The organism is Arthrobacter sp. R4, from assembly GCF_051365025.1.
Lineage (GTDB): Bacteria > Actinomycetota > Actinomycetes > Actinomycetales > Micrococcaceae > Arthrobacter.
On sequence record NZ_JBLWIJ010000022.1, the window covers coordinates 114225 to 226978 of the forward strand.

The window sequence follows — 112754 nt, forward strand, 5'->3', positions numbered from 1 at the left end:
AGATCAGTTCGGGATATTCGACGCCGGATGCCGGCTGGCGCCAGTGCGCCCGCAGGCCGACGGTCGCCAGGAAGCCGCGGCAGGCACTGCGATTGCCGCGGGAGGCCCCGTCCGGCCCAGCCCCGTCCCGTCCCACCCCGTCCCGGGCGGTGCCGTCGGCGATGCTGCCCTGGTCCCGGGGTATGGCGAGGTGCTGCTGGGCCTGGCCCCGCCCAGGCCTGACTGGAACAGCATGAACAACCTGGACCGTGTCCTGGAGCAACTGGCCCCCGGGGGAGGGCAGGCCGCAGCGGCAGCGCTTTCGGGGCGCGGCTGGATTTCGTGGTGCCGCGGACGTGGTTCGTACGCTGCTGCGCACCTCGGCCGGGCGCTGGATGAGGAGCCCGGATACCGGCTGGCTGAACTCCTGCTCGAACTCGTGCGGCGCGGGACTCTCTGCGGCTGGGCCGCCCGGAAGGATGCTGCCTGGCAGAAGTTCGGACCTGACGCCGCCTGAGAGGGATGGGGCGGCGTCATGCGGCCACGTTTGGGAAACCGTGAGACAATGGATGCCGAGACCCGGTTGGGTCCGTGAATCTGGTGCACGTAATGGCAACCTTTATGGGAACATTACAGCCGCTTCGGCAGTTCTACTTAAGGACTCTGCCGGCCGTGGTTGCACCTGATATTCATCACGGACTTGACAGGGTCATAGTGGTGTTGCCCGTATGGTGATTCCACAGACCGCCGCTAGAAAGGTTTTCTGTGACCCCGTCTTCCGAGAAGAAGGAACCCGCTGCCCAGGACGACTTGTCCCCTGAGGAGAAGCAGGCTGCAACGAACGCCAAGCGTGCAGCCACGCGGGCAGCAAACAAAGCTGTCAAGGACGCCACCGCCGGTGATGTGGATGGCAAGCCCGAGCCCAAGAAGCGCGGGCCCAAGCCCGGTGCCAAGGCCGCTGCTGAAGCCGCCGGAAAGTCTGCGCGCGGGGACGACGAGGACGATGTCGAGGAAGACCTCGACGACATCATCCTGGATGGCCCGGACGCCGTCGACGACGGTGAAATCAATGCTGCCAAGGAAGCGACCGCTGCAACCGGCAAAGGCTTCGTCTACTCCGACGCCGACGACGACGACGCCCCTGTCCAGCAGGTCATGTCCGCGGGCGCGACCGCCGACCCCGTCAAGGACTACCTCAAGCAGATCGGTAAGGTAGCGCTGCTCAACGCCGAGCAGGAAGTTGACCTTGCACTCCGGATCGAAGCCGGCCTCTTCGCCGAAGAGAAGATCAACGCCGACGACGGCAGTATGGACCCGAAGTTCAAGCGCGAGCTCGAATTCGTTATCCACGACGGCAAGCGCGCCAAGAACCACCTGCTGGAGGCCAACCTCCGGCTCGTAGTCTCGCTCGCCAAGCGCTACACCGGCCGTGGAATGCTGTTCCTGGACCTCATCCAGGAAGGCAACCTGGGCCTGATCCGCGCGGTGGAGAAGTTCGACTACACCAAGGGCTTCAAGTTCTCGACGTATGCCACCTGGTGGATCCGCCAGGCCATCACCCGCGCCATGGCTGACCAGGCCCGCACCATCCGTATTCCGGTTCACATGGTCGAAGTCATCAACAAGCTGGCCCGCGTCCAGCGCCAGATGCTCCAGGACCTGGGCCGCGAACCCACGCCGGAAGAGCTGGCGCTGGAACTGGACATGACCCCCGAAAAGGTCGTCGAGGTCCAGAAGTACGGCCGCGAGCCCATCTCGCTGCACACCCCGCTCGGCGAGGACGGCGATTCCGAGTTCGGCGACCTCATCGAGGATTCCGAGGCCGTGGTTCCGGCGGATGCGGTCAGCTTCACTCTGCTGCAGGAGCAGTTGCACTCGGTTCTGGATACCCTTTCGGAGCGAGAAGCCGGCGTAGTGGCCATGCGGTTCGGCCTCACCGACGGACAGCCTAAGACTTTAGACGAAATCGGCAAGGTCTACGGCGTCACGCGTGAGCGCATCCGCCAGATCGAATCCAAGACCATGTCCAAGCTGCGCCACCCTTCACGGTCCCAGGTGCTCAGGGACTACCTGGACTAAGGCCAGCTCGACTGAAAAGGCACTACACTGCGGGCCGTCCGGCGCCGTGATCTGGTAGATCATGGCGCCGGACGGCCCGTTTCTTTGTCCTCAACGTTTCCAAGGCGACCGCTTAAAAGGATCAGGACCCCTCCGTGGGAGGGGTCCTGATCCTCTTAAGCCTGCTGTCTAGTCGACTGCTACGGGTGCCTTCTCGTGAAGCCGGCCCGTCTCATCGTGCCAGTCGGAGCTCAAGGGCTTGAGCGTTGACTCGACTGCACGGGCATGGTGGCCGCAGAAAAGAAGCTCACCCCCGGAGGACTCGAGTACAACACGGACGTACGCCTGGGCTCCGCAACGATCGCACCGGTCCAGTGCGTTGAGTGTGCGGTCTGCCACTGCTGTTGTCATTTCGGCCTCCTTAGTAGATCTGTATGTCTATGTAACCAGTATTCGTAGCAATTCCATCGCAAGGATTGGGCAAGTTCGCTGTCCGCGTATCCGCAAGACTTGATCAAGAGCCACCTGCCGCATAACGGGAAGATAACGAGTGGCGTCTGCCACAGCTCCGGACAGGCGTGGGAGGCCGGTGTTCGACGCTTGTCAGACTAGGCTGGGGAGGGCGCCTTAGCGCCTGCTGTTCCGTCACTGAAGGAGTTCACAACCGTGGCACCGAGTTCTGATTACACCGCCCGGCACCTCTCTGTCCTGGAGGGCCTTGAGGCCGTACGCAAACGGCCGGGCATGTACATCGGCTCCACTGACTCCCGCGGCCTGATGCACTGCCTGTGGGAGATCATCGACAACTCCGTCGACGAGGCCCTCGCCGGTTTTGGACACGACATCAAGATCATCCTGCACGCCGACAACTCCGTCGAGATCCACGACGACGGGCGCGGCATTCCCGTTGACGTCGAGCCCAAGACCGGACTGTCCGGCGTCGAGGTCGTTTTCACCAAACTGCATGCAGGCGGAAAGTTCGGCGGCGGCTCCTACACTGCCTCCGGCGGCCTGCACGGCGTGGGCGCGTCAGTGGTCAACGCGCTGTCCTCCCGACTGGACGTGGAAGTGGATCGTGGCGGGAAGACCTACAAAATGTCCTTCCGGCGCGGTGAGCCGGGAAGGTTCAAAGATCCCGGGACCAAGTCCGATCCCGCGGCCACCTTCGAACCATTTGTTGAGGACTCCGTCCTGGACATCGTGGGCAAAGCCAAGCGCGGCGTCACGGGAACGCGCATCCGCTACTGGGCAGACCGTCAGATTTTTACCCCCGACGCCAAATTCTCCTACGACGAACTCGCAGCGCGAGCCCGGCAGACCTCGTTCCTCGTACCCGGCCTGAAGCTGACCGTCCGCGACGAGCGCCGCGTGGCCGGCACTCCGGGCGAAGGCGGCCCGCACGAAGAGGTGTTCCACCACGACGGCGGTATCTCCGAGTTCGTGGATTTCCTCGCCGCTGATCCGGCCGTTACCGACATTTGGCGGTTGCACGGCTCGGGCAAATTCAAGGAAACCGTGCCGGTGCTGGACGAACGCGGCCACAGTCAGCTCGCCGAGGTTGAACGCGACTGCGAAGTGGACGTCGCACTGCGTTGGGGCATCGGCTACGACAGCACGGTCCGCAGCTTCGTCAACATCATCTCCACGCCCAAGGGCGGTACGCACCAGTCCGGCTTTGAGCAGGCGCTGGTGAAGACGTTCCGCAAGGCGGTGGAGAGCAACGCCCGTAAGCTCAAAGCCGGGAACGACAAAATCGAGAAAGACGATATCTTCGCCGGCCTCACGGCCGTCCTGACCGTCCGCCTTGCTGAGCCACAGTTCGAGGGCCAGACCAAGGAGATCCTCGGGACCTCGGCCGTGCGCGCCATTGTGGCCAGGGTCGTGGAGCAGGAAATCAACGCCAAGCTCAACTCAGCCAACCGTAATGACAAGGCCCAGTCGGCGCTCTTGCTGGAGAAGATCGTCAGCGAGATGAAGTCCCGCATCTCGGCGCGTGTCCATAAGGAAACACAGCGCCGCAAGAATGCGCTGGAAACATCGTCGATGCCCACCAAGCTTGCTGACTGCCGTACGGACGACGTCGCCCGCTCTGAACTTTTTATCGTGGAGGGCGACTCGGCGCTGGGAACGGCCAAGTTGGCCCGGTCCTCGGATTTCCAGGCGTTGCTGCCCATCCGAGGGAAGATCCTCAACGTCCAGAAAGCTTCGGTAGGGGACATGCTCTCCAACGCCGAGTGTGCTGCCCTGATCCAGGTGGTGGGCGCCGGTTCGGGCCGCAGTTTCGACATCACCGCCGCCCGCTATGGCAAGGTCATCCTGATGACGGACGCCGACGTCGATGGCGCCCACATCCGCACGCTCCTGCTGACACTGTTTTTCCGCTATATGCGGCCGATGATCGACGAGGGCAGGGTCTTCGCCGCTGTTCCGCCGCTTCACCGCGTGGAGGTGATCAACGCAGGCCAGAAGGCCAACGAGATGATCTACACGTATTCCGAAGCCGAGCTGCACGTCCTCCTGGCCCGTTTCGCCAAAGAGGGCAAGCGCTACAAGGAACCAATCCAGCGTTACAAGGGCCTGGGCGAAATGGACGCGGAGCAGCTGGCGGAAACTACCATGGACCCGCGGCACCGGACCCTGCGGAAGGTAGGAATCGAAAACGCCAAGCAGGCCGAGGACACCTTCGACCTGCTGATGGGCTCAGACGTCGCCCCGCGCAAGGACTTCATCATTGCCGGCGCGGCAAGCCTGGACCGGGAGCGAATCGACGCCTGACCGCGCCCTCATCGATTGCTCCACACCTGCCCTTTTGGACGCTCAAAACGGCCGTTATGGAGCACTCGATGGGTTGCTGATGCACCGAAGTGCTCCTCGCTTTGAGGGAAGGTCCGGGCCCGCTCAGCCCAGCAGGCCGGGCACAATGAGCAATGCCGTGGGCAGAGCCAGCAGCAGGACGCAGCCCGCCAGGACACCTCCACGGATGGCAGTCGGGAGCTGCGGGCGCGGTGACAGCAACCTGCTGACCCTCGACGCGGTGGTCCGCGCAGAATCGGCCCCGGTGACACCTGCCGCGGTTTCGAGGCCCTCAAGGGCAAGGCCTGCCTGGCCTGTGGGCTGGAGCTCAGCCCCTCGGTCTGCCGATACTGAACCGCTGGCCACGATCGCTATGGCCTTGATGAGAGTTGCCTTGCTCTCTGTTTTCAGGGCGACGTCATCAGCAAGCATCTCGATGAGCGAGTTCACGGACTCCTGCGCGAGCCGCGTGGTGGGAAGCCAGGGCAGGGCTTGCCGCCAGGCGGCGAACGCCCAGAGCAGGAGATGGTGGCGCTGGCTCAAGTGGGCGTTTTCGTGGATCAGGACGGCGCGCAACTCGGCTGGTTCGAGGGCTGCCATGAGGCCATCGGACAGGACGGTGACTGAGCGTGCGCCGCCGGGAAGGCAGTAGGCCACTGGAGAGTCGTGGCTGATGACCACTGTTCCCGCCCCTTGGGTGGAGGGTGAGGCCAACAGCGCAAGGAGTTCGCGATGCCGCCGTCGCTGCCGTTCGATCTTGTAGTAGGTGAGCAGCAGGGTGAAGACCAGGTGTGCCGTCAGCAGGGCCGCGGCGGACAGCGCAAAGAGATGCCAGAAGCCGAGGGCTGTGGTGGGCGCATTAAAGAACACCATTCCCGCGAGTGCCCGCAGCCCGGCGATCAGGTTCTCGCCGATTGGTTCGAGGCCGTACACGAGCATCGCGCCGATCATGGAGAGTCCACCAGCGAGGGCGATGGCCTGCCAGAGGAGCATCGCGGTGAAGGGTGACCTCGCCGGCCACTGGGCGCGGGAAAGGAAGATAGGTACCGGCCACGCCAGGACTATCGCAAGGACCGCCAGCAGGTACGACGTCCAGAACATGGCCCGCTAAATGTGGCCGAGCAATTTGCGCAGTGTTTCGGCTTCACTTTCGGTCACGGACCCAATGAACCTTGCCAGTACGGCTTCGCGGTCGGGGGCGGATCCCAGTACCTCATGCATGAGCTCCGCCGTGTGGTCTTCCCTGCTGGAAACAGCCTGGTAGCGGTGCGGCCGGGTGCCGCGCTCCCGCTCGACGAGGCCCTTCTTCTCCAGCCGCGAGAGGACCGTCAGTACGGTGGTTACGGCCAATTCCTTGCCTTCATGCCCCGCTGCGCCGCCGGTGGCCTCGGTGCTTTGCGCCAACAGATCGCGCAGGGTGTTTGCCGTGGCTGCTTCATGGCCCGCCCAGAGCAGGTCCATCACTGCCCGTTCCAGTTCGCCCAGACTAGCCATTCCATACATCCTTTGATTCCCCGCACCGTTGGGCCCGAAGGCCGCGGTGACAACACCTGAACACTACAGATACAAATTTACCCCGTTTCTCCCTTACTTTCTACGCCAAGTAGAACAGTGGGCGCGCCGCGGCCTTGTGGGCCCGACGTGATGATGGAACTGTTGGTTTACAGTGCCCCGCGCATTGTTCTACACTCGGTAGAAGTCAAGTTCTACGGAACGTAGAAAAGTTGAACCCCGACAACAGTAGGGACTGCCTTGGACGCCTTGGAAATCGCACGCTGGCAATTCGGCATCACCACGGTCTATCACTTCATGATGGTGCCGCTGACCATCGGGCTGGGCCTGGTGGTGGCCATCATGCAGACCATGTGGCACCGGACGGGCAAGCAGGAGTACCTGCGGATGACCAAGTTCTGGGGCAAGCTCTTCCTGATCAACTTCATCATGGGCGTTGCCACCGGCATCGTCCAGGAGTTCCAGTTCGGCATGGCCTGGAGCGAATACAGCCGTTTTGTGGGTGACGTGTTCGGCGCTCCGTTGGCTCTGGAGGCGCTCCTTGCCTTCTTTGTGGAGTCCACCTTCCTGGGGCTCTGGATCTTCGGGTGGAAGCAACTCAAGCCCGCCATCCATCTGGCCTGCCTGTGGATCGCGGTTGTTGGCTCGCTGTTCTCTGCCTACTTCATCATCGTGGCCAACAGCTGGATGCAGCACCCCGTGGGTGTGGAAATGATCGACGGCCGGCCGGTCATGACAGACGCCTGGGCTGTCTTTACCAACAACACGGCCCTGGTTGCCGTTCCGCACACCCTGATGGGCGCACTGGCGGTGGCCGGCGGCTTCCTGCTGGGTATCGCCTGGTACCACCTCTGGCGGCGACGGCGCGACGGCGTAGACACCGTGGACGTAGACGGCAAGGTGGTTCCGGGCGAGGCCGCGATCCCCGGCCGTGACCGCACCGACCACACAGTCTGGATCCGCTCCCTCCGCATCGGCGCCGTCGTCGCGATGATCTCCTTCGCCGGCACCGCCCTCACCGGCGACCTGCAGGGCAAGCTCATGTTCGAGCAGCAGCCCATGAAAATGGCGGCCGCCGAGGCCGCCTGCCATGACGGCACCGGATTCTCGGTCCTGAGCGTCGGCAACCTCGGATCCGGCAACTGCGATGACATCGTGGCACTCATCGAGGTCCCGGGCATCCTGTCCTTCCTGGCGAAGGGCGACTTCGCCACCGAAGTCAAGGGCGTCAACAGCCTCCTGGACCAGTACAAGGCCGACTATGGAACCAACCTGCCGGACAACCCGATTTACGGCGACCGCGCCGGCCAGGAGATCCAGTACGTCCCCGTCATGGAGGTCACCTACTGGGGATTCCGAATGATGATCGGGTTCGGCGGACTCGCCGCACTTGCTGCCCTTGTGGCCCTGTGGGTGACCCGCAAGGGCACCGTACCTGCGTCCCCGTGGCTGATGCGCCTGGCCGTCTTTGGCATCCTGGCACCATTTGGCGCCAACGCCGCCGGCTGGATCTTCACCGAAATGGGCCGTCAGCCTTTCGTCGTGGCCCCCAACCCCGACCTGAACGGCATCGACCAGGTGTTTATGTTTACCGCAGCCGCCGTCTCCCCGGGAGTGTCGGCCGGGGAACTGCTGACCTCGCTGGTGGTGCTCACCGCTGTCTACGCGCTCCTGCTGGTGGTGGAGGTCAAGCTTCTGGTCAAGTACATCCGCGGCGGCATCGCCTCAGCCATGCCTGAGCTGGCCCACGCACCGGTGGACGAGAACGAGGACGCCACCCCTGGCGGCGAGGGTGGCCCCGGTTCCGGTAAGCCCGCGGACGATGTCCTGGCATTCGCCTACTAAGAGCAGAGGATACTTCGAATGGAACTGCTGCCCACTATTTGGTTCATCGCCATCGCGGTGCTGTGGACGGGATACCTCTTCCTGGAGGGTTTTGACCTCGGCGTGGGGATGCTGATGAAGCTCTTTGCCCGCAACAACACCGAACGCCGCGTGCTGCTCAACACCATCGGCCCGGTCTGGGACGGCAACGAGGTGTGGCTCCTGACCGCCGGGGGCGCAACCTTCGCAGCGTTCCCGCTGTGGTACGCCTCCCTGTTCTCGGCCCTGTACCTCCCGCTGCTGGTGGTGCTCGTGGCGCTCATCTTCCGCGCCGTGGCTTTCGAGTACCGCGGCAAGGTGGACACCGAGAGCTGGCGGGCGCGCTGGGACTGGGCCATCGCCCTGGGTTCGTTCCTGGCCGCTTTCGGGGTCGGGGCGGCCTTGGCACTCACCACTACGGGGCTGCCCCTGAACGCAAACGGCGACCGCGAAGGCGGCCCGTTCGCCTGGTTCAGCGGGTACGCCGTCCTGGGCGGGCTGGCGGTTGTCTGCTTCTCGCTGCTGCATGCCCTGGCCTTCCTGGCACTGAAGACCGACGGCGACGTACGGCACCGTGCGCGCAGCTGGTTCATCCGCCTGCTTCCTGTTTTGCTCCTGCCTCTGGCCGGATGGGCCGTCAGCGTCCAGGTCCTGTCCGGCAAGGCCTGGACCGTGGCCGCGGTGGCCGTTGCCGTAGTAGCCGCAGCAGTTGCCTGGTTCCTGGCCCGCAAGGGTGCGGAAGGACGGGCGTTCACCGCCCTCGGAGCCTTCCTGGTGCTGGGCAGCGCCTCGATCTTCGGCGCGGTGTTCCCTGTGGTCCTGCCCTCCACGCTCAGTCCGGAGTTCAACCTCACTATTTCCAACGCCTCGTCCTCGGACTACACGCTGGGGCTGATGAGCATCGTGGCGGCGGTAGGGCTGCCCCTGGTCATCGCGTACCAGGCTTGGACTTACTGGGTCTTCCGCCGCCGTGTCAGCGCAGCCCACATCCCGGAAGCGCACAGCTTCCTCCCGGCAGTCGCCGCCAAAGCCTTTACCAAGGGCTGAGCCGTGCGCCCAGGCTTCCCCTCCGGCCCCGTTACCCGCTCAGCGATCTACTGGCTGGGATTCCTGGCGGCGCTGAAGGCGTTGTCCCTTGTCCTGATGGGGCAGGCGGTCGCCTCCATGCTTGCGGGCCTGGCCGCAGCGGACCCCGCGTGGGCGGACGGACTCGGCTGGGGGATGGCCGGCGTCGTCCTGCGGTCCGTCACTGTCTGGGCGCAGGCGGTGGCTGCCCGCCGCGCCGCCCTCGGCGTCAAAGAGGAGCTGCGGTACGGGCTGCTCGCCCGGGCGCTGCGGAACGGGGCCCGCACAGCCGGACCTGCCGACGGCGGACTGGCCGTCCTGGCCACCCGCGGGCTGGATGCGCTGGACAGCTACTACACGCAGTTCCTTCCCGCACTGGTGAACTGCGCGGCCATTCCGCTGCTTCTCGGGGCCCGGATACTGTTCGCCGACTGGGTCAGCGCCGTGGTCATTGTCCTCACTGTCCCGCTGGTACCCCTCTTTATGGTCCTGATCGGCCGGTACACGGAGGACAACGTCCGGGCTGCCCAGGCCACCCTGTCCCGCCTTTCCGCGCACATGCTCGAGCTCGCCAAGGGCCTTCCTGTTCTGGTGGGGCTGGGACGCGCAACAGCCCAGCGCAAAGCCCTCGAGGAGATTTCCGAGGAGTACCGGTCCCGGACCATGGGGACATTGCGCACCGCGTTCCTCTCGGCACTGGCCCTGGAGCTCATCGCCACGATCTCCGTGGCAGTCGTGGCAGTCTTCATCGGCGTGCGCCTTGTCCACGGCGACATGCCGCTGGAGGCCGGCCTCCTGGCCCTGGTCCTCGCGCCGGACTGCTACCTCCCGCTCCGCGAACTGGGCACCGCACACCACGCCAGCGACGACGGCCGTGCGGCGCTCGCAGAAACGAGGGCGGTCACCTCGGCACCCGAGCCCCGGCCGCTGCCGGCCGGCGAGGCCAAGGGCGGGGCCGCGGCCGGGGGCGCGGAGTCCACGGGCCCTGAGGACGACGGCGATGCCGCGGCTGGTGCGGCAGCTGGCGGGGGAGTGAGCGTTACCGCACTCACGGTGACCTACGCGGGCAGGTCCGCGGCCGCCGTCGGGCCTCTCACCTTCACTGCGCCGTACGGACAGATCACCGCACTGGATGGCCCCAGCGGCACGGGGAAAAGCACCATTTTGGGCGTGCTGGCCGGGACGATCGGCGACGGTAACGGCACGGCCATCAGCGGCCGGCTTGCCGGCTTCGACCGGGACAGCGTGGCCTGGGTGCCGCAGCACCCGGTCATGGTGCAGGCAACGGTCCTCCACGAAGTGGCGCTGTACCTCGGTGGCGGAAGGAACGCAGCGGCCCCCGACGAAGCAACGGCCCGCGAATGCCTCGCCGCAGCCTCCGCAGGCCACCTTGCCCATAAACACCCGGCCGAACTGAGCCCGGGGGAGCTGCGCCGCGTGGCGCTGGCCCGCGGGCTGGCACGCGTCAGGTCCGGCGCTACGGTGCTCCTGCTCGACGAACCCACGGCACACCTTGACAGCGCCTCGGCGGCGCAGGTGGAGGCTGCCATCCTGGCGCTTCGCGGGCGGGTCACTGTCATCCTGGTGGCACATGACGCCCGCACCCGGGCACTGGCGGACTACGTGGTGCCCGTGTCGGCCCAAGGCATCACGGATGCTTCCGCGCCGGTCAACCGGGCGCCGGAAGGCGCGGAGGCCGTACTCCCGGCGGACAGCGACGGTGCCGCACAAGGCACGTCCGCAGCTGCGGCGGCAGCGGCCAGCGGAAGGTCCTGGCGGGACGGGGGCCGCGCTACGGGCCCACTGCTGGCCCGCCTCCTCGCGCCCGTCGCGGGGCGATTCACCGGAGCAGCGGTGGTGGGAACCTTGGCGGCACTTTTCGCCGCCGCCCTGTCCGGGCTCTCCGGCTGGCTGATCATCCGGGCGAGCGAACAGCCGCCCATCCTGTACCTGCTCTCCGCCATCGTCGGCGTGCGGTTCTTCGGCATCGGCCGGGCCGTCCTTCGCTACTGGGAACGCCTCCTGGTGCACGATGCGGTGTTCTCCACCCTTACGCGGCTCCGCGGGCGCCTGTGGGAGTCACTCAGCCGCCGCGCACTGTCCCTTCGGCGGCTCCTGCAGGGCGGCAACGTCCTGGGCTCGGTGGTCACCGACGTCGACACCGTCCGGGACTTGCTCCCGCGGGTGGTCCTGCCCCCTGTGACAGCGGCTGCAGTTGCTGCGGCGGCACTCACCGCGACTGGCCTGCTGGTGCCTGCAGCGCTTCCTGCCGTGGCGGCGGCCGCAGCCGCCAGCCTGGTCCTGGCCCCCGCGTCGGCGTTGTGGGCGGACCGGAAATCGGCGGCGGCGGAGCAAGACCTACGCGACGGCGTGCTCCGACGAACGTCCGCGGCATTGGATGCCCGGGCCGAGCTCCATGCTAACGGCGTATCCTCCAGGGTGCTCCGGGGCCTCACCGCTGAGGACCGGGCAGCCACCAGGGCTTCCCAACGTTCCGCCTGGGCTGAAGGACTGGGACAGGCTGTGACCACAGCTGCCTGCGGGGTGGCCGCGCTGGCCGTCGCCGTCCTTGCAGCCCCCCAGGTGCTCGCCGGATCACTGGCGCCTGCCACGGCCGCCGTGATTGTCCTGCTGCAGTTAGCGCTGGTCGAACCTTACGCAGCCATGACGACGGCGGTCCGCCAGTTTCCAGCCTTCCGCGACGTCATGCGCAGGATCGGCCGTTCCGGCGCCCTCGAGGGCATGCCACCGGCATCCGACGCCGACACAGGAGCCACCGCCCACACAGCCGCCGACGGCGTCGTGCGGCGTGACGCCCGCGCCGCTGGGGCGCCGGGCCTGGAGCTTGAGGGAGTGGCAGCAGCCTGGCCCGGCGGGGACACCGTGTTCACCGGGTTGAGTGTTTCAGCGGCCCCCGGACGCTGGTTGGCAGTCACTGGGCCGTCCGGCGCCGGGAAATCCACGCTGCTGTCAGTGCTGCTTGGCTTCCTCTCGCCGGCCGCCGGCCAGGTCCGCGTGACCGGACGGGCTGCCTGGTGCCCCCAAGAGGCGCACCTGTTCGACTCCACGCTCCGCGGCAACCTGCTGCTGGGCCGCCCCGCTGCGGAAGAGCCGGACACAGCTGACCGTGAGATGGCAGCGGCCCTCGTTGCCGTAGGCCTCAGCCAACTTGTTTCGCGCCTCCCGGCAGGGCTGGACACCAGGATCGGGCCGGGAGGCTCGTTCCTCAGTGGCGGCGAGCGGCAGCGCCTGGCTGTTGCCCGGACACTGATGACCGGGGCCGAGGTCATCCTCCTGGACGAGCCGACGGCCCACCTGGACGCCGAAGCGGGACGGGCCATGCTGGCAGACCTGCGGTCCGGACTGGCGGACCGGACGGTCGTCCTGGTAACCCATAACCTGGCTGACATCCGCCCGGAGGACGACCTCCTGGACCTTGCCCAGCCGGAATTTCCCGGTGCGGTACAACGCCCGGGCATGGTGCCGGCGTCGTAACCCTATGCCGTGGCCGGCGCTCCGAACCAGGCGGCGAGCGCGTCTCCAAGGCCCTGCCGGCCGGGGCTTCCCACCCAGGCCACGTAGCCGTCGGGGCGGATCAGGACGGCAGTGGGGGCTGGGACCGGCCCAAGCGCCGGAAGCTCCCAGGCGCCCTCGTAGGTGGCGTCAACCAACTGGACCCGGTCCGGTCGCGGAACGGTGTCGAAGCCACCGGGCTCACCGAGGTTGAGCAGCACAGGCCGGGCATCGTGCAGTAAGGAGAATACCCGCAGCGGGCCGTCGGCAGTGGCGAGGTCGAGATCGGGCATGCGGCGTCCGAGCAGCGGGTGGCCCTCGCCGAGGTCGTAATGGATGTCCAGGCCGGACATCATGGCGGCGAAGTATCTCCGTGGCTCGTCCATGCCCAGCAGTTCGGCCACGGTGTCGCGCAGCGCCTCGATGCGGTCATCGACGCGCATGAGGGCGACCTGCGCCATGGTGTTGCGCAGGACGCGGGCAGCGACCGGGTGGCGCTCGGCATGGTAGGTATCAAGGAGGCTCTCCGGCGACGTTCCCTTGACCACCTGGGCCAGCTTCCAGCCCAGGTTCGCCGCATCCTGCACGCCGGTGTTCAGGCCCTGGCCTCCGACCGGGGAGTGCACGTGCGCCGCGTCGCCGGCCAGCAGGACCCTTCCCTGCCGGTAGGCAGCGGCCTGCCGGGTCATGTCGGTGAACCGGGAGATCCACGTCGGGCTGTGGACCCCGTAGTCGGTCCCGTAGACGGCGATGAGGCCCTCACTGAGATCGCGCAGGGTGGGCTCGCCCGTGCCGATGTGCGGCTCGGTCAGCACCACGCCCACGGTCCCACCTGGCTTGTAGATGACTTCTCCGTCCTTGATCTGGTATTCGACCTTGCCGAGGGCGTGCGTGCCGGAGGGTGTGCGGCGGATGCCCAGTTCAGGTTCTTCGGTCATCTCGACTTCGGCGCGCAGGGAACTCGTCGTCGGATCCCAGCCGGGAAAGTCGATACCCGCTGCTTTACGGACCAGGCTGCGTCCACCATCGCACCCGGCCAGGTACGCCGCCCGCAAGGACTGCCCGCCCGAGAGAGCAACGTTGACGCCGGCTGTGTCCTGCACAAAACCGGTCACCTCACGTCCCCGATAGAAAGTCACCGGCAGCTCGCCAACCCAACCGGCCAGGATGCGCTCGATGTGGTTCTGCCACAGGCCGAGCCCATAGTTGTGCCGGGTTGGAAAGTCACTCAGGTCCAGGCGGACCGAGGCGAAGCCCGCGACCTGGGCCACCTGCCCCTCAGCAAGGAACCGGTCGGCGATTCCACGCTGGTCGAAGATCTCGATCGTGCGCGCGTGCAAACCCCCGGCGCGCGAACCGGGGAGGTCCTGGCTGGCGCGCCGCTCGACAACGGCAACGTCGACCCCCGCCAACGCCAGCTCTGCCGCCAGCATCAGCCCGGTCGGACCTCCTCCGGTGATCACCACGGCGTGCTCCGCATTCCTCGACACACTTTCAGTCATAGTGCTGCCCCCGTTTCCCTGCGTATTGGCGTCCGGCGATTATGCGCCCTCCTTGGGGGCTTGCCGCAAGCCCCCAAGGAGGGCATACATTGGAAATGGAAGCGGTCTGCGGATCGGCTGGGAGGCTGGCTTCACGCGCAACATCCCTGGGTTAGCCTGTTCCAATGAACCAGGAACTCACAGTGGACTTTCCGGGGCTCCGGTGGCGGCCGGCAACAGCATCCGACGTACCGGCCTGGGCGGCCCTGATTGCGCGGACTGCCGCCGTGGAGAATCCCGTCTGGTTCGAGCGGGAGGCTGACCTGCAGCAACAGGTGGAATCCCGGAAAAACCCGCCAGCCGAGAACACGGTGCTGGGCCTGGATGACGACGGCGTTCCCCGGGCCTATGCGCGGATCTCCCGCAACCCGGGGGCTGGGAAAGCCCATGGCTTCGGCTGCGTGGACCCGGACTGGCAGCGCCGCGGGATAGGCAGGGCGCTGCTTGGCTGGCTGGAGGAACGCACCCGGCGACGTTTCGCCGCGGACCTTCCCGACGACGGAACCCGGCAAGTGCCATTGTTGAGGATTGGCACCGAAGAGCAGCACCACCACCAGGGAAGGCTGCTTGAGTCGTCGGCGTATGCCGTGGTCCGCTACTTCAATGAAATGCACCGGCCACTCAACCAGCCGTTGCCGGGGAACGTCCTCGGCAACGGCCTGGAACTGGCCGGCATGGTGCCGGGCCTCCACGAGCCGGTCCGCCTGGCGCACAACGACGCGTTCCGCGACCACTGGGGAAGCGAGCCGCGGGACGAGGAGTCCTGGAATTTCACGGTGAACCACCCGCAGGCCCGTCCCGACCTGAGCACGGTGGTCCTGGACAGCAGCACCGGGCAAGTGGCGGGCTACCAGCTGGCAAGCCACGACCCCGACATCGCCGTCCAACGCGGCATCCGCGAGGGGTATACGGAACTGCTCGGTGTCCGGCGCGAATACCGCGGGCGGGGGATCGCCCAGGCCCTCCTCGCCGACGCCATGCGCCGTTTCACCGACGCCGGCATGGACGTGGCCTCCCTGGACGTCGATTCGGAAAACCCCACGGGCGCGCTGGCCCTCTACACCAAGATGGGCTACCGGCCGGTCAACACCAGCATGGCGTGGGACAAAGAGGTTTAAGCCCGCTCAGCCGTCCACATCGTGGAGGTGGTGGACGACGTCGTGCAGGAAGTACTGCGCGAGTGTCAGTACCGTGAACTCCGAGCCGTTGCTGCGCAGGCCTTTACGGCCCCACTCTGCCTGCCTGACGCCGGCAAAGGACTCGGCGACCTGTTCGCCTTCCGCGGTCAGCTCTGCACTGACGACCGCCGGGTCGGCGTTCGCATAATCCTTCTCGACGGCGGTCTGGTCCTGGTCCCAGTTTTCGAACCGGGCGTCATCGGCGTCGAGCATGAGATTCAGCCGCTGGTCAAAGAGGGTGAAGACGTCGCGGACATGGCATGCGTACTCGAGCGGGGACCACGTGGCCTCGTCCGGGCGGTCGGCCACGTCAGGGCGGCGGAGCACTGCCCGCCACCGGGGAAGCATATTCTGCACCGTGCCGGGAACCGTGGCCGGTGTAACGGTGGAGGCGTCGAAGGAGCATTCCGGGCACGGCCGGGAAAGGACCCAGGTCCAGTCTTTGACATCGGGAACGATAACCATGGCAGCAGTCTAGGCCGGATCCGGCCAGGCCATGGCAGGACCCACCACATCAACTGGCTGGGACAGCGGGATGCCCGAACCATCCCGCCTGCCGTGCTCCTGCGGCAGGGAACGGGCCACGCCGGACGACGATGATGCCTTCGCCGGACCGTGGCCTGCCCAGCCAAGGAGCAGTGTGTCTTCACCCTTGAGGAACCGGTGAGCCCGGACCCCGGCGGTGGCGCGGCCCTTGGCAGGGTACTCGGCGAAAGCCGTCACCTTCGCTGCGCCGGGTGCCGTTCCGGGCAGCGCTCCGTTCGTTCCGGCGATGGTGACCACCACGGCGTCGTCGTCCCCGGGCGCCACCGCGCCGAAGAACACCACCTGGTCACCGGAGGCCAGTTTGATGCCGGCCATTCCGCCGGCCGTCCTGCCCTGCGGGCGGACCGTCCCGGCTCCGAAGCGGAGCAGTTGGGCCTGGCGGGTCAGGAATACCAGGTCCTCCTCCTCGGAAGCGGCGGGCGCAACACCTACCACCTGGTCCTTATCCTTGAGGGCAATGATCTCCCAGTCCTCCCGGTTCAGGGGGTAATCGGGCTGGACGCGCTTCACCACGCCCTGGGCAGTGCCGATGGCCAGGACCTGGTCCAGGGGAGCGAATGCCACCAAGGATTCGCCCTTGAGCAAGGTGATGAACTCCCGGGCCTGGACTCCGCCGGCGAGGTTCGGCAGTCCGGACATCGGGGGCAGGACCGGCATGTCCATGACCTGCAGCCGAAGCATCCGTCCCTGCGACGTCACGGCGGCAATTTCTCCGCGGGCCGAGGTTTTGACGACCGACAAAAAGACGTCGTGCTTCGACCGCGGACCCGATTCCGCGAGCGGCTCCTGGTTGGACGTGCGGGCGATCTGCCCGGACGCCGTCAGGATCGCCCAGCAGGGATCATCGGCGATTTCCAGGGCCAGTGGCGCCGCCTTGCCCTTGCCATTGGGTGCAGCCAATGCAGCGGCCACCGTGGGGGAGACGGCCTCGGACTCAAGCAGCACGGTCCGCCGGGGCGTGCCGTACTTTTCGGCGATTTCGCCCAGTTCAGTGGAAACCAGTTCGCGCAGCCGCTCCTCGGAGCCGAGGATGGCCTCCAGTTCCGCGATCTCGCGGCGCAGTTCGTCCTGTTCCTTCTCCAGCTCGATCCGGGAGTACTTGGTCAGCTGGCGCAGCCGCAGCTCCAGGATGTAGTTGGCCTGGATCTCGGAGAGGTCGTAGATGGACATCAGCCGTACCCGGGCAGCCGCGGCTTCGTCGGAGGATCGGATGATCTGGATGACCTCGTCTATATCGACGATGGCCACCAGCAAGCCCTCCACCAGGTGCAGGCGGTCTTTCTTCTTGCCGAGCCGGAACACAGTGCGGCGGCGGACGACGTCGATCCGGTGCCCCACATAGACCGACAGCAACGCCACCAGGCCCAACGTCTGCGGCTGGCCGTCCACGAGGGTCACGTTGTTGATGCCGAAGGAGTCTTCCATCGGGGAGTACCGGTAGAGCTGCTGGAGCACGGCATTGGGGTTGAACCCGTTCTTGAGCTCGATGACCAGGCGCAGCCCGTGCTTTCGGTCGGTCAGGTCAACGATGTCGCTGATCCCGGTCAGCTTCTTGCCGTTGACGGCGTCCTTGATCTTCTCGATCACCTTTTCCGGCCCCACCATGTAGGGCAGTTCCGTGACCACCAGGCCCGTTCGCCGTGCGGAGAGCTGTTCAATCTCCACCTTCGCCCGGGTCTTGAACGATCCACGGCCGGTGGCGTAGGCATCGCGGATGCCGTCCAGGCCAACGATCCGGCCGCCCGTGGGAAGGTCCGGGCCGGGTACAAAACGCATCAGGTCATCCAGCGTGGCGTCAGGGTGGGCAATCAGGTGCCGCGCCGCGGAGATCACCTCCACGAGGTTGTGCGGGGCCATGTTGGTGGCCATCCCCACTGCGATGCCGGTGGCTCCGTTGACCAGCAGGTTCGGGAACGCGGCAGGAAGCACGTCTGGCTGGGTCAGCTGGTTGTCATAGTTGGGGACGAAATCCACCACGTCTTCGTCGAGGTGGTCCGTCAGGGTCAGCGCTGCCGCCGCGAGCCTGGCCTCGGTATACCGCGGGGCTGCCGGGCCGTCGTCGAGCGAGCCAAAGTTGCCGTGCCCGTCAATGAGGGGCAGGCGCAGCGAAAAGTCCTGGGCCATGCGAACCATGGCGTCGTAGATGGCGGTATCGCCGTGCGGGTGCAGCTTGCCCATCACCTCGCCCACAACACGGGCGCTCTTGACGTGGCCGCGGTCCGGGCGGAGGCCCATCTCGCTCATCATGTACAGGATCCGGCGCTGCACCGGCTTCAGGCCGTCGCGGGCGTCAGGCAGGGCCCGGGAGTAAATCACCGAATAGGCGTACTCCAGGAAGGAGCCTTCCATCTCGGACGTGACGTCGATGTCCACGATGTGCTCGGTGTAATCGGAGCTGGAATCCACTGCTGGGGCTGGACTTTGGCGGCGGGCCATGGGGCTGGTAAATCCTTCTGGGGTACTGGTCTTTGCACTGATTGGCGGCACCGGGGTGTGCCGCGGGAGTTTTTGGCTAGGCTAAGCCTATGGTGGATCAGCCCGGGGACGGCGTATATCCGGAATATTGGGAAGCCGATGTCGTCCTGCGGGACGGCGGAACAGCGCATCTGAGGCCCATCCATCCGGCCGATGCCGACGCCGTGCAGGCCTTCCATACAGGCCAGTCCCAGGACTCTATCTACATGCGTTTCTTCGCCTTCAAAGCCAGGCTCTCCAGCAAGGAGCTCAAACGCTTCACGGAGGTGGACTACAAGGACCGGGTGGCGTTCGTGATCACCATCGGCGGCGAAATCATCGGGATCGGGCGCTACGACAGGCTTGATGACCCTACCGAGGCCGAGGTCGCCTTCAACATCGCCGACGCGCACCAGGGCCGGGGCATCGGCTCGATCCTGCTCGAACACCTCGCAGCTGCCGCCCAGGAAAACGGGATCCGCCGGTTCAGCGCCGAAGTGCTCCCGGAAAACCGGAAAATGCTGATGGTCTTCTCCGACGCCGGTTACGACGTCAAACGCCACTTCGACGACGGCGTGGTCAGCCTCGAGTTCAACATCGGGCCCACGGACAAGTCCCGGGCCGTGATGGAATCACGCGAGCACCGTGCCGAGGCGAGGAGCGTGCGCGACCTGCTGACGCCGTCGTCCATTGCCGTGGTCGGTGCCAGCCGCAAATGGGGGACCGTGGGCTACCAGCTGCTGGAGCACATCATCGAAGGCGGCTTCACCGGTCCCGTCTACGCCATCAATCCCGAAGCGCTGGAGCTCGCCGGCATGCTTTCCTTCGGCCGGATGGCCGAGGTACCCGGTCCGGTGCAGCTTGCGGTCATCGCCGTCCCGTATGAGGAAGTTTCCACCGTGGTGGACGAGTGTGCCGCTGCCGGCGTCAAGGGCGTGGTGGTCGCCTCTGCAGGCTTCGCGGACGACGGCGAACGCGGCCTCGCCCGGCAGCGCGAACTGGTCCGGAAAGCACGGGCGAACGGAATGCGCGTCATCGGGCCCGCGTCACTGGGCATCGTCAACACCCACCCGGAGGTCTCGCTGAACGCCTCGATGGCGCCCACCTTGCCCCGGCGGGGCGGCCTGGGCCTCTTCAGTCAGTCAGCTGCCATTGGGGTGTCCCTCTACGCGGCGTCCAGCCGGCGCCGGATGGGGATCTCCACGTTCCTGTCGGCGGGCAACCGGGCGGACGTCTCCGGGAACGACATGATGCAGTTCTGGGAGGACGACGCCGACACCACGGCGGTGGCACTCTACCTGGAATCGATCGGAAACCCCCGGAAGTTTTCCCGCCTGGCCCGGCGGCTGGCGCGCACCAAGCCGGTGATTGTGGCCAAGTCCGAAACCATGGGCCTGCGCCTGCCGCCCGGGCACGCTGTCCGGACCACCCAAGCGCCTGCGGGCGCCCTGGATGCCATGATGCGCCAGTCAGGCGTCATCAGGGTGGAAACGATCGAGCAGTTGATGGACGTGGCGCAGATCGTTGCCGGACAGCCCCTGCCGGCCGGCCCGGAACTGGCCATCCTCAGCAATTCGCAGGCGTTGGGCAAAGTCGTGGCCGACAGTGCAGTGGCCAACGGCCTGGGCGTAGGCTCGCTCGTCACCGGCCTTGACCTGGACGCCGGTATGTCCCTTGCCCTGCCTGCTCTCCGGCGCAGCCTCCAGGACACCCTGGCTTCGGAGCACGTGCACGCCGTCGTGGCGGCCCTCCTGCCGGCCCGGGGCCTCACCGTGGAGAACATCGCCGGGGTGCTGGCCGAATGTGCCGCTGAAGCCGGGAAACCCGTGGTGGCCGCATTCACCGGCATCCTGGACCCCTCCATCTATGTGGAAGGCATGGTGGGCGAGGCACCGGCCATACCGTGCTTTTCCAATCCCGGGGCGGCTGTGGCCGCGCTCGCCGCCGTGGTCAGGTATGCCGAATGGGTTGCGCGCGACCAAGGCCATTTCGTGGAACCCGTGGGATGCGATCCGGAGGGGGCGCGTGCAAGCCTGGATGAACTGCTTGCCGATGTCCACGGTGAGCAGCTCAAACAGCTCAACCAGGGTGAAGCCGCTTCCCTTCTGGCTTATTACGGGATCCGAGTCCTGCCCTCCGTCGGATTTGAAACGGCTGACCAGGCCGTTGACGCCGCGGAGGCGCTCGGGTGGCCCGTAGCAGTCAAGACCACCGACCCCGGGCTCCGGCACCGTCTTGACCTGGGCGGCGTGCGCCTGGACATCGAGGACGCCGAATCGCTGCGCCGGAACATCGAGCAGATGCGGCGCTCGCTGGCACCCTATGGCGCGCCCTCACTGGAGGTGCAGTCCATGGCGCCCGTGGGGCAGGCGTGCACCTTCCGGGCCATCGAGGACCCGCTGCTGGGCCCGGTGATCTCCTTCGGCCTCGCCGGCGACGCCGTCAACCTGCTGGACGACTGGGCCCACCGGGTGCCGCCGCTGTCCGCTGCCGACGTCAAAGACTTCATCCGCAGTCCCCGGGCGGCCCGCAAGCTCTTCGGCTACCAGGGCCTTCCCGCGGTGGATGTGGGAGCCCTGGAGGAACTCGCCGGCCGGGTGGCGTGGATGAAGGACAACCACCCGGAGATATCCCTCGTCGAATTCAACCCGGTGCTGTGCGGAACGCAGGGCGTGGCAATCCTTGCGGCGGACGTCCGGATCGGGAACGCGGCACAGCGTACGGACAGCGCCCGCCGTGCCATGCTGGGCTGACCGCAGTTAGCAAGTCCCCGGCCGATCTGTGAAAATGGGGGAATGAGCTCACAGCCTCCCACGTCGACGCCTCAACCGCCCGGCAATGACAACCAGGCCACCCGACCCCACAGCTCACACAGCCACAGCGCCCAGGGGCAGAGCCTCGACGGTGCCCTCCAAAAGGCCGGCTTCTACCCGCGGCTGGTGGCCGACGTCGTTGACGACGCCCTGGACGGCCGCGACTGCGTAGCCCACCTGGTGCACCTGGAGACGCACTTTGACCGGGCCGAAGTCCGGCGCCACATCACGGTCCTGGTCCTCACTTCCGACATGCTGGTGATCACCCATGTGGACGACCAGCAGTTGGACGAAGCCGGTGAACAAATTGTCGCGCAGATCTCCACCGAATCCGTCCCCGTGGCCCAGATCCGCTCTGTGGTGCTCAGCTACATGTATGCGCAGCCGCAGAACTACAAGCCCTCCGATCCCGTGCGCGAGCTGACCTTGGCCATCGCCTGGTCCGGCGGGCAGCGGCTGGACATGGGCCCGGCCAGCTGCGGGGACCCGCAGTGCGAGGCCGACCACGGCTACAGCGGCACTATCGCCCAGGAAGACATTGTGCTGCGGATCAGCGCCGAAGCAGACGGACTCCAGGCCGTTCAGGACGCCAAGCTCTTCGCCCGTGCACTGCGGGCCGTCAACACTGGCTCCACCTCGCCGGTCCTTCACACCGCGCAGTCCATGCAGCCCCGGTCGCGTGCCGGCGTCTTCGGAAACCGCCTCAGCCGCGGTCACCAGCAGCGCTGATGCCCGGCCACGGGAAAACTGCAGTCCCTCCACCCCCGGCCGAAAAAGCAGGCACGGCCACCCTGCCGCACGCTCCCGCCTTCGGCCAGCGCTCCATCGCGGACGTGCTCACCAGCGCCGCGGCAAGCCTGGGCGTGGACGGGTTCGCCAACACACTGGACCTGCCGCCGTCTTCACGGGTCTGCGTGGTCCTAGCCGACGGACTGGGCCGGAACCTGCTGAAGCAAAAGTCTGCCCACACACCGTTCCTGCGGTCCGTGATGCAGAACGGGCAGGGCTCCGTCCCCGTCTGGCTGGACTCCACTTTTCCATCCACCACCGCAGCGGCACTGGCCAGTTTCGGAACCGGGCTGGCTCCGGGCCAGCACGGAATGGTGGGCTATGACGTCCTGGACGCGGACCAGGACAAAGTGGTCAACATGCTCGGGAACTGGGACGCTGGCGTTGACCCGCTCACCTGGCAGCCATTCCCCACTGTTTTCGAACAGGCCGCCGCGTTCGTCGACGTAACGACGGTCAGCCTGCCGCAGTTTGGTAACTCGCCGATGACCCAGGCAGCCCTCCGTGGCGGCCGCTTCATCTCCGGCACAACCTCCCATGCCCGGACGGGCTCGGCCGCCGAAGCCATGGCGGCAGCAGCACCTGCCCTGATGTACTTTTACGTCAACGACCTCGATAAGGCGGGCCACCGGTACGGTTGCCAGTCAGAACAATGGGAACACCAGCTCGAGGAGCTGGACGCGACCGTCAAGCGACTCAACGCCTCCCTTCCTGCCGGAACAACCGTCCTGCTCACCGCCGACCACGGCATGCTTGACGTCCCGCCGCAGCAACGGATCGACTACGCGGCGGATCCCGCCCTCATCGCCGGCGTGCGGCACACGGCGGGGGAGCCGAGGATGGTTCACCTGTACTTGGAAGACGGCGTCGACGGCGCGGGGCGCGACCGCCTCCTGGATGCCTGGCGGAACCGGTTCGGCGACAGGATCTGGGCATTCACCCGCGAAGAGGCGGTGGCCGGCGGACTGTTCGGTGCCCTGCGTCCCGCCGTCGGACCGCGGATCGGAGACGTCATGATCGCGGCGCGGGACGCTCTGGCGCTGTATGACAAGCGTCGCGTCAGACCGGCCGCCATGGAGGTAGTGGGCCAGCACGGCTCGCTGACCAAAGCCGAACGCGAAGTCCCGCTGCTGTGCTTCACTGCCGAAGGCAGAAAGGCCGGACGTGGCTGAGCTGGTGTTCTTCTCGGGGACCATGGACTGTGGCAAATCCACACTCGCGCTGCAGATGGACTACAACCACCGTGCCCGTGGACGCGGCGGAATCAGGTTCAGCCGCAACGACCGCGCCGGCGGCTCCCGGATCTCCAGCAGGCTCGGCCTGGAAACCGACGCCGTGGAGGTCACGGACCACACTGACTTCTGGGACGAGGTGGTCACCCGGCGCACCCGCGGACAGCGGGTGGACTACCTGATCTGTGATGAAGCTCAGTTCTATTCGCCCCTGCAGGTGGAACAGTTGGCTCGGCTCGTCGACGAGGTCGACGTCGACGTTTTTGCTTTTGGGATCACCGCGGATTTCCGCACGAGGCTTTTTCCCGGCTCCCAACGGCTGATCGAACTCGCCGACCGGGTTCAGGTCCTGCAGGTGGAGGCGCTGTGTTGGTGCGGACGGCGCGCAACACACAACGCACGCACGGTGGATGGCGTCATGGTGATGGAGGGTGCCCAGGTGGTGGTGGGCGATGTGGACATGGCTCTGGACCCTGCCGCGGCCGGTACCGAAGGCCAGCTGCCGGTAGTGGGTTACGAAACGCTGTGCCGCCGGCACTACATGCGGCGGGTCACTGCCCACGGAGCCAACATCATGGCCCAGCAGGACCAGTTGCTGCCGTTCGAGACGGACGCCTGCCTGTGGCGCGGTTCGGGCGGAACCGCGAGTTAGTCGCCCCTGGTCCCGAAAACGATCTCGTCCCAGCTCGGAATGCTGGAGCGTTTTGGCTTGGAAGGCTGCCTTTCGGGAACATCCGCATCGCGGTCGGCACGGCCGGCTGGAGCGGACTCGTCATGTGCGCGGCGTTGGTTCCGGCCGCCCAGCAGTTCCTCAAGGCCAAAGCTGGCCCCTGTGTGCGCTGGATTCTGCGCCGGCGCTGCAGGAGGAGCAGCCTCCGAAGGGCGGGCCGGGGACGCGACGATGGTGACTTCGCGGGTTTCCGTGCTCACGCCGTCGTGCAGTTTCAGCACGTCATCGCCGTCGTCTTCGTCTTTGTTGTGCAGGGGAATCAGGCTCAGCCGGGACAACATGGAGGGCCTGGCGTCGCGCCTGCGCGTGAGGGGATCGGCCTGCGCAGCCGGGGCGTCCGGCTCCGAGCCCGGTCCGGAGGGAGCAGCCTCGTGCTGCTCCGGTTCAGGCGGGACCTCGGACGGCCTCGGGTGGGCTGCCGGTACGCCGTGCGTGAGGAGCAGGGCCAAAGCGTCATCGGCGTCCTCATCCACACCAAGCCGCTGGCCGCGGCGGGAACGGAGCATGTCCAGCAGCCCGTCAGCATCCTTGCCAGGCTGCGGGACAGCCGTAGGGCCGGTGTGCACGCCGCCGGAATGGCGTGCGGCCGCTTCAGCGTCTGTCTCAAAATCAAAGGGCCGGTCCGAAACGGCTGTCAGCCGGCGCGCAGGGACAAGGCCGTCGAGGGGCTCAAGTTCACTGAGTTGCTGGGCCCAGCGGTTGGCGTTCTGCAGGGACTTGCGCGCGGGGCTGAACGTCCACAGGGCCGGGGGTTCCTCGCCGATGCCGGCTGTGCCATCCTTTTTTGCTTCGAAACGGGCAGCAACCGTCCAGCTGCCGTCAGGGCGCCGCCACGAGTCCCACTCGACTGACGACGGTTCGATGCCGTGCGCCCTGAGCCGGTGCGCCACCATGTCATCCAGCGACGCCGGGTTGTCGCCAAAAGCAGAACGGTAAGCATCATGACCGGGGGAAGGGGAAGCCACCTCGATTTTCCGGGCCTGCTGGGCGACGTACTCGCGCTCGGCAAGAACGGGCCCCTCATACCGCTCAACCTTGGCCAGGGGCAGGCCGGAAAGCTCCGCCACGTCCGCGGCGGTTGCGCCGCTGCGGATTCTCGCCTGGATATCCCGCGGGGACATGGCAACGGGCGGCACGGCGGATGCTGCCTTGGCCGACGACCGGCTGGCCGCCCGCAATGCTTCATCGATCGGCAGCTGGAACATCTCGCCGCCGGCTCCGCTCAACAGGAGATGCTCCCCGTCGTCGTGTACGCCTACAAGCCGTAGATCCTGCATACAAATCCTCCACCCTGGCATTACTATCAATCGAAACTCTGCCACCCGGCAGTCCCTTTTTGGGTCAAGAGCTAGGGCGCGCCGCGATATTCCGGGCGTTTCCGGGCCTCTCCCGGAATCGGCGGGCGAAGCCACCGCCGTTCTGGCCGGCCTGGAGAGGGGCCGAAGCAGACTATGGCTTTTAGCTCCGTCTTGCGGAAAGATGTGCCCCACGCAGGGCACAAACGCATACTGTCCAGCGTTATGCAGGTGGTAAACCGGCCACCGGAACTGGAGCGAGGTTAAGAGGAAATGGCCACCGATTATGATGCGCCGCGCAAGTCCGAAGAAGACCTCAGCGAGGACTCCCTTGAGGAACTGAAGACCCGGCGCTCGGACAAGCCCACGGCGGTGGTGGAGGAGGACGAGAGCGATCTGGCCGCTGGCTACGAACTCCCCGGGGCTGACCTTTCGGGCGAAGAACTCATGGTCCAGGTGGTCCCCGCGCAGGCCGACGAGTTTACCTGTTCGTCCTGCTTCCTGGTCCGGCACCGGTCACAGATCGCCAGGGAAAAGGACGGCCGGTTCTACTGTGTGGAGTGCGAAGGCTGATCCGGGAACCGACGCCGCGGACCGTTGCCGGCGGGCAACCGCTACTTGCCGGACAGGGCCGCTGTAAGTTCTTCGGGGCGCCTCGTGGACGTGAGCCAGTACGGGGTCCGGTCGGACGGGTCGGTGATTTCGATCCTGACCACGGGGTCGATCCAGCCCCTGATGCAGAGATAGGCCAGCCCGTTGAGCCGGGTGCCCCGCTCGGCCGTCGCTTCCTTGGCCCGGAACGGCTGCACGCTGCCGACGAACCGGCGTTCGATTGTCGCGCGTCCGACCGTTAGGGCGTCCTGGGTAACCGTGATGGTAGGGGTGGAGAGCACCAGCAGGACCGCCATGATGCCGAACAGGACTGCTGCCGCGGTGTACCCGGCGGCTGCACTGATGGGGGCGAACACCAGGATTCCGGCTCCGGCGATGCCGGCCACTATGATCCAAACCCACGGCGTTGGCCACAGTTTCTCCCGGAAAACAACCGATGGACTGGCGGAGGGGCTGTTGGGAACCGGCACGGCGGAGCTTGATTCGGGCATGCCCCCAGCTTTCCATCTTTGGGTGGCTATTTCATCTTGGCCCGGAACCGCCCAAGCTAGGCCGAATAAGCAGGCGGGCGTTAGAGTGAGTGACTGTGACTGACGAACTTGCCACGGTAGAAACCGCTTCCGAATCCCAGGCCCCCGCATTGCTCGGTGCCCCCACGCTGCAGGTACAGCTGAAAATGCTCGACGCCGGCCTGGAGGCCCCCTCCTACGCTCACCCGGGCGACGCCGGCGCGGACCTCCGCGCCCGTGAGGACGTGGTCCTGCGGCCGGGGGAGCGGAAACTGGTTCCCACCGGGGTGTCCATTTCCTTGCCTGACGGCTTCGTTGCGCTCATCCATCCGCGCTCCGGCCTGGCCACCAAGCACGGGCTGACCATCGTCAACGCACCCGGTACCGTGGATGCGGGCTACCGCGGCGAAATCTCCGTGACCCTCCTGAATACGGACCTGACGCAGGACATCGAACTGCGTCGCGGCGATAGAATTGCACAAATGGTCATCCAACGGGTGGAGTACGCACAATTCGTCCGCGTCGATGAACTGGATGGGTCAGTCCGGGGTGCCGGCGGGTTCGGCTCTACCGGCGGATTCACCCCTCCCACTGCCTGACGCCCTGCCGCAGGAGGACCGGTTTTCAGCGCCACCGGTACGCGCGGCCGCCAGTCGGCACGGATCGAATACGGCAGCACCCAGGGTTGACGGCGGGACCGCCGGCCAGGCACATTCACAACTAAGGAGACGACCCATGGTTTTTGGGCTCGGCAGGAAAGCCAAAAAGGAACAAGAAGCCGAACCGGATGCACCGGCCTCGCCGGAGGAGTCCGCGGACGAGGCAACGGACGCGTCCGGCCGCAGCGTCACCGGGCCTTTTGATATCTCCGAAATCGCCAGCCGCGACGGCTATGTGGACCTGGGCGCGCTCCTCATCGCACCCAGCGAGGGGCTCCAGCTCCGTCTTGAAGTTGAAGAAGCCACCCAGCGGGTGGTGGCCGTGACCATGGACCTGAACGGTTCAAGCCTGCAGCTTCAGGCGTTCGCGGCTCCCAAGTCCGAGGGTCTCTGGGACGAGATCCGGGAACAGATCGGCCAGTCCGTGGGAAGCCAGGGCGGTCAGGTCGAGGAGGTCCAAGGCCAGTTCGGCACTGAGCTGGTGGCAAAACTTCCAGCAGGCGCCCCGGACGGAAGCCAAGGTTACCGGGTGGCCCGCTTCGTGGGCATTGACGGCCCGCGCTGGTTCCTGCGCGGAGTCCTCGGCGGTGCCGCAGCCATGGACCGTGACGCCGCAGCACCCTTGGAAGCCCTGTTCCGAAAGATCGTGGTGATCCGCGGCGACAGCCCCATGCCGCCTCGCGACCTCCTCCAACTTCGCCTGCCCAAGGACGCCAGCACGACGCCGCCGTCGGGCGCTCCTGCGCTGCAGGAACCCGAACGCGGCCCGGAGATTACACAGATTGGCTGATTCCCCTCAGGGTGCCACATCCCCGCTCCGGGGAGCCGGAGTACCCGTCAGCGAACTCCCGGACAAGGGCCGTGTGGTGTGCCACGGCTACATCGAATCGGTCACCTATGTCCCGGCCGACCAGACAGCGGCGTTCACGGCCATCGTCACTGATTCGGAAGGCCCCAGGGCGGGCACCCAGCCAGCGAAAGGCCGCCTTCGCGTCATCTGGCTCGGCCGCCGCCGGGTTCCGGGCATCGACGCCGGGACCGAAGTCCGGCTTGAAGGCATGCTGACACACAGCCAGGGCCTGCCCACGATGTTCAACCCACGCTATGAAATACTGTCCCGCCAGGAGAACGAATGACCGCGCCCCAGCAGCCAGAGAAGCCTTCCGAGCCGGCTCAGGAGCCGCCAACGATGGCAATGCTCGCAGAGGGTTACGCGGCCAAAGCCGGCCTGCACCGTACCCACGATGGCCGGATCGACGTTTTGCGCAGCGCCGGCGGTGTCCAGGGGATAGCGGAGAGCATTGTCCCCGGACTGGTTTTCCTGATCTCCTTCACCATTACCCGCGACCTCACCCCGTCGCTGGTGGCAGCCCTGGCCTCTGCAGCAGTTTTCACTGTGGTGCGCCTGGTCCAGCGGCGGCCCCTGACCCAGGCCCTTGCCGGTGTGGTGGGTGTGGGAATCTCAGCCTGGCTAGCCAACACCACAGGTAAGGCCGAAGACTTCTACCTTCCCGGATTCATCACCAATGCGGCTTACATCGTGGCCATGATGGTGTCGATCTTCGTCAAGTGGCCCATTGCGGGGCTTCTGTTCGGCTTGATCCGCAACGAAGGCTTTGACTGGCGCAAGGACCCATCCCGCCTGAAGGCCTACCGGCTGGGGACCTGGATCATCGTCGCTGTCCTTGCGTTGCGGCTGATCGTGCAGGTTCCCCTGTACCTCCTGGGCGGTGAAGGGCTCACGGCCCTGGCCACGACCCGGCTCATCATGGGTGCGCCGCTGTATATCCTGGGTGTCTGGATTGCCTGGTTGGTCACGCGGCCTGTCCCGGCGGGCGCCGGAACTCAGCCCTCGAAGCCGTCGTCCTCCGGAACCTGAGCTTCCGCCGGCTGGGCGGGGCGGTCGCCGTCGTCGGAGCCCTCGGCCGGTTCGGCAGAGAGCAGCGCGCGCAGCTCGTCCTCGGCCGCGATGGTGGTAACAAAGAACAGTTCGTCTCCGCCGTCGATCACGTCATCGCGACTGGGGGTGATCGGCGCGTGGTCCCGCAGGATGGCCACGAGCGTGGAGTCCTCGGGCCAGCGGATCTCGCCCACGGTCAATCCGATGGCGTGGGAATCGTGCGGAACCGTGAACTCCACGATCGATGACACCCCGGTCTGGAGCGTAAGCAGCCGGACGAGGTCGCCGATCTCCACTGCCTCTTCCACCAGGGCGGTCATCAGCTGCGGAGTGTTGACGGCCACGTCCACTCCCCAGGAATCGTTGAACATCCAGTCGTTCTTGGGATTGTTGACCCGGCCCACGGTGCGGCCGACGCCGAACTCGGTTTTGGCCAGGAGGGACACCACAAGGTTGACTTTGTCGTCGCCTGTGGCTGAAACCACGACGTCGGCGTCTTCCACTTTGGCGCCCTGCAGCGTACTGAGCTCGCAGGCGTCGCCCACCAGCCAGTGCGCACCGCGGAGTCCGCTGCGCCCAATGACCTCCGGTTTGAGGTCGATGAGCAGGATTTCATGCTTGTGCGCCAGCAACTCCCTGGCGATTGATGAGCCGACACTGCCGGCGCCCACGATGACGACTTTCACTACAACTCCTTGGCGGGTGCTTTGGCCAGAATGTGGGCGACCTGTGGGCTCCGGTCCACCAGCAGCATGGCGTGGACAGTGTCGCCGTCCTGGTAGGCCATGCCGGGTTCGGGAAGGATGCCCTCACCGAACCGGGTGAGGTAGGCGACCCGGATTTCAGCGGCCTTCTCGATCTCACTGATCCGGTGCCCGATCCAGCCGGCGTCGAGGTCCAGTTCCGCCAAGACCAGGCGGCCCGACGGTTCGCGGAAATCGCCGGCGAGGTGCTGTTCGGGAAGGATGCGCCGCAGGACCTGGTCCGCGCTCCAGCGCACGGCCGCGACCGTGGGAATACCGAGCCGTTGATAGATCTCCGCGCGGCCGGGATCGTAGATCCGGGCCACCACGTGCGGGACATGGAACGTCTCGCGGGCAACGCGCGTGGCAAGGATGTTGGAGTTGTCGCCGCTGGACACTGCTGCGAAGGCATACGCTTCGGCAACCCCGGCCTGCTTCAGGGTGTCCCTGTCGAACCCCACGCCGGTGACTTTCCGGCCCGTGAAGCCCTGCCGGAGCCTGCGGAAAGCGCGGTCATCCTGGTCGATGATGGCCACGGAATGGCCCGCATCCTCGAGTGTGTGCGCCAGCGTTGCCCCCACCCGGCCACATCCCATGATCACGAAATGCGCCACCCGTATCTCCTCAACTTCTCCTTGCCCGTTACTGCTGCTAGAACTCTACCGGCACGGGCACCGCGATCGTTCCGCACGGGGCGTCACAGGCACGGGCGGGCTAGCCAGACGCCACTGGGTCCCCGGTCCGGAGCCGCTGTGGCAGCGGGTGCAGGTGGCCGATTCCTTCCGCGGTGACCTGGAGGACGCGGGCCGTGGGGATGTCATAGAACAGGCCGGTGAGCTGGACGGCGCCGGACTTCAGGGCCCCTGCCACCGAGGGGTGGTCCTGCAGCCGCTCGAGCTGCACGGCGACGTTGACCATGGCCAGCTGATCCACGGGATTGAAGCCCGCCTCCGCTGCCGCCCGCTGCACCGGGTGGCCGCCGCGGAAGGCCAGCAGGCTGGCCCGGGTGTGTTCAAGCCACACGTCGATTGGCCCTGTCGCCTGGCGGCCAGTTCCTCCGTCCAGCGACGCCGTCATCGCACCGCAGCCGCTGTGGCCGCACACCACCAGGGTCTCGACGGACAGTTTGCCCACCGCGAACTCCAGTGCGGCGTCGGTTGCCGCGTCGGTTCCCGGACTGCCCACGACGTTCCCCACGTTGCGGACAGTGAACAGGTCTCCCGGGCCGCTGCTGGTGATTACGTTGGGTACCACGCGTGAGTCCGCGCAGGTCAGGAAGAGTGTGGACGGGTCCTGGTAGGTGGTCAGTTCGCCCACATGCGGCTGAAGCAGGCCTGCGGTCCGGCGGTGGTAGTTTTCGACGCCGGCCATGATGGGCTGCAGCGCCGGCGCATCATCGCCCTCCGGGCTGGGAGGAGTTGACGTCCGTGCCTGCCAGGCGCTCCACGGTGCGAACCCGCTGCGAAGGGCGGACCGGGCGTCCCCACGGCAGGGCGCTGAAGCGTGGGCATCGTCCAGGCTTGCAGTGCCGTGCTCCTGCACGGTGACGGAACCGCCGGTGGCCACATGGCGGGTCTGCCAGGCGTCCAGCGCGTCCTGGACGGGGTGGTCCAGGTAATCAACATCCAGCTCCAAAGTCACGTTCGTGCCGGCGGGGACAGCGGCGAGGACAGCGCTGAGCCGGGGCAGCGACAGAAAGCTGCACGAACCGTCGATGACGACGCGCCAGGCGCCGTCGGACCCTGATTCCGGGAAGGCGCTGACGGTAGCCCGCGCTATCCGCCACAGCACCAGTGCAATGGCCAGCAGCAGCCCGGTCAGCACGCCCACCAGCAGGTTGGCGAACACAACGATGGAGAGGGTCACCGCGTAGACGAGCAGGTCGCCGGTCCGGCGGGCGGTGCGGATGTCCGCCGGACGTACCAGCCGGGCCCCGACGATGATCAGCAGTCCGGCGAGGACGGACTCGGGGATCAGTTGGATCAGTCCCGCCAGCAGGAGGGAAAAGACAAGCACCCAGACACCATGCAACACCGCCGAGGACCGGGTCCGTGCCCCGGCCTCCAGGTTGGTGGCGCTGCGGACGATCACTCCCGTCACCGGCATACCGCCCAGCAACCCTGACGTCACGTTGGCGGCGCCCTGGCCCATGAGTTCCCGGTTGAAGTTGGTCCGCGGGCCGTGATGCATCTTGTCAACTGCCACGGCCGAGAGCAGGGATTCCACGCTCGCGATCAGGGCGATAGTGACGGCGCCAATGACCGCGGCGGACCAGTTTCCCGCGGGCAGCTGCGGCAGGGACAGGGAATCCGTCAGGGATCCGCTGAAGGTGATCCGGTCTACGCCGAAGGGAACTGAGAGGGCCGTGGCGGCGATGACCGCCACCAACGGGCCGGGGACGCGGCGCACCGGCTCAGGCATGCGCCGCCAGAGGAGCAGCGTTCCGATGACGGTGATGCCGAGCCCGGCAGCGGCAAATTCGGCGGCAACCACGCTGGCGGGGATGGCGGCGATGTTTCCGAGGGCTGAACTGGCAGAGCCGGCTCCCAGCAGCACGTGGAACTGCTGGAGCACGATGGTGATGCCAATGCCGGCCAGCATCGCATGGACCACCACGGGGGCAATTGCCAGGGCCACCCGTCCGAACCGTGCCAGGCCCAGCAGTGCCTGCAGCACTCCGGCCACGGCGGTGATGGCACACGTGGCCGGCCAGCCGAACTGGTCAACAAGTCCGGCCACAATCACCGTCAGGCCGGCGGCGGGTCCGCTTACCTGGAGCGGCGAGCCGCCCAGGCTTCCGGCCACGATGCCGCCCACCGCGGCGGCGATCAGGCCGGCCATGATGGGCGCGCCCGAGGCGGCCGCTATGCCCAGGGAAAGGGGCACCGCCACCAGGAAAACCACCAGCGACGCCGGGAGGTCGTACCGCAGTGCGTCAGCAAACCGCCCGCCGGCAGCCCGGCGGGGCCGTGGACCAGGGGAACCCGTTCCTCCGTCCTTGCTGCCGGGATCGTGAAAAGTTTCCGTCGTAACAGGTGCTGTTCTCAAGGCGGTCCTTCGTTTGTCCGGTGGGTGGTGGCCACGCTATTGACCGGCCGTTGGCGGGTGCAAGGCGTCGAACAGTGAGAAAAAACACCCTGTTTCCTGGCTTTCACGTGCACGGCACGGGCGATTCCGGGGTTTCGCCGGCACGTCGGCGGCTGATCTTTTCCTGCCATGCCGCGGCGCACACCCTGGTGTACCTTATTCAAGTCAAATTGCTGGCAAGTGCCGCTTTGAAGCCCTTATCGCCGCCAAAATCATTGGCTATAGCAGCCGACGGACGCGTGTGGTCTAGGCCGGTGACCGCCTGTTGCGCTATGACTGGACTGCCGCGGGTTTGTGTGGATGCCTACGGTGCGTCTGGGCCCTGATCCGGTCTGACGGCAGTGTCGTAAGGTTGCTCTAGTGCTCAACAGAAGTGGGGCGTCGTGAGTAGTCTCAAGGAACAAACGTGTTGACAATGCTGAACGCCATAAAAAGAGTGCTGGTGGGCCGGCCCTTCAGGAACGACAGGCTCGCCCACACCCTGCTCCCCAAACGGATCGCCCTTCCGGTCTTCGCCTCCGACGCCCTGTCCTCCGTTGCGTACGCGCCGGATGAAATCCTCCTGACCCTTGCCCTCGCCGGCGTCAGTGCAGTGGCATTCTCACCGTGGGTGGGCCTCGCGGTTATGGTGGTGCTCTTGACTGTGGTGGCGTCATACCGCCAAAACGTGCACGCCTACCCGTCCGGCGGCGGCGACTACGAAATCGCCAACGAGAACCTCGGCAAGTTCGCGGGGCTTACGGTGGCCTCGGCACTCCTGGTCGACTACGTCCTGACCGTGGCCGTCTCCATGTCCTCGGCCGCCACCTACCTGACCACGGCTGTGCCTTCCCTGCACGGGCAACAGGCGCTCTTCGCCACCATCGGCGTCGTCATCCTTGCCCTGGTCAATCTCCGCGGAGTCAAGGAGGCCGGCACCCTCTTCGCCGTCCCCACATATATCTTCATGGCCTCGATCCTGGGCATGACGGCGGTGGGCATCTTCCAGGCCGCCACCGGCCAGCTGCGTGAAGCGCCCTCCGCGGGATTCACGATTGTCCCTGCCCCGGGTTTTGATGAAGGACTCGTGGGCCTTGCCGGCGCCTTCCTGCTGCTGCGGGCGTTCTCCTCCGGCGCCGCGGCGCTCACCGGCGTGGAAGCGATCAGCAACGGCGTGCCCAACTTCAAGGTGCCTAAGAGCAAGAACGCCGCCACCACCTTGCTGCTGCTTGGCCTCATCGGGGCGTCAATGCTCGCCGGCATCATCTACCTGGCCAATGCCACGAAGGTCCACATTGTGCTGGACCCGGCAACGGAGTTCCTGGTGAACGGCTTGCCGCTGCCGGAGGGCTACATCCAGAGTCCTGCCATCAGCCAGATCGCCCAGACCATCTTCGGGCCCGGGTCCGTCGCCTTCTTTATTGTGGTGGCTGCCACCGGCGTGATCCTGGTGTTTGCCTCGAACACGGCCTTCAACGGGTTTCCGGTGCTCGGCTCCATCCTGGCCCAGGACGGCTACCTGCCCCGCCAGCTGCGGACCAGGGGAGACCGGCTGGCATTCAGTAACGGTGTCCTGGCCCTGGCGGCCGGTGCGCTGGTGCTGATCATCGCCTTCAACGCCGATGTCACCAAGCTGATCCAGCTCTACATCGTGGGCGTCTTTATCTCGTTCACGCTCAGCCAGCTGGGCATGATCAGGCACTGGGGGAGGCAGCTCAAGCTCGCCAAGGACAAGACCGTCCGGCTGCGGATGGCGAAGTCGCGGACCATCAACAGCATCGGCTTTGGCATGACAGCCCTGGTGCTGGTCATCGTCCTCATCACCAAGTTCGAGCAGGGCGCCTGGATCGCGCTGCTGGCCATGTTTGTCCTGTTCCTGATCATGTGGAGCATCCGCGCACACTATGACAACGTGGCCAAGGAACTGGCCGTGGATGAGGATTCCTCTCCGCGTGCCCTGCCGTCCCGGGTCCACGCCGTCCTGCTGGTATCCCATGTGCGCAAGCCCGTGCTCCGTGCGCTGGCCTACGCCAGAGCGTCGCGGCCGTCGAGGCTTGACGCCATCACCGTGGACATCAACGCCGAGGAAACCGCCCACACCGTGGCCGACTGGGAAAAGCTGGACATCCCCGTCCCGCTGACCGTGCTGGCAAGCCCGTACCGGGAGACCATCACGCCCATCATGGAGTACGTCAAAAACATGCGGCGCGATTCCCCCCGCGACCTCATCGTGGTCTACATCCCCGAATATGTCGTGGGCAAATGGTGGGAACAACTCGTCCACAACCAGACTGCGCTGCGCATCAAGACCCGGCTGCACTTCGAACCCGGCGTGATGGTGGCCAGTGTTCCGTGGCAGCTGAAATCATCCGAAGAAGCCAAGAACCTGCAGGATATCCAATGAGCTCGCATACCCAGACCCAGTTCCCTTCCACTACCGAGGTTAAGGAACTGGTGCTCGACGTCGGCCCTGTGGCCCACGGCGGCCACTGCGTGGCCCGGCATGAGGGCAGGGTGATCTTCGTGCGGCACGCCATCCCCGGCGAAAAAGTCCGCGCCCGGCTGACCGACGCCGGTGAAGCAGCCAAATTCTGGCGCGCCGACGCGGTGGAAGTCCTCGAGGCGTCCCCGGACCGGGTGGAGCACTTCTGGCACGCGGCCGACTCCCGACGCGCCTGGACCCACGGCCACCCGCCGGTGGGCGGCGCCGAGTTCGGCCATATAGCGCTGGAACGCCAGCGAAGCCTGAAGGCCGCAGTCCTGACCGAACAGCTTCAGCGGCTCGCCGCCGTCGGCCAGTTCCCGGGCGGTGAGGTCACCGTTGAGGCGGTGGCAGGGAACAGTGCGGGGGCGGACCCAACGTACGACGCCGACACTGGCCTCGGGTGGCGGACGCGGGCCAGTTTCTCGGTCACCGCTGCCGGAAAACTGGGCATGCACGCCCACCGCTCCGACCACATCATTGCGCTGCGGGAGATGCCGCTCGCCTCTGCCGGCATCAACCGGCTGCGGCTGTGGAATATTGACCTGCAGGGGATCGAGCGCGTGGAGGTGGCCGCACCGGCCAACGGTTCACGTCCCCTGGTGCTGCTTGCCCCGGCTCCCGGGACGAAGCCAAAGCGGCTGAGCGCCATTGCCGCCCAGCTTCCGGAGGATGTCTCGGTGGCCACCTTCGATCCGCTCACGGACGACGTCCAGCAGTTGCGGGGACGCACCTGGGTGCAGGAATCCGCCGCGGGGCACGAATACCGGGTCACCGGCGCCGGCTTCTGGCAGATCCACCGCGACGCGCCCGAAGCACTTGTGGGGGCCGTCACAGGATTCCTGCACGACGGTGGCTTCCTTTCGCCCGGTTCCGTGGTGGCAGATCTCTATGCAGGCGCCGGACTTTTCACGGCGCCGTTGGCTGATGCGGTGGGCGAAACAGGCTCTGTACTGTCGGTGGAAGGCGCTCCCGGCACCAGCAAGGACGCCCGAAAGAACCTGCACGGGGCGCCGCAGGTGGAGATTGCCCAAGGGCGGGTGGAACGCATCCTCCGCCAGAAACCACGCAATTTTGATGCCCTGGTGCTGGACCCGCCACGTGCCGGTGCAGGCAAGGCCGTCGTAGGCCAGCTGATGGCCGCGAGTCCGCGGGCCATTGCCTATGTGTCGTGTGATCCTGCATCCTTCGCCCGTGACGTGGGTTACTTCCAGCAGGGAGGATGGTCGCTGGCGGGGCTGCGCGCCCTGGACTTGTACCCGCACACCCACCACCTGGAGACGGTGGCTTTACTGGTGCCGAGCCGCTGACGCCGCAGTTATTTGGACTACTATGGCCCTTAGTAGTCCCACGTCGCGCTCCGTATTCACGGGTGACCCCATGTAATTTTTGCGGGCACGCACTAATTAGGCCTGCCTAACTAGCAAGCGGTCAACCGCGCGACAAAGATGAAACTGTTGCGAGAGGAGTCCTGCGATGAGCACTGTGGACAGCTTCGGTTCAAAAGGCAAACTTAATGTAGCCGGAACCGAATACGAAATTTTCCGGTTGAACTCCGTTGAAGGTGCAGAAAACCTTCCGTTCAGCCTCAAGGTATTGCTTGAAAACCTGTTGAGGACCGAGGACGGCGCGAACATCACTGCCGATCACGTTCGTGCCTTGGCTGGCTGGGATCCTGATGCCCAGCCAGATACAGAAATCCAGTTCACGCCTGCACGGGTGATCATGCAGGACTTCACCGGTGTTCCCTGCGTGGTTGACCTGGCGACGATGCGTGAAGCGGTCAAGGAGCTCGGTGGCGACCCCAAGCGGGTCAACCCCCTCGCTCCTGCAGAGATGGTCATCGACCACTCCGTGCAGATCGATGCTTTCGGTAACTCCGGCGCACTGGAGCGCAACATGGAGATCGAATACCAGCGGAACGGCGAGCGTTACCAGTTCCTCCGCTGGGGCCAGACCGCCTTCGATGACTTCAAGGTTGTTCCCCCGGGAACCGGCATTGTGCACCAGGTCAACATCGAATACCTGGCCCGCACGGTCATGACCCGCGAGGTGGACGGTGCCCTGCGCGCCTACCCCGACACCTGCGTGGGCACTGACTCGCACACCACCATGGTCAACGGCCTGGGTGTCCTGGGCTGGGGCGTTGGCGGCATTGAAGCCGAAGCGGCCATGCTGGGCCAGCCCGTCTCGATGCTCATCCCGCGCGTCGTCGGCTTCAAGCTGACCGGGTCCATCCCGGCCGGAGCCACCGCCACCGACGTCGTGCTGACCATCACCGAGCAGCTGCGCAAGCACGGTGTTGTGGGCAAGTTCGTGGAATTCTACGGCGAGGGTGTCGCCGCGGTGCCGCTGGCCAACCGCGCCACCATCGGCAACATGAGCCCGGAATTCGGTTCCACCGCCGCAATGTTCCCGATCGACGACGTCACATTGGACTACCTGCGCCTCACCGGCCGCTCGGACGAAAACGTGGCGCTCGTGGAGTCCTACGCCAAGGAACAGGGCCTCTGGCACGATCCGTCGCGTGAGATCAAGTTCTCCGAGTACCTCGAGCTGGACCTGTCCACGGTTGTTCCCTCCATCTCCGGCCCCAAGCGTCCCCAGGACCGCATTGAGCTGACCGATGCCAAGGAGCAGTTCCGCAAGGACATCCACAACTACGTGGCCATCGAAGACGGCAGCGTGGACGAGTCCCTGGAAGAGTCCTTCCCGGCCTCGGATGCGCCATCGTTCACGCACGCTGATTCCCACACCACGGAAACCGCACGCGTGGTCTCCGCCGCGAACGGCGCCAACGGACGCCCGTCCAACCCGGTCCACATCAAGACCGAAGACGGCCGCGAGTTCGAGCTGGACCACGGAGCAGTTTCCATCGCCTCCATCACGTCCTGCACCAACACGTCCAACCCCTCCGTCATGCTTGCCGCCGCACTGCTGGCACGCAACGCCGTTGACAAGGGCCTGACGTCCAAGCCGTGGGTCAAGACCTCTGTTGCTCCCGGCTCCAAGGTCGTCACCGACTACTACGAGAAGTCCGGCCTGACCCCGTACCTGGAGAAGCTCGGCTTCTACATCGTGGGCTACGGCTGCGCCACCTGCATCGGCAACTCCGGCCCGCTGGACACCGAAATTTCCGAGGCCATCCAGGCCAACGACCTCTCGGTCACCGCGGTGCTCTCCGGCAACCGCAACTTCGAAGGCCGGATCAACCCGGACGTGAAGATGAACTACCTGGCCTCCCCGCCGCTGGTCATCGCCTACGCCCTGGCCGGTTCCATGGACTTCGACTTCGACACCGATTCCCTGGGCAAGGACGAGGCCGGCAACGACGTTTTCCTGAAGGACATCTGGCCCAACCCGGTCGAGGTCCAGCAGGTCATCGATTCCTCGATCGACAAGGACATGTTCGCCCGCGGCTACGAGGGTGTCTTCGACGGCGACGACCGCTGGAAGGCTCTCGACACCCCCGCCGGCGACACGTTCGCCTGGGACCCGAAGTCCACCTACGTCCGGAAGCCCCCGTACTTCGAGGGCATGAAGGCCCAGCCGGAGCCCGTCCAGGACATCTCCGGTGCACGCGTGCTGCTGAAGCTGGGCGATTCGGTCACTACTGACCACATCTCCCCGGCCGGCTCCTTCAAGTCGGACACCCCGGCCGGCCAGTACCTCCTGGCCAACGGTGTGGAGCGCAAGGACTTCAACTCCTACGGTTCGCGCCGGGGAAACCACGAAGTCATGATCCGCGGCACGTTCGCGAACATCCGCATCAAGAACCAGATCCTGGACGGCGTCGAGGGTGGTTTCACCCGCGACTTCACCCAGGCTGACGGCCCGCAGGCCTACGTCTACGACGCCGCCCAGAACTACCAGGCAGCCGGCATCCCGCTGGTGGTCCTGGCAGGCAAGGAGTACGGCTCCGGTTCCTCCCGTGACTGGGCAGCCAAGGGCACCGCGCTCCTGGGCGTCAAGGCAGTCATCGCCGAAAGCTACGAGCGCATCCACCGCTCCAACCTGATCGGCATGGGCGTCCTGCCCCTGCAGTACCCGGCCGGAGAAAGCGCAGCAACCCTGGGCCTGACCGGCACTGAGGTTTTTGCGGTGGAAGGCGTCACCGGGCTAAACGAGGGCTTCACGCCCAAGACCCTTAAGGTGACCGCCACCGCTGAGGACGGCACCGCCAAGTCCTTCGATGCCGTCCTGCGCATTGATACCCCGGGCGAAGCCGACTACTACCGCAACGGCGGCATCCTGCAGTACGTCCTGCGTCAGATTTCCGCCAACTAGCGGCTTTCTGTACTCAGGCAAACACCCTGACGAAGCCCCGGCCGGTCACCGACCAGCCGGGGCTTCGGCTTTGGATTTGAGCCGAGGCGTTAGAGTTAACAGGCACGTCTACCACCTGAAGGAGGGGTCATTGGGACTCTTGGACGCCATCCGGAATCCGCAGGACCTGAACGAGTTGTCCGAAAAGCAGCTGGCGGAACTCGCCGGTGAGATCAGGAGTTTCCTGATCACGAACGTCTCCCAGACCGGTGGACACCTTGGACCCAACCTTGGGGTGGTTGAGCTGACGCTGGCCGTGCACCGCATCTTTGACTCGCCGCGGGACAGTATCGTTTTCGATACCGGCCACCAGTCCTACGTGCACAAGCTCCTCACCGGACGCCAGGACTTCAGCACACTCCGTCAGGAAGGCGGCCTGTCAGGCTACCCGTCCCGGGCCGAATCCGAGCACGACATCGTCGAAAGCTCACACGCTTCCTCGTCCCTGTCCTGGGCGGACGGTATCTCCCGGGCCCGGCAGCTCACCGGGGAAGGCGACCGGTACACCGTCGCGGTGGTAGGCGACGGTGCCCTGACCGGCGGCATGGCCTGGGAAGCCATCAACAACATCGCGGCCGATAAACGCCGCCGCGTGGTGATCGTGGTCAACGACAACGGCCGCTCCTATGCGCCCACCGTCGGCGGCTTCGCCGACTACCTGGCATCGCTGCGTCCCACCATCGACTCCTTCCGCGCCGCCCCCGCCTATGAGGGGACCCTGGACTGGTGGAAAAAGAAGCTCCAGAACAGCGGCCCCGTGGGGCAGTTCACCTACAAGAGCCTGCATGCCATGAAAAAGGGCATCAAGGACTGGTGGGCGCCCCAAGGCATGTTCGAGGACCTCGGCATGAAATACATCGGCCCCGTGGACGGGCACAACCTCCAGGCCATGGAGCACGCCCTGTCCACAGCCAAGAACTACGCGGGCCCGGTCATTGTCCACGCCATGACCGAAAAGGGCCACGGCTACGCTCCCGCCCGCGCCCATGAGGCGGACCAGTTCCACGCCGTCGGCATCATCGACCCCGAGACGGGCGAGCCCACGGGCAGTGCCGGCGCCCAGTCCTGGACCTCCGTCTTCGCTGACGAGATCGCCGAAATTTCCGATGAGCGGCCTGACATCGTGGGCCTCACCGGCGCCATGCTGATCCCCGTGGGCCTGCACAAATTTGCCGCCAGGCATCCCGACCGCGTGATCGACGTCGGAATTGCCGAACAGCACGCCTTGACCTCCGCCGCCGGCATGGCCTTCGGCGGGCTCCACCCGGTGGTGGCCGTCTACGCCACGTTCCTGAACCGCGCGTTCGACCAACTGCTGATGGACGTCGCCCTGCATAAGGCCGGCGTCACCATCGTGTTGGACCGGGCAGGCGTCACCGGGCCCGACGGCGCAAGCCACCACGGCATGTGGGACATGGCCATGGTCCAGATTGTGCCGGGACTGCACCTCGCAGCCCCGCGCGACGCCTCCCGTCTGCGGGAGGAACTCCGCGAGGCTGTAGCCATCAGTGACGCCCCCACCGTGGTGCGCTTCTCCAAGGGCACCGTGGGCGCCGAAGTCGAAGCCATCGAAAGGCTAAGCGACGGCGTGGATGTCCTGGCCCGACGTCCGTCCGGTTCCACTGAAAACGACGTCCTGATCGTCAGCGTCGGGGCCATGTCCGAACTTGCCCTGGACGTTTCCAACCGCCTCGGCGCGCAGGGAATCAGCACCACCGTGGTGGACCCGCGCTGGGTGCTGCCGGTCCGCCGTTCCATCATCGCGCTGGCCTCCCATCACCGTCTGGTCATCTGCATTGAGGACGGCGTCCGCGCAGGCGGAGTGGGGTCGCGGATCAGGCAGGAAATGCGCGCCGCCGGGGTGGACACTGCCCTGAACGAGGTTGGCCTGCCCGTGGAGTTCCTTGACCACGGCACCAGGAGCCAGGTCCTGGAGCGCGTCGGGCTGACCGCCCAGCAAATAACGCACGACGTCGTCGCGCAGGTTTTGGGCACCAAGGTTCCGTTTGCGCGTCCCCTCCCGGGCCAGCAACACCCCACCACCGGCAGCCTTCCGATTCTGTGAGGGAAGAAGACGCACTGAAGTACCCGGGGGCAACCGGTGAAAGCGGACCGGCGATACATAGCAGCACCACACGCGTTCCGGGCCCGCTGCAGCCCGGCCAATTAGTGGTGGCCCGGAACCGCAAATGGAACGGCAAGGCCCACTGGGCGGTCCCGGGCCGCTATCTGGGTGAGGACCGGCACGGCTGGTGGATTTTCCAGGGAACCAACGAATTCTGCTCCCGGCCCGGCGCCGCGTTCTACACCCGGTCCGATGCAGTGCTGCTGGTGCCGCGCTCCGGCGACTGGGTGGCCACGTTCTATGACGACGCCCACCCCAACGGGGTCCGTGTCTACGTTGACCTCGCCGTTGCCCACGAGTGGACGGACATCCGGCCCGCCGTCACCGAGTTCCATGTGATCGACATGGATTTGGATGTCATCCGCATGGCGGGCCGCGGCGTCTTTATCGATGACCAGGACGAGTTCGCCGAGCACCGCATCGCCATGAATTACCCGGACCGGCTGGTGGATGACATCCAGGCCGCCGCGGATGAGCTTTACCAGGCCGTCAAGGCACAGCACGCACCGTTCGACGGAACAGATGTCGAATGGTTCACGAAGGGACGGTCATGAGCGGAATCATCAGGGTCTACAAACGGGACGATGAGGGAGTGCTGCACTTCCGCGAAGGCTGGTTCGACGAGGACTACAGCCAGTTCGTGATGAACTATGGCGTTGTGGGCCACCAGAGCAAGACCGAAGAAACCGACGTCGCCGACGCCGCCGCGGCGGAGGGCCTGATGGATGCGTTTGCCGTGCAGTGCGCGGAGGACGGCTACGCCGAAATCCCCGACGAGGAGCAGTTTTGGGTGGTAGCCCAGTTCGCCCTGAAGACCAAGGAGGGCACCGACCGCGACCGCTACCTTGAGGAGAAGGCGAAGGATGCCCTCATCAGCCACCTGGCGTGGCGCGGGCTGGGCACGGTGGAACGCTCGGAATTCAGCGACTACAAGCTGAACATCTTCTGCCTTTGCCCCGACGTAAACAAAGCCGTCAACGCGATCAAGGTCTGCAGCCGCGGCGAGGATTTGGACTTCACCAAGCTCAGCATTGGCGCCGCACCCTTCACTGATCCGGACAGCTTCAAGCTCAAGCACTCGGCGAAGCCAGCCAACAGCTTCAGCCTCTAGGACGGAAGTCGATGACTGAATACCGCCGCCTCGGAAACTCCGGCCTCACCGTTTCTGTTGTGGGCCTGGGCTGCAATAACCTGGGCCGGGCCCATACGGCCACCGAGTCCCAGGAGGCCACTGACGCCGTCGTCCACGCCGCCCTCGACGCCGGTGTGACTCTCTTCGACGTGGCGGACACCTACGGGCGCGAGCCCGGCCTCAGCGAGACCATGCTGGGCAAGGCTCTGGCCGGGCGGCGGGACGAAGCCGTGGTGGCCACCAAGTTCGGGATGGACATTCACGGGGCCAATGGCCGCGATTTCGGCGCCCGCGGCTCCCGCAGCTACATCATCCGCGCGGCGGAGGCATCGCTCCGGCGGCTGGGCACCGACTGGATCGACCTGTACCAGTTCCACACTCCGGACCCGCTGACGCCGATCGAAGAAACCCTCTCGGCGCTCGATGACCTGGTGACGAGTGGGAAAGTGCGGTACATCGGGCACTCAAACCGCGCCGGCTGGCAGATCGCCGAAGCTGAGTTCGTCGCACGTACCGCCGGGGGTGCCCGGTTCATCTCCACCCAGAACCACTACAACCTCCTGGACCGGCGGGCGGAGCTGGAAGTCACCCCCGCAGCCGAGGCGTATGGCCTTGGCGTCCTGCCTTACTTCCCGTTGGCCAACGGGCTCCTTACCGGAAAATACTCGCCGGACACGGCGCCGGAAGGCACCCGGCTCAGCCATACCCGGACCCATCTGGTGCACGACGCCGACTGGGGCCAGCTCACACGGTTCAGCGCCTTCGCCGAACAGCGTGGCCTGTCGGAGGTTCAGGTGGCCTTCTCCTGGCTCGCGGCCCAGCCGTCGGTCAGCAGCGTGATCGCGGGGGCCACCAGGCCCGAACAGGTCCGCCAGAACGCGGAGGCCGTGGCCTGGGTGCCGACCCCGGCGGACCTTGCGGAACTGGATGACATCTTCCCCAAAGTCCCCAAAGTGGCACTCTTCTAGGAAACGGCATGAGGGAACGACGCCGATGACCAGGCTGCTGCTGGATGTGGATACCGGGATAGACGACGCCTTGGCACTGGCGTACCTGGCCTCGCTGCCGGAAGTGGAGTTCGTGGCTGTGACTGCGACCCCCGGAAACGCGGGCCTGCGCCAAGTGGCCTTGAACACGCTGGCCATGCTGGAGTTGTGCGGGCGTCCTGGGGTTGAGGTCGCCGTTGGCGCCGAAGTTCCGCTTTCCGTCCCCCTCGTGACCACCCCGGAGACCCACGGACCCCAAGGTCTTGGACACGCCGTGTTGCCACCGCCGTCCGGGTCAGTGTCCGCTCGGCACGCCGCCGATGTCTGGGTGGAAGCAGCACGCGCCCGCCCGGGGGAGCTGACGGCGCTGATTACGGCGCCGCTGACGAATTTCGCCCTGGCCATCCGACGTGAACCGCGGTTGCCGGAATTGCTGAAACGGGTGGTGATCATGGGCGGAAGTTTCTACCACCAGGGAAACACCACGCCCACGGCAGAGTGGAACACCCATGTGGACCCGCATGCGGCCAAGGAAGTCTATGCGGCGTTCCGCGGGCTGCCGGAGGACCGGCTCCCCATTGTCTGCTCGCTGGACACCACGGAGCGGATCGAGATGCGGCCCGAGCACATAAGGCGGCTTTCCGCGGCGGCGGGCTGCGCCGTGGAGGAACTTGTGCTTCCCGAGCAGCCCGAGGGGCTCCGGAGCACGTCCGAGAACCCGCTGGTGCGGCACCTGTCCGATGCGTTGCGGTTCTACTTTGAGTTCCACCGGCACTATGACCAGGGGTACCTGGCGCATGTCCACGACTTCTTCGCCGCAGGCGTGGCAGCCTGCACGCTGGAGTACAGCACCCGGACGGCAACCGTCGACGTCGAGGTCGAGTCCACCTTGTTGATGGGGACCACCGTGGCGGACTACCGCAAGCTGTGGGGACATCCGCCCAACGCCCGGGTGGTGTCCGGGAACAACCCTGAACAGGCCTTCCAGGAACTCATCCGGTCCGTCGGCGCCCTCGCAGCCCGGCTGTACGAACGGTAAGTCCGGCAGTGACCTGTCAGTCCTACAGCGGAGCGTCGTCAGGCAGATCCACGTCCAGGGCCAGCAAGGCGTTCTCCACCACCTCGGTCAAAGCCGGGTGGATCCAGTAGGGGCCGCGCGCCAGCGTATGGACCGGCACGTCCGTGGCCATCGCCTGGACCAGTGGCTGGATGAGGATGGAGGCTTCGCGGCCCATGATGTGGGCTCCGAGCAGGCGTCCGGTGGACTTCTCGGCGACGAGCTTGACCACCCCTTCCTCGTCCTCCATGGCCCAGCCGTAGGCGGTGGAGCCGTAGTCCTGGACCGCCGTAACAATCTCCGTCCCTGGCGCTGCCTGCGAGCGGGCGTCATCTTCGGTCAGGCCGACGGAAGCCACCTGTGGGTTGGAGAACACGGCAAACGGCACTGCCGTGTAGTCGATGGGCCGGAGCCGGTCCGGGTGTTCGAGGTTGTTCGCCACCACCCGGGCTTCGCGGTTGGCGACGTGCTTGAGCTGGTAGCTGTTCGCGATGTCGCCCAGGGCGTACACGCCGTCCACAGGCTGCCCGTTGGAGAGGACCCTGAGGTGGCGGTCCACGGACAGAGTGCGGTCCCCGTCCAGGTCAAAGCCGGCAGCCTCCACGCCCAGCCGGTCCGTGTTAGGCACCCGCCCCGTGGCCATCAGGACGATATCCGCCCGGATGCGTAGCGGCGTGCCATCATCATCGGAGAAAACGACCGTAACCGAGCCGTCGCCGTTGTCCTCCACAGCCTGGAGCGCGTATCCAAGCTCCAGCCGCCAGCGGCTGGCGGCTGCGGCTGCGAAACGCCCGGCGATCTCCCGGTCGTTGCCGCGAAGCAGTCTGCCGGAACGGTTTACCTGGGTGACGTCGGCGCCGAAGCCATGGAACACCGCGGCAAACTCCGCCGCGATGTAGCCGCCGCCCACAACCACCACTCTCCCCGGCAGGCCGTCAATGCGCATGACGGTATCGGAGGTATGTACCTGCGGCAGGCCGATCCCCGGAACTTCGGGCAGGACGGCCCGGGAACCGGCGGCCACTACTACCCGGTCCGCGGTGAGTTCCACGCCTGAATCGGTGACGAGCGTCCTGGGACCCGTGAACCGAGCGTGGTCCTGGTACAGGTCCACATTGTCGAGTTCATCCGCCCGGTACCGCCGGCCGGACTCGGAAATCGAATCGATCCGGCCAAAAATCCTGTCCCGCACATCATTCCAGTGCACCTTATCCAGGCTCAGGTCCACACCGAGGCGGCCCGCTTCCGAGGGCGTGGCGGCAAGCCCGGCCGGGTAGACAAACATCTTGGTGGGGATGCAGCCGACGTTCAGGCACGTACCGCCGAACACGCCGCCGTCGATCATCGCTACCCTCCTGCCGTCCCAGAACGGAGTAATCAGCGAATTTCCGGATCCCGAACCGATGATGGCCAGGTCGTAGTGGGGCATGCATCCGCCTTTCGTGAGGTCCTCCGCAGGACGGGGGGGTGGGGTGGTGGAGTGGGCCTTTCCGTGAGTCTATGGCAGAGCTGGGCCGACGTCGGAACGCCGGCCTGCCGGAAATCGGCCGAAAACGGCCGGATAGCTGCGAGGTACCAGCCGGTAGACTGGATGGCGGACCGGCCGGCACCCAAACGCGCCGGTTGCCGCCGAGGTGACATAGGCGGCGTTCCGCATTGCCCGGGCTTTCCGGGCTTCCCAGCCTGAACCTTCGAAGGAACGCCATGTCATCGCCCTCCCTTACGCTGGAATCCCCAACCCCGGCCGCCGCCCGGAAACGCCGGTTGCTGGAAATCCTCGGTGCACTGGCCATCGCAGGCACCTACATCTACCTTGTGCTCAACCAGCCCGCGGACATCACTGGCGGACCGGGCAGCGCTTCGGCGCTGATCGCGCTCTCCGGGTTCCTTGCTGGCGCCATCCTGCTGATTGTTGCCGTCCTGCCCACGCTGCCCGTCTCCACGCTGGTACTGATTCCCGTTGCGCTGGTGCTGAACATTGTGCTGGGCCAGTTTGTAGGCAGCACACTGGTGCCGTTCTATCTTGACGCCATCGGCACGGTCCTCATCGCGGTCCTGGCTGGACCGGCAGCCGGAGCCGCCACAGGCGCGCTGAGCAGTATCGTCTGGTCCTTCTTCAATCCGACTGTCCTCCCGTTTGCTGCCGGCGCCGCCCTGATCGGCTGCCTGGCAGGCCTTGCCGCCCGGTATGGACTGTTCCGCCGCTTTTACCTGGCACCGGTGGCCGGTTTCCTGACCGGGATCATCGGGGGTGTTGTCTCCGCGCCCATTGCCGCCTTTGTCTTCGGCGGCACGTCGGGGCTGGCGACCGGCGCCATCGTGAGCGCCTTCCGCTCTATGGGGGACACGCTCCTGGCCGCCATTACCAAGCAGGCCCTGATCTCGGATCCCATGGACAAGGCCATCGTCTTCACCCTGGTGGCCATCCTGGTGTATGCCCTGCCACGCCGTACACGCCTGCAGTTCCCCTTCGTGACGCGCCACCGCGTGTTGGCGGGCCACGGAACCGGCCGGCCCGCCAGAGAGACCGCCGGCGCACCTACGGACCAGGCCGCCTGACCCTCCCCTGATGCGACTCCATCCGTTTACATCGCTGGCCGCCGCCGGCAGCACGGCAGTGATGACGACGGCGGCAGCGAGCCTGCCGCTGTCCCTCGCCGTGATTGCCGCAGCAGTGTGCTTGTCGGTCGCCGCGGGAGTGGAACGCCGGATGGCGGCCGCTGCTGCGGGAATTCTGGTTCCCCTCGTGTTGTCGCTCTTCATCCTGCATGGACTGTTCTTTCCCGAAGGCGCTGCCGTCCTGGCGCAATGGGGACCGGCGCGGGTCACCGTGGAAGGGCTGCAGTTTGCCCTCGACCGGGCTACCCAGCTCTCCGCGTCAGTGCTCGTGCTGCTGTTGTGCTCCTTTACCATCAGCGTTCCGGACTTGGTCGCCGCATTGTCCGCCCGGGGCGTTCATGCCCGTTTCGCGTTTGTGCTGGCCTCCACCCTGACCCTGCTGCCGGCCATCACCACGCGGCTGGGCAGGATCAGGCATGCCCAGGAGGCCCGCGGCCTCGTGATCACAGGGGGCGTTTTCCGGCGAATGACAGCTTTCCGGTGGCAGGCAGTGCCGCTGGTCCTGTCATTGGTGGACGAGGCCGGCACCCGGGCGGCTGCCCTGGAAGCCCGTGGCTTCGGCGGACCCGGGCCGCGCACCAGTTACCGTGAGGTGCCCGATCCGCCGTTCCAGCGCCGGCTGCGCCTGGTCCTCCTGCTCGCGGCCGCTGCGGCAACAGTGGTCCGCCTCGGGCAGTCATGGGTGGGTTCTTGAGGATGGCGGAAAGCTCCACCCCCGTACTGGCTGCGGGGATAGAAACATTCATTTATCCCGGCGATACGGAACCCGTCCTCGCCAGTGTGGACCTTTCCCTCGGTGCAGGCACACTGACGGCAGTGCTGGGCGGCTCCGGCAGCGGCAAATCAACACTGGGACGCCTGATTGCCGGGTGGCTGCTTCCCGGCAATGGCGGGAGCCTGACGGGATTCCTCGACCTTGGCGGTACGAGGCTGCAGTTCACGGGAGAAGCTGATCCACGAATCAACCCCGGTACGTGGGGCCGCGTGGTGGGCTTCGTGCCGCAGGACGCCGTGGCGGCCCTCTCCAGCGTCCGCGCAACGGTTGCCGAAGAGTTGGCCTTCGGGTTGGAAAACGTGGGAATGGATCGGGCCGGAATGGCCGCCGCCGTTGGGCGCACGGCGTCAAGGGTCGGCCTGGACCACCTGCTGGACAAGGACCCGGCAAGGCTTTCCGGCGGCGAACTGCGCCGCCTGGCCATCGGATGCGCCGTCATTTCCGGGCCTGCCGTGCTGGTGATGGACGAGCCGTTCGCTTCCCTTGACCGGGAAGGAGCCGAACGCTTGGCGCTCCTGGTGCGGAACCTTGTGAAGGACGGCACCGCCGTCGTGGTCCTGAGCCAGAGGGTGGACGATTTGCTGCTCGACGCCGACACCTGGGTGCTGCTCAGCGGAGGTACGGTGGCGATAACGGGCACGCCCGCCCAAGTCGCCGGCTCCGGAGAGTTGGCAACGGCCGGCGTAGTGAGCCCGCGACCGGGCACGGGGGCCAGTGTCCTGCCGGTCCCGGAAGAACTGGGAAACGGTGCTCCTGGCCTTGATGCACGTGTCGCTGGTGCCACCGTTCTCAGTGCCTCTGCCCTTGGAGCAATGGTGCCCCGCCCGCCCGCGGTCGAACTGCGTGGCGTCTCGTTCAGCTACCGCCAACAACGCCGGCGCTGGCTCAAAACAGAGCCGGACCCCGCCGCGGCAGTGGTCCTTCAGAACCTCAACATGGAAGTACGCGCCGGCGAGATCGTTGCTGTCACCGGAGCGAACGGTGCCGGAAAGTCCACACTGCTGCGGCACCTCAACGGCCTGCTCCAGCCCACGGCCGGGACGGTCCTGGTCAAGGGGCAGGACATCGCCGGGCACCCAACGGGAAGGGTGTCCGGCGACGTCGGGCTCCTCTTCCAGCAGCCCCGGGACCAGCTGTTCGCGCGCACCGTGGAACGGGAAGTCCGCTTCGGCATGGAACGGTGGCCGGTCCGCCGGAAACCAGGCCGCCGGCCAGTCTTTAGATGGGCGGCCGCGCAGGGAGCTGCCGGGAGGCACTGCCATGACCCGGCAACCGAGCGGGCCGTCTCTGAGGCCCTCGCCGCCGTCGGCCTGGATCACCTCGCCGGCCGGCATCCGGCAGAACTTCCCGCGTCCCACCAGCGCCTGCTGGCCCTGGCCACCGTGCTGGCCAGGCGCCCGTCTGTCCTTGCCCTGGACGAACCGACCGTAGCCCTGGACGGCCATGGACTGGCGGTCCTGGACCGCGTGGTCCGGTGTGCCGCCGCGGAGGGCGCCGCCGTCGTGCTGGTCACACACGACCTCGAGTACGCGCGGTCCCTTGCGCATCGGCTGGTGCACCTGGAGTCCGGCCGCGCGCTGACCTCCCAGTGATCCCGGGCCAGATCCCGGTTCCCTGACGCCTTGGCCGGTTCCGGACGGGCAGGCTACGCGCTTGCTGGCGCCGCGGAACGGGATGCGGTGCCCGGTGCGAGGAACCGCTTGCCGTTCACCCGCTCGGAGGCGCCAACCCGGTCCAGGTACGGGGTGATGCCGCCCAGGAACATGGGCCAGCCCGCGCCGAGGATCATGCAGAGGTCGATGTCCTCCGGACCTGCCACCACGCCTTCTTCCAGCATCAGGCCGATTTCCTCGGCCAGGGCATCCTGGACCCGGTGCAGCACCTCGTCTCCGTTGGACGGCGAGGTACCGAACGACATCAGCGACAGGGTGGAGTCCGGGATTTCCTGCGTTCCGTCGGCCGCGGGGGCCCACAGCGACTTCACGCCGTTGTCGATCAGCTTCTTCAGGTTTGCGGACACCGGAAAGCGGTCGCCGAAAGCGGCGTGCAGGGACTCCTGGACGTGCTGCGCCACCGGCAGGCCCACCATGGCGCCCAAGGTGAACGGCGTCATCGGCAGGCCCATAGGCCGCAGGGCGTTGTCGGCAACCTCTGCCGGGGTGCCCTCGTCAAAGGCGGCCGTCACTTCGCCCATCAGCCGCAGCAGGATCCGGTTGACCACAAAGGCGGGGGCGTCCTTGACCAGCACAGCCGTCTTCTTCAAGCCCTTGGCGAGCTCGAAGGCGGTGGCCAGCACGGCGTCGTCTGTCCTGGGAGCCCGTACGATCTCCAGCAGCGGCATAACAGCCACCGGGTTGAAGAAATGGAATCCTACGAGCCGCTCCGGGTGTTCAAGATCAGCAGCCATGTCAGTCACGGACAATGACGACGTATTGGTGGCCAGGATGCAGTCAGGCGAGACGATCGCCTCCACCTCGGCGAACACCTGCTTCTTGACGTTCAGCTCTTCGAAGACGGCCTCGATCACAAAGTCGGCGTCAGCAAAGGTGTCCTTGGAAACGGAGCCCGACACCAGCGCCTTAGTGCGGTTCGCGGCGTCCGGGCTGATCCGCTTTTTGCCGAGAAGTTTATCCACCTCGGCATGGACATAACCAACACCCTTATCCACGCGGGCCTGGTCGATGTCGGTCATCACCACCGGAACCTTAAGCTGGCGCGCAAACAGGAGCGCCAGTTGGCTTGCCATGAGGCCTGCCCCCACCACGCCGATCTTCGTGACCGGGCGTGCCAGCTTCCGGTCCGGGGCACCTGCCGGGCGCTTGGAACGCTTCTGGACCAGGTCCAGGAAGGCGTACACGGTGGCGCGGAATTCGTCGGTCTGCATCAGCACGGCAAGGGTTTGGCATTCCAGCTCCGCGGACGCCGCCTGCGTCATAGTGCGGTTGGCTTCCAGGATGTCCAGGACCTTGGCCGGTGCCGGGGAGGCGTTGGAGGTCTTAGCCTCCACGAACGCCCTGCCGGCCTTAACGGCTGCGGCCCAGCGTTCGGCAACTTTGGGATCGGAAGGGTCGACGGCGTTCGGCCGCTCCGGGACCACCTCACCTGTGATGACCTTGGCTGCCCATGCTAGGGACTGCTCCAGGAAGTCCGCCGGTTCGAAGAGGGCGTCGGCGATGCCGAGCCGGAAAGCGTCCGGCCCGGTGAGGGTCCGGTTGTTGCTGAGCGGGTTCTCGATCATCACCTTGACGGCGTTCTCGGGCCCGGTGAGCCGCGGCAGGATGTAGACGCCGCCCCAGCCGGGAACCAGGCCGAGCACAGCTTCAGGAAGCGCCAGCGCCCCCGCGCCGGTGGACACGGTGCGGTAGGTGGACTGCAGGGCGATCTCCAGGCCGCCGCCAAGGGCCACACCATTGATGAACGCGAAGCTGGGGACGCCGAGGTTGGCGAGGGTGGCGTAGACGTCGTGTCCAAGCTGGGCCATCCACAGGCCATGCTCCCGGTTCTCCAAAGATTTCACGGCGGAAAGGTCCGCCCCGGCAACAAGGAAGTACGGCTTGCCGGTCACGCCCACGCCTACAATCTCGCCCCGGGCGGCCCGCTCCTTTAGTCCCTCCAGGACTGTCCCGAGTTCCACCAGTGTGTTGGGCCCAAGGGTGGTGGGTTTGGAGTGGTCCAGGCCGTTGTCCAACGTGATCAGGGCAAACGTCCCGGGGCTGGACGTGCCGGGGGCAGCTGGCAGTTCGATGTCCCGGACGTAGGAGTGCGTCACGGTTTCGTCGGGGAAGAGTTGGGCAAGCGTGGTGAAATCGGCGGCGCTCATGCTGCGGCTCCTTCGGTAGTGGCGTCGGTCTGCTGCGGGGCTGCGGTTCCGCTGTATTGGGCGTGGTGCGGGTTTTCCCAGATGACCGTGGCGCCCATGCCCAGGCCGATGCACATGGTGGTGATGCCGTAGCGCACGGTGGGGTCCTCCTGGAACTGCCGTGCGAGCTGGTTCATCAGCCGCACGCCGGAGGAGGCCAGCGGGTGGCCCACCGCAATGGCGCCGCCGTACCGGTTGACGCGGGGGTCGTCGTCGGAGATCCCGAAATGGTCCAGGAAGCTCAGGACCTGCACGGCGAAAGCCTCGTTGATTTCGAAGAGTCCGATGTCATCGATGGTGAGCCCGGCGTTCTTCAGGGCCTTCTCGGTGGCGGGGACGGGTCCGATGCCCATGACTTCGGGTTCGACGCCTGCATACGCGTAGCTGACCAGGCGCATCTTGACGGGCAGCCCAAGCTCTGCGGCAGCTTCGGAAGAAGCCAGGAGCGCGGCCGTGGCGCCATCATTCAGGCCTGCTGCGTTGCCTGCCGTGACCCGGCCGTGGGCCCGGAAAGGCGTGCGCAGGGCGGCCAGGTCCTCGAGCGTGGTGCCTGGCCGGGGTGGCTCATCAACGCTGTTCAGGGTCCAGCCTTCGCCCGGCTTGAGGGTTGCCACCGGCACCAGGTCGGGCTGGATCTGGCCCTTGCTGTACGCGGCGGCGAGTTTGTCCTGCGAGGCAACGGCGTAAGCGTCAGTGCGGCCTTTGGTGATGGCGGGAAAGCGGTCGTGCAGGTTCTCGGCGGTGTTGCCCATGTTCAGGGCGGCGGGATCAACGAGCCGCTCGGACATAAAGCGGGGGTTGGGATCGGCACCTGAGCCCATCGGGTGGTTGCCCATATGCTCCACGCCGCCGGCGATCACGACGTCGTAGGCACCGAAGCCGATGCCGCTGGCGGTGGTGGTCACGGCAGTCATGGCGCCAGCGCACATGCGGTCGATGGCGAACCCGGGGACCGTGCGGGGGAGGCCGGCCAGGAGCGCCGCGGTGCGTCCCAAGGTAAGGCCCTGGTCACCGGTCTGCGTGGTGGCGGCAACGGCAACTTCATCTACCCGCTCCGATGGCAGGGACGGATTGCGGCGGAGAAGTTCGCGGATGCATTTGACCATCAGGTCATCCGCGCGGGTTCCAGCGTAGATTCCTTTGTCGCCGGCCCGGCCGAAGGGTGTGCGGACGCCGTCAACAAAGACGACGTCGCGGACAGTGCGCGGATTTCCGCTGCTTCCGTGGTGGCTCACGTATAACTCCTCATCGAGACGTTGGCGCCGGTCAGTGGCCAAGGGGCAGCACTGGTCCGAACGGCAGTGGACACTATGTTACTCGCCAGTAACTTAGTGTGCAAGGCTCACTGAGGGGAAGTTACCCGGCGGCCGCGGCTGCCTTCGGCTCCTTCGGTTCTTTGGGCTCCTTGGGCGGCAAGGGTTGGGGATTGCGGAAAGCCGCCGTGATCAGTGGGGCAACCAGCCCGATCTGCCATTCACGGGCGCCCAGGTCGCGGAGTTCCGTGGATACCGATTCTTCGGTGATATCTGCGGGAGGCCGCCAGGCGATCCGGCGCAGGTAGTCCGGTGTCAGGAGGTTTTCCAGCGGAAGGTTAGTTTGTTCCGCCTTCTGCTGCAGCAGTGGCCGTGCCGTGGCCAGCCGGGCGGCAGCCTCCGGATCCCGATCGGCCCAGACGCGAGGCGGCGGCGGGGCGTTGGTGGGCAGGTGCAGCGGGGGGAGGTCCGTCAGGTCACGGGCAGCCGCGATGCAGCGGAGCCAGCGCGGAGCCTCGCGTTGGGCGGCCCTTCCGTGGAAGCCCTTGGTTCCGAGCAGTTGGGGAACGGTGGAAGGCATGGCTTTCGCGGCCGCCACCAGGGCGGAATCGGGAATGAGCCTGCCCGGCGCCACATCGCGTTTCTGCGCCAGCGAATCGCGCTCCAGCCACAGTTCCCGGACCGCGGCGAGTTGGCGCCGGTCACGGACCTGGTGCAGGCCGGAGGTCTTGCGCCACGGGTCAACCCGCGGCGGAGCTACGCCGGCAGCCAGGATGGCCGCGAATTCCTGCTCCGCGAATTCGAGCTTTCCGTCGGCCTCCAGCAGTTCGATGAGCTCCTCACGCAGTTCGGTGAGCACCTCCACGTCCAGTGCCGCGTAGCGCAGCCAAGGTTCAGGCAGGGGGCGGGTGGACCAGTCGGCGGCGGAATGTTCCTTGGCCAGGCCGAAGCCCAGCAGCTGCTCGATCACCGCAGCGAGCCCAACGCGCTGGAGGCCCGCGAGCCGCGCGGCAAGCTCGGTGTCAAAGAGCTTGTCCGGCCACATACCCAGCTCGGAGAGGCACGGCAGGTCCTGGCTGGCTGCGTGCAGGATCCATTCCACCCCGTGGAGGGCATCATTAATGATGTCCAGGTTCTCGAAGGGCTCAGGATCGATGAGCCAGGTGCCGGAGCCTTCGCGGCGGATCTGGACCAGGAAGGCGCGCTGGCCGTACCGGAAGCCGGAGGCGCGCTCGGCATCCACCCCGGCGGGTCCGGTGCCGGCCGCGATGGCGGCGGCGCACCGCTCCAGCCCGGACTGCGTTTCGATGACCAAGGGCACGCCGTCGCGCGGAGCATCAAGGTCGATGACAACGGGGATGGAGCTGTCGAAGCCGTCCACGGTGATGTGGGGAGTAGTGTCAGCAGCCGGAGCGCCGGCTGTGGTGTTATCCGGAATGTGAGGGGTCATGGTGCCTTCAGTTTACCGACAAGGTGGTCCAGGGCCGGACTAGTTCCGGCGCCGGTTCGGCAGCGCCGAGACCCCGTCCGGCAGCGGCGGTAATCCCGCAAACGTGCAGACCATGTCCGACCACGCCTCCAGGTGGGCCGTGACGTCAGATGAGGCAGGTGTCCAGGATGCTCGCAGTTCGATGTCGATTGACCCTGGCCTGTCGGCGAGGGTGCCGAAGCTCTCCGAAAGGACACGGGTGGCGGTGGGGCCGGCGGCACGGTAGGGAGCCTTGTGGTTTTCCAAGGCCTCCACGAGCCAGGTCCAGGCAACGGTGCCCAGCATTTCGTCGTTGCCCATCTCCGGCTCCAGCTGCGCACGGATGTAGGTCACGATCCGGAACTCTCCGTCCCAGACGGCGGAGCCGTCGGGATCGTGCAGCAGGATGAACCGGCCGGTGGCAAGCTCGGTGTCCTCCTGATCTTCCGTCCCGGCAGCGGCGGCGAGTGCCATCGCCGCAGGGCCGTGGAGTGGTGCGGTGGTGCCGGCGGTTCCGGAGGCCATAACCTCCGCACCCAGCGCCACAGCGAAGGGCGCCAGGCGTGCCGGTGCCGGAATCTCCGCCAGGCGCAGTTCGCTGCGGCATTGTGCTTTCCTGAGGGTTCCCAAGGCGTGGAGAAACTCCGGGGGAACCTGGGCGAGTGCGTTCACCTTCGCAGGTTACGCAACAGCCGGGGACAGGCAGTGCAGGCTCGCCGTCGGCCACCTTTTGCTACGTGGCGGCATTGCCTGCGTTGTAGGCGGCCAGCTCTTGGCGGATTGCGGCCACAAAATCATCAACGTCCTCCTCGCTTGTATCGAAAGAACACATCCACCGGACTTCCCGGGCTGCTTCGTTCCAGTCGTAGAAACGGAAGGATTCCCGAAGCCTGTCCGCTACGCCCTCCGGGAGGACGGCGAACACTCCGTTGGATTCAGTCTTCTGGGTTGGTTGAACCCCCTCGATCTTGTCCACCGCCGCACGCAGGCGGGTGGCCATCGCGTTGGCGTGGGATGCCGAACGGAGCCAGAGGCCATCCTCCAGGAGTGCGATGAACTGGGCGGACATGAACCGCATCTTCGATGCCAGCTGCATGTTCATCTTGCGCAGGTAGACCAGGCCGTGGGCGGCCTCCGGGTTCAGGGCCACTACCACTTCACCAAAAAGCAGCCCGTTCTTGGTGCCGCCGAAGGACAGGATGTCCACGCCGGCGTCGCGCGTGAATGCCCTCAACGGCACCTGCAGGTGTGCCGCGGCGTTGGCAAGCCTTGCCCCGTCCATGTGGAGCTTCATGCCCCGTGCGTGGGCGTGGTCGGCGATGGCCCGGACTTCAGCGGGCGTGTAGCACGTGCCCAGTTCGGTGGTCTGGGTGATGGAGACGGCCAATGGCTGGGCGCGGTGCTCGTCGCCCCAGCCCCACGCCTCGCGGTCGATCAGCTCCGGCGTCAGTTTTCCGTCCGGGGTGGGGACGTGCAGGAGCTTGATCCCGCCAATCCGTTCGGGAGCGCCGTTTTCATCCATGTTGATGTGGGCGGTGGAGGCGCAGATGACGGCGCCCCAGCGGGGCAGCAGGGACTGCAGCGACAGCACGTTGGCGCCCGTCCCGTTGAAGACCGGAAAGCTTTCGATGCCAGCGCCGAAATGGTCCTCCAGCAGTCCGTGGAGCCGCGCGGTGTAGTCGTCCTCGCCGTAGGAGACCTGGTGGCCGTCGTTGGCGGCCGCGAGGGCGGCAAGGACCTCGGGATGGACGCCCGAGTAATTGTCCGACGCGAAGCCGCGCACGGACGGGTCATGCAGGCGGCCGGCGGTACGCGCGCCGGAATCGGCTGTGGTTGTCATCGCTTTGTTCACGCTTTCAGTCTAGGGAGGTCAGGTGGCCAGCAGGAGCCTGCGGCCGTTCAGTTCGTGTGCCGGCCGGCTGAACAGGCCAACGACGGCGGCAGCCAGGTCTTCGACGTCGGTGGCCCCGGGGAACTTCCGTTCCGGATGCTGCAGGCGGAGGTCCGCATCAACGAGTGTCTTGACGACAAGTACGACGGCGGCACTCCAGGGGGCAGCGCCCTGCCCTTCAGCGCTGGAGGCGGCGCGGCTGAAGCCTTCTGCCATGGCCATGGTCCAGGTTTCGGCGGCGGCTTTCGCTGCCACGTAACTGGCTGTGGCCGCCGTCGGATTGTCCACGGCCGTGGAGGAGACCATGGCAAACCTGCCTGTTCCGGAGCCGGCAAGGTCGTCGTAGAAGACCCTGGACACATTGCGGAGCGTGGTGATGGCGCCTCGCTCCAGGAAGTCCCAGTCGGCGTCGCTCTGGTCTGCAATGCCCTTCGCGCCGCGCCAGCCGCCCACCAGGTGGATGACGGCGTCCATTCGCCCGACGGTTTCCGCGACGGAATCCCGGAGGCTCTGGACAGCCGCGAGGTCGGCGAGATCGCACACGAGTGGGGTGACGCCGTCGCCCGCCCGACCTGCTGCCGCTTCGATGCGGGCCCGGTCCGAGCCAACGGTGAAGACCCGCTGGCCGGCACGGTGGAGTGCGCCGGCCACGGCGATGCCGGACGCGCCGCTGCCGCCGGTGACCAGCACGTTCAGTGTCGCTTCACTGTCCGGGATATTCGCCTTCATCGCATCGGCTGCACTCACAGCGCGGAACTGCCAGTGATGCCGGCGGTGGATTCGATGACCGGGCGCATCTTCTTCTCCAGTGCCTCGTAGAACATGGACAGCGGGAATTCGTCATCCAGCACCTGGTCCGTGAGGCCGCGGGGCGCTCCGGCGAGGGGGAGGGCGTCCGGTCCCTTCGCCCAGACGGACGCCGGGTGCGGGGTGACCGTACCGGAGATCAGCTGGTACGCGGCGAGCCAGTGGGCCATTTTAGGCCGGTCGATGGAGCGCCAGTACAGCTCATCGATCCTGGCCCCGAGGGCGATGACCGCTTCCGCCACTTGGTCCCAGTCGATGCTGAGCCTGCTGTCCGTCCAGTGGAGGACGTGGTGCTGGTGCAGCCAGGCGAACAGCAGCTGGCCGCCCAGTCCGTCGTAGTTGCGGACCCTGCTGCCGGTGATGGCGAAACGGAAGATCCGGTCGAAGATGATGGCGTACTGGACCAGCTTCGCGTGGCGGCGGGCTTCAGGGCCGGCGTCCTCGTCCTTTTCAATCCGGACCGATTCACGGAAAGCCGTGAGGTCGCAGCGGAGCTCCTCGAGGGAGTAGAGGAAAAACGGCATGCGCTGCTTGATCATGAAGGGGTCAAAGGGCAGGTCTCCGCGCATGTGGGTCCGGTCGTGGATCAGGTCCCACATCACGAAAGTCGCCTCGGTCAGCTCCTGGTCCTCAAGGAGTTCCGCGGCGCCGGCCGGCAGTTCAAGGCGCGTGATCTCGGCAGCAGCCCGCAGGACACGGCGGAACCGGGCGGCCTCGCGGTCGGCAAAGATGGCGCCCCACGTGAACGTAGGCGTCTCGCGGACGGCCACCGTCTCCGGGAAGAGGACCGCCGAGTTGGTGTTGTACCCGGGCGTGAAGTCCAGGAAGCGGATGGGCACAAAGAGCCGGTTGGAATAGTCGCCGGCTTCCAGGGCCGCGATGAACTCCGGCCAGATGACTTCGATCAGCACCGCCTCCACGAGACGGCTGCTGCTGCCGTTCTGGGTGTACATGGGGAAGACCACCAGGTGCTGGAGGCCGTCCTGGCGCTGCTCCTGCGGCTGGAACGACAGCAGCGATGCCAGGAAGTCCGGAACGCCGAAACCGGCGTCGGCCCAGGCCCGGAAGTCGGCGGTGACTGCCGCGAGATAGTCGGCGTCGTGGGGGAACCGGGGCACCAGTTCCTCAATGGATTCAACGATCGCTGCGACGTGGACGGCGGCTGCTGCGTGCCCGTCCTGGTCCGGGATGGATCCGTCCTGGGCCTGGAGCAGTTGGAGCGAGGTGGCGGCAGCCTTGAGCCGGAGCCAGCCGGGATTGTCGGCGGAAATTCTCGCGGGGGCCATGATCGTGGTTTCAGTCATCGGAGGCAGCCTTTCTGGTTGCTTGGGCATCTACGGTGAGCGTAGCAAGCAACCAGACTTCCTAATGCAAAATATGGCTAAGCATAAGAAGCTCTCAGCCTCAGGGGGTTCAAAAGCGCATCCAGCTCCAGCGCCGGCCGTGGCTGGCGCGGGCGTCGCCGCAGTTCAGGACGCTGTACCGGACTGGCCGTCCCCACCTTGCTGTTCCGCGCCGTCCTGTTCCACGCCGTCCTGCTCATCCCGGGGCACCAGCTTTAGCGAGACCGAGTTGATGCAGAAGCGCTGGTCCGTCGGCGTGCCATAGCCTTCGCCCTCGAAAACGTGCCCCAGGTGTGAGTCGCAGGTGGCGCAGCGCACTTCAATGCGCTCCATCCCCAGCGTCCGGTCGTGGATGTACCGGACGGTCCCTTCCGCCAGTGGTGCCCAGAAAGAGGGCCAGCCGCAATGCGAATCGAACTTTTCGTTACTGGTGAAGAGTTCAGTGCCGCAGGCCCGGCACTGGTAGACCCCTGAGGTGTGGGTGTCCCAGTATTCGCCGGTATACGGCCGTTCCGTGCCGGCCTCGCGGAGCACGTGGTATTCCTCGGGAGTGAGCTCTTGCCGCCACTGCGCGTCCGACTTCACGCCCGCGCCGGCGGGATGGTCCGCCGGAAGCGTCTCTCGGATGGAATCCGTCGCCTTGTTGCCAAAAATCTTGTTTCCGAAGATGCTCATAGCCTGTTCAACGCTTACGAGTCACCGATAAATCCCGAGCCCGCATAGAGATGCAGGACAGGAATGCCCAACTGGTCCTGCGCCTTGCTGGCCCAGTCGGTGTGGAACGTGTCTGAAACAGCGTGCGGGCGGGTGACCACTACGGCCTGTGTTGCCCCGAGTTCCTTGACCTTCGCGACCAGACCCTTAACCGCCCCGCCGTCCACTACCTCGCCGGTCACTCCGGCCCCGAGTCCCTCGAGGGCGCCCAGGGACACAGCCAGCGTCTCTGATGCCTCCGCCCGTTCCACTGTGGGATCCGGGGCATGGCTGGTCAGCTCCCGGAACGCCTTGGAAATCTCCAGGAGCGACAGATGCTCCAGGAAGTCCACCAGCAGGTGCCTTTCCGTGTTGGCCGGGACCAGCAGCACAAGGCGCGCATCCGCCCCGTTCACCAGCCGTTCTATGTTGACGCGGTCGTCCGCGCCCAGGGGTTCTTCGGTCAGGATGACGATGGGATCGCTCATGCCATCAGCCTAGTCCTGTGCCTGTGCCGCTGCATCCATTTGCCCCGCCGGGCCCGGCGGGTCCGGCGCTCCGCTGTCCGGGGCCGGGGGTGGCGGAATATGGCCCACGGGCCAAGGACGGTAAGAATGGACCCATGGCTTCTTCTCCACGGACCCCTGCCCCAAAGGCCACCGTTGCCCCCGCTGCCGACGCCGGGATGTCACTGCGGGCCAAATGGACCATCGGCGGTGTGATCGGGGGCGGTGCCCTGGCCGGACTGCTGGCCACGGGGTCGTCAGCCCTGGCCCTGTACTTCGCTCGCAGGGTCATTACGCCGGCACCACGGCGGGCGGCGGACCAGGAAGTGCTGGCTGTCATCCGTGAAGGCCAGGGCCGGCAGGTCATCCTGGCGGCCACCCCGGATACCACCGTGGACGGCGTGTATGGGTTCTTTTTCGACGGCGGCAAGGGACACGCCCGCATTGGCCGCATCGTGTCGTACTCGCCAGCGGAACGCACGGTCCTCCGTGAGGTCGAAGCCGTCTACAGCGGCGACCTCGACAGCGCCCACCGGGGCTGGTGGAGCGGCGCACTCTATCCGACTCCGGAGGCCGCTGGCCTCCCGTCCGAAGATGTACTGATTGAGGTCGACGGCGGGCAGGCGCCGGCGTGGCTGGTGCGGGCAGGGGGCACATCCCGCACCTGGGCCGTGATGGTGCACGGCAGGGGAGCCACCCGCCAGGAGGCCCTGCGCGCCGTCGGTCCCGCCCTGGAACTGGGTCTGACCAGCCTGCTGGTGTCCTACCGGAATGACGGACTGGCGCCTTCAGCCGACGACGGACGCTATGGACTTGGATCAACAGAATGGCGCGACATCGAAGCCGCCATCGAGTACGCATTGGGAAATGGGGCCGAAGAGATAGTCCTTTTTGGCTGGTCCATGGGAGGCGCCATCTGCCTGCAGACGGCGGATCTGTCCCGCTACCGCCACCTGATCCGGGCCATGGTCCTTGACGCTCCGGTCATCAACTGGGTCAACGTCCTGGCCCACCATGCGGAGATTAACAGGATCCCGTCCCTCGTGGGTCGGTATGGCCAGCTGATGCTCGGCCACCCCTTGGGGCGCCGGCTCACCGGGCTCTCGGCGCCGGTGGACCTCAAAGCCATGGACTGGGTGGCCCGGGCTGTTGAACTGCGCACGCCCACCCTGATTGTGCACAGCGTCGACGACGAATACGTTCCCTATGAGCCATCCGCCCTGCTGGCCGAACGAAACCCGGAAATGGTCACCTTCGAAACGTTCAACCACGCGCGGCACACCAAGGAATGGAACGTGGATCCTGCCCGCTGGGAGCGCCTCGTCAAGGCGTGGCTCAGGCAGCAGCTGGCCCCGAGGGTCAACCCCGGCCAGACAAGCGTCACGGTTAGCCCAACTAAGTAGCAGCAGATGTCGTTTTGAGGCGTCTAAACGACATCTGCTGCTACCCAGTTGGGGGAGGGCGGGAATTCGCGGAGGAAAAGACCGTCCCTAAGGTTTGACCGTTCCGATCGGGGCCGTGATAGCGGATGTGAGCCGGATCAGCTCAGCGGGCGCCAGCTCGATGTCCAGCCCCCGCCGGCCGCCGGAAACCAGCATCGTTTCCAAGGCAACGGCACTGCCGTCGATGACGGTGGGTGAGGGCTGCCGCTGGCCCAGCGGCGAGATTCCGCCGAGTACATAGCCGGTCCGGCGTTCGGCGGACTTGGGATCGGCCATGGTGGCCTTTTTCGCGTCCAGGGCAGCCGCGAAAGCCTTCAGGTCAAGATTGCCGCTGACGGGCACTACGCCCACCGCCAGCCGGCCTTCCACCTCCACCATCAGCGTTTTGAAGACCCTCGCCGGGTCGATTCCCAGGGCTTCGGCAGCTTCGGTGCCATAGCTGGCCGCGGAAGGATCGTGGGTGTACGGGTGCAGCACAAAGGGAACGCCGGCCGCGGTCAGTACCGCGGTGGCCGGCGTTCCCTGCGAAGTGCTTTTGCGCCCCATTAGCCGTGCTGGCTGCTAGCTGTGCAGCCGGGCCGAGGCTGCGACCTTGCGCTTGATGCGGCCCAGCATGGCGGTCATGCCGCGCATCCGCAACGGTGTGATCGCCCGGGTAAGGCCCAGCAGTTCAGGCATGTCATCCGGAACTGCCAGGATTTCCTCCGCGCTGAGCCCGTCGAGCCCCTCAAGGAGCACCCCGGCGAAGCCCCGCGTGGTGGGGGCTTCAGGCGGCGCCTTGAAGTACAGCCGAAAAGTGTCAGCCGAGCCGGCGTCGTTCTTTTCCGTCTCAATGGTCAGGAATAGTGGCGACTGGCATTCCACCACCTGCTCCAGGAGCTCAGGGTGGTTCTTCAGGCGGTCCGGCAACTCCGGAAGTTCCCGCGAGAACTCGAGCAGCAGCTGCAGCCGCTCGGGCTCCGTGAGGGCCTGGAAGTCGTCCACGATTTCCGCCAACGAGGCGGGCAAGGCATGAGTAGTCATCTACTCCAGCTTACGCCGGGACGGAGCCGCGCTCCGCACCCTTGACGATGGGAACGCGGACGGCGTTGCCCCATTCGGTCCAGGAGCCGTCGTAGTTGCGGACGGTGTCGAAGCCCAGCAGGTACTTCAGGGCGAACCAGGTGTGGCTGGAACGTTCGCCGATCCGGCAGTAGGCCACAACGTCGTCGCCCTCGGTGAGGCCAGCCTCGCCGAGGTACAGGGCCTCGAGCTCATCGCGGCTGCGGTATGTCCCGTCCGCTGCGGCTGCGCGCGCCCAGGGAATGGAGGCCGCGGTGGGGATGTGGCCTCCACGGAGTGCGCCCTCCTCAGGGTAGGCAGGCATGTGCGTGCGCTGCCCGGTGTATTCCTCGGGGGAGCGGACGTCGATCAGCGGCTTGCCGAGGTGTGCCAGCACGTCCTCTTTGAAAGCGCGGATGGGGGCGTCGTTGCGCTCCACCACCGGGTAGTCGCCCGGTGCCGGCGTGGCGGTCTCGGTGGTCAGGTCCCGGCCTTCGGCGATCCACTTGTCGCGGCCGCCGTCCAGCAGGCGGACGTCCTCGTGACCGAACAGGGTGAAGACCCACAGGGCGTAGGCGGCCCACCAGTTGGACTTGTCGCCGTAAATCACTACGGTGCTGTCACGGGAGATGCCCTTGGACGAGGCCAGGGCGGCAAAGGCCTCGCCGTCAACGTAGTCGCGGGTCACTTCGTCGTTGAGGTCGGTGTGCCAGTCGATCTTGACTGCTCCGGGGATATGGCCGGTCTCATAGAGCAGGACGTCCTCATCGGACTCCACAACCACCAGCTTTCCATCGGCCACAGCGCCGCTTTCCAGGGCGGCGGCGAGCCACTCAGTGGAAACCAGGCGCTCAGGGCGGGCATAGGCTGCGAACTTCTCGTTCTGTTCAACTGGGTAGGACAAGGTGATGGCCTTTCATTCAAACGTACGGCGGACCTGCTGGAGGATGCTGGGAACCTGGTTCAACACTAGCCACGGCGGCACACGAAATCCGCTGTTCCGTTAATAGAGGGAAATATGGGCTTCGTCACGCTCCGTGGCTGGCCCGTGCCCGGGGTGGGGAAGGCGTGCTGCATTGCCGGTATCCTTTCTGGGGACAACCCACCAGCAGAACGGACCACCTTGGTACAGATCGAACAGCTTGCCGCCCGCACTCCGGCAGTTTCGGTGGATGAGCTCCTTAAGGGCTTTTATCCTTCACCGCGGTTCGGCCAGGTCTCCTTCGCAAGTTACCGCCCGGACCCCAAGCAGCCGAGCCAGTCCCATGCAGTCCGGGAATTGGAAGGGTTTGCGCAGGGTGTGGGCGCAGGGAACGGTGGCGGCCTTTTCAAGAAGCTTTTTGCCAAGAAGGACACGTCCCGGGCCGGCATCTACCTCGACGGCGGTTTTGGTGTGGGCAAGACCCACTTGCTGGCATCTTTGTGGCACGCCGCGCCGGGGCCTAAGGCTTTTGGCACGTTCGTGGAATACACCAACCTCGTGGGGGCGCTTTCCTTCCGCAAAACGGTGGAGGCGCTCAGTCACTACAAGCTGGTGTGCATCGATGAGTTTGAGCTCGATGATCCGGGCGACACCGTCCTGATGTCCCGGCTAATGCGTGAACTGGCCGACGCCGGCGTCAAGCTGGCTGCAACCTCCAACACCCTGCCGGGTTCGCTGGGTGACGGCCGCTTCGCCGCCGTCGACTTCCAGCGCGAGATCCAGGTTCTGGCGGATCAGTTTGAGGTCATCCGGATCGACGGCGAGGACTTCCGCCACCGGGGCCTGCCCACGCCGCCAGCGCCGCTCAAGAACAGCGAGCTATCCGCCCAGATGAAGGCCGAGTTCGACGGCAAGACCGTGGCGCAGGACGAATTCAGCACGCTGATCGGACACCTTGCCGGCGTGCATCCCAGCCGCTACCGGCAGCTCATCGAAGGCATCGACGGCGTCGTGTGGCGTAACGTCGAAACCATCACCGAGCAAGCCGTTGCCCTGCGGTTCGTAGTGCTGGCAGACCGCCTGTATGACAAGGACGTGCCGATCCTGGCCAGCGGGGTTCCCTTTGACAAGCTGTTCACCGACGAGATGATGCACGGCGGGTACACCAAGAAGTACTACCGCGCTGTCTCCCGCCTGACTGCCCTTGCCCGGGAGGGCCAAAACCACGAACCGTCCTAAGGCTGGGGCACGCCCTGCTGCCCACGGTTCTTCAGAAGTGACCGCACCAGCAGGCCGGCTGCCAGGGCCCAGAAAGCGGCGCCGATGCCCGCGAAGCTGAGGCCGGAGGCAGCAACCAGGAACGTGACGGACGCCGCGATCCGTTCCTCCGGCACTGCCAGCGCGGAGGACACCGAAGCCGCCAGCGTCCCGATCAGGGCCAGCCCTGCAACTGCCTCCAGCAGGCCCGGGGGAGCGGCGCTCACCACCGTGACCAAGGCTGCAGAAAACAAGGCCAGGACTACATAGGCCAGGCCCGACGTGAAAGCAGCGATCCAGCGGCGGCTCCTGTCTTCACCCGCTTCCTTACCTGCGGCCAGCGCAGCGCTGAGGGCGGCCAGGTTCATCGCGTGGCCGCCGAAGGGTGCACTGAGCATGGTTCCCGCGCCGGTCACCAGCATGGACGGCGCCCACGGTGTGGCGTAGCCGAAGGACTTCAATACCGCGACGCCAGGGATGTTCTGCGATGCCATGGTCACGATGAAAAGCGGCAGTGCGATGCCGGCAACGGCCTGCAGGCTGAAAGACGGCATGGTCCAGACGGGCGCTGGCAGGAATCCGCCCTCGAGGTTTCCCGCGCCTCCGGTTGCCAGGTGGACGGCAATCACCGCCAGGGCAACCGCGAGTGAGGCGGGCACGGACCATCGCGGTGCGAACCTCATCATCAGCAGCCAGCAGATGATGACTGGAGCTACTTGAAGGGGGTTGGTTCCCAGGGCGGAGAAGGGCGCCAGGCACAGCGACAGCAGTACGCCCGCCAGCATGGCTTGCGCCAGGGACGTGGGGATGCCCGCCAGCAGCCTGCCCAGTGCCGGGATCAGCCCGGTGAGGCAGATGAGTACGCCGGTCACCAGGAAGGCTCCGACGGCGGCCGGCCAGCCGCCGTCGACCGTTCCGGCTCCCGCTAAAAGGGCAGCTCCCGGCGTGGACCACGCGAGCGTCACTGGAACCTTTGAACGCCAGGATAGCCAGAGTACGCCGACGCCGAAAATGAGGGTGAGTGCCAGCAGGCCGGATGCTGACTGGGCAGGACTGGCGCCCACGGCGCGGAGCCCGGCAAGGACCACGGCGAAGGACGACGTGAACCCTACCAGTGCCGTCACGATGCCCGCCACGATCGGCTGCGAAAGGGGGCGGGACCGGCCGGTGGCAGCGTCCGGGATGATGGCTGGTGCGGGCTTTGGCATATCTGGCAGGTTACCGGCTCGTGCGCGGATGGCCGAAAAGCTGTGCTTAAACGCCAAAGGCGCGGGTGCCGCCTCCCGGCAGGACCCGCGCCCCCTTGACGTGCTAGGGCAAAGCCCTGGCCAAATCCTTTTTACGGAGCCTTGTCGACCGGCGGAACCGGCGGAACCGGGTTGACCGGAGGGACCTGCTCGCTGGCAGGTGCCTGGCCGGGCGTTCCGTTCTTGTCAACGAGCTTGGAAGCGCCATCCTGGATCTTGTCGACGTGACCTGCGTACTTGCCGCCGGTCTTGGTGTCGACGAAATCGCCGGCCTTGTTGATGCCGTCCTTGATGGCCTGCTCGTTGCCATGGATAAGACCTTTAGCCTTGCCCTTAAGATCGTCAATCAGTCCCACGAGCACCTCCCTTCAATCGCGGAGCCAGTTCGCTCCTCCGCAACCGATCCTAGCCCTGTCTCCTGGAGGTGCCAAGGTGCTGTGACAAAACCTGTAAAGTTGCGGCGGACCGGTGGCGGCGCAAATCCGGGCAGAATCCGGGCAACAAAAAAGCAGCTCCGGCGGGGGAGCTGCTGCTGTGGGCGATACTGGGATCGAACCAGTGACCTCTTCCGTGTCAGGGAAGCGCGCTACCGCTGCGCCAATCGCCCGGAACCGGAAGACCGGTTTATTGGGATGTTTTCTTGTAAAGAAGAGAGCGGACGACGAGATTCGAACTCGCGACATCCACCTTGGCAAGGTGGTGCTCTACCAGCTGAGCTACGTCCGCGTATGAAGTACGTTCCGGCCGGGCCGTGCGTACTGCATGAAGCAAGTTTCCTTGCTTGGTGGGCGATACTGGGATCGAACCAGTGACCTCTTCCGTGTCAGGGAAGCGCGCTACCGCTGCGCCAATCGCCCATTGCCATCCGGGATTAACCGGAAACCATGGTTTTCACCGAGGTGGGTACGGGATTCGAACCCGTGTATACGGCTTTGCAGGCCGCTGCCTCGCCTCTCGGCCAACCCACCGTGTAAGCGCCGGATCAAAAAGAGCCATTGCCGTGACAGTGTCCTGCGAGCGGACGACGAGATTCGAACTCGCGACATCCACCTTGGCAAGGTGGTGCTCTACCAGCTGAGCTACGTCCGCATTGTTGGCGTGATTCCGTGCCGTTTGGGCATTTCCTCGCGTTCCAACGAGTAAGAACTCTATAGGAGGTTCAGGGATTCTCCAAATCGGCGGCCGCGGACAGTGAGGGGATGCCCCTGGATCCGCGGAATCTAGGGGGATTCAGGAATTACAGGCCTGTAATTCGCAGGGTGCGCGCAGACCCTTGTTGCCCGATTTCCGAATCGGCGCAGGGTGGGCTAGCATTCAAATGCATCGGGGCGATTGGCGCAGTGGTAGCGCGCTTCGTTCACACCGAAGAGGTCACTGGTTCGAACCCAGTATCGCCCACCGATAACAAGGTCCGTTTCCGCTCCTTCGAGCGGAAGCGGACCTTTTTTATGTCCGGCAACTGTGCCTGCCATTCTGTCAGCCCCTTGTGAAAGAGTCTTTGTATGACTGATCCGCTTCTTGCCCACGCCACCGAATATGGCCGCATGTACGCGCGCTCCACGTCGGAGCCGTTCACTGTCCCGTCCATCACCACGGTGATCGGTCAACAGCCGCACGGGCTGGACGGCTGGTTTGGGTACATGGGCGCCAACAGCCTGGCGAAGGATCCGTTGCTCGCCGACTGCCTTGGGAGTCCAGCGAAGATCCGCCAGGCGGTTAACCGGGCAGCGAAGGCCGCCGAAACGTACCGTGATGAGGCCGCCAAGCGCGGAGACCGCGTCCACAACTACTGTGAACAGGTGGCCCTCCGTGCCCTGGGCCGGCCGCACGCCATGAAGGAAACCCGGGAGGCGCTGGCCGCGAACGGGGAGGAAGCTTTCGCCGTGCGGTTCGACGAATGGTGGGAGCTGTACCGGGTGGAGCCCATTGCTCCAGAAATCACCATCTGGAACAAATCTGTCGGTTACGCGGGCACCCTGGACCTGGTGGCGAAGATTAACGGCAGGACCTGCGTGATCGACTACAAAACAAAGGGCACCACCCGGGACGGCACGGTCAAGCCCCTCGACGACAAAGTGGTCATGCAGCTCGTGGCTGGGATGAAGGCCGAGGAAAGCCTGGTGGATCCAGTCACCGGCGAATGGGAGGCCTGGAAATATGGCGAGGACCCCGTCCTCCTGGCAGTGGCCATCGGTGAAACCGAAGTCCGCCCGGTGCGGGCCAACCCTGAGGTCCTGAAACACCACTGGTGGAAGTTTTGCGCGCTGCGCCGTGTCTGGGAACTCTCCTCCGACACCATCAGTGCCGGAACAGCCTTGCTCCCCATCGCGCCACCGCCTGTCCCGGCACGGACGGCATAGCCTGCTGCGCACCGCCTAAACTGGATTGGTTCCCCAATCCGCCAACCGTGAGGAAAGACAGCACATGGCCATTCTGAATATCCGCATCATCGGCGATCCTGTGCTCCGCACAGTGGCCGATCCCGTGACGGAGTTCGGGCCGGAGCTGGCCAAGCTGGTGGCAGACATGACCGAAACCATGGAGGACGTCGAGGGCGCCGGGCTCGCGGCGCCGCAGATCGGCGTCAGCCAGCGGGTCTTTACCTACCGCGTCGGTGGGGTGGACGGCCACATCATCAACCCCGTCCTTGAAAACAGTGACGATTACCAGCCGGACCAGGTGGAAGGTTGCCTGTCCATCCCCGGCCTGGGTTTCCCGGTCCGGCGTTTCCGGGCCACCAAGGTCACCGGCGTTGACCTCCACGGCAATCCCGTCACCGTCGAAGGCGAAGGCATGCTGGCCCGCTGCTTCCAGCATGAGACCGACCACCTGGACGGCATCCTCTATACGGACAGGCTGGAGGGTGAGGACCGGAAAAAGGCCCTGCGCTCCATCCGCAATGCCAACTACGACGCCATTACAGAGCGCACGACGGCGAAGCGGGCCAAGACGGTCGGCTCCAGTTTCGGCGGTGCCAGCTTTGGCGGCACAGGCTTTGGTGCCACGGCATCCGGTGCGGCTGAATGAGGGTACTTTTCGCCGGCACTCCCGCGGTTGCGGTGCCGTCGCTGGATGCCCTCGTCAAGGCAGGCTTTGACATCGTTGCAGTGCTGACCCGCCCGGACGCCCCGGTGGGACGCAAACGCGTGCTGACGCCGTCGCCCGTTGCCCACCGCGCCGCCGAACTTGGCATTGACGTCATCCATGCAGCCAAAGTGGATGCGGACGTGACAGCAAAGATCGCCGCCGTCAGCCCGGACGTCGCGGCCATTGTTGCCTACGGCGGACTGATCCCCCCGGCGGCCCTGGAGGTTCCCCGGCACGGCTGGATCAACCTGCACTTCTCGCTGTTGCCTGCCTGGCGCGGTGCCGCCCCCGTGCAACGTGCGGTGATCGCAGGGGACGACGTCACGGGCGCGGTGACTTTCCAGCTTGAGCGTGGCCTGGATACCGGGCCCGTGTTCGGGACCCTGACCGAAAGCGTTGGCACGGAGGACACCGCCGGGCAACTGCTGGAGCGGCTGTCGCACAGCGGTGCCGTGCTCCTGGCACAGACCCTCTCCGCCATTGACGCCGGACAGGCTGCCCCCCAACCGCAGCAGGGCGACGTTTCACTCGCCCCCAAACTGACCTTCGACGACGGCCGGCTGGACTGGAACCAGCCGGCCTTGGCTATCGGCCGGCGTGCCCGAGGGGTCACCCCCGAGCCCGGCGCCTGGACAACCCTCGACGGACAGCGGGTCAAGCTGGAGCCAGTCAGGCTCCGGCCGGATGTGGCGGACCTCGCGCCCGGTAGAGCGGTGTTCAGGGACAAGGGCGTTTTGGTGGGCACCGGCTCCCACGCGGTGGAACTCACGCGGATCCAGCCCTCGGGCAAAAAGATGATGGCCGCGGCTGATTGGGCACGCGGCATGGCTTCCCTTGAAAGCGTGGTGTTCGAATGAGTATGTCCGGCGGAACGACAGGCGGCGGCGGCCGGGGCGGCGGCCAAAGAGGCGGCCGTGGTGGCGGCGGAAAACGGGACAGCAGCCAGCGCAACGCCCAGGGCCGCGAACGCAACCGGCCCTCGCAACGGAGCTTCACCGAAAATGCGCCGGCGCAGCGGACCCGCCGGGCAGATCCCGCCCGGCTGGTGGCCTTCGAGGTCCTGCGTGCAGTGGCCGCGGAGGACGCCTACGCCAACCTGGTGCTGCCGTCCCGGATCCGCCACCACGGGCTGGACAAACGCGATGCCGGTTTCGCCACTGAGCTGAGCTATGGCGCCCTCCGCGGACAGGGCACGTACGACGCCGTCCTTGCCCGCTGCGTCGATAGGCCGCTGGACCAGCTGGATCCCGCCATCCTCGATGCCCTGCGGATCGGCACCCACCAGTTGCTCGCTATGCGCGTACCAGCCCACGCTGCACTGGACCAGACCGTTGGCCTGGCCCGCGCCGTGATCGGCGCCGGCCCGTCTGCCCTGATCAATGCGGTGCTGCGGAAAGTCACGGCACACACCCTCGACGAATGGCTGGACCTGCTGGTCGCCGGCGAAACCGATGAAACCAAGGTCGCTTCGATCAGGCATGCACACCCCGAATGGATCGTCCGCGCGATGCGCCAGGCCTTGGTGGCCCATGGGCGGTCCGCCACCGAAATCAACGAACTGCTGGAAGCGGACAACGCGGCTCCCGTGGTCAACCTGGTGGCCCTGCCCGGGCTGGGGAGCCTCGACGAGGCACTCGAAAACGGAGCCACGCCCGGTGAACTGGTTGAGGGTTCGGCACTTTCCAGCGGCGGCGACCTCGGCAGGCTGGCGTCCGTGCGGGAAGGCACAACCCGAGTCCAGGACGTAGGCTCCCAGCTGGTGGCCCGCGCCTTGGCCGCCGTGGACGTTGAGAACGCCGCCAGCCCGGAGTCCTGGCTCGACCTGTGCGCCGGCCCCGGCGGAAAAGCCGCACTCCTGGCCGCCCTGGCCAACGCCCGGGACGCCACGCTCCTTGCGAACGAACCGGCACCGCACCGGGCAAAACTCGTCAGTCAGGCCCTCTCCGCCGTCCCCAAGGACGCCTGGCGCGTCCGTACCGGCGATGGCCGGGACGTCGGCACCGAGCAGGCAGAATCGTTTGACCGCGTCCTGGTGGACGTCCCCTGCAGCGGCCTCGGTGCGCTCCGCCGCCGGCCGGAATCCCGGTGGCGCCGCACCCCCAAGGACCTCGCGGACCTGGGACCCCTGCAGCGCGACCTGCTCAAGTCAGCCCTGGCAGCTGTCCGCCCAGGCGGCGTGGTGGCTTACGTGACCTGTTCGCCGCACCCTGCCGAAACCACCGCCGTCGTAACCGACGTGATGCGCAAGCGCGAGGACCTGGAGCTCCTGGACGCCGGGGCGGTGCTCGACACCGTCAGCCTCACCGGCAACCTCGGCGCCGGGCACGGCCTGACCGCCCAGCTCTGGCCCCACGTCCACGGCACGGACGCCATGTTCCTCGCCCTCATCCGTAAGAAGGCCTGAACTCATGAAAGGTTCCCCGATGACGCAATGCTGCATCAACCCGAGCATCCTCTCCGCCGACTTCGTCAACCTCGAAGCCGAGCTGCACCGCATCGGCAACGCTGACGCAGTCCACGTGGACGTGATGGACAACCACTTCGTTCCCAACCTCACTATCGGGCTGCCGGTGGTCCAGCGGATCCAGGCCGTCAGCCCCGTTCCGCTCGACGCCCACCTCATGATCGCCGACGCCGACCGCTGGGCCCCGGGTTTCGCCGACGCAGGCCTCGCCTCCGTCACTTTCCACGCCGAGGCATCCATCGCTCCCATCAAACTGGCGCGCGAACTGAGGGCCCGGGGCTCCAAGGCAGGTATGGCACTGCGGCCGGGCACGCCGGTGGAGCCCTACCTGGACATGTTGGCCGAACTGGACATGCTGCTCATCATGACCGTTGAGCCCGGCTTCGGCGGACAGGCGTTCCTGGACCTGACGCTCCCCAAGATCCGCCGGGCGAGAGCTGCCATCGACGGCTCAGGGATCGACGTGGCCATCCAGGTGGACGGCGGCATTACCGAGGAAACCATCACCCGTGCAGCCGAAGCGGGAGCCAACGTCTTTGTTGCCGGCTCCGCGGTTTACGGCGCAGAGGACCCCGCAGAGGCGATCGAACGGCTGCGCAAGGCGGGCAGCCAAACGTTACGCGCTGGGTCCCCGGAATAGTCAGCCCACCTTCATGGTTGTGGCAGAATAGCAACACACAATACGTGCTCCGGGGTCGGTGTAAGTCCGAACCGGCGGTGACAGTCCGCGACCCGCGAGTCGGCGCTTTCCCACCAGGGAGGGAACCGGCGGACGGTTGAACCGGTGAAATTCCGGTACCGACAGTTAAAGTCTGGATGAGAGAAGCACGTACAGCTGTATCTGCGGCGTCATTTGATGCCGCAGCGTTCTGCTGTCGTATACCCCCGGAGCCATCGCGGTTCTAGAGGGAAGGAACGACACCACATATGAACCCCTTGCGATGGCTCTTCGACGCCCTGACACCTCATGGCGTCGAATCCAAAGCCACCGGGCCGGCGGTCGCGCCATGACCGCGCCCACAAAGCAGCAAACCCTGGCCTCCGGGGAAGAATCAGTGACGGCCTTCAGCCCGGCGGAGACGCAAGCCATGGACGCTGCCCTTGAAGCAGCCCTGCGCGGGCCCAGGGGCGCCAACCCCCTGGTGGGAGCCGTCGTCGTTGATGCCGAAGGCCGGCACCTGGCGACGGGCTTCCACCGCGGCGCCGGGACGGCCCACGCCGAGGCCGACGCCATTGCCCAGGCAGCGGCAGCCGGCCTGGACCTGCATGGTGCCACGATGCTGGTCACGCTCGAACCGTGCAACCACGTTGGCCGGACGGGGCCCTGCGCCCAGGCGATCATCGAAGCCGGAATCACGGACGTGATCTACGCCGTGGACGATCCCCACGACCCGGCGGCGGGCGGCGCCACCACGCTCCGGCAGGCGGGCGTCAGGGTGCGCAGCGGCCTGGCCGCGGGGGAGGCCCTCGAACTGAACCGGCAATGGTTCCAGGGTGTTGCCGAAAAGCGGCCGTTCGTGACGCTCCACATCGCCCAGACACTCGACAGCCGCATTGCCGCCGAGGACGGGACCAGCCAATGGATCTCCTGCCCCGAATCACTCGCGGACAACCACGGCCTGCGGGGCAGGATCGACGCCATCCTGGTAGGCACCCAGACCGTACTGGTCGACAACCCCCGGCTGACCGCCCGCGACGCGTCCGGCGAGGTTTCCGGCAAGCAGCCCCTGCGCGCCGTGATGGGTCGGCGGGACATTCCGGCGGATGCGGCCATTTGGGGTGCGGACGGCCGGGTGCTGCACCTGCCCACGCGTGATCCCCGTGAAGCGCTCTCGCTGCTGTATGCAGCAGGAATCCGCCACGTCATGGTGGAAGGCGGCTCGCGAATCCTCAGCGCTTTCCTGGCGGCCGGCCTCGTCGACGAGCTGATCGTGTACCTGGCCCCCACGCTGCTGGGTTCAGGCACACCGGCGCTTAACGGGCTCGGCATCACTACTTTGCAGGACGCCCAGCAATGGGACTGGGACCCGTCCGACGGCGGCTCCGTGAGGACCCTGGGCCGGGACCTCCGGCTCCACCTGCGTCCGCACAATACTCAACCTTTGGAACCACAACCGGGCCTTGCGGCCGCGGAACCAGCCTTGGGAGGGCACTGATGTTTACCGGAATAATTGCCGAACAGGGACGGGTCCTCTCCGTCGAACGGGACGGCGACACCAGCGCAACCGTCAGGCTCCACGCCCCAGCCAGCACCGAAGGCCTCGCCTTGGGCGGCTCGATCGCAGTCAACGGCGTCTGCCTGACCGCCACCTCCATCGACGGCAGGGACTTCAGTGTCGACGTCATGGGCGAAACCCTGATCCGGAGCACCATTGGCGAACTCTCCACCGGGGACTCCGTGAACCTCGAACGCTGCGTCCCGGCCGGCGGCCGGCTGGACGGCCACGTTGTCCAGGGCCATGTCGACGGCGTTGGGCAGCTTCTGGAGCGGGAGCCACTGGGCAACTGGGAGCGGCTTCGCTTCGGGGTGCCGGGCAACCTTGCCCGCTACATCGCCGAAAAAGGCTCCATCGCCATCGACGGCGTCTCCCTGACAGTCACAGCCGTCAGCCCGGCAGCTGAACCCGAACCCTGGTTCGAAGTGGGGCTCATCCCCACCACACTTGCGGAAACAGGCCTGGGCGCCAAGTCCACCGGCAGCAGGGTCAACCTCGAAGTCGACGTCCTTGCCAAGTACACGGAACGGCTGCTGGCCTTCAGCACCAGCGCAGCCACTGGAGGAAACCTATGAACGGGACCGCGCACCTCGAGCCGGTAACCGCCGCAGCACCGGGCCTTGACCCGGTGGAAGACGCCGTTCGTGCCTTGGCGGCCGGCCGGCCGGTGCTGGTGGTCGACAACGAGGACCGCGAAAACGAAGGTGACATCATCTTCGCTGCCCAGCACGCCACCCCCGCACTGATGGGCTGGACCATCCGGTTCAGCTCCGGCGTCATCTGCGTCCCGCTCTCCGGGGAACGTGCCGACGCCCTGAAGCTGCCGCCCATGGTCACGGTAAACGAAGATGCGAAGGGCACGGCCTACACGGTGTCCTGCGACGCCGCGGTGGGCGTCAGCACCGGCATCTCGGCGACGGACCGGGCCCTTACTGCCCGTATCCTTGCGGACCCCGGCGCCGGCCCGGCATCTGTGACCCGGCCCGGGCATATATTCCCGCTGCGCGCAGTTGAAGGTGGAGTGCGTGAGCGCCCCGGCCACACTGAAGCGGCCGTGGACCTGTGCCGGCTCGCCGGCCTGGAACCCGTGGGTGTGATCGCCGAAGTAGTGTATGACGACGGTGAAATGATGAGGCTGGACGGGCTTCGTACCTTTGCTGCCGAACATGGTTGCCCGCTGATCTCGATCGAGGATCTGGTGGCCTACCTTGAAGCAGGTGGCACGGCGGCCCCCAGCGGCACCCGGGCAGGACGCCCGGGCGAAGAAGAGGAGAAACGATGACGGCGTCCGGGGCTACGGGCAACAGCCACCACAGCAGCCAGCGCGCGCAGGCGGGTAACGGAAAAGTCCACCATCCGGTCAGCGGCGGGCCCATCGTGCAGCTGCCGACGGCGTTCGGCGACTTCATCGCCCAAGCCTGGACCGATCTCGTCACCGGCGCCGAACACCTCGCGGTGAGTTCCCCCAACCCGCCCACGGACGGCAAGGCTCCCTTGGTCCGGCTCCATTCAGAGTGCCTCACCGGTGACATCTTTGGGTCCTACCGTTGCGACTGCGGCGAGCAGCTGGCCTACGCCCTGGAAATGATTCACGCATCCGGCGGCACCTTGCTGTACCTGCGCGGACAGGAAGGCCGGGGGATCGGGCTGGCCAACAAGATCAAGGCCTACGCCCTCCAGGAAGCAGGCTTCGACACCGTGGAAGCCAACGAGCAACTGGGACTGCCAGTGGATGCGCGTTCCTACAGCGCGGCCGCACAGGTCCTGGCGGAGATGGGCCTGCACGAGGTCCGGCTCCTGAGCAACAATCCGGACAAGCTGAACAGGCTCGCCAAGGCGGGCGTGAAGGTAGTGGAGATGGTTCCCACCGAGGTGCCATCGCGCGACCAGAACATCCGCTACCTGCAAACCAAAAAGGACCGCATGGAGCACCGGCTCACGCTGGACACCCATGTGGTGGCGGTGCCCGGCGCGGCCGCCGAATCTTTCCAGACCGAAACTTTCCAGCACGAACAAGACTGAACGGAACCCAACAGACACATGAGTGGCCACGGCGCACCCGATATCGACCTCACTACCCTCAACCCGGCGGAAACCTCGCAGCTCAGGCTGGCCATCGTTGCCGCCAGCTGGCACACCCAGATCATGGACGGGCTCCTGGACGGTGCTCTCCGCGCCGCTAAGGACGCCGGAATCGGCGAACCCACCGTCCTGCGCGTGCCCGGCAGCTTCGAGCTCCCGGTCGCTGCCGCGCGGCTGGCACCGCACTTCGACGCCGTGGTGGCCCTCGGCGTCGTGATCCGCGGCGGCACGCCGCACTTCGAATACGTCTGCCAGGCGGCGACGTCGGGCCTGACCGACGTCAGTGTCGCCACCGGCGTGCCGGTGGGCTTCGGCGTCCTGACCTGCGATACCGAACAGCAGGGCCTTGACCGTGCCGGGTTGCCCGGATCCAGCGAGGACAAAGGCCACGAGGCCGTCACCGCCGCCCTGGCTACCGCCGTCGTACTCAAGCAGTACAAGTAACACGGTGACAGGCGCGGTGTGTCTTCTCTCACACCGCGCCCGTCATGCAACGGCTCAGCAGGCGCCCTCCGGCCCGCAGCAAGTAGGCTGTAGGGCGTGAAGAATTTCGAGACGCTGTTCGCTGAACTGAGTGAGAAGGCAGCCACCCGCCCGGCAGGCTCCCGCACCGTCGCTGAATTGGAGTCCGGAGTCCACGGCATTGGCAAGAAAGTCGTGGAGGAAGCAGCCGAAGTGTGGATGGCTGCCGAGTACGAATCCGATGAAGCCGCGGCCGAGGAAATCTCCCAGCTGCTCTACCACCTGCAGGTTCTGATGCTCGCCAAAGGCCTGACCCTGGAAGACGTCTACAAGCATCTGTAGCCACTGCGGCACCGTCCGGCCATCCCGGCCTGCCCGTGCCTTGCGTGGCCCGTTTGCCTGATTCCTAGACCTCCCCAAACAAGAAAGACCCCCCATGCTGCGAGTAGCCGTCCCCAACAAGGGCTCCCTGTCCGAAGCCGCGTCCGCCATGCTGTCCGAAGCCGGTTACCGCCAGCGCCGCGACACCCGCGAACTGGTCATGGTTGACCCGGACAACGACATTGAGTTCTTTTTCCTCCGCCCGCGCGACATCGCCGTCTACGTCGGCCAGGGAACGCTCGACGTCGGCATCACCGGCCGCGACCTCCTGCTGGACGCCGAGGTGGAGGCTGAGGAACTGATGCCCCTCGGCTTCGCCGCCTCCACGTTTCGTTTCGCGGGCCCCGTGGGCGACTTCGCCAGCGTCCAGGAGCTCGAAGGCAAGCGCCTGGCAACCAGCTACGACGGCCTGCTCCGCGGCTACCTCGCCGGACTCGGCATCAAGGCCAAGGTAGTCCGCCTCGACGGGGCCGTTGAATCCTCCGTGCGCCTGGGCGTTGCGGACGCCATCGCCGACGTCGTCGAAACCGGCAACACCCTCAAGGCCGCAGGGATGGAGATCTTCGGGGAACCGATCCTCAAGTCCGAGGCCGTGCTGATCAAGCGCACAGAAGAAGGCGGCTCCGCAAACGGCACCGCGAAGGAAATCGAAGTCCTCATCCGCCGCCTCCAGGGTGTCCTGGTGGCGCGCCAGTATGTCCTGATGGACTACGACATCCGCAAGGAACTGGTGGAGCAGGCCGCAGCCCTGACCCCCGGCCTGGAGTCACCCACCGTCTCGCCGCTGCGCGATTCGGAATGGGTGGCGGTCCGTTCGATGGTGCCCAAGAAGGAAACCAACCGGATCATGGACGAACTCTACGACCTGGGCGCCCGCGCCATCCTGGTCAGCAGCATCCACGCCTGCCGCATCTGAGCTGCCACCAGGCGGTAGCGCCGCCTGACCCACCGCACTGCACCGCAGAATTCCAGGAGTACCCATGGCTGTAGCTGTACGAGTCATCCCGTGCCTCGACGTCGACGCCGGCCGCGTCGTCAAGGGCGTCAACTTTGAAGGTCTCCGCGACGCCGGTGACCCTGTGGAGTTGGCGCACCGGTACGACAATGCGGGCGCCGACGAACTGACCTTCCTGGACGTCACCGCGTCCTCCGGCAACCGCGAAACCACCTTCGACGTCGTCCGCCGCACGGCTGAGGAAGTCTTTATCCCGCTGACAGTTGGCGGCGGGGTGCGCGGCGTGGCCGAGGTGGATAAGCTCCTGCGTTTCGGCGCTGACAAAGCTTCGATCAACACGGCTGCAGTTGCCCGCCCGGACGTCATCGACGAGATCACCCGCCACTTCGGTTCGCAGGTTTTGGTCCTGTCGGTGGACGCCCGCCGCACCCGCCCCGGATCCCAGCCCACGGCGTCGGGCTTTGAAGTGACTACGCACGGCGGCCGCACGGGCACTGGCATCGACGCCATTGCCTGGGCGAAGGAAGCCGCAGACCGCGGAGTAGGGGAAATCCTGCTGAACTCCATCGACGCCGACGGCACTAAGGACGGCTTCGACCTGGAGCTGATCCGCCTGGTCCGCGCCGCGGTGAAGGTTCCCATCATCGCTTCGGGAGGTGCCGGGGAGCCCGCGCACTTTGCCCCGGCCGTTGCCGCCGGAGCCGACGCCGTGCTGGCAGCTTCGATCTTCCACTGGGGCCCCGACGACATGATGTCCCAGGTCAAGCAAGCTATCCGCGAGGCAGGCTTCGAAGTCCGCTAATACAACAAGAACGCGGGGCCCCATCAAGGGCCCCGCGTTCTTTTGTCATGGTTCTTAGAGGCCCACTTCGGCGGACTGGAGGAGGGCGACGGCGTCGGGCTGGCCTTCGAACGTCACCAGTGCATGGCGTGTGCGGCCGTGGGCGTGCATCAGCAGTTCACCGGGTTCTCCGACGATCGCCACCGAAACCGGGGCCCGCTTGGCCACGTGGCGCGGCCCGGAAGGCCGGACCAGGACAATGCCGAGGTCCACGCCGCGGTACAAAATGGCGGCGCGCTTGATCAGTTCGTCCCAGAGGGCCTCGGAATACGCTTCGTCGAGTTGCCGGGGAGCCCAGCGGTCCACGGCGCGGCGGATGTCCTCCGTGTGCACGAAGTACTCAATCAGGTTGGAGCTTTCGTCCAGCGCCTTGATGTTCATGGGTGACAGCGCCGGGGGGCCGGCCCGGAAGGTGTTCACCAGGCTGGTGTAATCATCTGCGGTCTTCAGCTTCGCGGCCAGCTTGGCGGTGGCTTTGTCCGAGGCCTTCGACAGGCTTTTGATGATGAGGCCCAGCCCCACGGCCGCCTTGCGTTCGCGGAGGTAAAGATGCGCGGCAAGGTCCCTGGTGCGCCAGCCTTTGCAAAGGGTAGGGGCATCAGGGCCGGCCGCCAGCAGGGTTTCGGCCAGGACTTCTCGGGACGGGTCGACGAAATGCATCACTTGTGAAACTAGCACGACACCGGGGGAGTTGGGCAGCAGAACCGCCACCCCGAATGTGCAGTTGTTCACACTCCGGCCGGGCCTGTGCAAAGGCACTAGACTTGGTCTGATGTCTGAGCAGCCCGCCTCCGCCCCAGCCCCTGGTTCACCCCTGCCCACTGCCGTCGCCGCTGCGCTGAAGCGGGACAGCGCCGGGCTGGTGGCCGCCGTTGTACAGCAGTTCGACACGAATGAGGTGCTGATGCTCGGCTGGATGGACGACGAAGCACTGCACCGCACGATGACCAGCGGCCGGGTCACCTTCTATTCGCGCTCCCGCCAGGAATATTGGCGCAAAGGCGACACCTCCGGTCACGTCCAGTGGGTCAAGTCCGTTGCCATGGACTGCGACGGCGATGCGCTCCTCGTGCGCGTGGACCAGGTCGGCGCCGCGTGCCACACAGGCACCCGCACCTGCTTCGACGGCAGGGGCCTCGAAGTCCAGACCGGAACGGCCGCCTGACCACCTTCCCGGGAGACAACCCGGGGCGGGAGTCCGGCCCGGATCCCCACATACTTTCGGCAGCATACAACTGACGCCCTCCACCCGGCGTCGAAGAAGAACAGGCGGAAAAGCATAGCCATGCAGGACCTTGGAATCATCAGTCCGGGCCTCGAAGAGTTCCGCGAACTAGCAGGCAGCAGCCGTGTCATTCCCGTCCGCCTCAAGGTTCTGGCGGACGCGGAGACACCCATTGGCCTCTACCGGAAGCTCGCCCAGGGCCAGCCCGGAACGTTCCTGATGGAATCCGCGGCGGTCGGCGGGACCTGGTCCCGCTACTCGTTCATCGGCGCCAGGTCGCGCGCCACGCTCACCACGAAGGACGGCCAGGCCCACTGGCTCGGACAGCCGCCGGTGGGTGTGCCTGTGGACGGCAATCCCGTGGACGCCATCCGCGACACCATCGACGCCCTCCGCACTGACCGGTTTGACGGGCTGCCGCCATTTACGTCGGGCCTGGTGGGCTTCCTGGGCTGGGAAACGGTCCGGCACTGGGAACGGCTGACCAGCCCGCCCGAAGATGACCTGCAGCTGCCCGAAATGGCGCTGAACCTGGTCACGGACATGGCAGTGCACGACAACGTGGACGGCACCGTCCTCCTCATCGCCAATGCGATCAACTTCGACGACAGCTCCGAACGCGTGGACGAGGCCTGGCACGACGCCGTGGCCCGGGTCAAGGCCCTGCTGTCGCAGATCAGCACACCCGTGGCCCAGCCTGTTTCCGTCCTGGAGCCCGCCGCCCTGGATTTTGCCTCCAGCGTGCAGGAACGCTGGGACGAAACCGAATACCTCGCAGCCCTGGACCGCGGCAAGGAAGCGATCGTCGACGGCGAAGTCTTCCAGGTGGTGATCTCCCGCCGCTTCGAGATGGAGTGCGGCGCCTCGCCCCTGGACGTCTACCGGGTGCTCCGCAACACCAACCCGAGCCCGTACATGTACATCTTCAGCCTCGAGGACGCCGACGGCCGCGAGTACTCGATCGTTGGTTCCTCACCAGAGGCGCTGGTGACCGTGACCGGCGAAGAAGTCATCACGCACCCGATCGCCGGCTCACGCCCCCGCGGCAAGACAGTCGAGGGGGACAAGGCGCTGGCCGAGGAACTTCTCGCCGACCAGAAGGAACGCGCCGAGCACCTGATGCTGGTGGACCTGTCCCGCAACGACCTCTCCAAGGTCTGCGTCGCCGGGACCGTGGACGTCACCCAGTTCATGGAAGTGGAACGGTTCAGCCACATCATGCACCTGGTCTCCACCGTAGTGGGCAAGCTGTCGCCGAAAGCCAAGGCCTACGACGTCCTGAAAGCCACCTTCCCGGCAGGCACCCTGTCCGGCGCCCCGAAACCGCGGGCACTGCGCCTGCTCGACGAACTGGAACCCCACCGGCGCGGCATCTATGGCGGCGTGGTGGGCTACCTGGACTTCGCCGGTGACATGGACATGGCCATCGCCATCCGCTCGGCGCTGCTCCGCGAAGGACGTGCCTACGTCCAGGCGGGCGGTGGCATTGTGGCGGACTCCGTCAACCCCACCGAAGCGCTGGAAACGGTGAACAAGGCCGCGGCCCCGCTCCGGGCAGTCCACACTGCCGGTTCCCTGCACAACATTTCAGCCGAGACCATTCCCGACGCCGGACCTACCACGCAGGCGGGCGCCTGATGCCGGTTCCGGACGTCGCCGCCGGCAACCCCTCCCAAGCCGCAGGAACTCCGGCCTGGGCCCGGAAGTCCACGCTGGTGCTGCTGGTCGCAGTACTGGCCCTGGCGGTGTTCGGCACCACAACGCAGACGTGGATCTCGGTCACCCTGGACCCGGACCAGGTAGGCCAGGCCGGCGGTGCCCAGGCGGCCCTGCAGGTGCAGGGGAGCAAGGCCGCCACCGCAGTCACAGCCCTGGCACTTGTTGCCCTTGCCGGAGGCCTGGCTGCGGCCATCGCCGGACGGATCGCGCGGTGGATCATCACGGCGATCATCGTGCTGGCCTCCGCCGGCATCGTCGGGGCGGCAGCCACCGTGCTGGCTGACCCGCTGGCCGCGGCGCAGGGCTCCATCGCCGCCGCTACCGGCGTTACCGGAAGCAGCGCCGAAGTGAGCGTGACTGCATTTCCGGCGATCGCCGTCGTCGTCGGTATCCTGCTGGCGCTGGTCGCACTGATGATCGTCCCGGCGGGCCGGCACTGGAAGGCACGCACAAAATACGACGTGCGGGCCACGGGCAGCGGGGCAGCCGCCGCAGGGCCGGTGGACGAGATCGACAGCTGGGACCGGCTTTCACGCGGCGACGACCCCACCTGAGGGCACCCGATAACGGGGTCCCGGCCAAAAAATGGCAGAATGTAAGCAGTATTGATCCTGAGGAGATTCACATGAGCAAAGCACCCGCGTCCGCGTCCAAGTCCGCCACGGAATCCGCTGTCCACCACGGCGTTGACCACAGCCAGGAACTCGGCCACGGCAACAGCCCGGCAGCCTGGACCTGCGTGATCGTGATGCTGGTCGGCGCGCTGGTCTGCTCCATCGCCTTCGTTATCGCAAACACCCCGATCTTCATCGCCGGCGCAGCCGTCATGGTCCTCGGCCTGATCCTGGGTTACGTTATGCGCAAGGCAGGCTACGGCGTCGAAGGCAGCAAGCTGAAGAACTCCGGCCACTGATGGCGACTGTTCTCGATGACATCAACGCCGGTGTCAGGGAGGATATGGAGGCCAGGAAGCGCCTTGTTTCCCTCGCGGAACTGAAGGACCTGGCCTCTGCCGCTGCCCCCGCGCGTGACGCCTGGGCGGCCCTCGATGGACCGTCGGCCCGTCGGGACCAGCTGAAGGTCATCGCCGAAATCAAGCGCCGCAGCCCCTCCAAAGGCGACCTGGCCGCGATTGTGGATCCGGCTTCGCTCGCTGCGCAGTACGCCGACGGCGGTGCCGCCGTCATCAGCGTCCTCACCGAACAGCGCCGCTTCAACGGCTCCCTCGCGGATCTGGACGCCGTCCGCGCCCGGGTGGAGGTTCCACTGCTGCGGAAGGACTTCACCCTCGACGAGTACCAGATCTGGGAAGCCCGTGCCCACGGCGCGGACCTGATCCTGCTCATCGTCGCGGCACTTTCGGACAGCCAGCTCCAGGAATACAGCGCGCTCAGCCGGGAACTCGGGATGAACGTGCTGGTTGAGACGCACACGGAAGAGGAAATCGAACGCGCGGTAGCGGCACAGGCGCGCATCATCGGCGTGAACGTTCGCAACCTCAAAACGCTCGACGTCGACCGTTCCGTATTCGCCTCCCTCGCCGGCATGATTCCAGCCGAGGCCCTGGTCATCGCCGAATCCGGCGTACGTGGCGTCGACGACGTCACCCATTACGCCGCCAGTGGCGCCAACGCCATCCTGGTGGGCGAAGCCTTGGTGAGCGACTCAACCCCGCGTGAGCGGATCGCCGAATTTACCGCGGCAGGCGCCGCAGCCATCGCCGCACGCGCCTAGCAGCGGCGGCCCCATCCCAGCCCGGTTGCCCAGGCAGCCATGGGATGCCGCATGACAACTATTTAGTGAAAAGTGAACAGGATGGTGAGACTGATGGCCGAAGCGCCGACAGCCGGCTCTGACGAAGGCTCGGTGGATGCATTCCTGCAGGGCGGCTCCCTCAAGCACGCCCCGGGACCCTACTTCGGCTCCTACGGAGGCCGGTGGATGCCCGAGTCACTGATCGCGGCCCTGGACGAACTCGAGGACACGTTCGAAAAAGCCAAGGCTGATCCGGATTTCATCGCCCAGATCGCTGAGCTGAACAAGAATTACTCCGGCCGACCGTCGCTCCTGACCGAGGCCAAGCGCTTCGCCGAGCACGCCGGGGGAGTGCGGATCTTCCTCAAGCGCGAGGATCTGAACCACACCGGCTCGCACAAGATTAACAATGTCCTTGGCCAGGCCCTCCTGGCCAAGCGCATGGGGAAGACCCGCGTTATCGCCGAGACCGGTGCAGGCCAGCACGGCGTGGCCAGCGCCACTGCCGCCGCATTGCTCGGCCTGGAATGCGTTGTCTACATGGGCGCGGAGGACTGCCGCCGGCAGGCACTGAACGTGGCCCGGATGGAACTCCTCGGCGCCACTGTGATCCCCGTGACCAACGGTTCGCAGACCCTCAAGGACGCCATCAACGAGGCACTCCGCGACTGGGTTGCCAACGTCGGCAATACCCACTACCTGCTGGGTACGGCCGCCGGAGCGCACCCGTTCCCGGCCATGGTCCGCTACTTCCATGAGGTCATCGGCGAGGAAGCCCGGGCCCAGATCATTGAGCAGGCCGGCCGCCTTCCCGACGCCGTCTGCGCCTGCATCGGCGGCGGCTCCAACGCGATCGGCATCTTCCACGGCTTCCTCGACGACCCCTCCGTGAAGATCTACGGCTTCGAGGCAGGCGGCGACGGCGTCGAAACCGGACGGCACGCGGCCACCATCACCCTGGGCAAGCCCGGAGTGCTCCACGGCGCCCGCTCCTACCTCATGCAGGATGACGACGGCCAGACCATTGAGTCCCACTCCATTTCCGCAGGCCTGGACTACCCGGGTGTTGGCCCGGAGCACTCCTACCTTGCCGACATCGGACGCGTCAGTTACGAGCCCATCACGGACAGCGAAGCCATGGAGGCGTTCCGCCTTCTCTGCCGTACCGAGGGCATCATCCCCGCCATCGAGTCCTCACACGCCCTGGCCGGCGCCATCAAGGTGGGCCAGCGTCTGGCTGCAGACGCCGGCACCGCCAGCGAGGCAGCCCAGAAGATCGTGATCGTGAACCTGTCCGGCCGCGGTGACAAGGATGTGGCCACCGCAGCAGAGTGGTTCGACCTGCTGGACAAGGACTCCGCAGAGGCCGCCATCGGCAAGGAAGGGGAGCAGCTGTGACCGGCGCTCAGGACATCACCAGCACCAGCAAATCGGCAGTCGCCATCGACAAGGCCCGCGCAGAAGGACGGGCGGCCCTGATCGGCTACCTTCCTGCCGGGTACCCCACCGTTGAGGACACCATCGCCGCCGGCATCGCCCTGGCCCGGAACGGTGCCGACCTCATCGAGATCGGCATCCCGTACTCGGACCCGGTCATGGACGGCCCTGTCATCCAGGCTGCCACCACGGAAGCCTTGGCCAACGGATTCGCCGTCCGCGAGGTCTTCGACGTCGTGGCCGGCATCACCAGCCAGACGGACGCCGCCGTGCTGGTCATGACGTATTGGAATCCCGTGGTCCGGATGGGCGTGGACGAGTTCTCACGCCGCCTCGCCGAAGCCGGGGGAGCCGGCCTGATCACGCCCGACCTCATCCCGGACGAGGCCGCGGAATGGATGGAAGCATCCGATAAGTACGGCCTGGACCGGGTGTTCCTGGTAGCGCCGTCGTCCTCCACCGAACGCATGAAGCGCACGGTGGAGGCGAGCCGAGGTTTTGTGTACGCCGTCTCCATCATGGGCGTTACGGGCGCCCGGTCCTCGGTCAGTTCGGCTGCCAAGGGCGTTGTAGCTGCGGCGAAGGAGGCCGGCGCCGAGCGCGTCTGCGTTGGCCTGGGAGTCTCGAACGCTGAGCAGGTGGCGGAGATTGCCGCCTATGCCGACGGCGTGATCGTGGGCACGGCCCTCGTGTCCGCCATCAGGGACGGCGGCGTTGACGCCGTTGCGAAGCTGACCAAAGACCTCAGTACCGGATTGACCAGGAAGTAGCCCCGATGCAGACCCTCCTCCACGCCGCGGCCATGGTGCCGGCCAGCATCCCGAGTCCGGACTGGTCCGGCTTCGACATCCCGCTGCCGTGGGGCTCGTTGCGCATCCACGCCTATGCCTTGTGTATCCTGGCGGGCATCATCGTGGGCCTGTGGCTCACGTCCGTCCGCTGGGCGCGGCGGGGAGCGCCGGAGGGCAGCGTCTGGGACATCGTCATCTGGGCCATCCCGTTTGGCATCATCGGCGGACGGCTCTACCACGTGGTGTCCTCCCCGGATGCCTACTTTGGTCCCGGGTTCGACGGCACCGGGGACCTCTGGCTGATCCCGCAGATCCAGCGCGGCGGGTTGGGAATCTGGGGCGCAGTGGTGCTGGGCGCGGTGGGCGCCTGGATCGGCTGCCGCCGGTCGGGCGTGAAGCTCACGGCGTTCCTGGACGCAGCAGCTCCAGGGCTGCTGCTGGCCCAGGCCATTGGCCGCTGGGGAAACTACTTCAACCAGGAACTCTTCGGTGGGCCTACCACGCTGCCGTGGGGCCTGCAGGTCGATGCGGATAACGCCAACTTCCCTGCCGGGATGGCTGCCGAGACCCTGTTCCACCCGACGTTCCTGTACGAGTCGCTGTGGAACATCGCGGGCGTGCTGATCCTCCTGGCCCTGGACCGAAAGTTCCACTTCCGCCGCGGCCGGCTCTTCTGGGCCTACGCCATGTACTACACCCTGGGCCGGGTCTGGATTGAAGCCATGCGGATTGATGACGCTGAGCGGATCAACCTCTTCGGCATCACGGCGCGCCTGAATGTCTGGACCAGCATCCTGGTCTTCGTGGTGGCGCTGGTGGTCTTCGTTCTCTTGGGAATGAAGGGCAAACCCGTGCCGGACAGCGTTTACCTGGAAGGCCGTGAACCTAGAAACGAAGGGCCGGAAGAAGGCGGCGAAGCGGTCCGTGATACGGACCCTGTTGTCTCAGATAGTGAATCGCGTGATAATCTCCCTGATAACCAAAGCGGTTCCGTGCGCCCTTCCACCCCAGGGGAAGAGGAGCAGGAGACTTCGGCAGGCAGGCATTCCGTCACGGATTCGCCGGCAGCCGGAACCTCAGGCAGCAAAGCCACAGGAACCGCGCCGGAAGCTGGCAGTACCAAGTAGCAAGCCGGCAAGCAGGGTCGCAGAGCCACCGCTCGCAGCGCCCAACAACCACAGCGTCGTGGCAGCGGGACAGCCCGGACCAGCATAGAGCTGCTGGCCGGTCAAGCCCGGGTCGGGGGCCTGCGTAACTGTTAGTTCAGCAGGTCGTGCTGACCTACAATTTCCAATAACTAACACTTTGTTGTGCCCATCACTTCAGGCGCCGACGAGTGGGGCCAACGGTGTCCCTTCCATACGCACGATCAGGAGGAAGGACGTCTCCCATGAGCCAAACTCTTCACACTCCCAGCTGGTCCGAACCGGACCAGCCTGAGGCTGCCATGTCGCCGTTCAAGCGCTTCGCGGCCCTGCCGGAGGCCCGTGGCCTGTACAACCCGGAGCAGGAGAAGGACGCCTGCGGTCTTGCGATCATCGCCACCCTGCGCGGCGAGCCCGGCTACGATATTGTCGACGCCGCCCTGACCGCCCTGCGCAACCTCGAGCACCGCGGTGCAGTGGGCGCCGACGAGGGCACCGGGGATGGCGCAGGACTGCTGATGCAGATCCCCGACGAGTTCTTCCGTGCCGTCACTGAATTCGAACTTCCCGCGCCCGGCCAGTACGTGGCCGGTACCGCCTTCCTGCCTGCTGAGCAGCGCGAAGCCGATGCCGCCAAGGCAGGCATCGAGGGCCTCGCCGCCGATGAAGGCCTGACTGTGCTGGGATGGCGTGAGGTCCCCATCGTCGCTGACCTCGTCGGTGCCATGGCGCGTGCCTGCATGCCCTACTTCTCGCAGCCCTTCCTGGCCTCGGCTACCGGCGAGGAGCTGGACCGCAACGAGCTGGATTCCCGCGCCTGGCGGATCCGCAAGCGCGCCCAGAACAAGTACGGCGTGTACTTCCCGTCGCTGTCCTCCCGGACCATCGTCTACAAGGGCATGCTCACCACCGCCCAGTTGGAGCCGTTCTACCCGGACCTCTCGGACAAGCGGTTCAAGACCAAGCTGGCGATCGTCCACTCACGCTTCTCCACCAACACGTTCCCGTCCTGGCCGCTTGCCCAGCCGTTCCGTACCATCGCCCACAACGGTGAAATCAACACCGTCAAGGGCAACCGGAACTGGATGCGCGCCCGCCAGTCCCAGCTCGCCAACCCGCTGCTGGGGGATTCGCCCGAAGAGCTGTACCCGATCTGCACTCCCGGTGCATCCGACTCCGCGTCCTTCGACGAAGTAGCCGAACTGCTGTGGCTCTCCGGCCGCCCCATCACGCACTCGATCATGATGATGATCCCCGAGGCCTGGGAAAACCACGCCACGATGGATCCGGCACGGCGTGCGTTCTACGAGTACCACTCCCTGCTCATGGAACCGTGGGACGGCCCGGCCGCCGTGTCCTTCACCGACGGCAACCTGGTAGGCGCCACCCTGGACCGTAACGGCCTGCGCCCGGGACGCTACTGGATCACCGAAGATGGCCTGATTGTCTTCGCCTCGGAGGTCGGCGTGATCGACGTCGAAGCCTCCAAGGTGGTCAAGAAGGGCCGTGTTTCGCCGGGCAAGATGTTCCTGGTGGACACCGACGCCGGCCGGATCATCGACGACGAAGAGGTCAAGGCAGAGGTGGCTGCGGCCAACCCCTGGGCCGAGTGGGTCAAGGACAACCTGATCGACCTCAACGACCTCCCCGAGCGCGAGCATGTGGTCCACACAGCCGCGTCGGTGAACATCCGCCAGCGGACCTTCGGCTACACCACTGAAGAGCTCAAGATCCTGCTCGGCCCGATGGCCCGTACTGGTGCCGAGCCCCTGGGCGCCATGGGCTCCGATACGCCCGTGGCTGTACTGTCCAAACGCCCCCGCCTGCTGTTCGACTACTTTGTGCAGTCCTTCGCGCAGGTCACCAACCCGCCTCTGGATGCCATCCGTGAAGAGCTGGTCACGTCGCTGACGTGTGCCATCGGCCCGAACGGCAACCTGCTGGATACCAAGCAGGTCCGCCAGCCGCAGGTTTCCTTGCCGTTCCCGGTGATCAACAACGACCAGCTCGCCAAGATCGCCAACATCGAAACGCCCGACGGCGACCGCGTGGCCATGAAGGTCCGTGGCCTTTACCGCCCCGAGGGCGGCGAGAACGCCCTGCGTGCCCGGCTCACCGAGATCTGCGAGCAGGTGTCCGGTGCGATCAACCGCGGCGTCCAGTACGTTGTGCTGTCCGACCGTGACTCGAACGCGCAGTGGGCCCCGATTCCTTCGTTGCTGCTGGTCAGTGCCGTGCACCACCACCTGCTGCGCAGCGCCAACCGCACCAAGACCGCCCTGGTGGTCGAGGCCGGCGACGTCCGCGAGACACACCACGTGGCTGTCCTGATTGGTTACGGCGCGTCCGCCGTGAACCCGTACCTGGCCATGGAATCCGTGGAGCAGCTGATCACCTCCGGGGATGTTGTTGGGGTCACGCCGCAGGACGGCGTCTACAACCTGATCAAGGGCCTCGGCAAGGGCGTCCTGAAGATCATGTCCAAGATGGGCATCTCCACCGTGGCCTCCTACACCGGCGCCCAGACGTTCGAAGCCCTGGGCCTCGGACAGGAGCTGGTGGACGAATTCTTCGCCGGCACGCACTCCCAGCTGGGCGGCGTGGGCCTGGACGTCATCGCCGCAGAAGTTTCCGCGCGGCACCAGATGGCCTACCCCGAAGGCGGCATCGAGCAGCCGCACCGCCCCCTGTTGGGTGGCGGCGAATACCAGTGGCGCCGCGATGGCGAGCCGCACCTGTTCAACCCGGAGACGGTCTTCCGGCTGCAGCACGCCACGCGTGAGCGCCGGTACGACATCTTCAAGGCCTACACCAAGGGCGTGGATGACCAGTCCGAGAACCTGATGACCCTCCGTGGGCTCCTCAAGTTCAAGAACGACCGTCCCGCCGTGCCGTTGGAAGAGGTCGAGCCGGTGTCCAGCATCGTCAAGCGCTTCTCCACTGGCGCCATGAGCTACGGGTCCATCTCCAAGGAAGCCCACGAGACCCTTGCGATTGCCATGAACCAGCTGGGCGGCAAGTCCAACACCGGTGAAGGCGGCGAGGACGTTGACCGTCTGCTGGACCCGAAGCGCCGCTCTGCCGTCAAGCAGATCGCATCGGGCCGGTTCGGGGTTACCAGCCTTTACCTGAGCAATGCCGACGACATTCAGATCAAGATGGCGCAGGGTGCCAAGCCCGGCGAAGGCGGCCAGCTGATGGCGCAGAAGGTGTACCCCTGGGTTGCCCGGACGCGCCACTCGACTCCCGGCGTCGGACTCATTTCCCCGCCTCCGCACCACGACATCTACTCCATCGAGGACCTCGCGCAGCTCATCTACGATGCGAAGCGCGCCAACCCCTCGGCCCGCGTGCACGTCAAGCTCGTCTCCGAAGTGGGGATCGGCACGGTAGCCGCCGGTGTCACCAAAGCCAAGGCCGACGTCGTACTCGTCTCAGGCCATGACGGCGGCACGGGTGCGTCCCCGCTGAACTCGCTGAAGCATGCGGGTGTGCCGTGGGAGCTGGGTCTCGCAGAGACACAGCAGACCCTGATGCTCAACGGCCTGCGCGACCGCGTGGTGGTTCAGGTGGATGGCCAGCTCAAGACCGGCCGCGACGTTGTTATCGCCGCCCTGCTTGGTGGCGAGGAATTCGGCTTCGCCACGGCACCGCTGGTGGTGGAAGGCTGCATCATGATGCGTGTCTGCCACCTGGACACCTGCCCTGTGGGTGTTGCCACGCAGAACCCCGAGCTCCGTGCCCGGTTCACCGGCAAGCCCGAGTTCGTGGTCAACTTCTTCGAGTTCCTGGCTGAGGAAGTCCGCGAAATCCTCGCGGAGCTTGGTTTCCGGAGCATCGAGGAGGCGATCGGCCACGCCGAGGTGCTGGACGCCCGTGAGGCGATCAACCACTGGAAGGCCGACGGCCTGGACCTGGACCCGATCCTGCACGGACTCGAGTTCGACGACGACGCACCCCTGCGCAACCTGACCTCGCAGAACCACGAGCTGGACAAGCACTTCGACCAGCGACTGATCACGATGGCCACCGAGGCGTTGACCGACCGCAGCCCGGTGAAGATCGCCGTGGACGTCATCAACACCGACCGCTCGGTGGGCACCATGCTGGGCCACGTTGTGACCAAGACGTTCAGCACCGACCTGCTGGCCACTGACACGATCGACATCACGCTGACCGGAACTGCGGGACAGTCGCTGGGCGCCTTCCTGCCCGCCGGCATCACGCTGCGCCTGTTCGGCGATTCGAACGACTACGTGGGCAAGGGCCTGTCCGGTGGACGGATCATCGTCCGCCCGGACCGCACCAACGTGTTCAAGGCCGAAAGCAACGTCATTGCCGGCAACGTGATCGGCTACGGCGCCACCAGCGGTGAGCTGTTCCTGCGCGGCCAGGTGGGCGAACGCTTCCTGGTCCGCAACTCCGGCGCCACTGCCGTCGTTGAAGGCATCGGCGACCACGGCTGCGAGTACATGACCGGCGGCCAGACGCTGATCATCGGCCGCACGGGCCGCAACTTCGGCGCCGGCATGTCCGGTGGCACGGCCTACGTGCTGGACCTGCAGACCACCCGCGTGAACAAGGATGCCCTGCAGTCCGGCGAACTCCAGCTCATGGAGCTCGACGCCGAGGACCGCGACATCGTCCACGGCCTGCTGGTCAAGCACGTCGAGGAGACGGAGTCGCTGCACGCCCAGCGGCTGCTCGAGAACTTCGACGACACCGCTGCCCGCATTACCAAAGTCTTGCCGCGCGACTACGCGGCAGTCCTGCAAACCCGTCTCGACGCCATCGAAGAGGGCCTTGACCCCGATGGCGAAGAAGTATGGTCTCGAATCCTGGAGGTGACCGGTGGCTGATCCACGCGGATTTCTGAAAGTACGCCAGCGTGAAACCCAGCCGCGACGTCCGGTTCCGGTCCGCATCATGGACTGGAAGGAAGTCTATGAGGCCCAGGAAAAGGGTGTCCTGAAGGCACAGGCCGGCCGTTGCATGGACTGCGGCGTTCCGTTCTGCCACCAGGGCTGCCCGCTGGGCAACCTGATTCCCGAGTGGAACGACCTCACCTGGCGGGATAAGGGCGAAGAAGCGATTGAGCGCCTCCACGCCACGAATAATTTCCCCGAGTGGACCGGCCGGCTCTGCCCGGCACCCTGTGAGGCGTCCTGCGTGCTGGGGATCAACCAGCCTGCGGTGACCATCAAGCAGGTTGAAGTGTCCATCATCGACGAAGCGTTCGAAAACGGCTGGGTCAACCCGCTGCCCCCGACGCGCCTGACGGGAAAGACCGTTGCCGTCGTCGGCTCCGGCCCAGCCGGCCTTGCTGTGGCACAGCAGCTGACCCGGGTGGGGCACACTGTCGCGGTGTATGAGCGCGACGACAAGATTGGCGGGCTCCTCCGGTATGGCATTCCTGACTTCAAGATGGAGAAGGAGCAGGTTGACCGCCGCATCGAGCAGATGAAGGCAGAAGGCACCCGCTTCCGCACCGGCGTCGCCGTGGGCTCCGACGTCACGTGGGAGCAGCTTCGCCGCCGTTACGACGCCGTCGTCATTGCCACCGGAGCCACCGTGCCGCGGAACCTGCCCATCCCGGGCCGCGACCTCGACGGCGTGCACTACGCCATGGACTACCTCGTGCCGGCCAACCGCGTGGTGGCGGGGGAGACCATCGAGAACCAGATCCATGCCAAGGGCAAGCACGTGGTGATCCTGGGCGGCGGCGATACCGGTGCTGACTGCCTGGGCACGGCGCACCGGCATGGCGCAGCGTCGGTGACCACCCTCGCAATTGGCAAGCAGCCGCCGTCGGAACGTGCCGGACACCAGCCCTGGCCGACCTTCCCCACATTGTTCGAAATGGCCAGCGCCCATGAGGAAGGTGGCGAACGCACGTATCTCGCCTCCACCGTGGAGTTTGTGGGTGAAAACGGCAAGCTCACCGGCGTCAAGGTCGCCGAAACTGAATTCGTTGACGGGAAGCGGCTGCCCAAGGCCGGCACCGAACGGATCATCCCGGCGGACCTGGTGTTCCTTTCCCTGGGCTTCACCGGCGCCGAGCCGGCAGGAATCAGCGAGCAGGTCAACGCTGAATTCGACGGTCGCGGAAACGTGTCCCGCGACGGTTACTACATGACCAACACCGAGGGCATCTTCGTGGCCGGAGACGCCGGCCGTGGGCAGTCGCTCATTGTGTGGGCCATCGCCGAGGGCCGGGCCTGTGCCGCCGCCGTGGACAAGTTTCTCATGGGCAGCACCATCCTGCCCGCTCCGGTGGCTCCGACGGACCGTGCTATCGCGGTTCTCTGACACCCGTTCAGTTCGCCACGGGTTCACCTCCGCAACAACTTAATCCATGCAGCAAACTACTAGGGTAGGTATATGAGACGCGCAAAAATTGTGGCCACCTTCGGCCCGGCCATCGCAAGCTACGAGAACACCCTTGCGGTACTCGAAGCCGGCGTTGACGTAGCCCGGATGAACATGAGCCACGGCGATTACTCCGTGCATGACAACACCTATGAGAACGTCCGCAAGGCAGCGGCCGACCTGAGCAAGCCGGTGGCCATCATGGCCGACCTGCAGGGTCCGAAGATCCGCCTCGGCCGCTTTGTGGACGGTCCGCACGCCCTCTCCGAGGGTGACACCTTCACTATCACCACTGAAGATGTTCCGGGCACGAAGGACATCTGCTCCACCACGCTGAAGAGCCTCACCGAAGACGTCAACGTGGGCGATGCCCTGCTGATCGACGACGGCAAGGTAGCGCTGCGCGCCATTGAGGTCGACGACGTCAAGGTCGTCGCCACCGTGACCGTGGGCGGCATGGTGTCCAACAACAAGGGCATCAACCTGCCCGGCGTCGCCGTCAACGTTCCGGCGTTGAGTGAAAAGGACGAGGACGACCTCCGCTGGGCCATGCGCCGCGGTGTCGACCTGGTTGCCCTCTCGTTCGTCCGCGACGCGTCCGACATCGTCCGCGTGCACGAGATCATGGACGAAGAGGGCCGCCGTGTGCCGGTCATCGCCAAGATCGAAAAGCCGCAGGCCGTGGACCAGCTCCACGAGATCATCGACGCGTTCGACGCGATCATGGTGGCCCGAGGCGACCTCGGCGTGGAGCTTCCCCTTGAGGAAGTGCCGATCGTGCAGAAGCGTGCCATCGAGCTGGCCCGCCGCTGGGCCAAGCCGGTCATCGTGGCGACGCAGGTTCTCGAATCCATGATCGACAACCCGCGCCCCACCCGTGCAGAGGCCTCTGACTGCGCCAACGCCGTGCTCGACGGTGCAGACGCCGTGATGCTTTCCGGCGAGACCAGCGTGGGCAAGTACCCGATCGAAACCGTCAAGGTTATGGCCCGGATCATCGAATCCACCGAGGTCCACGGCCTTGAGCGCGTCCCCCCGCTGGGCACCAAGCCCAAGACCCGTGGCGGCGCCATCACCCGTGCCGCCGTCGAGATCGCCGACCAGCTTGAAGCGAAGTACATCTGTACTTTCACCCAGTCCGGCGATTCCGCACGCCGCCTGTCCCGCCTGCGTCCCATCAAGCCGGTCTTCGCGTTCACCCCGGTGGAGCACGTGTGGAACCAGCTGGCGCTGACCTGGGGCATCCAGCCGGTTCTGGTCCCCATGGTGGGCCACACCGATGAGATGACCGCCCAGGTTGACCGCAGCCTGCTGGAAATGGACCTGGTGGACGACGGCGACCTCGTGGTCATCGCTGCCGGTTCCCCTCCCGGAAAGGCTGGCTCCACCAACTCGCTGAAGGTCCACAAGGTGGGCGACCTCGCCGACACCACTGGCCCGGGCGAGGCAGCCGGGAACAAGGAAAAGCTCGGCCCGTGGCCGGAAAAGAAGAAGAAGTCCTAGGCTTCTAGGTAGAACAAAAGGGGAGGATCCTCGCCGGCCGGCGGGGATCCTCCTTTTTTGCGTTTTCTGCCTGCTCCCAACTAAAAAGGACCCCAGCCGATTCGGCCGGGGTCCTCTTTCGTGGCTAGGTGCTAGTTGACCTGATTAATGATGGTCTCGGCAACCTCGCGCATGCTGAGGCGGCGGTCCATGGACGTCTTCTGGATCCAGCGGAAGGCCTCGGGCTCGGTGAGGCCCATCTTTGTGGTCAGAAGGCTCTTGGCGCGCTCTACGAGCTTGCGGGTGGCGAACTGCTCCTGGAGGTCAGAGACCTCACTTTCGAGGGCCTTGATCTCCTCGTGGCGGGAGAGTGCGATCTCCAGTGCCGGGATGAGGTCAGCAGGGGTGAAGGGCTTGACCACGTAGGCCATGGCGCCGGCGTCGCGGGCCCGCTCCACGAGTTCCTTCTGGCTGAACGCGGTCAGCAGCACAACAGGGGCGATGCGGGCCTTGACGATCTTCTCGGCTGCCGAGATGCCGTCCATCACCGGCATCTTTACGTCCATCAGGACGAGGTCCGGCTTCAGTTCCTCTGCGAGCTGTACGGCCTTCTCGCCGTTGTCCGCCTCGCCTACAACCTCATAGCCCTCACCGCGCAGGATCTCGATGATGTCGAGGCGGATGAGGGTTTCATCTTCAGCCACAATGACGCGGCGCGCCGGCTGGGACGTGGGGTTTGACTCCGTCTGTTCAGTCACGGGATCTCCTTGGAAAGGTACGGCGGGAACATCACCATCTTAGGTGCGCCCGCGGCCGTACTTTGATCTGCATGGTCGTTTGCGGCGTCGGCGGCGCGATTCTGGAATTCAGCCTATCTGCATGTAGAGTAATTCCGCGTACGTGAAGTGATCGCGTTGCTCACAATCAGCTGTGGGCGTACCCTGTTGCTTCATGTATTCCGCGCCCGAGTGGCGGAATTGGCAGACGCGCCGCACTCAAAATGCGGTATCGAAAGGTGTGTGGGTTCGAGTCCCACCTCGGGCACGCATAACCCCTCGTCAGAGGGGTTTTTGCTTTTAATGTGTTGACATTGACCCTCCGCGGGTCCCTCTGACATTGCCGCGGTCTGTGCCTGGCGCCGCGGTGGCCTGTGAAGTTGTGTGGGTGGCGGGGTCAGGGACCTGGCTGGTGGGCCCTCCGCCTGCTGGAATTCCGGGGTTATTCGTCCTCTTCTCTGGCTTGTTCTGATGGCCGTGGTAGGCCATCACTCATTCATGGCTAAGGCTTGTGCTAACGACATGACCAAGGTCAGTTTGTCGTCCTGGCTTTGCCCGCGTATTGCTGCTCCCTGCGACCAGTTGAGTGCGCGCAACGCCTGTTTGTCCGGCCAAAGGGGGTGTTGACACTGTCCACACCCGGTTGGCGGGCAGCTGTCCGGTTCGCATCGTGATCCTTTCGGCAGACTTTGTTGCTGATAGCAGTTCATGCGTCCGGCCCTCCTGGGGTACATGACCTGCGGGGATCCCGGGTGCGGGGGAGTGTGCTGGGGTGGGGGCAATCGTGCCGTCGCTGACTCTAACTCCGGCTGAAGAGTTCGTCTGCCTGTGGTTGGGAGATCGTGCATGCCGGGCACCTTCGGAGTGGTGTTTGCCGTGTTCCTCCCCATGGGGGCGGAACACGGCGCCGATATGACCGCCCGCTTAGATGCTTGGGATGCTCTGTCGGTTGGTGGCTCCTGAAGCCAGCGGCCCGGGCACGCAGCCGCTGCGGCACAGCTAACAAAGCCCCGGAACAACGCCGGAGTTAGGGTGTGTGGGACTGCGCCCCGCCTACTTGCAGGTGTTGTCGCAGGTCAGGGGCGTTTGCGGCTTTGCGTGTGTACAAGCCTCCAAGGAATTGTGGACACGCGCGCGACTTTACGGCGATAGGCGTCCCAGCATGGTTGCAGCGACAGTACTTGGACGGTTGTAATCTGGCCCCTGTCGGGTGCGGCGTCGGTTCGCCGGGCTGGGGGAGTTTCATCGTTAAGGCCAGCCGGGCACGGCCGTACTGGATCGCGACCATTTTGGAATGCCAGCACTCGATGAGCGGGGGGCGGGGCAACTTGCTGGCCGGGAGCGGTCAGCGCAGCCGTGAGCCCAGGTGAGTCGAGGAAGAACCGGCCCTAACCCGGCCCGATGGCACCCGATGTGCCGGGACTATACGGCGGCCTGCCAGTGTACGCCTTGCCGCGCGCGACCATGTGTCCAGGTGGAGTCTAAGACTCTTCGCCATGGGAGCGTGTAGAAACGCCTCCCGGACCCTATCGTGACGCTATTTGATTGGTAGGCTGACGTCAGGTTGGCGTGTGCCCCAGCCAGTTACTGGCTGGGGCAGCCAACTAGCCAACTCCCGGATTGGTGCAACTAGTTGGCAGACTCCACGGCAACACGTATCAGGGATGCGACGCGTTGCGCTTCTGAGTATGCCCCGTGTGTCCCCGCGGTTTCCGAGGTGTAGTCACCGGCAAAGTGCAGGGCTCCCACGGAGCGTTGCAGCTCCGGAAGGGCTTGTGCCCGCTCGGGGCTGAGTAAGGCGAAGCAGTGTTGCCAGGTTTGGGCGTGTACAGCGAGGACGCGGCCGCGCAGCATGGGTGCCACCGTGTACACGTCCTCCATCCACTGCGCGATTCGCTGCTCGTCGTCGGCGAATCCCGGCAGGTAGCCCGAGGAATTGCCATAGCAAGTCAGCTGAACAATATCCGCGCTAGAGGTCTTGTCCGTACCGCCCGGGACAGGGTTGATGATGGCGTCGAAGGGCATACCGACGGTAACGATGAAGGCCCAGTCCTTGACCTCCGGGAGCCCTGCTATATCGGCAACAATGTTCAGCGTGGTGCTGCCGGGGCTGGCCACCTTATTAAGCGCAGACTTCTTCCACTCCGGGAGGTTCCTGACGACGTCCGGCACCACGGGGGCGGGAACTGCCAGGACAACGTGTTTTGCCATCAGCTTCTCTTCGCCGGATTGGCCTGTAACGGTGACCTTGTAAACACCCTCTTCCTCGAGCAGGGCTATGTCTGTTACCCGGCTGTTGCAGCGGACGGTGTGTTCGGGCAGGCGTTCGAGGATGGCACGCGGAATGGCCTGCATCCCTTTCAGCGCGAACAGGCGGTTGTTCTTTTCCCGCGCGAGATAGCTGGCGAAATAACGAAACGCATACTTGGCCGAGAGATTGGCCGGATCGCCCACGGCGCCTCCACGGATGGCGGTGGAAATGATCTCCCGGACTGCCGGCTGCAGGTCGGCGATCCGGTCAGCTACTGTCTCGCCCGAAAGTTTGTCTAGCCCCACCGCGGAAGTCCGGTCATTGACGTAGTCCAGATACTCCGTGAGGGAAGTGTCAATGAACTTGGTCAGCTCCGTCTTTTCGGACTCTGTGAGATTGAGTCCAGACACCACGTCCTCGTTGGTTTCGGCCACCACGGTCTTGCCGTTGACATGGATGCCGTACGTTTTGGGCAGGAAGGGCACAGTCTCGATGCCCAGTTCGTGTACCAGCTCTTCGGATTTCGTCCCCTTGTACACGAACATTGCACCGGAATTGGCCGACGTTCCCGCCAGTTGAACCGTGTGCGACCGGCCGCCGATGTCCTGGCCGGACTCCAGGATCAGCACGTTCAGGCCCGTGTCCCGCAGATAGTAGGCAGTTCCAAGTCCTGCGGCGCCGCCTCCGACAATTATCACGTCATGCACTGTGGCTCCTTGAAATGTAGTTAGTCTGCGTCGTACGTGTTGGCGATGTAGACATCACAGGGCGCACTGTGCGCCACGCTGTTGGCCACGCTGCCCAAAACCCGTCCGATGCCCCGCATTCTGCGGTTGCCCACCACGATGACGCGGGCCTCCTTGCGGATGGCTTCCCTGATAAGGGCATCCGCCGGTCTGCCGGCAGCTGCAGAGTAGGTGATGTTGATGTCCCCGCCCAAGGTGTCCGCCACGGTCCTTGCGACGTGTTCGGCCTTGTCAGCACCCGATACCAGCCATTTGTCGCGGCCGCTGCTGAGCACGTCCGAACGGTCTGCGTCGAAGGCTGAAACAACGTGGAGGGTCGCGCCAAGTGCGGTGGCCAGGTCCCTGGCGGCCTCCGCTGCTTTTCTGGCCGTCGCGCTGCCGTCAACCCCTACAACAATGGTCCCGCTCATGTGCATGCTCCTTTGCTTGCTTTGACAACTTAGGCTGTGGCTTCGCCGGCCACTGCCAGGGCGACGCCGGACGGGTATCCGGCGTCGCCCTGGCGGTGGAAGAATGCTGCGCTCAGAGCTCGCTGGGTGCGCCCGGCTCGCCGACGGAGGGGTCGATCCCGTACTTTTCAAGGAGCTTCTTGATGGTGCCGTCTTCACGGAGCTTCTTGATGTCCTCGTCCAGTGCCTTGCCAAGGGCGTCGTTGTCGAGGCTGGACGGCAACATGACCTGGCCCACCGCAGCGAACTGGGGGACATTGGCGTTCGGCTTTACATCGACCACCGTGGCGCCTTCGATGGGGGCGGACTTGAAGCGGTAGTTGGCGGACGCGGAGGATGCCACGAGGGCATCGATGCGGCCGGCCTTGAGGTCTCCGTAGATGGATTCGTCGTCCTGGTAGATCTTGAACTTATCTCCGAGCCACTTCGACATGCTGTCGTTCCAGAGGTTGCCTGCGACGGAGCCGATCACTTTGCCCTCAAGGTCGTCGCTGGTCAGGCCAGTCTTTGAGACGATCGCCTGCGGATCGCTCCAGAGTGGGGTGCTCAGGTAGACGATCTTGGTCCGTTCCTTAGTCCGCAGCCAGTTCCCCGAGCCGATGTCAACGCGCTTTGACTGCACTGAGGGGATGACCGCTCCCGCTCCGCCCGAGGTGCTCACGGTGACCTTGAGGCATTCGAGTTTGGCGATTTCATTGATCAGGTCACCTTCCATGCCGGTGACGTTATCGCCGTCCAGGATGGTGGCGGGTGCATAGTCGTAGCTGGCGACGGTGAGCTCGCCTTCGGTGATGGTTTTGAGGTCGGCGTGTGCCGGTGTGCAGTCGGAGGCGCTGCCGGCGCTGTCGTTGCCGCCGCAGGCGGTGAGGGATATGGCGAGCATGCCGGCGGCGGCGCTGGCGGACAGCGCGCGCACGAGGGTGCGGGGAGTTCGTGACATGGTTTTTCTTTCTTTACTGAGGTGTGGGGCGGATTGCCCTGGATGGGTTGAGTGAGGGTCAGTTGCGTTGCAGGTGGCGGCCGAGGCGACGCTCCAGCAGCCGGACAAAGCCCAGGAAGAGGAGAGTGATGGATCCGTAGATCACTGCGGTGAGCAGGTAGACGCTGAGGTATTCGAAGGTGATGGAGGCGATTTCGAAGCCCTTGGACATCAGTTCGGGCACGGCGATCACGAAGGCGAGTGCGCTGCCCTGGAAGACAAGAACGGCGAGCCCGGCCAAGGGCGGGGTGGAGATCCGCAGTGCCTGCGGCAGGATGATGAGCCGGAATCCTGTCCAGCCACGGAGCCCGGAGGTGAGTGCTGCTTCCTTCTGCCCCAGTGGGACTGAGGCGATCCCGGCGCGGAAGTATTCCGAGGCGTATGCGCCGGTGTTCCAGGTCAAAGCGATGATCGCTGTGGTCAGGGATGTCAGGGTGATGCCGGCATCGGGGAGGCTGAAATACAGCAGGTACAGCAGTACCAGGGCCGGCAGCCCTCGCCCGACCTCCACGAACAGGAACGAAATCCATTGCAGCGGTGCGAGTTTCGCCGCTGCCATCACGGCGAACAGCAGGCCGAGGGGAAAGCCGAAGAGCAGGGAGAGCCCGGTCAGTTGGAGGCTGATCAGAAGCCCGGGGGCGAGGCTGGGCAACCAGCCGAGCCATTGGGTGAGCATGTCCATCACGCCACTCCGATCTTCTTGCGCAGTCCGAGGTCGACCTGCCGCGAGACGAGCGCGACGACGAGGCTAATCACGATGTAAAGCGCGCCGGCAACGATGAAGGAGAGCAGCCCCTCATGCGTTTGCTTCGCGCTTTGCTGGGCGTAGTAGGTGATCTCACGCACCCCGATGGTGGATGCCAGGGCGGAGTCCTTCAGAAGCCCGATGCCGTACGTCGCGATTGCGGGCAGCGCGACACGGAAGGCCTGCGGGGTGATGATGTGCCGGACGGTGGTGTAGGGGCTCAGCCCGAGTGCGTGGGCGGCTTCGCGTTGCCCGTCGGGGATGCTGAGCAGGCCGGACCGGTAGATCTCGGCCATGAACGCCGAGGCGATGATGGAGAACCCGATGATGGCGGCCTGGATCGTCGACAGGCGCAGCGCGAACTGTGGAAGGCCGAAGTAGATCAGGAACAGCCACGTGATGGGCGGGATGACCCGGACCACGTTGATGTACAGGGTGGCGATACCCCGGACGATGGCGAACGGTGAGCGGGCGGCCCCGACAAGGATCAGGCCAATGACGCCTCCGATAGCGAGGGAGGCTCCCGTGACGTACAGCGTCAGTCCGACGCCCCTGGCAATTGCGGGCAGGAGTTCTGTAATCATGGGCACTATCACCTGTCCAGCACGGCTTTGAGGAACTGCCGGGTTCGTTCGTTTTGCGGGTCCGACATCACCTGCTTGCTGGGGCCGATCTCCAGCACGCCTCCGTTGCCCATGACCATAATGCGGTCTGAGACGTCACGTGCGAAGTGCATTTCATGGGTGACCACGAGCATGGTCATGCCCTCGTCTGCGAGGTCGCGCATAACCGCGAGGACCTCAAGGCCAATTTCGGGGTCCAGGGCTGACGTCGGCTCGTCGAAAAGCATGACCTTCGGGGAGAGCGCCAGCGCACGGGCAATGGCGATGCGCTGCTGCTGGCCCCCCGAGAGCCGGGCAGGATACGCGTTCGCCTTGTCAGGAAGCCCCACGTGCTTGAGCAATCTGTTGGCGGTCTCCTGTGCTTGCTCCTTGCTTGCGCCGAGCACTTTGCGCTGTGGCAGGGTGATGTTCTCCATCACGGTCAGGTGCGGAAAGAGGTTGAAGCTTTGGAAAACCATCCCAGTGACCCGCCGGAGGTGGTCGAGGCTGGATTTGTCCGGCAGTTTCCCACCGGCAACAACCCTGGCGCCACCGATTTCGATCGTGCCCTCCGTCGGTGTCTCCAAGTAGTTCAGGCAGCGCAGGAAGGTGCTCTTGCCCGCTCCCGATGGTCCAATGACCGAGACCACCTCGCCCTCGCTCATAACCAGGTTCACATCCGACAACACTCGGCTAGCGCCGTAGCTCTTGCCGAGCCCGGAAACCGCAACCTCGCCGGAGAGCGCGATCGGGGGAGTTTTAGTGCCAAAACTGAAGCTCATTTTTGGTTCCTTTGGATAAATGACGCATATAGCCCGCTAGTGCCTGACAGGGCCCTGCTGAGGGGTTCGGGCGATGTGCTCAAGTGGGACAAGCCGCGGCTTGCGTCACCATGTGCTGCAAGTCACTCTAATCACGGAAACGGCCGCTGTCTAGATCTGTGATCACAGATCACAGAATATTTCCGTAATCGGCTCCAAGGACGCGGGTTGGTGTACGTGCCCTCAGGTGGGGGCGTTACGCCTCTGTGTGTCGTGATGGTTCTGTTGGGCTATGTGACGTGCGGGCCGGGATTCCTCTTCCGGCGTGGCGGCTGGCGCTGGTACGGGCTAAGGCAGGTGGCAATGCCCACCGCGCCTGCACGGACGTGGGTCGACGACTGAACTCGAACCAACCAATCTGATCGGCGCAGCTGCGATGGTGGGCACCTCCTCAGACGCCCCAGGCTCGGTCTCCTGAGCGACTGGATCAGCTGCCGCCATAGCCTGCAGGCGACGTTGCTGGGGATGCGCTTCTAGGTATGCCGCCCGGCCAACGAGTCGTATGCCGAGTGCTAGGGAGCGCCCTGCTCAGCGAGGCGGCTCTTGATCCGTTCGCGGGCATCCAGGAGGGAGGCTTCGTTGACGGCTGCGGCAGCTGCCGGGTCGCCTTTTCGGGCGGCGGTCACGAGGTCCTGCTGGTATTTCCACAGTGAGTCGTCCTTTTCGGCATCCAGGGAGCCTTGGGCGCCAACGATCTTGTAGGCGCGGCACTGCTGCCACAGGGCCTTGATCATCTGGAGCAGGACCGGGTTGCCGGCGGCCTCGTAGAGAATGGCCAGCATCGCCTCGTCGTGGTCAAGCAGGGCGATGACCTGGCGCTCGTCTATTGCCTTGCGCATGCGTTCGTACTCTGACTGCATCCTGTCGCAGTCCTCGGGCGTGACATTTTCGCTGCCTAAGCGTGCGGCTTCGGTTTCCAGGAGCCGACGGACGTCATAGACGTGGATGAGCTCCTCGAAGGTCAGGCTCTTGACGACCGCACCCTTGTGGGGTTGGCGCTCGGCCAGTCCGGTCTCTTCCAGACGGCGGATTGCCTCCCGGACCGGCATCACGCTTGTTCCCACCTGCTCGGCGAGATCGCGCACCTTTAGCCGGGAGCCAGCGGGGAGGTCCCCGCTCAGGATCGCAGCGTGGATCACCGCATAGACCTGATCGGTCAGCAGGGTAGGTTCGGCGCGCTGGGATATGACCACGAGTCAAATATACGGCCGTGAGGGCCCGCGTCCTTTCGTCACCGGCTGGAACACTCCCAATGGCGAAGAAATTCCGCGAAAAGGGTTGTGTGATCTGTGATCACATCTTAGGGTGGTTTTAGTCACACGTACGCGGCAAGACGTCCTGCGAAGCGGCCATGCTCGAGGGCGGCGCCACCGATCCGGTGTGCACGTCCAAGAAGCACTCAGGCTAAGACCCGAGAACCTTCCTGGGCCAGCGCGGCTGCTTCGGCACCAAAAGACGAGTCACAACCTCAAGGAATGGGAATCATGAAAGACGCAGTAATCGTCGGCGGCGGACTCGCCGGACTTGCGGCAGCCTGGCGGCTCCGGCACTGGGACACGGTTGTCCTGGAATCCGGGGACCGCGTGGGTGGACGGATTCGCTCGGAACGCCGGGGCGACTACTGGCTGAACTGGGGCGGGCATGTCTTCGCCGGGGCAGGCTCCTCAACCGACGCTTTGCTCAACGAGGTAGGCGTTATGGCCGTTCAGATTCCCGGGTCCCTGCAAGGACTGTCGATGAACGGCAAGTTCATCAAAAAGGGGCACATCGCCACCTATCCGTTCCGTATCCCGATGTCCCTGGCGTCCCGGGTGGACACCCTTCGTGCCGGCATGAAAGTCGTGAGCGGGGTGGCCAAGTACACGGGCGTGGTACGCAAACGCGTGGGGGAGTCCGGCGCCATGCGGCAGCAGCGCATCTACGACTTCGCTAACGACACCTCCTTCCAGGACTTCATCGGAAACCTGTCAGAGGACGCCGCCGCGCTGTTCAAAACCACGGTCACCCGGTCCGCCGGCGACATGGACGAAATCTCCGCCGGCGCCGGAATCGGTTACTTCAGCCTGGTCCTTGGGTTTGGGCAGGGGCTCAGCCAGGGCATCGTGGGCGGCCCGTCCACCTTGACCGAATCCATCGCGGTGGCGCTGGGTGAGCGCGTCCAGCTCGGCGCCGTCGTTCACGAAGTGCTGCACAAGAAGGACTCCGTCGTGGTGCGGTACCGGCAGGACGGCGTGGACCGCGAAGTGGAGGCCCGCACCGTGGTCCTGGCCACCACGGCCGACGTCTCGCACAAGATCGGCGTGGACCTTCCCGAGGACCTGCGCGGGGCACTCAGCCAGATCAAGTACGGACCCCACGTCAGCACGGCCTTCCTCACCAACGAAACCACGGCCCGGCCCTGGGACGATATCTACGCGATTGCCGCTCCCAAGCGCTCATTCGCCATCGCCTTGAACCAAGCGAGCATCGTTCGCGGCACCGAGTCCGTGCGCAAGCCCGGGGGCAGCTTCATGACCTTCTCCCCGGCGAGCCTGGGCCGGGCCCTGCTGGAGAAGAGCGAGGAGGAAGTCATCAAGACGCACCTCACCGACCTCGACCAGGTCCTGGGCCGCGGATTCGCTGACAGCGTCGTCGAGGCCAAGGTCGATCGCTGGAAGAATGCTTCCCCCTACTGCTTCCCCGGCCGGGCCAAGATCCAGTCCACCCTGATGCGCGGAACCGACCGCGTCTTCCTGGCCGGCGACTACCTGGGAACCCTGTACACGGAAAGCTCCATCACCACGGGGTTCTCCGCAGCACAGGAGGCCGCAAGCGTACTGGCTACCCACCGCCAGGCACCGTCGGGCACCGGCCTGTCGATCGTCGCCTGACCATTCATCCGCCGAACAACTGACCTCACATACCTAAGAAGGAACCACTCATGTCCAACAACCTCCGCGGTGTCCTCACCGCCCTGTCCACCCCCTTCAACCAGGACGAGACGATCGACGTCGAAACCCTGCGCAAGATCGTGGACCGCTCCATCGAAGCCGGCGTCGACGGCGTCGTCGCCGCGGGTTCCACCGGCGAGGTCGGCGCCCTGTCCTCCGAGGAGCGGCTGCTCCTGATCGACACCGTCATCAAGCAGGCCAACGGCCGCGTCCCGGTCATCGCCAATACCGGCGCCACCTCCACGGCCGAAGCGATCCGTCTCTCCCAGGCCGCCGAGAAGCTGGGCGCCGACGTGCTCATGCTCATCACCCCCTACTACGAACCGCTCTCCCTGGAGGAGACGGTCACCTACATCAAGGACGTTGCCGCCTCCGTGAAGATTCCGGTGATGCTGTACAACATCCCGGCTGTCACCGGCGTCAACCTGGACCCGGCCACCGTCCGTGCGCTGGCCGAGGAAGTGGAGAACATCCGCTACATCAAGGACTCCAGCGCCAACTGGGAACAGGCACTCCAGCTGATCCACCACCACTCCGACGTCATCGGTACCTTCATCGGCTGGGACGTCTACCTCTACAGCGCCCTCGTTGAAGGCGCAGCCGGCGTCATGGCAGGCACCGCCAACGTGGTCCCCAACGAAATTGTCGCCGTCAGCCGGAAGATCGCCGAAGGCGACCTCACCGGTGCCCTGGAGCTGTGGAAGAAGGTGTACCCGGTCATCGACGCACTCCTCTCCGTGCCGTTCATCCCGGCCGTCAAGGCGGGCCTGACCCAGCAGGGCATCCCGGCCGGCTCCCCGCGCCGCCCGACCGCCGACCTGAACGCTGACGACCTGGCCCGCGTCCAGCAGGCCGTGTCCGCCCTCTACCAGAACGTGGGTTAAGACCATGACCACAGAAACTGCACAGTTCACCGTCATCCGGGCGGACGCGACGCCGGCGCCATCCCTTCCAGCCTTCGGCCAGTTCATCGGCGGGAAGTTTGTCCCGTCCAGTTCTTCAGAGACGGTTGACGTCGTCAACCCGGCCACGGAGGAAGTCCTCACGCAGGTCCCCGCCGGCACCGCCGAGGACGTGGACGCCGCCGTCGCAGCCGCCGTCGCAGCCAAAGACGCCTGGGCGGCAACCACGCCCCGGGACCGCGCAGCCGTGCTGCTGAAGATCGCCGACATCATCGAGGCAAACCGTGAACTGTTCGAAACCCTCGAAGCGGCCAACACCGGCAAGCCCCCGGCCGTGGCGGAAGACGATATCTCCAGCGCCATCGACACCTTCCGGTTCTCCGCCGGCGCGGCCCGTGCCTACAGCACCCTCGGCGCCGACGACTACGCAGAAAACCACACCTCGGTGATCCACCGCGAGCCCGTCGGCGTCGTCGGTGTCATCACTCCGTGGAACTACCCGCTGCTGATGGCCGCCTGGAAGATCGCCCCGGTCCTGGGCGCCGGGAACACCCTGGTCCTCAAGCCCTCCGAGCAGACCCCGCTGACCACCCTCAAGCTGGCCGAACTCATCGCCGGCGAAGTCCCGGCAGGCGTGATCAACATTGTCACCGGCCCGGGCCGCGTGGTGGGTAACCGGCTCTCGGAGCACCCCCACGTCGACCTCGTCGCCATCACAGGCAGTGTGGGCAGCGGCCAGAAGGTCGCCGCCGCTGCCGCCGGTTCCGTCAAGCGCGTGCACCTTGAGCTCGGCGGCAAGGCACCTGTCGTCATCTTTGCCGACGCCGACCTCGAGGCCGCCGCGAAAGGCGTCCGCAGTGCCGGGTTCTGGAACGGCGGACAGGAATGCGGCGCCGCGTGCCGGGTCCTGGTCCACGAATCCGTGGCAGATAAGTTCACCGAACTGCTCGTGAAGGAAATCAGCGAGATCACCGTCGGCACCCCCGGCGCCGACGACGCCGAAATCGGCTCCATGATTTCCAAAGCCCACTACGAGCGCGTCCTGGAAGCGCTCGAGGACATCCGCAAGGACGGCCACACCATCGCCGTCGGCGGCCGCGCCATCGAAGGACCCGGCTACTTCATCGAACCCACCGTGGTCACCAACGTCCCCGCGCAGGCCCCGATCACCAGCAACGAGATCTTCGGCCCCGTGGTGTCCGTGGAAACCTTCAGCACTGACGATGAAGCCGTCACCCGCGCCAACGAAACCATCTACGGGCTCGCCGCGTCCGTGTGGACCAAGGACTCGGCCCGCTCGCTGACAGTTCCGCGGAAGCTGGACTTCGGTACGGTATGGGTCAACTCGCACCTGGTCATCGCCACCGAAATGCCCTGGGGCGGCTTCAAAGGCTCCGGCTACGGCCGCGACCTCTCCAGCTACGCCCTGGACGACTTCTCACGCACCAAGCACGTCATGTACAACCGCGGCTAGGACCCGCTGTATCAATTGATACCGGCGTCGTGTACCCCGGTTATTCCTGGGTACACCACCACTCTTGAAGGGACAACGTGCTTATGGACCTAAGGCACATCAGCGACTGGACGCAGCTTCCCGGTGCACGCGTCGAGATCAGGCACCAGGGAAGCTACGTTTGCAGCGGCCATGTCGACGCTGTCACCGACGACGGAAAGATCCTGTGGGTCCAGTCCCCGGAGAACGACCGAAGACTCTTTGAAAAAGACGAGTTCTACGAAGCCTGGGCAACTGAAAACCGCACCGGCTTCCACTACGAAGTCACAGCTGGTCGAAACAGCCCCTTCAACGCGAACCACATTTTCCCACCCCACTGACCCCGAAGGTCACATCATGCGAAAGCGCCAACTTCCCGCTGCAGTGAACAAGGCGGTATCCACGTCATGCACCTCACACATCAGGAGCACCCAGTGTCAGCGATTAAAAACACTCACGCCAGCAAGGGGAGTCCCTCAGCGGCAAGCAAGCGACGGTTCCTGATCAGAATGGTCACAGTCCTGATCGGAGGCATGTTCCTGGACGGCTACGTCCTAGGCATCATCGGACCTGTCTCCGGGACCATGGCCGAGGACCTGCAGCTCACAGTCATCTGGCAGGGAATGATCGCCGCGGCGGCCCTCATCGGCATCCTGATCGGATCACCCCTCGGTGGCTGGGCCGCCGACAAATGGGGTCGAAAGCCAATCTTCATGTTCGACATCGGCCTATTCGCCATCGCATCCGGCATGCAATTCTTCATCGACTCACCCGTATGGCTGGTCATCGTGCGACTGCTCATGGGCATCGCCATCGGCACCGAATATGCAGTCGGCTGGCCCCTCATGGCAGAGTTCTCGCCGGCCCACCTGCGGGGGCGGCTAATGGGTGCGATGGGCATCGCCTGGTACGCCGGATTCATGGTTGCGTTCCTGATCGGCTACCTGCTCAACGAGTACACCAACCTCACCTGGAACTTCATCCTGGGGACCAGCACGTTCATCGCCGTGGCTCTGTTCCTTGCCCGGCTCGGCATGCCCGAATCACCACGCTGGCTCTGGAGCGTGGGCCGCCAGGACGAAGCCCGCGCCCTTGCCTACAAGTACATGCCGGATGACGCGCTCGACGACGTCCAGCACGAGGACGTCCGAAAGGGCAGCTTCGGCATGCTGTTCTCCAAGCAGTACTGGCGCTCCACACTCTTTATTTCAGGGTTCTGGTTCTGCGCCGTGACACCATACTTCGCAATCGCCACCTTCGCCGACAGCGTCCTGCACCAGTACGGCCTCGGCACCGGACTCGCCGGTGGAGTCGGGCTCTCCGCCGTCGCCTTGGCCGGCGTTGTCATCACGTTCCTGCTGATCGACAAAGTCGGCCGCCGAGTACTGACCGTCCCCACACAGTGGCTATGCGCCGTCGTCCTCGCCGTCATCGGCCTGTGGTCAGGCGCGCCGGGACCTGTCGTACTCATCCTCTTCCTGGTGTTCTCATTCTTCAACGCCGGCTACAACACCTTGACGAACGTCTACCCCGGAGAGGTCCTGCCAACCGAGATCCGGGGCATCGGAACGGGCTTCGCGGCAGCCGTCAGCCGGGTCGGTGCAGGAATCGGCACATTCCTGATGCCCATGTCCATGGAGAACCTCGGCCCCGGTCCGACAATGCTGTTCGCCGCCGCCGTCGCCCTCGCCGGTGCGGCCCTCTCCCAGTGGCTCGCCCCCGAGACAAAAGGAAAGACGCTGACCGAGGCCGCAGCAGGATATTCGCACTGAACTGGACCGGCTATAACTCAACTACGGCCAGTGGCGCTGTTAAACGTAGAAGTCTTCCGTCCGTGCAACAGCCCCACAACCGTGGTGGTGATGACCTGCGGCGACCTTCACACCCTCTTTCAACATGCCCGGCCACAATTATCCGGGCGTCACCCCTAAAAAGGGCTCTTATAGATGTGCTGCGGGAGATCACAGGCTGGGCCGGTGCGGTTGTCTTACTACGAGCCAGCGGTGTTTACGTCGTTTGTTGCGTCCGGTCCGGCGACAACTTCGATGGGGTCAGGGTTGACGCTGATTCCTGGGCAGGGGAGAGGCCCCTCAGGAAGCAGTTCCGTGCGAAAGGCGAGTCGGCAGCGCTCCCGATGAATGCTGATGATGGACGAAACCTGCCCGGGGGACAGCGACTCGGCGGCCGTGCCTGATGGTGTTGGGTCTCCGTTTCGTAGGCGCAAGGTCGGGTCCCAACTTTCTGGGCGTAGGCGCAAGCGACCCTCGGCTGGCCCTATCTGGGGCCCGGATTCGAGCAATGTAACGATTCAAGCAAGAGGTTGACGTTGCTCCTAAAGGGGTCTAGATTTTCGAGAAACCGGTTACTCGCCTTCCGCGATTATCACCACGTCCGTGACCGGTCACGATTTGTATGAACAGTGGACCTTTCTGATGGAGCGAGCGTCCTCCTCTGAGGCCCTTCGGCAACCTCGGGCTCCAACACCTGGTCCAGTCCTGATGCTGCTGAACCCATCCGTCCGCGGTGAGAACCGCCGGAATGAACCCCGAAGAAGTGGAAAAGGAACAACATGATCACCAGGAAACTCAGCTTGACCGCCGCCGTCGCAACTGCCACTGCCCTGACCTTTACCGCATGCGGAGCCGGCGAGACCAAGTCCGCTGACTTGTCCACCATCAATGTCATGGCTCCCTTCCTTGAAGCACAGCCACCGTCAGCTGATGGGGCCGTGCAACAGAGGCTGGAGGAGCTGACAGGGAAAGACGTTAACATCACCTGGACGCCGAACTCTTCATACGAAGACAAGACCAACATTACTTTGGCCTCATCGGAGATCCCGCATGTCATGGTGATGCAGGGGAAAACGCCTGGATTCGTCAAGAACGCCGAGGCTGGGGCGTTCTGGGATCTCACCGACAAGCTGGATGAATACCCCAACCTGAAAACCACCTTCCCTGAGGTACAAAAGAACGCCAGCATCAACGGCAAGGTCTACGGCGTCTTCCGGGCCCGCGGACCCATGCGGGCGCTCGTGATGTTCCGCCAGGACTGGCTGGACAAGCTGGGATTGGAGGCTCCGAAGACTACCGAGGACCTTTACAAAGTGGCCAAGGCCTTCACGGAGCAGGACCCGGACGGTAACGGCCAGGCTGACACGTGGGGCATCACCATCCCCAAATGGGGCGGCGCGCTGGGCACTCACAGTCCCTACGACATCATCGAAGAGTGGTACGGCGCCGGCAACCGCTGGACCGAGCGGGACGGGAAACTGATCCCGAGTTTTGACACCGAGGAGTTCCTGGAAGCCAACCGTTTCGTCAAGAAAATGATCGATGAGAAGCTGATCAACCAGGACTTCGCCACCTTCGACAGCACCAAGTGGAACGAGCCGTTCCTCAACGGCAAGGGCGGGATCATCGTGGACGTCGATACCCGCGTGCATAGCCTCATCAATCTCTTCAAGCAAGCCAACCCCAATGACTTCGAGAACAAGGTGGGCTTCGTCGGCAACCTCAAGGGACCGGACGGTGAACTGCATGCCCACCCCACGGATGGCTACGGCGGTTTTATTGCGATTCCCAAGACAAGCGTCCGCACCGAGGCTGAGCTGGAGACAGTGCTGGAGTTCCTGGACAAGATGAACTCCAAAGAGACTGCCGTGCTTCTCAAGAACGGGATCGAGGGCGTGAACTTCACCTTGGAGGACGGCAAGGCTGCCCCGATAAAACCCGAAACCCCCGAAAGCAAGGTTGTGACCCAGGACATCAAGAGCTACGCGCAGCTGGGCACCAGCGTTACGGGCAACCACTTCTACCTCGCGAAGGAGGCCACCGAGTACGAGCAGAAGGTCGTCGACAGGCGCATCGAGGTCATGGCTGAGGATCTGAAGAGCGCGGTGTACAACCCGGCCGCGGCCTTCGTTTCGCCCACGTACGTGGCGAAGGGTGCGCAGCTGGACAACATTGTGGCGGACGCCCGGATCAAGTACCTGGCCGGCCAGATCGATGAGCAGGGCCTGAAGGACGCCATCAAGCTGTGGAAGACCAGCGGGGGCGACAAGGTCCAGGAAGAGATCAACAAACTCTGGCAGGACAGCAAGTAACAGCACCCCGGCGCGTTGGCCGGCCTGCACACAGTGCGGGCCTGCCAAGCCGGTGCTGCCCACGTTCGCGCTGTTCTACGCCGTCGGGATCTGGAACGACTTCGGTCACCCCTGCTCTACCTCAGCGACAACTCCAAGTGGACCCTGCAAATGTACCTGCGCCAGGTCACCGCCTCCTCGGACCTGCTGGGTACCGGCAACGTGGACCCGAACTACATCCCCCGGAGAAAGGCATCAAGTTCGCCGTCATCGTCGTGGCCACCCTGCCCATCCTGGTCTTCTACCCGTTCCTGCAAAAGCACTTCGCCAAGGGCATGCTCATCGGCTCCGTCAAGGGCTGACGCCACCTCGCCAGTTCCTGACCTGATCCCCCAGAACCAACAGAAAGCGCAACCAGACAAGAATGAAAGAATTCAAAATTATGAAACTTCAGAAGAGCAACCAATGAGGGCATGCTTCCGGTCCTCAGTCCAGCCGGAGATGATCGATGAATATCGACGGCGGCATGCCGCTGTGTGGCCCGAGCTTCTGCGGGAGCTTAAGGACGCTGGCTGGAACAACTACTCGCTCTTCCTCGGCGCGGACGGTCTCCTGGTCGGCTACGTCGAATGCGACGATTTCGACGCCGTCCGGGCGCGGATGGCGCTGACCGAAATCAATACGCGTTGGCAAGCCGAAATGACCCCGTTATTCGACAACACAGATCAAGCGCCGGACAACGGGTTCAGGGTCCTCGAAGAAGTCTTCAACCTTGACGCGCAACTGGCAGCGGCGCAGACCACAGCCATCTGAGCAACAGCACCCCCAACAGATACAGCCTCCCGGCCCAGTCTTAACCATCCGAAAGGACCTTCATGGTCAACACAACCGAATCCAGTTCTCCCACCGCCGCCCTCACTCCAGTTCCGGAGTCAGGCGCAGGAACCAAGGCCCGCATTGCCCTGATCGGTACCGGTGGCCGCTCGGAGATGTATATCCGCGCGATCTTTGGCAAGCACTCGGACACCGCGGAACTCGTAGCGTTCTCCGACGTCAACCCCGGCCGGGTGGAGTTCTACCAGAAGCTCATCCAGGAACTCGGAGCGCCGGGGCCGGTTGCCTCCTTCGACCCCGCGGGGCTGACCGCTTTCATCCAGGCCAACAACATTGACCGGGTTGTGGTGACCACGCCGGACTACACCCACGCGGACTACATCGTGGAGGCACTCGAGGCGGGCGCCGACGTCGTCGTCGAAAAGCCACTGACCATCGACGCCGAAGGCTGCCGCCGCATCACCAAAGCCGTGGAGGAGACGGGCCGGAACGTGGTGGTCACGTTCAACTACCGTTACTCACCGCGCAACAGCGCCCTGAAGGAAATCATCCAGAGCGGCGTGATCGGCAAGGTCACCTCCATTGACTTCAGCTGGGTCCTGGACACGGTCCACGGCGCGGACTACTTCCGCCGCTGGCACCGGGAGAAGAAGA

Annotated in this window: 97 protein-coding genes, 7 tRNA genes and 1 riboswitch (1 of these 105 only partly in view); of the genes, 64 read left to right on the plus strand and 40 right to left on the minus strand. The window is 65.4% G+C overall.

Annotation, left to right across the window (positions count from 1 at the left end; genetic code table 11):
* Both ACLKOZ_RS14565 and ACLKOZ_RS14570 read left to right on the plus strand, forming a co-directional pair.
* A protein-coding gene (locus ACLKOZ_RS14565; protein WP_436475975.1) for a DUF4192 domain-containing protein crosses the window boundary here: on the plus strand, positions 1-496 show its final stretch. Its footprint begins 785 nt before the window's first position; 496 of the gene's 1281 nt are visible here — the last part of the coding sequence; its start codon lies off the left edge, out of view; its stop codon occupies positions 494-496.
* A gap of 248 nt (positions 497-744) precedes the next feature.
* On the plus strand, positions 745-2058 hold the full coding sequence (locus ACLKOZ_RS14570; RefSeq protein ID WP_337347786.1) for an RNA polymerase sigma factor: 1314 nt from the start codon (positions 745-747) through the stop codon (positions 2056-2058).
* A gap of 168 nt (positions 2059-2226) precedes the next feature.
* On the opposite strand, the gene ACLKOZ_RS14575 is transcribed toward ACLKOZ_RS14570, so the two are convergent.
* Positions 2227-2448 (minus strand): DUF7455 domain-containing protein, encoded by a 222-nt coding sequence (locus ACLKOZ_RS14575; RefSeq protein WP_310164642.1) that lies wholly within the window; start codon positions 2446-2448, stop codon positions 2227-2229.
* A gap of 255 nt (positions 2449-2703) precedes the next feature.
* Between ACLKOZ_RS14575 and ACLKOZ_RS14580 the strand changes: the two genes are divergently transcribed.
* Positions 2704-4812 carry a DNA gyrase/topoisomerase IV subunit B gene (locus ACLKOZ_RS14580; protein ID WP_436475977.1) on the plus strand — a complete coding sequence of 703 codons (2109 nt, stop codon included), beginning with the start codon at positions 2704-2706 and terminating at the stop codon, positions 4810-4812.
* Between the two features lie 123 nt (positions 4813-4935).
* Here the strand turns inward: ACLKOZ_RS14580 and ACLKOZ_RS14585 are convergent, their stop codons facing one another.
* Positions 4936-5931 (minus strand): M56 family metallopeptidase, encoded by a 996-nt coding sequence (locus tag ACLKOZ_RS14585; RefSeq protein ID WP_436475979.1) that lies wholly within the window; start codon positions 5929-5931, stop codon positions 4936-4938.
* A gap of 6 nt (positions 5932-5937) precedes the next feature.
* Positions 5938-6324, minus strand: a complete 387-nt coding sequence (locus ACLKOZ_RS14590) for a BlaI/MecI/CopY family transcriptional regulator (RefSeq protein WP_066285700.1) — start codon at positions 6322-6324, stop codon at positions 5938-5940.
* A 258-nt stretch (positions 6325-6582) separates the two neighbouring features.
* On the opposite strand from ACLKOZ_RS14590, the gene ACLKOZ_RS14595 reads away from it, so the two are divergent.
* From ACLKOZ_RS14595 to cydD, 3 genes are read left to right on the plus strand one after another with little or no spacing between them, the layout of a single operon-like run.
* The gene (locus ACLKOZ_RS14595) at positions 6583-8187 is read left to right on the plus strand and encodes a cytochrome ubiquinol oxidase subunit I (protein ID WP_436475982.1); all 1605 of its coding nucleotides are present in this window, start codon (positions 6583-6585) and stop codon (positions 8185-8187) included.
* An 18-nt stretch (positions 8188-8205) separates the two neighbouring features.
* The gene (gene cydB / locus ACLKOZ_RS14600; protein WP_436475984.1) at positions 8206-9252 is read left to right on the plus strand and encodes a cytochrome d ubiquinol oxidase subunit II; all 1047 of its coding nucleotides are present in this window, start codon (positions 8206-8208) and stop codon (positions 9250-9252) included.
* 3 nt (positions 9253-9255) lie between these two features.
* Entirely contained in the window at positions 9256-12765 is a 3510-nt protein-coding gene (gene cydD / locus ACLKOZ_RS14605) for a thiol reductant ABC exporter subunit CydD (RefSeq protein WP_436475986.1), read from the plus strand.
* Positions 12766-12767: 2 nt separating this feature from the next.
* Here the strand turns inward: cydD and ACLKOZ_RS14610 are convergent, their stop codons facing one another.
* Positions 12768-14285, minus strand: coding sequence for an FAD-dependent monooxygenase (locus ACLKOZ_RS14610; RefSeq protein ID WP_436475988.1), 1518 nt, complete (start codon positions 14283-14285; stop codon positions 12768-12770).
* A gap of 164 nt (positions 14286-14449) precedes the next feature.
* Between ACLKOZ_RS14610 and ACLKOZ_RS14615 the strand changes: the two genes are divergently transcribed.
* Positions 14450-15442 (plus strand): GNAT family N-acetyltransferase, encoded by a 993-nt coding sequence (locus ACLKOZ_RS14615; RefSeq protein WP_436475990.1) that lies wholly within the window; start codon positions 14450-14452, stop codon positions 15440-15442.
* A 6-nt stretch (positions 15443-15448) separates the two neighbouring features.
* On the opposite strand, the gene ACLKOZ_RS14620 is transcribed toward ACLKOZ_RS14615, so the two are convergent.
* Positions 15449-15967, minus strand: a complete 519-nt coding sequence (locus ACLKOZ_RS14620) for a DinB family protein (protein WP_337351450.1) — start codon at positions 15965-15967, stop codon at positions 15449-15451.
* 9 nt (positions 15968-15976) lie between these two features.
* The gene (locus ACLKOZ_RS14625) at positions 15977-18484 is read right to left on the minus strand and encodes a DNA gyrase/topoisomerase IV subunit A (protein ID WP_436475993.1); all 2508 of its coding nucleotides are present in this window, start codon (positions 18482-18484) and stop codon (positions 15977-15979) included.
* Between the two features lie 89 nt (positions 18485-18573).
* On the opposite strand from ACLKOZ_RS14625, the gene ACLKOZ_RS14630 reads away from it, so the two are divergent.
* The 4 genes from ACLKOZ_RS14630 to ACLKOZ_RS14645 are packed head-to-tail and all read left to right on the plus strand — an operon-like array spanning position 18574 to position 23988.
* Positions 18574-21255 (plus strand): bifunctional acetate--CoA ligase family protein/GNAT family N-acetyltransferase, encoded by a 2682-nt coding sequence (locus ACLKOZ_RS14630; protein ID WP_436475995.1) that lies wholly within the window; start codon positions 18574-18576, stop codon positions 21253-21255.
* 42 nt (positions 21256-21297) lie between these two features.
* Positions 21298-22044 (plus strand): DUF5998 family protein, encoded by a 747-nt coding sequence (locus tag ACLKOZ_RS14635; RefSeq protein WP_337347798.1) that lies wholly within the window; start codon positions 21298-21300, stop codon positions 22042-22044.
* Positions 22044-23276, plus strand: a complete 1233-nt coding sequence (locus tag ACLKOZ_RS14640) for an alkaline phosphatase family protein (protein WP_436475997.1) — start codon at positions 22044-22046, stop codon at positions 23274-23276. Before ACLKOZ_RS14635 ends, ACLKOZ_RS14640 begins: the two co-directional genes overlap by 1 nt.
* Positions 23269-23988 carry a thymidine kinase gene (locus ACLKOZ_RS14645; RefSeq protein ID WP_436475999.1) on the plus strand — a complete coding sequence of 240 codons (720 nt, stop codon included), beginning with the start codon at positions 23269-23271 and terminating at the stop codon, positions 23986-23988. The genes ACLKOZ_RS14640 and ACLKOZ_RS14645 overlap by 8 nt, the downstream gene beginning before the upstream one ends.
* Here the strand turns inward: ACLKOZ_RS14645 and sepH are convergent.
* Complete coding sequence (gene sepH / locus ACLKOZ_RS14650) at positions 23985-25343, minus strand: septation protein SepH (RefSeq protein ID WP_436476001.1); 1359 nt, start codon at positions 25341-25343, stop codon at positions 23985-23987. The two genes, ACLKOZ_RS14645 and sepH, sit on opposite strands and share 4 nt — an antisense overlap.
* A 291-nt stretch (positions 25344-25634) precedes the next feature.
* On the opposite strand from sepH, the gene ACLKOZ_RS14655 reads away from it, so the two are divergent.
* On the plus strand, positions 25635-25934 hold the full coding sequence (locus ACLKOZ_RS14655) for a DUF4193 domain-containing protein (RefSeq protein ID WP_337347802.1): 300 nt from the start codon (positions 25635-25637) through the stop codon (positions 25932-25934).
* A 41-nt stretch (positions 25935-25975) separates the two neighbouring features.
* Here ACLKOZ_RS14655 and ACLKOZ_RS14660 read toward each other — a convergent pair whose 3' ends face one another.
* Positions 25976-26464, minus strand: coding sequence for a DUF3093 domain-containing protein (locus ACLKOZ_RS14660; protein ID WP_337347803.1), 489 nt, complete (start codon positions 26462-26464; stop codon positions 25976-25978).
* Between the two features lie 95 nt (positions 26465-26559).
* On the opposite strand from ACLKOZ_RS14660, the gene dut reads away from it, so the two are divergent.
* The 4 genes from dut to ACLKOZ_RS14680 all read left to right on the plus strand — a co-directional run bounded on the left by dut (position 26560) and on the right by ACLKOZ_RS14680 (position 29020).
* Positions 26560-27081 (plus strand): dUTP diphosphatase, encoded by a 522-nt coding sequence (dut, locus tag ACLKOZ_RS14665; RefSeq protein WP_436476004.1) that lies wholly within the window; start codon positions 26560-26562, stop codon positions 27079-27081.
* 136 nt (positions 27082-27217) lie between these two features.
* The gene (locus ACLKOZ_RS14670; protein WP_337351443.1) at positions 27218-27931 is read left to right on the plus strand and encodes a DUF3710 domain-containing protein; all 714 of its coding nucleotides are present in this window, start codon (positions 27218-27220) and stop codon (positions 27929-27931) included.
* Positions 27924-28277, plus strand: a complete 354-nt coding sequence (locus ACLKOZ_RS14675) for a hypothetical protein (RefSeq protein ID WP_337351442.1) — start codon at positions 27924-27926, stop codon at positions 28275-28277. Before ACLKOZ_RS14670 ends, ACLKOZ_RS14675 begins: the two co-directional genes overlap by 8 nt.
* On the plus strand, positions 28274-29020 hold the full coding sequence (locus ACLKOZ_RS14680; RefSeq protein ID WP_337347807.1) for a DUF3159 domain-containing protein: 747 nt from the start codon (positions 28274-28276) through the stop codon (positions 29018-29020). Before ACLKOZ_RS14675 ends, ACLKOZ_RS14680 begins: the two co-directional genes overlap by 4 nt.
* Here the strand turns inward: ACLKOZ_RS14680 and ACLKOZ_RS14685 are convergent.
* The 3 genes from ACLKOZ_RS14685 to ACLKOZ_RS14695 all read right to left on the minus strand — a co-directional run bounded on the left by ACLKOZ_RS14685 (position 28987) and on the right by ACLKOZ_RS14695 (position 32832).
* Positions 28987-29727, minus strand: a complete 741-nt coding sequence (locus ACLKOZ_RS14685) for a potassium channel family protein (RefSeq protein WP_337351441.1) — start codon at positions 29725-29727, stop codon at positions 28987-28989. The two genes, ACLKOZ_RS14680 and ACLKOZ_RS14685, sit on opposite strands and share 34 nt — an antisense overlap.
* Positions 29727-30398: a potassium channel family protein gene (locus tag ACLKOZ_RS14690; protein WP_337351440.1), complete on the minus strand. Its 672-nt coding sequence runs from the start codon at positions 30396-30398 to the stop codon at positions 29727-29729. The genes ACLKOZ_RS14685 and ACLKOZ_RS14690 overlap by 1 nt, the downstream gene beginning before the upstream one ends.
* 100 nt (positions 30399-30498) lie before the next feature.
* Complete coding sequence (locus tag ACLKOZ_RS14695) at positions 30499-32832, minus strand: SulP family inorganic anion transporter (protein ID WP_436476007.1); 2334 nt, start codon at positions 32830-32832, stop codon at positions 30499-30501.
* A gap of 454 nt (positions 32833-33286) precedes the next feature.
* Here ACLKOZ_RS14695 and ACLKOZ_RS14700 point away from each other — a divergent pair, with 454 nt between their 5' ends.
* The 8 genes from ACLKOZ_RS14700 to ACLKOZ_RS14735 all read left to right on the plus strand — a co-directional run bounded on the left by ACLKOZ_RS14700 (position 33287) and on the right by ACLKOZ_RS14735 (position 44940).
* Positions 33287-35254: an APC family permease gene (locus ACLKOZ_RS14700; protein WP_436476112.1), complete on the plus strand. Its 1968-nt coding sequence runs from the start codon at positions 33287-33289 to the stop codon at positions 35252-35254.
* Positions 35251-36642, plus strand: a complete 1392-nt coding sequence (locus ACLKOZ_RS14705; protein ID WP_436476009.1) for a class I SAM-dependent RNA methyltransferase — start codon at positions 35251-35253, stop codon at positions 36640-36642. The genes ACLKOZ_RS14700 and ACLKOZ_RS14705 overlap by 4 nt, the downstream gene beginning before the upstream one ends.
* A 166-nt stretch (positions 36643-36808) precedes the next feature.
* Positions 36809-39619, plus strand: coding sequence for an aconitate hydratase AcnA (gene acnA / locus ACLKOZ_RS14710; protein ID WP_436476011.1), 2811 nt, complete (start codon positions 36809-36811; stop codon positions 39617-39619).
* A gap of 130 nt (positions 39620-39749) precedes the next feature.
* On the plus strand, positions 39750-41723 hold the full coding sequence (gene dxs, locus ACLKOZ_RS14715; RefSeq protein WP_436476013.1) for a 1-deoxy-D-xylulose-5-phosphate synthase: 1974 nt from the start codon (positions 39750-39752) through the stop codon (positions 41721-41723).
* Positions 41720-42337 (plus strand): DUF402 domain-containing protein, encoded by a 618-nt coding sequence (locus ACLKOZ_RS14720; RefSeq protein WP_436476015.1) that lies wholly within the window; start codon positions 41720-41722, stop codon positions 42335-42337. Before dxs ends, ACLKOZ_RS14720 begins: the two co-directional genes overlap by 4 nt.
* On the plus strand, positions 42334-42894 hold the full coding sequence (locus tag ACLKOZ_RS14725; protein ID WP_337347814.1) for a hypothetical protein: 561 nt from the start codon (positions 42334-42336) through the stop codon (positions 42892-42894). Before ACLKOZ_RS14720 ends, ACLKOZ_RS14725 begins: the two co-directional genes overlap by 4 nt.
* Positions 42895-42905: 11 nt before the next feature.
* Positions 42906-43883 (plus strand): aldo/keto reductase, encoded by a 978-nt coding sequence (locus tag ACLKOZ_RS14730; RefSeq protein WP_436476017.1) that lies wholly within the window; start codon positions 42906-42908, stop codon positions 43881-43883.
* A gap of 25 nt (positions 43884-43908) precedes the next feature.
* Positions 43909-44940 (plus strand): nucleoside hydrolase, encoded by a 1032-nt coding sequence (locus ACLKOZ_RS14735; protein ID WP_436476019.1) that lies wholly within the window; start codon positions 43909-43911, stop codon positions 44938-44940.
* A gap of 22 nt (positions 44941-44962) precedes the next feature.
* On the opposite strand, the gene ACLKOZ_RS14740 is transcribed toward ACLKOZ_RS14735, so the two are convergent.
* Positions 44963-46387 carry a mycothione reductase gene (locus ACLKOZ_RS14740; protein WP_436476021.1) on the minus strand — a complete coding sequence of 475 codons (1425 nt, stop codon included), beginning with the start codon at positions 46385-46387 and terminating at the stop codon, positions 44963-44965.
* Positions 46388-46662: 275 nt separating this feature from the next.
* Between ACLKOZ_RS14740 and ACLKOZ_RS14745 the strand changes: the two genes are divergently transcribed.
* Genes ACLKOZ_RS14745 through ACLKOZ_RS14755 form a run of 3 tightly spaced genes read left to right on the plus strand, consistent with a single transcriptional unit; the run spans position 46663 to position 49944 of the window.
* The gene (locus ACLKOZ_RS14745) at positions 46663-47517 is read left to right on the plus strand and encodes an ECF transporter S component (RefSeq protein ID WP_436476023.1); all 855 of its coding nucleotides are present in this window, start codon (positions 46663-46665) and stop codon (positions 47515-47517) included.
* A 10-nt stretch (positions 47518-47527) separates the two neighbouring features.
* The gene (locus tag ACLKOZ_RS14750; RefSeq protein ID WP_436476025.1) at positions 47528-48271 is read left to right on the plus strand and encodes an energy-coupling factor transporter transmembrane component T; all 744 of its coding nucleotides are present in this window, start codon (positions 47528-47530) and stop codon (positions 48269-48271) included.
* A 2-nt stretch (positions 48272-48273) separates the two neighbouring features.
* Complete coding sequence (locus ACLKOZ_RS14755; RefSeq protein ID WP_436476027.1) at positions 48274-49944, plus strand: ABC transporter ATP-binding protein; 1671 nt, start codon at positions 48274-48276, stop codon at positions 49942-49944.
* Between the two features lie 53 nt (positions 49945-49997).
* On the opposite strand, the gene ACLKOZ_RS14760 is transcribed toward ACLKOZ_RS14755, so the two are convergent.
* The 9 genes from ACLKOZ_RS14760 to ACLKOZ_RS14800 form a co-directional block, all read right to left on the minus strand.
* Entirely contained in the window at positions 49998-52172 is a 2175-nt protein-coding gene (locus ACLKOZ_RS14760) for a 3-hydroxyacyl-CoA dehydrogenase NAD-binding domain-containing protein (RefSeq protein ID WP_436476029.1), read from the minus strand.
* On the minus strand, positions 52169-53446 hold the full coding sequence (locus tag ACLKOZ_RS14765; RefSeq protein WP_337351430.1) for a thiolase family protein: 1278 nt from the start codon (positions 53444-53446) through the stop codon (positions 52169-52171). The genes ACLKOZ_RS14760 and ACLKOZ_RS14765 overlap by 4 nt, the downstream gene beginning before the upstream one ends.
* Before the next feature lie 121 nt (positions 53447-53567).
* Positions 53568-54914, minus strand: a complete 1347-nt coding sequence (locus ACLKOZ_RS14770; RefSeq protein ID WP_436476031.1) for an HRDC domain-containing protein — start codon at positions 54912-54914, stop codon at positions 53568-53570.
* A gap of 39 nt (positions 54915-54953) precedes the next feature.
* Complete coding sequence (locus ACLKOZ_RS14775; RefSeq protein ID WP_436476033.1) at positions 54954-55604, minus strand: DUF3000 domain-containing protein; 651 nt, start codon at positions 55602-55604, stop codon at positions 54954-54956.
* A 61-nt stretch (positions 55605-55665) separates the two neighbouring features.
* Entirely contained in the window at positions 55666-56772 is a 1107-nt protein-coding gene (locus tag ACLKOZ_RS14780; protein ID WP_337347860.1) for a threonine aldolase family protein, read from the minus strand.
* 30 nt (positions 56773-56802) lie between these two features.
* Positions 56803-57552, minus strand: a complete 750-nt coding sequence (locus tag ACLKOZ_RS14785) for an SDR family oxidoreductase (protein WP_436476115.1) — start codon at positions 57550-57552, stop codon at positions 56803-56805.
* Positions 57553-57566: 14 nt separating this feature from the next.
* Entirely contained in the window at positions 57567-58934 is a 1368-nt protein-coding gene (locus ACLKOZ_RS14790; protein WP_436476035.1) for a DUF6421 family protein, read from the minus strand.
* A 165-nt stretch (positions 58935-59099) separates the two neighbouring features.
* Complete coding sequence (msrB, locus tag ACLKOZ_RS14795) at positions 59100-59648, minus strand: peptide-methionine (R)-S-oxide reductase MsrB (protein WP_436476037.1); 549 nt, start codon at positions 59646-59648, stop codon at positions 59100-59102.
* A 14-nt stretch (positions 59649-59662) separates the two neighbouring features.
* Positions 59663-60154 carry a hypothetical protein gene (locus ACLKOZ_RS14800; protein ID WP_337347827.1) on the minus strand — a complete coding sequence of 164 codons (492 nt, stop codon included), beginning with the start codon at positions 60152-60154 and terminating at the stop codon, positions 59663-59665.
* A 134-nt stretch (positions 60155-60288) separates the two neighbouring features.
* Here ACLKOZ_RS14800 and ACLKOZ_RS14805 point away from each other — a divergent pair, with 134 nt between their 5' ends.
* The gene (locus ACLKOZ_RS14805; RefSeq protein WP_436476039.1) at positions 60289-61575 is read left to right on the plus strand and encodes an alpha/beta hydrolase family protein; all 1287 of its coding nucleotides are present in this window, start codon (positions 60289-60291) and stop codon (positions 61573-61575) included.
* A gap of 87 nt (positions 61576-61662) precedes the next feature.
* On the opposite strand, the gene ybaK is transcribed toward ACLKOZ_RS14805, so the two are convergent.
* The 3 genes from ybaK to ACLKOZ_RS14820 are packed head-to-tail and all read right to left on the minus strand — an operon-like array spanning position 61663 to position 63559.
* Positions 61663-62160 carry a Cys-tRNA(Pro) deacylase gene (ybaK, locus tag ACLKOZ_RS14810; RefSeq protein ID WP_337351425.1) on the minus strand — a complete coding sequence of 166 codons (498 nt, stop codon included), beginning with the start codon at positions 62158-62160 and terminating at the stop codon, positions 61663-61665.
* A 15-nt stretch (positions 62161-62175) separates the two neighbouring features.
* Positions 62176-62637, minus strand: a complete 462-nt coding sequence (locus tag ACLKOZ_RS14815; protein WP_376045997.1) for a SufE family protein — start codon at positions 62635-62637, stop codon at positions 62176-62178.
* Between the two features lie 10 nt (positions 62638-62647).
* Positions 62648-63559: a sulfurtransferase gene (locus ACLKOZ_RS14820; protein ID WP_436476042.1), complete on the minus strand. Its 912-nt coding sequence runs from the start codon at positions 63557-63559 to the stop codon at positions 62648-62650.
* A gap of 219 nt (positions 63560-63778) precedes the next feature.
* Between ACLKOZ_RS14820 and zapE the strand changes: the two genes are divergently transcribed.
* On the plus strand, positions 63779-64816 hold the full coding sequence (zapE, locus tag ACLKOZ_RS14825) for a cell division protein ZapE (RefSeq protein ID WP_337347862.1): 1038 nt from the start codon (positions 63779-63781) through the stop codon (positions 64814-64816).
* Here zapE and ACLKOZ_RS14830 read toward each other — a convergent pair.
* The 7 genes from ACLKOZ_RS14830 to ACLKOZ_RS14860 form a co-directional block, all read right to left on the minus strand.
* Positions 64813-66042 (minus strand): benzoate/H(+) symporter BenE family transporter, encoded by a 1230-nt coding sequence (locus tag ACLKOZ_RS14830; protein ID WP_436476044.1) that lies wholly within the window; start codon positions 66040-66042, stop codon positions 64813-64815. The genes zapE and ACLKOZ_RS14830 overlap by 4 nt on opposite strands.
* 131 nt (positions 66043-66173) lie before the next feature.
* Complete coding sequence (locus tag ACLKOZ_RS14835) at positions 66174-66437, minus strand: antitoxin (RefSeq protein ID WP_337351421.1); 264 nt, start codon at positions 66435-66437, stop codon at positions 66174-66176.
* Between the two features lie 179 nt (positions 66438-66616).
* Positions 66617-66688, minus strand: a tRNA-Val gene (locus ACLKOZ_RS14840).
* A 46-nt stretch (positions 66689-66734) separates the two neighbouring features.
* Positions 66735-66807: transfer RNA gene (locus ACLKOZ_RS14845), tRNA-Gly, on the minus strand.
* Between the two features lie 56 nt (positions 66808-66863).
* Positions 66864-66938 (minus strand) — tRNA-Val (locus ACLKOZ_RS14850).
* 40 nt (positions 66939-66978) lie between these two features.
* A tRNA-Cys gene (locus ACLKOZ_RS14855) sits at positions 66979-67049 on the minus strand.
* Between the two features lie 48 nt (positions 67050-67097).
* A tRNA-Gly gene (locus ACLKOZ_RS14860) sits at positions 67098-67170 on the minus strand.
* A gap of 237 nt (positions 67171-67407) precedes the next feature.
* Between ACLKOZ_RS14860 and ACLKOZ_RS14865 the strand changes: the two genes are divergently transcribed.
* The 14 genes from ACLKOZ_RS14865 to hisF all read left to right on the plus strand — a co-directional run bounded on the left by ACLKOZ_RS14865 (position 67408) and on the right by hisF (position 78530).
* Positions 67408-67479, plus strand: a tRNA-Val gene (locus tag ACLKOZ_RS14865).
* A 104-nt stretch (positions 67480-67583) separates the two neighbouring features.
* Positions 67584-68441, plus strand: coding sequence for a cytochrome (locus ACLKOZ_RS14870; RefSeq protein ID WP_337347834.1), 858 nt, complete (start codon positions 67584-67586; stop codon positions 68439-68441).
* A 64-nt stretch (positions 68442-68505) separates the two neighbouring features.
* Positions 68506-69108 (plus strand): peptide deformylase, encoded by a 603-nt coding sequence (gene def, locus ACLKOZ_RS14875; RefSeq protein ID WP_337351420.1) that lies wholly within the window; start codon positions 68506-68508, stop codon positions 69106-69108.
* Entirely contained in the window at positions 69105-70025 is a 921-nt protein-coding gene (fmt, locus tag ACLKOZ_RS14880; protein ID WP_436476047.1) for a methionyl-tRNA formyltransferase, read from the plus strand. Before def ends, fmt begins: the two co-directional genes overlap by 4 nt.
* Positions 70022-71572 carry an RsmB/NOP family class I SAM-dependent RNA methyltransferase gene (locus ACLKOZ_RS14885; protein WP_436476049.1) on the plus strand — a complete coding sequence of 517 codons (1551 nt, stop codon included), beginning with the start codon at positions 70022-70024 and terminating at the stop codon, positions 71570-71572. Before fmt ends, ACLKOZ_RS14885 begins: the two co-directional genes overlap by 4 nt.
* A 19-nt stretch (positions 71573-71591) precedes the next feature.
* Positions 71592-72272 (plus strand): ribulose-phosphate 3-epimerase, encoded by a 681-nt coding sequence (gene rpe, locus ACLKOZ_RS14890; protein ID WP_337347863.1) that lies wholly within the window; start codon positions 71592-71594, stop codon positions 72270-72272.
* Between the two features lie 40 nt (positions 72273-72312).
* Positions 72313-72465: riboswitch (FMN riboswitch) on the plus strand.
* Between the two features lie 174 nt (positions 72466-72639).
* Positions 72640-73788 carry a bifunctional diaminohydroxyphosphoribosylaminopyrimidine deaminase/5-amino-6-(5-phosphoribosylamino)uracil reductase RibD gene (gene ribD, locus ACLKOZ_RS14895; protein ID WP_436476051.1) on the plus strand — a complete coding sequence of 383 codons (1149 nt, stop codon included), beginning with the start codon at positions 72640-72642 and terminating at the stop codon, positions 73786-73788.
* Complete coding sequence (locus ACLKOZ_RS14900) at positions 73788-74423, plus strand: riboflavin synthase (protein WP_436476053.1); 636 nt, start codon at positions 73788-73790, stop codon at positions 74421-74423. The genes ribD and ACLKOZ_RS14900 overlap by 1 nt, the downstream gene beginning before the upstream one ends.
* Positions 74420-75130 (plus strand): 3,4-dihydroxy-2-butanone-4-phosphate synthase, encoded by a 711-nt coding sequence (gene ribB, locus ACLKOZ_RS14905; RefSeq protein WP_436476055.1) that lies wholly within the window; start codon positions 74420-74422, stop codon positions 75128-75130. The genes ACLKOZ_RS14900 and ribB overlap by 4 nt, the downstream gene beginning before the upstream one ends.
* On the plus strand, positions 75127-75870 hold the full coding sequence (ribA, locus tag ACLKOZ_RS14910) for a GTP cyclohydrolase II (RefSeq protein WP_436476057.1): 744 nt from the start codon (positions 75127-75129) through the stop codon (positions 75868-75870). Before ribB ends, ribA begins: the two co-directional genes overlap by 4 nt.
* A gap of 18 nt (positions 75871-75888) precedes the next feature.
* On the plus strand, positions 75889-76374 hold the full coding sequence (ribH, locus tag ACLKOZ_RS14915; protein ID WP_436476059.1) for a 6,7-dimethyl-8-ribityllumazine synthase: 486 nt from the start codon (positions 75889-75891) through the stop codon (positions 76372-76374).
* Between the two features lie 96 nt (positions 76375-76470).
* Positions 76471-76734, plus strand: coding sequence for a phosphoribosyl-ATP diphosphatase (locus tag ACLKOZ_RS14920; protein ID WP_028270786.1), 264 nt, complete (start codon positions 76471-76473; stop codon positions 76732-76734).
* A gap of 94 nt (positions 76735-76828) precedes the next feature.
* On the plus strand, positions 76829-77689 hold the full coding sequence (gene hisG / locus ACLKOZ_RS14925; protein ID WP_337347843.1) for an ATP phosphoribosyltransferase: 861 nt from the start codon (positions 76829-76831) through the stop codon (positions 77687-77689).
* A gap of 64 nt (positions 77690-77753) precedes the next feature.
* On the plus strand, positions 77754-78530 hold the full coding sequence (hisF, locus tag ACLKOZ_RS14930; protein ID WP_337347844.1) for an imidazole glycerol phosphate synthase subunit HisF: 777 nt from the start codon (positions 77754-77756) through the stop codon (positions 78528-78530).
* Between the two features lie 54 nt (positions 78531-78584).
* Here the strand turns inward: hisF and ACLKOZ_RS14935 are convergent, their stop codons facing one another.
* Complete coding sequence (locus ACLKOZ_RS14935; protein ID WP_337347845.1) at positions 78585-79229, minus strand: TIGR03085 family metal-binding protein; 645 nt, start codon at positions 79227-79229, stop codon at positions 78585-78587.
* A 112-nt stretch (positions 79230-79341) separates the two neighbouring features.
* Between ACLKOZ_RS14935 and hisI the strand changes: the two genes are divergently transcribed.
* From hisI to pyk, 11 genes are all read left to right on the plus strand, one after another.
* Entirely contained in the window at positions 79342-79734 is a 393-nt protein-coding gene (gene hisI / locus ACLKOZ_RS14940; RefSeq protein WP_337347846.1) for a phosphoribosyl-AMP cyclohydrolase, read from the plus strand.
* A gap of 120 nt (positions 79735-79854) precedes the next feature.
* Positions 79855-81432 carry an anthranilate synthase component I gene (locus tag ACLKOZ_RS14945; RefSeq protein WP_436476063.1) on the plus strand — a complete coding sequence of 526 codons (1578 nt, stop codon included), beginning with the start codon at positions 79855-79857 and terminating at the stop codon, positions 81430-81432.
* Positions 81432-82067: a Trp biosynthesis-associated membrane protein gene (locus tag ACLKOZ_RS14950; RefSeq protein ID WP_337351411.1), complete on the plus strand. Its 636-nt coding sequence runs from the start codon at positions 81432-81434 to the stop codon at positions 82065-82067. Before ACLKOZ_RS14945 ends, ACLKOZ_RS14950 begins: the two co-directional genes overlap by 1 nt.
* Positions 82068-82138: 71 nt before the next feature.
* Positions 82139-82426 (plus strand): HGxxPAAW family protein, encoded by a 288-nt coding sequence (locus ACLKOZ_RS14955; protein ID WP_337347849.1) that lies wholly within the window; start codon positions 82139-82141, stop codon positions 82424-82426.
* Positions 82426-83247 carry an indole-3-glycerol phosphate synthase TrpC gene (trpC, locus tag ACLKOZ_RS14960; RefSeq protein ID WP_337351410.1) on the plus strand — a complete coding sequence of 274 codons (822 nt, stop codon included), beginning with the start codon at positions 82426-82428 and terminating at the stop codon, positions 83245-83247. Before ACLKOZ_RS14955 ends, trpC begins: the two co-directional genes overlap by 1 nt.
* Positions 83248-83340: 93 nt before the next feature.
* Positions 83341-84666: a tryptophan synthase subunit beta gene (gene trpB, locus ACLKOZ_RS14965; RefSeq protein WP_337351519.1), complete on the plus strand. Its 1326-nt coding sequence runs from the start codon at positions 83341-83343 to the stop codon at positions 84664-84666.
* Positions 84663-85475 carry a tryptophan synthase subunit alpha gene (trpA, locus tag ACLKOZ_RS14970; protein ID WP_337351409.1) on the plus strand — a complete coding sequence of 271 codons (813 nt, stop codon included), beginning with the start codon at positions 84663-84665 and terminating at the stop codon, positions 85473-85475. The genes trpB and trpA overlap by 4 nt, the downstream gene beginning before the upstream one ends.
* Before the next feature lie 5 nt (positions 85476-85480).
* A complete protein-coding gene (gene lgt, locus ACLKOZ_RS14975; protein WP_436476067.1) occupies positions 85481-86623 on the plus strand; it encodes a prolipoprotein diacylglyceryl transferase in 1143 nt (380 codons plus the stop codon).
* Between the two features lie 263 nt (positions 86624-86886).
* Positions 86887-91500 carry a glutamate synthase large subunit gene (gltB, locus tag ACLKOZ_RS14980; RefSeq protein ID WP_337351407.1) on the plus strand — a complete coding sequence of 1538 codons (4614 nt, stop codon included), beginning with the start codon at positions 86887-86889 and terminating at the stop codon, positions 91498-91500.
* On the plus strand, positions 91493-92950 hold the full coding sequence (locus ACLKOZ_RS14985) for a glutamate synthase subunit beta (protein ID WP_337349201.1): 1458 nt from the start codon (positions 91493-91495) through the stop codon (positions 92948-92950). Before gltB ends, ACLKOZ_RS14985 begins: the two co-directional genes overlap by 8 nt.
* 72 nt (positions 92951-93022) lie before the next feature.
* Positions 93023-94513 (plus strand): pyruvate kinase, encoded by a 1491-nt coding sequence (pyk, locus tag ACLKOZ_RS14990; RefSeq protein WP_436476070.1) that lies wholly within the window; start codon positions 93023-93025, stop codon positions 94511-94513.
* 131 nt (positions 94514-94644) lie between these two features.
* Here pyk and ACLKOZ_RS14995 read toward each other — a convergent pair whose 3' ends face one another.
* On the minus strand, positions 94645-95250 hold the full coding sequence (locus ACLKOZ_RS14995) for an ANTAR domain-containing response regulator (RefSeq protein ID WP_066285573.1): 606 nt from the start codon (positions 95248-95250) through the stop codon (positions 94645-94647).
* A gap of 204 nt (positions 95251-95454) precedes the next feature.
* On the opposite strand from ACLKOZ_RS14995, the gene ACLKOZ_RS15000 reads away from it, so the two are divergent.
* Positions 95455-95536 (plus strand) — tRNA-Leu (locus ACLKOZ_RS15000).
* A gap of 1361 nt (positions 95537-96897) precedes the next feature.
* Here the strand turns inward: ACLKOZ_RS15000 and ACLKOZ_RS15005 are convergent.
* From ACLKOZ_RS15005 to ACLKOZ_RS15035, 7 genes are all read right to left on the minus strand, one after another.
* Positions 96898-98226, minus strand: coding sequence for a flavin monoamine oxidase family protein (locus ACLKOZ_RS15005; RefSeq protein WP_436476072.1), 1329 nt, complete (start codon positions 98224-98226; stop codon positions 96898-96900).
* Positions 98227-98246: 20 nt separating this feature from the next.
* Positions 98247-98675, minus strand: a complete 429-nt coding sequence (locus ACLKOZ_RS15010) for a universal stress protein (protein WP_436476074.1) — start codon at positions 98673-98675, stop codon at positions 98247-98249.
* A 112-nt stretch (positions 98676-98787) separates the two neighbouring features.
* The gene (locus ACLKOZ_RS15015; RefSeq protein ID WP_436476076.1) at positions 98788-99654 is read right to left on the minus strand and encodes a substrate-binding periplasmic protein; all 867 of its coding nucleotides are present in this window, start codon (positions 99652-99654) and stop codon (positions 98788-98790) included.
* Between the two features lie 58 nt (positions 99655-99712).
* Positions 99713-100375 (minus strand): amino acid ABC transporter permease, encoded by a 663-nt coding sequence (locus ACLKOZ_RS15020; RefSeq protein WP_436476078.1) that lies wholly within the window; start codon positions 100373-100375, stop codon positions 99713-99715.
* On the minus strand, positions 100375-101022 hold the full coding sequence (locus ACLKOZ_RS15025) for an amino acid ABC transporter permease (protein WP_436476080.1): 648 nt from the start codon (positions 101020-101022) through the stop codon (positions 100375-100377). The genes ACLKOZ_RS15020 and ACLKOZ_RS15025 overlap by 1 nt, the downstream gene beginning before the upstream one ends.
* A gap of 8 nt (positions 101023-101030) precedes the next feature.
* Positions 101031-101822, minus strand: a complete 792-nt coding sequence (locus tag ACLKOZ_RS15030; RefSeq protein ID WP_436476082.1) for an amino acid ABC transporter ATP-binding protein — start codon at positions 101820-101822, stop codon at positions 101031-101033.
* A gap of 551 nt (positions 101823-102373) precedes the next feature.
* A complete protein-coding gene (locus ACLKOZ_RS15035; RefSeq protein ID WP_436476084.1) occupies positions 102374-103054 on the minus strand; it encodes a GntR family transcriptional regulator in 681 nt (226 codons plus the stop codon).
* Positions 103055-103345: 291 nt separating this feature from the next.
* On the opposite strand from ACLKOZ_RS15035, the gene ACLKOZ_RS15040 reads away from it, so the two are divergent.
* The 9 genes from ACLKOZ_RS15040 to ACLKOZ_RS15080 all read left to right on the plus strand — a co-directional run.
* On the plus strand, positions 103346-104731 hold the full coding sequence (locus tag ACLKOZ_RS15040; RefSeq protein ID WP_436476086.1) for a protoporphyrinogen/coproporphyrinogen oxidase: 1386 nt from the start codon (positions 103346-103348) through the stop codon (positions 104729-104731).
* 50 nt (positions 104732-104781) lie between these two features.
* Positions 104782-105675, plus strand: coding sequence for a 4-hydroxy-tetrahydrodipicolinate synthase (gene dapA / locus ACLKOZ_RS15045; protein ID WP_436476088.1), 894 nt, complete (start codon positions 104782-104784; stop codon positions 105673-105675).
* A gap of 4 nt (positions 105676-105679) precedes the next feature.
* Positions 105680-107167: an aminobutyraldehyde dehydrogenase gene (locus ACLKOZ_RS15050; protein WP_436476090.1), complete on the plus strand. Its 1488-nt coding sequence runs from the start codon at positions 105680-105682 to the stop codon at positions 107165-107167.
* An 83-nt stretch (positions 107168-107250) separates the two neighbouring features.
* Positions 107251-107526: a hypothetical protein gene (locus tag ACLKOZ_RS15055; RefSeq protein ID WP_436476092.1), complete on the plus strand. Its 276-nt coding sequence runs from the start codon at positions 107251-107253 to the stop codon at positions 107524-107526.
* Between the two features lie 93 nt (positions 107527-107619).
* Entirely contained in the window at positions 107620-108957 is a 1338-nt protein-coding gene (locus tag ACLKOZ_RS15060; protein WP_436476094.1) for an MFS transporter, read from the plus strand.
* A gap of 797 nt (positions 108958-109754) precedes the next feature.
* Positions 109755-111287 (plus strand): extracellular solute-binding protein, encoded by a 1533-nt coding sequence (locus ACLKOZ_RS15065; protein ID WP_436476096.1) that lies wholly within the window; start codon positions 109755-109757, stop codon positions 111285-111287.
* Positions 111288-111424: 137 nt separating this feature from the next.
* Positions 111425-111628, plus strand: a complete 204-nt coding sequence (locus tag ACLKOZ_RS15070) for a hypothetical protein (protein ID WP_436476098.1) — start codon at positions 111425-111427, stop codon at positions 111626-111628.
* 103 nt (positions 111629-111731) lie between these two features.
* Positions 111732-112079 carry an L-rhamnose mutarotase gene (locus ACLKOZ_RS15075; RefSeq protein ID WP_436476100.1) on the plus strand — a complete coding sequence of 116 codons (348 nt, stop codon included), beginning with the start codon at positions 111732-111734 and terminating at the stop codon, positions 112077-112079.
* Between the two features lie 62 nt (positions 112080-112141).
* Positions 112142-112754, plus strand: a 613-nt coding sequence (locus ACLKOZ_RS15080; protein WP_436476102.1) for a Gfo/Idh/MocA family protein, incomplete at its 3' end; no start/stop codon positions are given.

Bases quoted from the DNA above. Each gene is read 5' to 3' on its own strand.
- ACLKOZ_RS14575 (WP_310164642.1), bottom strand. From the start codon at position 2,448: ATGACAACAGCAGTGGCAGACCGCACACTCAACGCACTGGACCGGTGC.
- ACLKOZ_RS14585 (WP_436475979.1), bottom strand. From the start codon at position 5,931: ATGTTCTGGACGTCGTACCTGCTGGCGGTCCTTGCGATAGTCCTGGCG.
- ACLKOZ_RS14590 (WP_066285700.1), bottom strand. From the start codon at position 6,324: ATGGCTAGTCTGGGCGAACTGGAACGGGCAGTGATGGACCTGCTCTGG.
- cydB (WP_436475984.1), top strand. From the start codon at position 8,206: ATGGAACTGCTGCCCACTATTTGGTTCATCGCCATCGCGGTGCTGTGG.
- ACLKOZ_RS14610 (WP_436475988.1), bottom strand. From the start codon at position 14,285: ATGACTGAAAGTGTGTCGAGGAATGCGGAGCACGCCGTGGTGATCACC.
- ACLKOZ_RS14615 (WP_436475990.1), top strand. From the start codon at position 14,450: ATGAACCAGGAACTCACAGTGGACTTTCCGGGGCTCCGGTGGCGGCCG.
- ACLKOZ_RS14620 (WP_337351450.1), bottom strand. From the start codon at position 15,967: ATGGTTATCGTTCCCGATGTCAAAGACTGGACCTGGGTCCTTTCCCGG.
- ACLKOZ_RS14625 (WP_436475993.1), bottom strand. From the start codon at position 18,484: ATGGCCCGCCGCCAAAGTCCAGCCCCAGCAGTGGATTCCAGCTCCGAT.
- ACLKOZ_RS14630 (WP_436475995.1), top strand. From the start codon at position 18,574: ATGGTGGATCAGCCCGGGGACGGCGTATATCCGGAATATTGGGAAGCC.
- ACLKOZ_RS14635 (WP_337347798.1), top strand. From the start codon at position 21,298: ATGAGCTCACAGCCTCCCACGTCGACGCCTCAACCGCCCGGCAATGAC.
- ACLKOZ_RS14640 (WP_436475997.1), top strand. From the start codon at position 22,044: ATGCCCGGCCACGGGAAAACTGCAGTCCCTCCACCCCCGGCCGAAAAA.
- sepH (WP_436476001.1), bottom strand. From the start codon at position 25,343: ATGCAGGATCTACGGCTTGTAGGCGTACACGACGACGGGGAGCATCTC.
- ACLKOZ_RS14655 (WP_337347802.1), top strand. From the start codon at position 25,635: ATGGCCACCGATTATGATGCGCCGCGCAAGTCCGAAGAAGACCTCAGC.
- ACLKOZ_RS14660 (WP_337347803.1), bottom strand. From the start codon at position 26,464: ATGCCCGAATCAAGCTCCGCCGTGCCGGTTCCCAACAGCCCCTCCGCC.
- ACLKOZ_RS14670 (WP_337351443.1), top strand. From the start codon at position 27,218: ATGGTTTTTGGGCTCGGCAGGAAAGCCAAAAAGGAACAAGAAGCCGAA.
- ACLKOZ_RS14680 (WP_337347807.1), top strand. From the start codon at position 28,274: ATGACCGCGCCCCAGCAGCCAGAGAAGCCTTCCGAGCCGGCTCAGGAG.
- ACLKOZ_RS14700 (WP_436476112.1), top strand. From the start codon at position 33,287: ATGCTGAACGCCATAAAAAGAGTGCTGGTGGGCCGGCCCTTCAGGAAC.
- ACLKOZ_RS14705 (WP_436476009.1), top strand. From the start codon at position 35,251: ATGAGCTCGCATACCCAGACCCAGTTCCCTTCCACTACCGAGGTTAAG.
- acnA (WP_436476011.1), top strand. From the start codon at position 36,809: ATGAGCACTGTGGACAGCTTCGGTTCAAAAGGCAAACTTAATGTAGCC.
- ACLKOZ_RS14725 (WP_337347814.1), top strand. From the start codon at position 42,334: ATGAGCGGAATCATCAGGGTCTACAAACGGGACGATGAGGGAGTGCTG.
- ACLKOZ_RS14730 (WP_436476017.1), top strand. From the start codon at position 42,906: ATGACTGAATACCGCCGCCTCGGAAACTCCGGCCTCACCGTTTCTGTT.
- ACLKOZ_RS14735 (WP_436476019.1), top strand. From the start codon at position 43,909: ATGACCAGGCTGCTGCTGGATGTGGATACCGGGATAGACGACGCCTTG.
- ACLKOZ_RS14740 (WP_436476021.1), bottom strand. From the start codon at position 46,387: ATGCCCCACTACGACCTGGCCATCATCGGTTCGGGATCCGGAAATTCG.
- ACLKOZ_RS14745 (WP_436476023.1), top strand. From the start codon at position 46,663: ATGTCATCGCCCTCCCTTACGCTGGAATCCCCAACCCCGGCCGCCGCC.
- ACLKOZ_RS14750 (WP_436476025.1), top strand. From the start codon at position 47,528: ATGCGACTCCATCCGTTTACATCGCTGGCCGCCGCCGGCAGCACGGCA.
- ACLKOZ_RS14755 (WP_436476027.1), top strand. From the start codon at position 48,274: ATGGCGGAAAGCTCCACCCCCGTACTGGCTGCGGGGATAGAAACATTC.
- ACLKOZ_RS14760 (WP_436476029.1), bottom strand. From the start codon at position 52,172: ATGAGCGCCGCCGATTTCACCACGCTTGCCCAACTCTTCCCCGACGAA.
- ACLKOZ_RS14770 (WP_436476031.1), bottom strand. From the start codon at position 54,914: ATGACCCCTCACATTCCGGATAACACCACAGCCGGCGCTCCGGCTGCT.
- ACLKOZ_RS14780 (WP_337347860.1), bottom strand. From the start codon at position 56,772: ATGACAACCACAGCCGATTCCGGCGCGCGTACCGCCGGCCGCCTGCAT.
- ACLKOZ_RS14785 (WP_436476115.1), bottom strand. From the start codon at position 57,552: ATGAAGGCGAATATCCCGGACAGTGAAGCGACACTGAACGTGCTGGTC.
- ACLKOZ_RS14790 (WP_436476035.1), bottom strand. From the start codon at position 58,934: ATGACTGAAACCACGATCATGGCCCCCGCGAGAATTTCCGCCGACAAT.
- msrB (WP_436476037.1), bottom strand. From the start codon at position 59,648: ATGAGCATCTTCGGAAACAAGATTTTTGGCAACAAGGCGACGGATTCC.
- ACLKOZ_RS14800 (WP_337347827.1), bottom strand. From the start codon at position 60,154: ATGAGCGATCCCATCGTCATCCTGACCGAAGAACCCCTGGGCGCGGAC.
- ACLKOZ_RS14805 (WP_436476039.1), top strand. From the start codon at position 60,289: ATGGCTTCTTCTCCACGGACCCCTGCCCCAAAGGCCACCGTTGCCCCC.
- ybaK (WP_337351425.1), bottom strand. From the start codon at position 62,160: ATGGGGCGCAAAAGCACTTCGCAGGGAACGCCGGCCACCGCGGTACTG.
- ACLKOZ_RS14815 (WP_376045997.1), bottom strand. From the start codon at position 62,637: ATGACTACTCATGCCTTGCCCGCCTCGTTGGCGGAAATCGTGGACGAC.
- ACLKOZ_RS14830 (WP_436476044.1), bottom strand. From the start codon at position 66,042: ATGCCAAAGCCCGCACCAGCCATCATCCCGGACGCTGCCACCGGCCGG.
- ACLKOZ_RS14870 (WP_337347834.1), top strand. From the start codon at position 67,584: ATGACTGATCCGCTTCTTGCCCACGCCACCGAATATGGCCGCATGTAC.
- def (WP_337351420.1), top strand. From the start codon at position 68,506: ATGGCCATTCTGAATATCCGCATCATCGGCGATCCTGTGCTCCGCACA.
- fmt (WP_436476047.1), top strand. From the start codon at position 69,105: ATGAGGGTACTTTTCGCCGGCACTCCCGCGGTTGCGGTGCCGTCGCTG.
- ACLKOZ_RS14885 (WP_436476049.1), top strand. From the start codon at position 70,022: ATGAGTATGTCCGGCGGAACGACAGGCGGCGGCGGCCGGGGCGGCGGC.
- rpe (WP_337347863.1), top strand. From the start codon at position 71,592: ATGACGCAATGCTGCATCAACCCGAGCATCCTCTCCGCCGACTTCGTC.
- ribD (WP_436476051.1), top strand. From the start codon at position 72,640: ATGACCGCGCCCACAAAGCAGCAAACCCTGGCCTCCGGGGAAGAATCA.
- ACLKOZ_RS14900 (WP_436476053.1), top strand. From the start codon at position 73,788: ATGTTTACCGGAATAATTGCCGAACAGGGACGGGTCCTCTCCGTCGAA.
- ribB (WP_436476055.1), top strand. From the start codon at position 74,420: ATGAACGGGACCGCGCACCTCGAGCCGGTAACCGCCGCAGCACCGGGC.
- ribA (WP_436476057.1), top strand. From the start codon at position 75,127: ATGACGGCGTCCGGGGCTACGGGCAACAGCCACCACAGCAGCCAGCGC.
- ribH (WP_436476059.1), top strand. From the start codon at position 75,889: ATGAGTGGCCACGGCGCACCCGATATCGACCTCACTACCCTCAACCCG.
- hisG (WP_337347843.1), top strand. From the start codon at position 76,829: ATGCTGCGAGTAGCCGTCCCCAACAAGGGCTCCCTGTCCGAAGCCGCG.
- hisF (WP_337347844.1), top strand. From the start codon at position 77,754: ATGGCTGTAGCTGTACGAGTCATCCCGTGCCTCGACGTCGACGCCGGC.
- ACLKOZ_RS14935 (WP_337347845.1), bottom strand. From the start codon at position 79,229: ATGCATTTCGTCGACCCGTCCCGAGAAGTCCTGGCCGAAACCCTGCTG.
- hisI (WP_337347846.1), top strand. From the start codon at position 79,342: ATGTCTGAGCAGCCCGCCTCCGCCCCAGCCCCTGGTTCACCCCTGCCC.
- ACLKOZ_RS14945 (WP_436476063.1), top strand. From the start codon at position 79,855: ATGCAGGACCTTGGAATCATCAGTCCGGGCCTCGAAGAGTTCCGCGAA.
- ACLKOZ_RS14950 (WP_337351411.1), top strand. From the start codon at position 81,432: ATGCCGGTTCCGGACGTCGCCGCCGGCAACCCCTCCCAAGCCGCAGGA.
- ACLKOZ_RS14955 (WP_337347849.1), top strand. From the start codon at position 82,139: ATGAGCAAAGCACCCGCGTCCGCGTCCAAGTCCGCCACGGAATCCGCT.
- trpC (WP_337351410.1), top strand. From the start codon at position 82,426: ATGGCGACTGTTCTCGATGACATCAACGCCGGTGTCAGGGAGGATATG.
- trpB (WP_337351519.1), top strand. From the start codon at position 83,341: ATGGCCGAAGCGCCGACAGCCGGCTCTGACGAAGGCTCGGTGGATGCA.
- lgt (WP_436476067.1), top strand. From the start codon at position 85,481: ATGCAGACCCTCCTCCACGCCGCGGCCATGGTGCCGGCCAGCATCCCG.
- gltB (WP_337351407.1), top strand. From the start codon at position 86,887: ATGAGCCAAACTCTTCACACTCCCAGCTGGTCCGAACCGGACCAGCCT.
- pyk (WP_436476070.1), top strand. From the start codon at position 93,023: ATGAGACGCGCAAAAATTGTGGCCACCTTCGGCCCGGCCATCGCAAGC.
- ACLKOZ_RS15010 (WP_436476074.1), bottom strand. From the start codon at position 98,675: ATGAGCGGGACCATTGTTGTAGGGGTTGACGGCAGCGCGACGGCCAGA.
- ACLKOZ_RS15015 (WP_436476076.1), bottom strand. From the start codon at position 99,654: ATGTCACGAACTCCCCGCACCCTCGTGCGCGCGCTGTCCGCCAGCGCC.
- ACLKOZ_RS15020 (WP_436476078.1), bottom strand. From the start codon at position 100,375: ATGGACATGCTCACCCAATGGCTCGGCTGGTTGCCCAGCCTCGCCCCC.
- ACLKOZ_RS15025 (WP_436476080.1), bottom strand. From the start codon at position 101,022: ATGATTACAGAACTCCTGCCCGCAATTGCCAGGGGCGTCGGACTGACG.
- ACLKOZ_RS15030 (WP_436476082.1), bottom strand. From the start codon at position 101,822: ATGAGCTTCAGTTTTGGCACTAAAACTCCCCCGATCGCGCTCTCCGGC.
- ACLKOZ_RS15040 (WP_436476086.1), top strand. From the start codon at position 103,346: ATGAAAGACGCAGTAATCGTCGGCGGCGGACTCGCCGGACTTGCGGCA.
- dapA (WP_436476088.1), top strand. From the start codon at position 104,782: ATGTCCAACAACCTCCGCGGTGTCCTCACCGCCCTGTCCACCCCCTTC.
- ACLKOZ_RS15050 (WP_436476090.1), top strand. From the start codon at position 105,680: ATGACCACAGAAACTGCACAGTTCACCGTCATCCGGGCGGACGCGACG.
- ACLKOZ_RS15055 (WP_436476092.1), top strand. From the start codon at position 107,251: ATGGACCTAAGGCACATCAGCGACTGGACGCAGCTTCCCGGTGCACGC.
- ACLKOZ_RS15065 (WP_436476096.1), top strand. From the start codon at position 109,755: ATGATCACCAGGAAACTCAGCTTGACCGCCGCCGTCGCAACTGCCACT.
- ACLKOZ_RS15075 (WP_436476100.1), top strand. From the start codon at position 111,732: ATGAGGGCATGCTTCCGGTCCTCAGTCCAGCCGGAGATGATCGATGAA.